Origin of the sequence: Profundibacterium mesophilum KAUST100406-0324, assembly GCF_009835145.1 — a bacterium.
GTDB lineage: Bacteria > Pseudomonadota > Alphaproteobacteria > Rhodobacterales > Rhodobacteraceae > Profundibacterium > Profundibacterium mesophilum.
In genome coordinates, this window is sequence record NZ_APKE01000001.1 from 1 (window position 1) to 114524 (window position 114524).

At 67.8% G+C, this 114524-nt stretch carries 97 protein-coding genes and 1 other RNA gene (1 of these 98 running past the window's edge); 38 read left to right on the forward strand and 60 right to left on the reverse strand.

The window, feature by feature from the left end:
* Positions 1-101 precede the first annotated feature (101 nt).
* From PMES_RS00005 to PMES_RS00015, 3 genes are all read right to left on the reverse strand, one after another.
* Entirely contained in the window at positions 102-1253 is a 1152-nt protein-coding gene (locus tag PMES_RS00005; RefSeq protein ID WP_159963479.1) for a carbohydrate ABC transporter permease, read from the reverse strand.
* A gap of 11 nt (positions 1254-1264) precedes the next feature.
* The gene (locus PMES_RS00010) at positions 1265-2245 is read right to left on the reverse strand and encodes a carbohydrate ABC transporter permease (RefSeq protein ID WP_159963480.1); all 981 of its coding nucleotides are present in this window, start codon (positions 2243-2245) and stop codon (positions 1265-1267) included.
* A 69-nt stretch (positions 2246-2314) separates the two neighbouring features.
* Positions 2315-3670, reverse strand: coding sequence for an ABC transporter substrate-binding protein (locus PMES_RS00015; RefSeq protein WP_159963481.1), 1356 nt, complete (start codon positions 3668-3670; stop codon positions 2315-2317).
* Positions 3671-3970: 300 nt separating this feature from the next.
* Between PMES_RS00015 and PMES_RS00020 the strand changes: the two genes are divergently transcribed.
* The 3 genes from PMES_RS00020 (at position 3971) to PMES_RS00030 (ending at position 7431) form a co-directional block, all read left to right on the forward strand.
* Positions 3971-5035, forward strand: coding sequence for a LacI family DNA-binding transcriptional regulator (locus tag PMES_RS00020; protein ID WP_159963482.1), 1065 nt, complete (start codon positions 3971-3973; stop codon positions 5033-5035).
* Positions 5036-5123: 88 nt separating this feature from the next.
* Entirely contained in the window at positions 5124-6449 is a 1326-nt protein-coding gene (locus PMES_RS00025; RefSeq protein WP_159963483.1) for a GH1 family beta-glucosidase, read from the forward strand.
* A 16-nt stretch (positions 6450-6465) separates the two neighbouring features.
* Positions 6466-7431: a glucokinase gene (locus PMES_RS00030; protein WP_159963484.1), complete on the forward strand. Its 966-nt coding sequence runs from the start codon at positions 6466-6468 to the stop codon at positions 7429-7431.
* Between the two features lie 135 nt (positions 7432-7566).
* Here PMES_RS00030 and gghA read toward each other — a convergent pair whose 3' ends face one another.
* From gghA to PMES_RS00090, 12 genes are all read right to left on the reverse strand, one after another.
* Entirely contained in the window at positions 7567-9936 is a 2370-nt protein-coding gene (gghA, locus tag PMES_RS00035) for a glucosylglycerol hydrolase (RefSeq protein WP_159963485.1), read from the reverse strand.
* Between the two features lie 32 nt (positions 9937-9968).
* Positions 9969-11600 (reverse strand): alpha-D-glucose phosphate-specific phosphoglucomutase, encoded by a 1632-nt coding sequence (locus PMES_RS00040; protein WP_159963486.1) that lies wholly within the window; start codon positions 11598-11600, stop codon positions 9969-9971.
* A gap of 8 nt (positions 11601-11608) precedes the next feature.
* A complete protein-coding gene (gene malQ, locus PMES_RS00045; protein WP_159963487.1) occupies positions 11609-13561 on the reverse strand; it encodes a 4-alpha-glucanotransferase in 1953 nt (650 codons plus the stop codon).
* Positions 13558-15651: a glycogen debranching protein GlgX gene (gene glgX, locus PMES_RS00050; RefSeq protein ID WP_159963488.1), complete on the reverse strand. Its 2094-nt coding sequence runs from the start codon at positions 15649-15651 to the stop codon at positions 13558-13560. The genes malQ and glgX overlap by 4 nt, the downstream gene beginning before the upstream one ends.
* Positions 15651-17081, reverse strand: coding sequence for a glycogen synthase GlgA (gene glgA, locus PMES_RS00055; protein WP_159963489.1), 1431 nt, complete (start codon positions 17079-17081; stop codon positions 15651-15653). The genes glgX and glgA overlap by 1 nt, the downstream gene beginning before the upstream one ends.
* A complete protein-coding gene (gene glgC, locus PMES_RS00060) occupies positions 17078-18343 on the reverse strand; it encodes a glucose-1-phosphate adenylyltransferase (protein ID WP_159963490.1) in 1266 nt (421 codons plus the stop codon). The genes glgA and glgC overlap by 4 nt, the downstream gene beginning before the upstream one ends.
* Before the next feature lie 62 nt (positions 18344-18405).
* Positions 18406-20580, reverse strand: a complete 2175-nt coding sequence (gene glgB, locus PMES_RS00065) for a 1,4-alpha-glucan branching protein GlgB (protein WP_236549645.1) — start codon at positions 20578-20580, stop codon at positions 18406-18408.
* A 49-nt stretch (positions 20581-20629) separates the two neighbouring features.
* On the reverse strand, positions 20630-23056 hold the full coding sequence (locus PMES_RS00070) for a glycogen/starch/alpha-glucan phosphorylase (RefSeq protein ID WP_159963492.1): 2427 nt from the start codon (positions 23054-23056) through the stop codon (positions 20630-20632).
* A 195-nt stretch (positions 23057-23251) separates the two neighbouring features.
* Positions 23252-23923 carry an alpha/beta hydrolase gene (locus PMES_RS00075; RefSeq protein WP_159963493.1) on the reverse strand — a complete coding sequence of 224 codons (672 nt, stop codon included), beginning with the start codon at positions 23921-23923 and terminating at the stop codon, positions 23252-23254.
* Complete coding sequence (locus tag PMES_RS00080) at positions 23920-24585, reverse strand: DNA-3-methyladenine glycosylase family protein (protein ID WP_159963494.1); 666 nt, start codon at positions 24583-24585, stop codon at positions 23920-23922. Before PMES_RS00080 ends, PMES_RS00075 begins: the two co-directional genes overlap by 4 nt.
* Positions 24582-25328, reverse strand: coding sequence for a cobalt-precorrin-6A reductase (locus PMES_RS00085; protein WP_159963495.1), 747 nt, complete (start codon positions 25326-25328; stop codon positions 24582-24584). Before PMES_RS00085 ends, PMES_RS00080 begins: the two co-directional genes overlap by 4 nt.
* Positions 25321-26376 carry a cobalt-precorrin-5B (C(1))-methyltransferase gene (locus PMES_RS00090; RefSeq protein ID WP_159963496.1) on the reverse strand — a complete coding sequence of 352 codons (1056 nt, stop codon included), beginning with the start codon at positions 26374-26376 and terminating at the stop codon, positions 25321-25323. Before PMES_RS00090 ends, PMES_RS00085 begins: the two co-directional genes overlap by 8 nt.
* Positions 26377-26540: 164 nt before the next feature.
* Between PMES_RS00090 and cobA the strand changes: the two genes are divergently transcribed.
* The 3 genes from cobA to PMES_RS00105 are packed head-to-tail and all read left to right on the forward strand — an operon-like array spanning position 26541 to position 29965.
* Entirely contained in the window at positions 26541-27401 is an 861-nt protein-coding gene (gene cobA / locus PMES_RS00095) for a uroporphyrinogen-III C-methyltransferase (RefSeq protein WP_159963497.1), read from the forward strand.
* Positions 27394-28698 carry a cobyrinic acid a,c-diamide synthase CobB gene (locus PMES_RS00100; RefSeq protein WP_236549637.1) on the forward strand — a complete coding sequence of 435 codons (1305 nt, stop codon included), beginning with the start codon at positions 27394-27396 and terminating at the stop codon, positions 28696-28698. Before cobA ends, PMES_RS00100 begins: the two co-directional genes overlap by 8 nt.
* Before the next feature lie 37 nt (positions 28699-28735).
* Positions 28736-29965, forward strand: a complete 1230-nt coding sequence (locus PMES_RS00105; RefSeq protein ID WP_159963498.1) for an MFS transporter — start codon at positions 28736-28738, stop codon at positions 29963-29965.
* Between the two features lie 20 nt (positions 29966-29985).
* Here the strand turns inward: PMES_RS00105 and PMES_RS00110 are convergent, their stop codons facing one another.
* Positions 29986-30753 carry a squalene/phytoene synthase family protein gene (locus PMES_RS00110; RefSeq protein WP_159963499.1) on the reverse strand — a complete coding sequence of 256 codons (768 nt, stop codon included), beginning with the start codon at positions 30751-30753 and terminating at the stop codon, positions 29986-29988.
* The gene (gene cimA, locus PMES_RS00115) at positions 30750-32369 is read right to left on the reverse strand and encodes a citramalate synthase (protein WP_438943217.1); all 1620 of its coding nucleotides are present in this window, start codon (positions 32367-32369) and stop codon (positions 30750-30752) included. Before cimA ends, PMES_RS00110 begins: the two co-directional genes overlap by 4 nt.
* A 338-nt stretch (positions 32370-32707) precedes the next feature.
* Here cimA and PMES_RS00120 point away from each other — a divergent pair, with 338 nt between their 5' ends.
* The gene (locus tag PMES_RS00120) at positions 32708-34033 is read left to right on the forward strand and encodes an acetamidase/formamidase family protein (RefSeq protein ID WP_159963500.1); all 1326 of its coding nucleotides are present in this window, start codon (positions 32708-32710) and stop codon (positions 34031-34033) included.
* 134 nt (positions 34034-34167) lie between these two features.
* Here the strand turns inward: PMES_RS00120 and cysS are convergent, their stop codons facing one another.
* The 5 genes from cysS to PMES_RS00145 form a co-directional block, all read right to left on the reverse strand.
* Positions 34168-35601 carry a cysteine--tRNA ligase gene (cysS, locus tag PMES_RS00125; protein ID WP_159963501.1) on the reverse strand — a complete coding sequence of 478 codons (1434 nt, stop codon included), beginning with the start codon at positions 35599-35601 and terminating at the stop codon, positions 34168-34170.
* A 152-nt stretch (positions 35602-35753) separates the two neighbouring features.
* Positions 35754-36410: an outer membrane protein gene (locus tag PMES_RS00130; protein ID WP_159963502.1), complete on the reverse strand. Its 657-nt coding sequence runs from the start codon at positions 36408-36410 to the stop codon at positions 35754-35756.
* Between the two features lie 533 nt (positions 36411-36943).
* Positions 36944-38755 carry an ABC-F family ATP-binding cassette domain-containing protein gene (locus tag PMES_RS00135; protein WP_159963503.1) on the reverse strand — a complete coding sequence of 604 codons (1812 nt, stop codon included), beginning with the start codon at positions 38753-38755 and terminating at the stop codon, positions 36944-36946.
* Positions 38756-38813: 58 nt separating this feature from the next.
* On the reverse strand, positions 38814-39152 hold the full coding sequence (locus PMES_RS00140) for a DUF1294 domain-containing protein (protein ID WP_236549638.1): 339 nt from the start codon (positions 39150-39152) through the stop codon (positions 38814-38816).
* 61 nt (positions 39153-39213) lie between these two features.
* Positions 39214-39960 (reverse strand): GNAT family N-acetyltransferase, encoded by a 747-nt coding sequence (locus tag PMES_RS00145; protein WP_159963504.1) that lies wholly within the window; start codon positions 39958-39960, stop codon positions 39214-39216.
* Between the two features lie 103 nt (positions 39961-40063).
* Here PMES_RS00145 and msrB point away from each other — a divergent pair, with 103 nt between their 5' ends.
* A complete protein-coding gene (msrB, locus tag PMES_RS00150; RefSeq protein ID WP_159963505.1) occupies positions 40064-40465 on the forward strand; it encodes a peptide-methionine (R)-S-oxide reductase MsrB in 402 nt (133 codons plus the stop codon).
* 9 nt (positions 40466-40474) lie between these two features.
* On the opposite strand, the gene PMES_RS00155 is transcribed toward msrB, so the two are convergent.
* Positions 40475-40921, reverse strand: coding sequence for an outer membrane protein assembly factor BamE (locus PMES_RS00155; protein WP_159963506.1), 447 nt, complete (start codon positions 40919-40921; stop codon positions 40475-40477).
* An 88-nt stretch (positions 40922-41009) separates the two neighbouring features.
* Here PMES_RS00155 and PMES_RS00160 point away from each other — a divergent pair, with 88 nt between their 5' ends.
* Entirely contained in the window at positions 41010-41561 is a 552-nt protein-coding gene (locus PMES_RS00160; protein ID WP_236549639.1) for a YceD family protein, read from the forward strand.
* Between the two features lie 48 nt (positions 41562-41609).
* Here PMES_RS00160 and PMES_RS00165 read toward each other — a convergent pair whose 3' ends face one another.
* Positions 41610-42620 (reverse strand): zinc ABC transporter substrate-binding protein, encoded by a 1011-nt coding sequence (locus PMES_RS00165; protein WP_159963508.1) that lies wholly within the window; start codon positions 42618-42620, stop codon positions 41610-41612.
* 65 nt (positions 42621-42685) lie between these two features.
* Between PMES_RS00165 and PMES_RS00170 the strand changes: the two genes are divergently transcribed.
* Genes PMES_RS00170 through PMES_RS00180 form a run of 3 tightly spaced genes read left to right on the forward strand, consistent with a single transcriptional unit; the run spans position 42686 to position 44825 of the window.
* Positions 42686-43198, forward strand: coding sequence for a transcriptional repressor (locus PMES_RS00170; RefSeq protein WP_159963509.1), 513 nt, complete (start codon positions 42686-42688; stop codon positions 43196-43198).
* Positions 43195-44028 (forward strand): metal ABC transporter ATP-binding protein, encoded by an 834-nt coding sequence (locus PMES_RS00175; protein ID WP_159963510.1) that lies wholly within the window; start codon positions 43195-43197, stop codon positions 44026-44028. The genes PMES_RS00170 and PMES_RS00175 overlap by 4 nt, the downstream gene beginning before the upstream one ends.
* Positions 44029-44036: 8 nt before the next feature.
* On the forward strand, positions 44037-44825 hold the full coding sequence (locus tag PMES_RS00180) for a metal ABC transporter permease (RefSeq protein ID WP_159963612.1): 789 nt from the start codon (positions 44037-44039) through the stop codon (positions 44823-44825).
* Here the strand turns inward: PMES_RS00180 and PMES_RS00185 are convergent.
* The 4 genes from PMES_RS00185 to PMES_RS00200 form a co-directional block, all read right to left on the reverse strand.
* A complete protein-coding gene (locus PMES_RS00185) occupies positions 44793-46892 on the reverse strand; it encodes an acetyl-CoA carboxylase biotin carboxylase subunit (RefSeq protein WP_159963511.1) in 2100 nt (699 codons plus the stop codon). The two genes, PMES_RS00180 and PMES_RS00185, sit on opposite strands and share 33 nt — an antisense overlap.
* 7 nt (positions 46893-46899) lie before the next feature.
* On the reverse strand, positions 46900-48504 hold the full coding sequence (locus PMES_RS00190; RefSeq protein WP_159963512.1) for a carboxyl transferase domain-containing protein: 1605 nt from the start codon (positions 48502-48504) through the stop codon (positions 46900-46902).
* Positions 48505-48568: 64 nt separating this feature from the next.
* Positions 48569-49732, reverse strand: coding sequence for an acyl-CoA dehydrogenase family protein (locus tag PMES_RS00195; RefSeq protein ID WP_159963513.1), 1164 nt, complete (start codon positions 49730-49732; stop codon positions 48569-48571).
* A 90-nt stretch (positions 49733-49822) separates the two neighbouring features.
* Positions 49823-50491: a DUF2270 domain-containing protein gene (locus PMES_RS00200; RefSeq protein WP_159963514.1), complete on the reverse strand. Its 669-nt coding sequence runs from the start codon at positions 50489-50491 to the stop codon at positions 49823-49825.
* A gap of 111 nt (positions 50492-50602) precedes the next feature.
* On the opposite strand from PMES_RS00200, the gene PMES_RS00205 reads away from it, so the two are divergent.
* Entirely contained in the window at positions 50603-51274 is a 672-nt protein-coding gene (locus PMES_RS00205; protein WP_159963515.1) for a DUF938 domain-containing protein, read from the forward strand.
* Between the two features lie 9 nt (positions 51275-51283).
* Here PMES_RS00205 and PMES_RS00210 read toward each other — a convergent pair whose 3' ends face one another.
* The 13 genes from PMES_RS00210 to PMES_RS00270 all read right to left on the reverse strand — a co-directional run bounded on the left by PMES_RS00210 (position 51284) and on the right by PMES_RS00270 (position 66925).
* A complete protein-coding gene (locus tag PMES_RS00210; RefSeq protein WP_159963516.1) occupies positions 51284-52000 on the reverse strand; it encodes an alanyl-tRNA editing protein in 717 nt (238 codons plus the stop codon).
* 1 nt (position 52001) lies between these two features.
* Positions 52002-54482, reverse strand: a complete 2481-nt coding sequence (locus PMES_RS00215) for a DUF3772 domain-containing protein (RefSeq protein ID WP_159963517.1) — start codon at positions 54480-54482, stop codon at positions 52002-52004.
* Positions 54483-54490: 8 nt separating this feature from the next.
* Positions 54491-55528: a cysteine synthase A gene (locus PMES_RS00220; protein WP_159963518.1), complete on the reverse strand. Its 1038-nt coding sequence runs from the start codon at positions 55526-55528 to the stop codon at positions 54491-54493.
* A 68-nt stretch (positions 55529-55596) separates the two neighbouring features.
* On the reverse strand, positions 55597-56721 hold the full coding sequence (locus tag PMES_RS00225; RefSeq protein ID WP_159963519.1) for an NUDIX domain-containing protein: 1125 nt from the start codon (positions 56719-56721) through the stop codon (positions 55597-55599).
* A gap of 28 nt (positions 56722-56749) precedes the next feature.
* The gene (locus PMES_RS00230; protein WP_159963520.1) at positions 56750-57193 is read right to left on the reverse strand and encodes a TrgA family protein; all 444 of its coding nucleotides are present in this window, start codon (positions 57191-57193) and stop codon (positions 56750-56752) included.
* Entirely contained in the window at positions 57193-58404 is a 1212-nt protein-coding gene (locus PMES_RS00235) for an SAM-dependent methyltransferase (RefSeq protein WP_159963521.1), read from the reverse strand. The genes PMES_RS00230 and PMES_RS00235 overlap by 1 nt, the downstream gene beginning before the upstream one ends.
* 86 nt (positions 58405-58490) lie before the next feature.
* A complete protein-coding gene (locus tag PMES_RS00240; protein ID WP_159963522.1) occupies positions 58491-59918 on the reverse strand; it encodes a cryptochrome/photolyase family protein in 1428 nt (475 codons plus the stop codon).
* A gap of 37 nt (positions 59919-59955) precedes the next feature.
* Positions 59956-61188 carry an aminotransferase class V-fold PLP-dependent enzyme gene (locus tag PMES_RS00245; protein WP_159963613.1) on the reverse strand — a complete coding sequence of 411 codons (1233 nt, stop codon included), beginning with the start codon at positions 61186-61188 and terminating at the stop codon, positions 59956-59958.
* Between the two features lie 115 nt (positions 61189-61303).
* Positions 61304-62953: a BCCT family transporter gene (locus PMES_RS00250; RefSeq protein ID WP_159963523.1), complete on the reverse strand. Its 1650-nt coding sequence runs from the start codon at positions 62951-62953 to the stop codon at positions 61304-61306.
* A 206-nt stretch (positions 62954-63159) separates the two neighbouring features.
* A complete protein-coding gene (acuI, locus tag PMES_RS00255) occupies positions 63160-64149 on the reverse strand; it encodes an acrylyl-CoA reductase (NADPH) (protein ID WP_159963524.1) in 990 nt (329 codons plus the stop codon).
* Positions 64150-64161: 12 nt separating this feature from the next.
* Positions 64162-65271 (reverse strand): dimethylsulfoniopropionate demethylase, encoded by a 1110-nt coding sequence (locus tag PMES_RS00260; RefSeq protein WP_159963525.1) that lies wholly within the window; start codon positions 65269-65271, stop codon positions 64162-64164.
* 157 nt (positions 65272-65428) lie between these two features.
* On the reverse strand, positions 65429-66139 hold the full coding sequence (locus tag PMES_RS00265; RefSeq protein ID WP_159963526.1) for a DUF1326 domain-containing protein: 711 nt from the start codon (positions 66137-66139) through the stop codon (positions 65429-65431).
* Between the two features lie 12 nt (positions 66140-66151).
* Positions 66152-66925, reverse strand: coding sequence for a DUF2182 domain-containing protein (locus PMES_RS00270; RefSeq protein WP_159963527.1), 774 nt, complete (start codon positions 66923-66925; stop codon positions 66152-66154).
* 272 nt (positions 66926-67197) lie between these two features.
* On the opposite strand from PMES_RS00270, the gene PMES_RS00275 reads away from it, so the two are divergent.
* From PMES_RS00275 to fumC, 4 genes are all read left to right on the forward strand, one after another.
* On the forward strand, positions 67198-68250 hold the full coding sequence (locus PMES_RS00275) for an extracellular solute-binding protein (protein WP_159963614.1): 1053 nt from the start codon (positions 67198-67200) through the stop codon (positions 68248-68250).
* Between the two features lie 58 nt (positions 68251-68308).
* Positions 68309-68656: a transfer-messenger RNA gene (gene ssrA, locus PMES_RS00280) on the forward strand.
* Between the two features lie 86 nt (positions 68657-68742).
* Entirely contained in the window at positions 68743-69219 is a 477-nt protein-coding gene (locus tag PMES_RS00285; protein ID WP_159963528.1) for an SspB family protein, read from the forward strand.
* 91 nt (positions 69220-69310) lie between these two features.
* A complete protein-coding gene (fumC, locus tag PMES_RS00290; protein ID WP_159963529.1) occupies positions 69311-70705 on the forward strand; it encodes a class II fumarate hydratase in 1395 nt (464 codons plus the stop codon).
* 102 nt (positions 70706-70807) lie between these two features.
* Here fumC and PMES_RS00295 read toward each other — a convergent pair whose 3' ends face one another.
* Positions 70808-71401, reverse strand: coding sequence for a VPLPA-CTERM sorting domain-containing protein (locus tag PMES_RS00295; protein WP_159963530.1), 594 nt, complete (start codon positions 71399-71401; stop codon positions 70808-70810).
* 252 nt (positions 71402-71653) lie between these two features.
* Here PMES_RS00295 and PMES_RS00300 point away from each other — a divergent pair, with 252 nt between their 5' ends.
* A complete protein-coding gene (locus PMES_RS00300; protein WP_159963531.1) occupies positions 71654-71839 on the forward strand; it encodes a DUF4169 family protein in 186 nt (61 codons plus the stop codon).
* On the forward strand, positions 71836-72072 hold the full coding sequence (locus PMES_RS00305; RefSeq protein ID WP_159963532.1) for a ribbon-helix-helix domain-containing protein: 237 nt from the start codon (positions 71836-71838) through the stop codon (positions 72070-72072). The genes PMES_RS00300 and PMES_RS00305 overlap by 4 nt, the downstream gene beginning before the upstream one ends.
* Before the next feature lie 103 nt (positions 72073-72175).
* Here the strand turns inward: PMES_RS00305 and PMES_RS00310 are convergent, their stop codons facing one another.
* Entirely contained in the window at positions 72176-72727 is a 552-nt protein-coding gene (locus PMES_RS00310) for a cytochrome P460 family protein (RefSeq protein ID WP_159963533.1), read from the reverse strand.
* Positions 72728-72914: 187 nt separating this feature from the next.
* Between PMES_RS00310 and PMES_RS00315 the strand changes: the two genes are divergently transcribed.
* The 3 genes from PMES_RS00315 to PMES_RS00325 all read left to right on the forward strand — a co-directional run bounded on the left by PMES_RS00315 (position 72915) and on the right by PMES_RS00325 (position 76412).
* A complete protein-coding gene (locus PMES_RS00315; RefSeq protein ID WP_159963534.1) occupies positions 72915-73265 on the forward strand; it encodes a hypothetical protein in 351 nt (116 codons plus the stop codon).
* A 112-nt stretch (positions 73266-73377) separates the two neighbouring features.
* Positions 73378-75423, forward strand: coding sequence for an ASKHA domain-containing protein (locus tag PMES_RS00320; RefSeq protein ID WP_159963535.1), 2046 nt, complete (start codon positions 73378-73380; stop codon positions 75421-75423).
* Positions 75424-75425: 2 nt separating this feature from the next.
* Entirely contained in the window at positions 75426-76412 is a 987-nt protein-coding gene (locus PMES_RS00325) for a GT-B fold glycosyltransferase domain-containing protein (RefSeq protein WP_159963536.1), read from the forward strand.
* 370 nt (positions 76413-76782) lie between these two features.
* Here PMES_RS00325 and PMES_RS00330 read toward each other — a convergent pair whose 3' ends face one another.
* A complete protein-coding gene (locus PMES_RS00330) occupies positions 76783-77520 on the reverse strand; it encodes an anti-sigma factor (protein WP_159963537.1) in 738 nt (245 codons plus the stop codon).
* Positions 77517-78059: a sigma-70 family RNA polymerase sigma factor gene (locus PMES_RS00335; RefSeq protein ID WP_159963538.1), complete on the reverse strand. Its 543-nt coding sequence runs from the start codon at positions 78057-78059 to the stop codon at positions 77517-77519. Before PMES_RS00335 ends, PMES_RS00330 begins: the two co-directional genes overlap by 4 nt.
* A gap of 163 nt (positions 78060-78222) precedes the next feature.
* On the opposite strand from PMES_RS00335, the gene cobS reads away from it, so the two are divergent.
* Positions 78223-79209, forward strand: a complete 987-nt coding sequence (cobS, locus tag PMES_RS00340) for a cobaltochelatase subunit CobS (protein WP_159963539.1) — start codon at positions 78223-78225, stop codon at positions 79207-79209.
* A gap of 138 nt (positions 79210-79347) precedes the next feature.
* Here cobS and PMES_RS00345 read toward each other — a convergent pair whose 3' ends face one another.
* On the reverse strand, positions 79348-80571 hold the full coding sequence (locus PMES_RS00345; RefSeq protein WP_159963540.1) for a hypothetical protein: 1224 nt from the start codon (positions 80569-80571) through the stop codon (positions 79348-79350).
* A gap of 196 nt (positions 80572-80767) precedes the next feature.
* Here PMES_RS00345 and cobT point away from each other — a divergent pair, with 196 nt between their 5' ends.
* The 3 genes from cobT (at position 80768) to PMES_RS00360 (ending at position 84910) form a co-directional block, all read left to right on the forward strand.
* The gene (gene cobT / locus PMES_RS00350; protein WP_159963541.1) at positions 80768-82663 is read left to right on the forward strand and encodes a cobaltochelatase subunit CobT; all 1896 of its coding nucleotides are present in this window, start codon (positions 80768-80770) and stop codon (positions 82661-82663) included.
* Between the two features lie 28 nt (positions 82664-82691).
* Complete coding sequence (locus PMES_RS00355; protein WP_159963542.1) at positions 82692-84503, forward strand: aminopeptidase P family protein; 1812 nt, start codon at positions 82692-82694, stop codon at positions 84501-84503.
* Between the two features lie 65 nt (positions 84504-84568).
* Positions 84569-84910: a DUF427 domain-containing protein gene (locus PMES_RS00360; protein ID WP_159963543.1), complete on the forward strand. Its 342-nt coding sequence runs from the start codon at positions 84569-84571 to the stop codon at positions 84908-84910.
* 18 nt (positions 84911-84928) lie between these two features.
* Here the strand turns inward: PMES_RS00360 and PMES_RS00365 are convergent, their stop codons facing one another.
* The gene (locus tag PMES_RS00365; RefSeq protein WP_159963615.1) at positions 84929-86596 is read right to left on the reverse strand and encodes a chloride channel protein; all 1668 of its coding nucleotides are present in this window, start codon (positions 86594-86596) and stop codon (positions 84929-84931) included.
* Between the two features lie 223 nt (positions 86597-86819).
* Positions 86820-87308, reverse strand: coding sequence for a tetratricopeptide repeat protein (locus PMES_RS00370; RefSeq protein WP_159963544.1), 489 nt, complete (start codon positions 87306-87308; stop codon positions 86820-86822).
* Here PMES_RS00370 and PMES_RS00375 point away from each other — a divergent pair.
* From PMES_RS00375 to selD, 6 genes are all read left to right on the forward strand, one after another.
* Positions 87288-88673, forward strand: a complete 1386-nt coding sequence (locus tag PMES_RS00375; protein ID WP_159963545.1) for a cytochrome-c peroxidase — start codon at positions 87288-87290, stop codon at positions 88671-88673. The genes PMES_RS00370 and PMES_RS00375 overlap by 21 nt on opposite strands.
* Before the next feature lie 98 nt (positions 88674-88771).
* Positions 88772-89428 carry an ABC transporter ATP-binding protein gene (locus PMES_RS00380; RefSeq protein ID WP_159963546.1) on the forward strand — a complete coding sequence of 219 codons (657 nt, stop codon included), beginning with the start codon at positions 88772-88774 and terminating at the stop codon, positions 89426-89428.
* Positions 89428-91848: an ABC transporter permease gene (locus PMES_RS00385; RefSeq protein WP_159963616.1), complete on the forward strand. Its 2421-nt coding sequence runs from the start codon at positions 89428-89430 to the stop codon at positions 91846-91848. Before PMES_RS00380 ends, PMES_RS00385 begins: the two co-directional genes overlap by 1 nt.
* The gene (locus PMES_RS00390) at positions 91838-92974 is read left to right on the forward strand and encodes a lipocalin-like domain-containing protein (RefSeq protein ID WP_159963547.1); all 1137 of its coding nucleotides are present in this window, start codon (positions 91838-91840) and stop codon (positions 92972-92974) included. Before PMES_RS00385 ends, PMES_RS00390 begins: the two co-directional genes overlap by 11 nt.
* Positions 92967-93527 (forward strand): PNPOx family protein, encoded by a 561-nt coding sequence (locus PMES_RS00395; protein WP_159963548.1) that lies wholly within the window; start codon positions 92967-92969, stop codon positions 93525-93527. Before PMES_RS00390 ends, PMES_RS00395 begins: the two co-directional genes overlap by 8 nt.
* An 84-nt stretch (positions 93528-93611) precedes the next feature.
* Positions 93612-95798 (forward strand): selenide, water dikinase SelD, encoded by a 2187-nt coding sequence (selD, locus tag PMES_RS00400; RefSeq protein WP_159963549.1) that lies wholly within the window; start codon positions 93612-93614, stop codon positions 95796-95798.
* A gap of 20 nt (positions 95799-95818) precedes the next feature.
* Here the strand turns inward: selD and mnmH are convergent, their stop codons facing one another.
* Positions 95819-96889, reverse strand: a complete 1071-nt coding sequence (mnmH, locus tag PMES_RS00405) for a tRNA 2-selenouridine(34) synthase MnmH (RefSeq protein WP_159963550.1) — start codon at positions 96887-96889, stop codon at positions 95819-95821.
* Between the two features lie 169 nt (positions 96890-97058).
* On the opposite strand from mnmH, the gene PMES_RS00410 reads away from it, so the two are divergent.
* A complete protein-coding gene (locus PMES_RS00410) occupies positions 97059-97853 on the forward strand; it encodes a lytic murein transglycosylase (protein ID WP_159963617.1) in 795 nt (264 codons plus the stop codon).
* A 42-nt stretch (positions 97854-97895) separates the two neighbouring features.
* Here the strand turns inward: PMES_RS00410 and PMES_RS00415 are convergent, their stop codons facing one another.
* Genes PMES_RS00415 through PMES_RS00430 form a run of 4 tightly spaced genes read right to left on the reverse strand, consistent with a single transcriptional unit; the run spans position 97896 to position 100629 of the window.
* Complete coding sequence (locus PMES_RS00415) at positions 97896-98903, reverse strand: diguanylate cyclase (RefSeq protein ID WP_159963551.1); 1008 nt, start codon at positions 98901-98903, stop codon at positions 97896-97898.
* Positions 98900-99502 carry a heme NO-binding domain-containing protein gene (locus PMES_RS00420; RefSeq protein ID WP_159963552.1) on the reverse strand — a complete coding sequence of 201 codons (603 nt, stop codon included), beginning with the start codon at positions 99500-99502 and terminating at the stop codon, positions 98900-98902. The genes PMES_RS00415 and PMES_RS00420 overlap by 4 nt, the downstream gene beginning before the upstream one ends.
* Before the next feature lie 57 nt (positions 99503-99559).
* Complete coding sequence (locus tag PMES_RS00425; protein ID WP_159963553.1) at positions 99560-100348, reverse strand: HAD family hydrolase; 789 nt, start codon at positions 100346-100348, stop codon at positions 99560-99562.
* A gap of 2 nt (positions 100349-100350) precedes the next feature.
* Complete coding sequence (locus tag PMES_RS00430; RefSeq protein ID WP_159963554.1) at positions 100351-100629, reverse strand: DUF3572 domain-containing protein; 279 nt, start codon at positions 100627-100629, stop codon at positions 100351-100353.
* Positions 100630-100722: 93 nt separating this feature from the next.
* On the opposite strand from PMES_RS00430, the gene PMES_RS00435 reads away from it, so the two are divergent.
* The 3 genes from PMES_RS00435 (at position 100723) to PMES_RS00445 (ending at position 103661) form a co-directional block, all read left to right on the forward strand.
* The gene (locus tag PMES_RS00435; RefSeq protein WP_159963555.1) at positions 100723-102198 is read left to right on the forward strand and encodes a diguanylate cyclase; all 1476 of its coding nucleotides are present in this window, start codon (positions 100723-100725) and stop codon (positions 102196-102198) included.
* A 284-nt stretch (positions 102199-102482) separates the two neighbouring features.
* Entirely contained in the window at positions 102483-102938 is a 456-nt protein-coding gene (locus PMES_RS00440; RefSeq protein ID WP_159963556.1) for a DUF983 domain-containing protein, read from the forward strand.
* Positions 102939-102965: 27 nt separating this feature from the next.
* Positions 102966-103661, forward strand: coding sequence for an NUDIX hydrolase (locus PMES_RS00445; RefSeq protein WP_159963557.1), 696 nt, complete (start codon positions 102966-102968; stop codon positions 103659-103661).
* Between the two features lie 92 nt (positions 103662-103753).
* Here PMES_RS00445 and PMES_RS00450 read toward each other — a convergent pair whose 3' ends face one another.
* The 3 genes from PMES_RS00450 to PMES_RS00460 form a co-directional block, all read right to left on the reverse strand.
* Entirely contained in the window at positions 103754-104320 is a 567-nt protein-coding gene (locus PMES_RS00450; protein WP_236549640.1) for a thioesterase family protein, read from the reverse strand.
* A 95-nt stretch (positions 104321-104415) separates the two neighbouring features.
* A complete protein-coding gene (locus PMES_RS00455; RefSeq protein WP_236549641.1) occupies positions 104416-104985 on the reverse strand; it encodes a lipocalin family protein in 570 nt (189 codons plus the stop codon).
* Between the two features lie 102 nt (positions 104986-105087).
* Complete coding sequence (locus PMES_RS00460; RefSeq protein WP_159963559.1) at positions 105088-106128, reverse strand: aldo/keto reductase; 1041 nt, start codon at positions 106126-106128, stop codon at positions 105088-105090.
* Positions 106129-106232: 104 nt separating this feature from the next.
* Here PMES_RS00460 and PMES_RS00465 point away from each other — a divergent pair, with 104 nt between their 5' ends.
* Both PMES_RS00465 and metG read left to right on the forward strand, forming a co-directional pair.
* Positions 106233-106871, forward strand: coding sequence for an ImuA family protein (locus PMES_RS00465; protein WP_236549642.1), 639 nt, complete (start codon positions 106233-106235; stop codon positions 106869-106871).
* Positions 106872-106967: 96 nt separating this feature from the next.
* Complete coding sequence (metG, locus tag PMES_RS00470) at positions 106968-108674, forward strand: methionine--tRNA ligase (RefSeq protein ID WP_159963560.1); 1707 nt, start codon at positions 106968-106970, stop codon at positions 108672-108674.
* A 127-nt stretch (positions 108675-108801) separates the two neighbouring features.
* Here the strand turns inward: metG and PMES_RS00475 are convergent, their stop codons facing one another.
* The 4 genes in view from PMES_RS00475 to aceE are tightly spaced (at most 27 nt apart) and all read right to left on the reverse strand, a layout consistent with a single transcriptional unit that may run on beyond the window.
* Complete coding sequence (locus PMES_RS00475; protein ID WP_159963561.1) at positions 108802-109266, reverse strand: hypothetical protein; 465 nt, start codon at positions 109264-109266, stop codon at positions 108802-108804.
* A gap of 27 nt (positions 109267-109293) precedes the next feature.
* Positions 109294-111051 (reverse strand): dihydrolipoyl dehydrogenase, encoded by a 1758-nt coding sequence (gene lpdA, locus PMES_RS00480; protein WP_159963562.1) that lies wholly within the window; start codon positions 111049-111051, stop codon positions 109294-109296.
* A gap of 13 nt (positions 111052-111064) precedes the next feature.
* The gene (locus PMES_RS00485; protein WP_159963563.1) at positions 111065-112417 is read right to left on the reverse strand and encodes a dihydrolipoyllysine-residue acetyltransferase; all 1353 of its coding nucleotides are present in this window, start codon (positions 112415-112417) and stop codon (positions 111065-111067) included.
* Between the two features lie 25 nt (positions 112418-112442).
* Positions 112443-114524 carry the 3' portion of a pyruvate dehydrogenase (acetyl-transferring), homodimeric type gene (gene aceE, locus PMES_RS00490; protein ID WP_159963564.1) on the reverse strand. 573 nt of this gene lie beyond the right edge of the window, so the window shows 2082 of its 2655 coding nt (coding positions 574-2655); its start codon lies beyond the right edge, outside the window; it ends in the stop codon at positions 112443-112445.

The following is a 114524-nucleotide window of genomic DNA, read 5'->3' on the forward strand; positions in this document are numbered from 1 at the left end:
AAACTCCTGCCCTAATCTCCGTCAGGTGCGAAATCTCAGGTCAGGTGAGAATTGGGAAGGTGCGGGCCAGGAAACGCTTACCATTCAGTGAAGCTCCGGGCTTATTTGACAGATCCGGCCAGAAGGCCACGGACCAGGAAACGTTGCATTGTGAAGAAGACCAGAAGCGGTACCGCGATCGACACGAAGGCCGCCGTCGCGAGGATGCCCCAGTCGCCGCCCCGGCTGCCCAGAAGATCGTCGGCGATCTTCACCGTCATGACCTTGCTGGCATCGTCCGAGGGCAGGAAGACCTTGGCCACAAGCAGGTCGTTCCAGGTCCACAGGAACTGGAAGATCGCGAATGCGGCGAGGGCTGGAAAGCTGAGCGGCAGGATGATCCGGGTGAAGAGCTGGAAATCCGTCGCCCCGTCGACCTTGGCGCTCTCGATGATGTCGCGCGGCAGACCGACCATGTAGTTGCGCAAGAGATAGACCGCGAGCGGAAGGCCGAAGCCGGTATGGGCCAGCCAGATCCCGAGGAAACTCTGTCCGATCCCGATCTTGTTGTGCAGGTTCAAGAGCGGCACGAGCGCAAGCTGCAGCGGCACCACGAGAAGCCCGACCACGGCGGCGATCAGAAGGCCCCGCCCCGGAAAGTCCATCCATGCCAGCGCATAGGCCGCGAAGGCCGCGATCAGGATCGGGATGACGGTCGCCGGGATGGTCACGATCAGCGTGTTCATGAACGCCTGATCCATGTTGTCGGCCGCCATCACGGAGCGGTAGTTGTCCAGGGTGAATTGCGGAGGCGTCTCGGCCTCGAAATAGATGCGCGGACCGCGCGAGCCGATCTCGTTGGGGCTGCTGTAGACATAGCTGCCGTCGGGCTCGACGAGGAGCGTCTCGCCATCGCCGAAATCGGCCGTCGTACCGGCGGCGAACTCGGCCGGCGCGTTGCCGCGGCTGCCAAAGGCGCTGATGCTGCTCTCGCCGGCGGCGAAGCTTTCAGCGACCTCTTCGGTGGCGAAGATGTTGCCCTCGATCACGTAGCCGTCCCCACGTTCCACCGGGTCGGCGTCGGCGCGGGTGCGGTAGGTCAGCTCGACCGAGAAGGGAGCCTGCCACCACCCCGTGGCCGAGATCTGGTCGCGGTCGCGAAAGGACGACACGAAAAGTCCCACCGTCGGGATCAGCCAGAGCAGCACCATCAGCAGGACGGAGATGTTCACCGCGATATTCAGGCTCGATTTGGAGCCGGCCATGTTGTCCATCTGATCTCTCCTCAGCGCATTTCGCGGCGGGCTTGCACGATGTTCCAGATCATCACTGGAAGCACCACGAGCATGATGACGAAGGCGACGGCGGTGGCCTGCCCGTCATCGCGGAACATGAATTTCATCATGTAGCTGGGCAGGATCTCGGTGTCGAAATTGCCCCCCGTCATCGTGTAGACGATGTCGAAGACCTTCAGCACGAGAATGGTAATCGTCGTCCAGACGACGACGATCGTTCCCATGATCTGCGGCACCTTGATCTTGAAGAAAAGCTGGAACGGGCTGGCCCCGTCGAGGATCGCGGCCTCGATCGTCTCTTCGGGAATGCCGCGCAGCGCGGCGGAGAGGATCACCATGGCAAAGCCGGTCTGCACCCAGATCAGGATTACCATGAGAAAGAAGTTGTTCCAGAACGGGATCTGCAACACATCCACCGCGCTGTCTGCACCAAGACCGTCCCGGATGGCATTGATCAGGCCAATGTCGCTGTCGAAGGCGTAGACGAATTTCCAGATCAGGGAGGCGCCCACGAAGCTGATCGCCATCGGCATGAAGATCAGCGACTTGGCGATGCTGCCCCAGCTGAGCTTGTCGGTCAGCTGCGCGGCCAGAAGCCCCAGGAAGGTCGAGGCGGCAGGCACGAAAAGCACCCAGAGCATGTTGTTGAAAAGCGCGGTGCGAAAGGACTCGCTCGCGAAGAGGGTGGCGTAGTTGCCCAGCCCGATGAACTCGTCGCCGGAGCGGTTGAACAGCGAGCGCCAGAAGGAGCCGACAACCGGATAGGCGAGATAGAGGCCGAGCGCGAAGATCGCGGGAAAGAGGAAAAGCCACGGACGGACCTGGTTGGCGCGGTTGATATTGCGACCCGCCTTCTCGCCCCTGGCTGGAAATATGACCCTGTCGAGGATCAGGTTCGAAAAATAGAAATAACCGATACATCCACCGACACCGATGATGATCGTCAAGATCCCCTGAAAAATCGGGCTCATACCGCGTCCCCCCAACGGCGATGTGGATGGTCCCGCGCCGGGTGGCGCGGGACCGCGTTCAGATCGTCATCAGCGGATCGCGTCCCACTTCGACTGGATCTCGCCCGCGACGGTGGCGGCATCGGAGCCGGTCGTGTAATCGACCATACCGGTCCAGAAGGCGCCGGCGCCGATCTCGCCCGGCATCAGGTCGGAGCCGTCGAAGCGGAAGGTCGTCGCGTTGAGCAGGATGTCGTTCATCTCGCGCGCCGTATCGCTCGAGAACACCTCGACATTGGCCTCCTTGAAGGGCGTCAGGAAGCCCGACTGCGCCATCCAGATCTCATGGGCGATCGGCGTCTTCAGGAACTCGATGAAGGCGTTGGTCACCTCGTCGTCGTTGGTCTTGGCGAAGAGCGTGCCGGCGCCGAGCACCGGCTTGCCCAGATCCTCGCCCTCATAGGCGGGGAAGTAGAAGAAGTCGGCATCCTCGCCAACCACCGTCCCCTCGGGGAAGAAGGTCGGGATGAAGCTGGCCTGCCGGTGCATGTAGCATTCCGGCGGGAAGCTGAAGAGCCCTGCCGGGCTGTCGCGGAAATCGGTGTTCGCAACGGCTTCGGCGCCGCCGTTCACGTAATCGCCGTTCCGCGCGAACCAGCCGAACTCCTCGATGGCCTTGACCACCTTGGGATCGTCGAAGGGCATCTCGTTGCTGACCCACTTGTCGTAATCCTCCGGAGTGGAGGTGCGCAGCATCAGGTCCTCGACCCAGTCGGTCGCCGGCCAGCCGGTCGCCGCCCCGGAGCCCAGACCGATGCACCAGGGCGTGCCGCCATCGGCCACGATCTGATCGGTGAGCGCCTTGAGATCCTCAAGCGACTCGGGAACCTCGTAGCCCGCTTCCTCGAAAGCTTCGGGAACATACCAGACCAGCGATTTTACGTCGATCTTGTAGAAGAACCCATAAAGGTCCTCGTTGCCGTCCTTGCCGGTGAAGGTACCAAGATCGACCCAGCTTTCGCCGGCGGCGTAGTTCTCGCGAACCCAGTCGGCGGTTCCATCGGCGAGCGGCACGAGAAAGCCGCGCCTGGCCATGTCGGCCGCGAGACCCGGCTGCGGGAAGACACCGATATCGGGCGAGGAGCCCGCTTCGGCGGAGATGACGAAGTCGTTCTCGAACCCGTCCGAGCCAGAATAGGTCGCATTGGCTCCGGTGGCCTCGTTGAAATAGGCGATGACCGTGTCGACAAGCGCCTTGTCGCTACCGGTCCAGGGGCCCTCGATCTTCAGCGAGGCACCCTGCAGGTCGTATTCCGAGGCGAACGTGTCGAGGCTGTCCCAGTTGAACGCCCCCTCGCCCGGCTTGAACGGGACATGGCTCTCGGCCGCGGCGATCGCGGTCGAGGCAAGCAAGGCGGCGGCACTGCCGGCCAAAAGGTATTTCATGGTCGTCCTCCCATAGTCATGTCATCGATCCGGCTGCCCGGACGCACGGTCCGAAGATCGGCTCGCTCGCGAGTCAAAGCGCTTTGAATCTGCCTGACCGTCTCCTACCATGATGATAGAGTCAATCCTGAGCAGAGCAAGGATCGCAATGACAATCGCGCATGACCCACCCGCCATTCGCACCGCGCGCAAGCCCCGGCCCGCGCGGCAACGTGACCGGTGCCTGCCGGGCGGCACGGGCGCGGACCGGCGGCGGCGAGCGGGTCCCGGCGCGGACCGTGTACAGGGGCTCGACGGCGGATGAACTTGCGGGAATTGTCGAAGCTCCTGGGCTTGTCGCAAACCACGGTCAGCCGGGCGCTGAACAACTATCCGGAGGTCAGCGAGGTCACGCGCAAGCGCGTCAAGGACGCCGCGCGCCGCCACGCCTATGCCCCCAACCGCTGGGCGAAGGGGCTTGCGACCGGCCGGCCCAATGCCATCGCCCATGTCGTCCCCGTCGATTCCACCCACGAGATGGTCAATCCCGTCTTCGCCGATTTCATCTCCGGCGCCATCGAGGTCTATACCAGCCATGGATACGAGATGATCCTGTCGCTGATACGCGCCGGGGACGGGCCACGAATCTATCGCGATCTGGCCGCGCGGCACAGCGTGGGCGGGCTCATCGTCCATGCACCGATGCGCGATGACACTCGGCTCGCCATGCTCGATGAGATCGGAACGCCCTATGTCGTGCATGGCCGCATTTCAGGGGCGCGACGGCCCTATAACTGGATCGACATGGACAACCGGCGCGCCTACCGGCGGGCGGCCGAGGAGCTGATCGGTCTGGGCCATGAGCGCATCGCGCTGATCAACGGGCGCGCCGGGATGGATTTCGCGGTTCGCCGTGAGGAAGGCATGCGCGAGGCGCTTGCCGCCGCCGGCCTTCCGGTCGATCGCGCCCTCATCGCGGGCGACGAGATGACCGAGCAGTTCGGCTACGAGGCCGCCATGCGGATGCTGGAGGCGCGCCGGCCCCCGACCGCCTTCATCATCTCCTCGCTCGTCAGCGCGATCGGGACCCGGCGTGCCTGCGAGGCGCTTGGGTTGAAGCCCGGCCGCGACATCTCGATCATCAGCCATGACGACGATCTGTCCTATTTCCGCCATGACGGGGCGCAGCCCTATTTCACATCCGTGCGCTCGCCGATTCGCGAGCATGGCACGCAAGCCGCCCTGATGCTGCTGCGCGCCATCGAGACACCGCAGGAGGCACCCTTGCAGACGTTGATCGAGGCGGAACTGATCCCGGGGCGTTCGACCGCCCCGCCGCCGAAATCCTCGCCCCCCGAACCCCCCGCCCCGAACCTCGCATCCTGAATCCAGCCGTTTTTTCCACTTTCGCGGTGCGCAAGCCCGATCCCCGGGCGGCACCGAAACGCCCCCATGACCGAAAGGACAATCCTCCATGCTGCCCAACCGCGACGCCTTTCCCGAAGGGTTCCTCTTCGGTGCTGCCACCTCCAGCTACCAGATCGAGGGCCACGCGATGGGCGGCGCCGGCGCGACCCATTGGGACAGTTTCGCCGCCACGCCGGGCAATGTCGCGGGCGCCGAGAACGGCGCGATCGCCTGCGATCACCTGCATCGCTGGCCGGAGGATCTGGACCTGCTGCGCGCCGCCAATCTCGATGTCTACCGCTTCTCGACGAGCTGGGCGCGGGTCTTGCCCGAAGGGCGCGGGGCGCCGAACCCCGAAGGCCTCGATTTCTATGACCGGCTCGTCGACGGCATGCTGGAGCGTGGGTTGAAGCCCGCGGCCACGCTCTACCATTGGGAATTGCCGCAACCCCTCGCCGATCTGGGAGGATGGGCCAATTGCGACATCGCGGGATGGTTCGCCGATTTCACCGAGACGATCATGTCACGGATCGGTGACAGGCTCTGGTCCGCCGCCCCGATCAACGAGCCCTTCTGCGTCGCCTGGATCAGCCACTTCCTCGGCCATCACGCACCGGGCCTGCGCGACATCCGCGCGACCGCCCGCGCGATGCACCATGTCCTGCTTGCGCATGGCCGCGCCATCGAGACGATGCGCGGCCTCGGGATGGGCAATCTCGGGGCGATCTGCAACTTCGAGCACGCCGCCCCCGCCGATGACAGCTCTGAGGCGGCCGCCGCGGCTCGGCTCTATGACGGCTATTACAACCGCTTCTACCTGTCGGGGATGTTCAAGGGCAGCTATCCGGAGGACGTGCTCGAGGGGCTCGAGCCGCATCTTCCCAAGGGCTGGCAGGACGATTTCGCCACCATCGGGCAGAAGGTCGACTGGCTCGGGCTGAACTACTATACCCGCAAGCTGATCGCGCCCGATGACGGCCCGTGGCCGCATCACCACGAGGTGCCCGGTCCATTGCCCAAGACGCAGGTCGATTGGGAGATATATCCAAGCGGGCTGCGCGGTTTTCTCGAACGGGTCGATCGCGACTACACCCACGGCCTGCCGCTCTATGTCACCGAGAACGGGATGGCCTGGAACGATACGAAGGATGCGGATGGCACCATCGAGGACAGCGCCCGCATCGACTTCCTCGCGCAGCACATGGAAGCGGTGCGGGAGGCGATCGCCGAAGGGGTCCCGGTCAAGGGCTACTTCATCTGGTCGCTGCTCGACAATTACGAATGGTCGCTCGGATACGCGCCCCGTTTCGGCCTCGTCCACGTCGATTTCGAGAGCTTGAACCGGTCCCCCAAAACGTCATATCACGCCATAGCCCGCGCCCTGGCGCGCTGATCAGTCAAGGGATCGAATGATGCAAGCCGAACGGCCCCTCACGCTCGTCGCGGATATTGGCGGAACCAACACACGTGTCGCCCTGGCACAGGGCGCGGCGGTCGATACCGGCACCATCGAGCGCTTTCGCAATGCCGATCATCGCGGGCTCGACGCGGTGCTGGGCGACTATCTCGCCCGGCGCCGCTCGCCGCCGCTCGCCGCCGCCTGCGCGGCGCTTGCCGGCCCGGTGCGTGACGGGCGCGGAACGCTGACCAATCTCGACTGGACGATCGACGAGAATACCCTCTCGCAGGCGACCGGCGCCTCGCGCGCCTCCCTCCTGAACGACCTGCAGGCGCAGGGGCATGCCCTGGGCCTTCTGGACGCGCAAAGCGTGCGGCAGGTGATCGCATCGCCCGAGGGAGCCGCGCAGGAGAGTACCCGGCTCGTCATCGGGATCGGCACCGGGTTCAACGCGGCCGTGGTTCACGAGATGGACGGGATGCGGATGGTCACCGCGTCGGAATCGGGCCATGTGACCCTCCCGGTGCGCGGCGATGACGACCTGCGGCTGTCGCGTTTCGTGGAGAAGGCCCATGGCTTTCCGGCGGTCGAGGATGTCCTTTCGGGGCGCGGCCTCGTGCATGTGCATGACTGGCTCTGCGCCGAGCGCGGGATCGACCGGCGCCGCAGCAGCGCCGAGATCATCGCCGATAGCGGCGAGGACGAGGTCGCGCGACAGGCGGTCGTGCAGTTCGTGCGCATCCTTGGCGGGGTCGCCGGGGATCTGTCGCTGATCCACCTGCCCTTCGGCGGCGTGAGCCTGGTGGGGGGAATGGCCCGCGCCATGCTGCCCTTCTTCGAGATGGCAGGCTTTACCGAGACCTTTCGTGCCAAGGGCCGGTTCTCGTCCTTCATGGAACAGTTCGGCGTGGACGTGATCGAGGATGATTACGCGGCTCTTGCCGGTTGTGCGGGCTACTGCGCGCAAAGGGACTGAGCCCCGGGGGCAAGAGCCGCCGCGCCTTCCCCTGGGCTCCGCCCGTGCCTGCTTCGCAGCAGCCGCCCCACGCCCGAGCGCGGCGCTCCCTTCTGCGGCTTGCCAGAAGGGAACAGCTGTGCCGCGGCCAAGCGTTCAGCCGCGCTCGAAGACGAGGCCCATGCTGTCGCGCAGGATGATCGGACCCGACAGATAGTCCGATCCGATCCCGGGAGTGCGCAGGGTGCAGGACCAGCCCGCTCCCTCGAGCCCCTCGATCGGCAGGCTCAACGGATCGAACTCGTCCGTCGCGCCACCCTCCATATGGGTGATGGCAAAGACTTCCTTGCCGCCCGGACCCTTGCGGTAGCCGGCGAAGACCGTGCGCCCGTCGACAGGTTGCAGGTAGTCGAAGTGATCGCGCGCGCCCAGGTTGCCGCGCAGCCAGGGGTTGGCCCGGCGGAAATTGCGCAAGGCCAGCATGTAACCCGTCTGCGCCGCGTCGAGGGTCGATACCGAGTTGGCGATGTTGCAGTAGTCGTGCATGTCGTCCATCCAGGCCCGCGCGATCACCTTCAGCGCCGCGACATCGAAGACGCCCGGCCCCGAGAGCGGCGGCTCGACACCGTTGAGAAGCCGCACGATATGGTCGAGATCGTAATCCGTCACCTCCACGAGGGCCGGCAGGAAGTCGAAGAACCGCGCCAGGTCCTCGCGCGTGGTGAAGCCAAGCGCCTTGAGGCGCCGGAAATTGGCCGGGACCGAGTAGCTGTATTCATCGACCTGCCACTTGAGGCTGATCGCCTCCTCGGCGACGACCTTGACGCCGTACTTGTCGTCCTGATTGCGGATGAAACCCCAATTGGCGCGCGCCGTAGCGTTGAGGAAGTCCATCGGGACACCGGGGAAGACGGCATAGGTCAGCATCGAGACGGCCGGGTTGTCATAGGCCTTCTCGAGAATGTCCATCTTGGTCTCGCCAAGGCGGGTGTTGATGTTCAGCTTCGGATTGACCTGCGTGCCCCGGCGCAGCGTATCGTGATTGGCCGTGCCCGAGATCCAGTTCGCTCCGACGCTCAGCATCTCCTTGATGCGCCACATCTTCGAAAGCCAGTAGCCGTAGATGAAGGGCGTGTTATGCGCGAAGGTCAGCGGCCCCCACTGGAACACGTCGGGATCGCCCTGCCCCTCGATCACCGCGCGGTAGGTCGAGCTGAGCTCCCAGTCCTCCTGCGGCCAGGGGCGGCCATCCTCGAAGACGAACCAGGGGCGGTAGGACGTGCCCGCCACCTCCTGCACCATGCCCGACATCGAGGCCAGGAACTCGTCGTCATGGCGCAGCTCCTGAGTGCTGTGGTCCCACCACTTAAAATCCTGCGCGCCGTCCACACGGACGCCATCGGCCCCGAAATTGACCTTGCGCCGCTGCATTTCCAGCAAGATCGCGCGCACGGCGGGGTTCTTGTAGTCGAGATTCTGGCCGTACATGTTCGGCCCGCCGAAAAAATGCGCGTTCAGCGCCCAGAGCCCCTGGTTGTCGGAATGACCGAAGACAACGTCGAGCACCAGCATCTTGGGCTTCGTCGGGAAGTTGTGCAGGACCGAGGCGAAATCCACGAGCTCGTCCGGCCGGCCCGATTCGAGCAGGACCGGGTTCACCGTGCCCATGCCCGAGATCACCACGTCATATCCCCAATTGGTGGTGTCCGGCCGCGTCAGGCTGACCGTGACCTCGCTCGCATCCCCGCCAAGCTCCTCCCAGAACCCCGTCCCGGTCTCGTAGACCGTCGTCGGCTCGACCGGCAGGAGCTGCACCGCGTCATAGCCCAGGTAGATCTCGTCGAGCGGATCGAGCGGCAGACCGGTCGCCACCCGCTCCGACAGGCGCTCGAACTGCCGCGTCAGGCTCGCGAGCGTTCCGCCGGCGGTGGCGGTGGGCACGTGAATCTGAAGGATGTTCGTGGGGGGGCCGAACTTGTGCGGTCCATCCTCGCGCCGGAGCCCCTCGAAATACGCGGTGTCGCCGCGCGCGGCGAACATCGCCTCGATATCGTAGAGCTCGGCCGGCGCGAAGGCGCCGAAGGGCAGCGACATCGCCAACGGGTCGAGAACCCGGTGCCATTCATCATGTGCATCGCGCCACACCAGCGCGTAGAAATCCCCCAAACGATCGCGCCGCCCCGCCCTCAGGCCGCTGACGGCAGCAAAGCAATGCGCTTCGTAGCGGGCCACCGGCAGGTAGATCCTCTCGAAACGCACCTCCTGGTGCGAGCGGATCAGATCGAGCGGCCCGTCGGGCGACATCACCTCGAGGAAGATGTCGCCGTCGGGGATCCGCTGCTCCAGAAGCTCCGGCGTCCAGAACCCGAACGTCGCGCCGTCGCCCTCGACCCGACCGCCGAGCATCGGGGCAATCGCCTGGTGAGCCTCGAAGGCGGTGGCGCTCTGGTTCAACAGGCGGTGGCATTCCTCGGCGAGGGCAGCGGCCGCCTCGGTGTTGGCGATGGCTCTTTCGGTCAGGGACATGGGCTTCCTTGGTGCTTGCGTCATGGTCCGGGTCAGGTGCGCACATCCGGCGCATCGCGTCCGGTGCTCTTGGCGATGCCGGCGATCTCGTCCGCTGCCGCGATGATCTGCGCAAGCGCCTCCTGCGGATCCTCGCCGAACCGTGCCGGATCCTCGGTGACATCTTCCAGATAGACCCGCAGCGTCGCGCCCACCGTTCCCGTTCCCGACAGCCGGTAGACGATCCTGCCGCCGCCCTCAAGCAGGACACGGATCCCCTGCGCCGCCGCATGGCTGCCATCGACCGGATCGTCGTAGGCGAACTCGTCGGCGGCCTCGATGACCCGCCCGGCGGCACGCTCCCCCGCAAGGGCGCCGAGACGCCCGCGCAGACGCTCCATCATCGCCTCCGCCTCGCCGGCATCGACGGCTTCGTAATCGTGGCGGGAATAGAAGTTGCGGCCGAACTCGGCCCAATGCGCCTCCAGCAGTTCCGCGACGGACATGCCGCGGCTCGCCAGGATGTTGAGCCACAGAAGAACCGCCCAGAGCCCGTCCTTTTCGCGCACGTGGTCGCTTCCGGTTCCCGCGCTTTCCTCGCCGCACAGGGTGATCCGTCCGGCATCGAGCAGGTTTCCGAAGAACTTCCACCCCGTGGGCGTCTCGTAGCAATCGAGCCCGCGGGCTTTGGCCACCCGGTCGAGGGCCCGGCTCGTGGGCATCGAGCGCGCCACGCCCTTAAGCCCCCCCGCGTAGCCCGGCGCCAGATGCGCGTTCGCGGCGAGGACGGCGAGACTGTCGGACGGAGTGACATAGACGTTCCGGCCGAGGATCATGTTGCGATCGCCGTCACCGTCGCTGGCCGCGGCGAAATCGGGCGCGCCGGCGGACATCATCAGGTCGACGAGCGGCTTGGCCCAGATCGGGTTAGGATCGGGATGGCCGCCGCCGAAATCGGGCAGTGGCACGGCGTTGATCACCGTTCCCTCCGGGGCCCCGAGGCGCCGCTCGAGCACCTCGGTCGCATAGGGTCCGGTGATCGCGTGCATCGCGTCGAAGCGCATCTCGAAGCCGCTCGAGAGGAGCGCGCGGATCGCGCCGAAATCGAACAGCGTCTCCATCAGATCGGCATAATCGGAAATCGGATCGACGATCTCCACCGCCATGTCGCCAAGCGTCACCGTGCCGAGCGAGGACAGGTCGATATCCTGCGTCTCGGCAATCTCGTAGCGTGCCATGCGCTTGGTCGCCTCGAAGATGCGGCCCGTGACCTCCTCGGGTGCGGGGCCCCCGTTGGCGGTGTTGTACTTGACGCCGAAATCCTCGTCGATGCCGCCGGGGTTGTGGCTGGCGGACATGATGATTCCGCCATCGGCGCCGCGAAGACGGATCAGGTGGGAGGCGGCGGGCGTGCTGAGCAGGGCGCCCTGCCCCACGATGACGCGCGCGGCGCCCGACGCGGCGGCCATGCGCAAGATCACCTGCGCGGCGCGGTCGTTGAAGTAACGGCCGTCACCGCCGAGCACGAGCGTCTTGCCCGTCACCCCGCCGATCCCCTCCCAGATGCTCTGGACGAAATTCTCGAGGTAGTGGGGCTCCATGAAGGTCCGCGTCTTCTTGCGCAGGCCGCTCGTGCCGGGCTTCTGTCCCTCGATCGGGGAGGTCTCGATTGTGAGTTTCCGCATGGTCTCTCCTATCTTCCGGCCTGCGCCATGATGCGCGCGGCCTGCAAGGTTCCCGACAGCCGGTCCAGCTCGTGCATCGACACGGGCAGGCGGCGGCGCCAGTTGGGATGATCGTAGACGGTGCCGGGAAGGTTGGGTTGCTCGTCCAGCCCGAGAATATCCTCGATCTGGATGGCGACAAGGGCGGCCGGGGTCGCGGCGAGGTAGGACAGGAGCGCCTCGTCGCCCTGCCCGCCCACGACCTGCTCGAGCGCCGCGACCTCGCGTTCGCGCTTGGCACGGGCCTGCGACAGCGCTTCGCCCTCTAGGGTGCCCAGACGTTCCCACCAGTCGAGATCGCGTCCCTTCCGCCAGCCCGCCCAGGTCGGCAGATCATGGGTCGAGAAGGAGGTCAGGCTTGCGCGATCGTAGTCCTCGGGCGCCTTGAAGCGCACCGCCTCGCCCCCGTAATGCTGCTCGAACATCGCGACGCGGCATCCCAGAAGGCCCGACGCGGCGAGATCGGCGCGCAGGCCATCGGGGACATTGCCCAGATCCTCGCCCACGATCACCGCGCCCGCGCGTGTGGCTTCGAGGCGCACGACGGCCAGAAGCGCCTCTCTTGGCATCTGCACATAGGCCCCCGGCACGCCGGGCGCATCGGGCACCCAGAACGCCCGCTCGAAGCCGAGGATGTGATCGATCCTGAGCAATCTGGCAAAGCGCAGCTGCGCCCTGAGGATCTGCGCAAGGGGCACGAAGCCGCGCTCGGCCAGGATATCCGGGCGCAGTGGAGCGAGATGCCACGCCTGCCCGGCCGGCGAGAAATCATCGGGCGGGGCGCCCAGCGACACGCCATGGGCATAGAGTTCGGGATCGGTCCAGGTATCGGCCCCGGCGGGATGGATGCCCACCGCGAGGTCGAGATAGAGACCGAGCGTCATCTCCCCGGCGGCCTGGCGCACTTCCAGGAGCTGCTCCTCGGCGCGCTGCTGCGCCCAGGCGTGGAACGCGACGCTTTCGGCATTCTCCTCGGCGAACCGCGCGCAGGCCGCGCTGGCAGGATCGCGGTAATCCTCCGGCCAGTCCGGCCAATAGGGTCCGAAGCGATCGGCGAGCGCCTGGTGAAGCGCGAAGCGCAGCAGGTCGCCATCGGGTGCTTGCGGGCCGGGTGAACCGGCGGCCGCGTGATCCGCGCGCAAGGCGGCGAGCCGCGCCGGCGCGGCGGCCGCGTAATCGATCAGCGCGCCATCGCGCAAGGTGTCGTCCGGCCCCTCGCCGCCGTCCGCGGCCCGGTCCCCCGCATCCGCACCCGCGGGCCGGTCCGTCTCGATATGGAGCACCGATAGCCGCCGCCGGCTCGATGGGGAATACGGGCTGAAGGCACCCGGATCGGCCGGGAAGCCCGCATGGATCGGGTTGACCCCGACGAATCCCGCCCCCGCGCGCGACAGGGCCCCGGCGGCCTGCGCAAGATCGCCATATGTGCCGATGGGGTGCCGGGCACCGCCGATCCCGTAGAGCGGCACCGTCACGCCCCAGCTTCGCGGCGCATCGGGGAGCCTGTCGGGCGCGGTGATGAGCCAGCAGGTCTCGCCATGCTGCTGCACCTTGTGGATCCCGAGCGGCAGGGCGGGCAAAGCGCCCCTGCCCTGCTGCGCGGCGTCCTCTCCGGCGCCGCCATGCGCGCCATCGGCCTCCTCGCGGATCAGCGTCCAGTCGGCATCGGGATCGAAGCCCGGCGGGGTGGCCACATGGCCGGGCGTGCAGATGTGCCATTGCGGCAAGCGCCGCCGCGCCGCGTCCGTTTCGATCCGATCGAGCAGCGCGGCCTCGGCGGCCTCGTCGCCCACCTCGTGGCCCATGCTCGCGAGAATGGCGCGTGCCGTTTGGGGGGAGGTGCGATGCGCCTCCCCCGTCACGTCGCCGTAGCTGGGAAGGATACCCAGGTACCGCGACAGCGCCTCCAGCGTCTCGCTCATGCCGATGGCATGAGCGCGAAGACGCAGACCGCCTCGCCTGGCATGTCGAAACGTGCCTTCGCCTCGTTCTCGGCCACGCCATCGGGGCGGCTCGTATCGATCTCCCAGATCCAGGCATGCCCCTCGGACGGCTCGGGCAGCGTGATCTCGAGAGGTCCGCCCGCGTTCAGGACCACGAAAATCGCCGTGTTCTCGGTCGCGTAATCGGGCGAGGTGGAGGCGGTGCGCAACTCGACCGCGAGGCAGCGCAGCTCCGGATCGTTCCAATGCTCATCACGCATCCGGCCGCCATCGGGCGCATGCCAGAATACATCCTCCATCCCGTCCTCGGCGCGCTCCTCGGCGTGCAGGAACAGCTTCTGGCGCAGGATCGGGTGGCTCTTGCGGAAGGCGATCATCCGGGTGACGAAGGCGAGGTAGTCGTCGTCCACGTCCTCCCAATGCAGCCAGCTGATCTCGCTGTCCTGGTTGTAGGCGTTGTTGTTGCCGTCCTGGCTGTTGCCGAACTCGTCCCCCGCGAGGATCATCGGCGTGCCCTGGCTCAGGAGCAGGGTCGCGATCATGTTGCGCTTTCGCTGGGCACGCGCGGCGTTGATCGCCTCATCGTCGGTCACGCCCTCGGCGCCCATGTTGTCCGAGTAGTTCTCGCCGTGGCCGTCCTTGCCGTCCTCGCCATTGGCCTCGTTGTGCCGCTCGTTGTAGCTGACGACATCGTGCAGGGTGAAGCCGTCATGGGCGGTCAGAAGGTTGACCGAGGAGGTCGCCGGGCGGCCCGAATGGTCGAACTGGATTGCCGAGCCGAGCAGGCGATCGGCAAGATCGGGCGCCTCGCCGGGATCGCGGCGCCAGAACCGGCGCACGGTGTCGCGATACTTGTCGTTCCACTCGAGGAAGGGCGGCGGGAAGCCACCCAGCTGGTAGCCGCCGGGCCCGATATCCCACGGCTCGGCAATCAGCTTGACGCGGGTCAGCACCGGATCCTGACGCAGCGCGTCGAAGAAGGCGGCGCCGCGATCGAAGCCGCCATCGCCGACCCGGCCCAGTGTCGAGCACAGATCGAAGCGGAAGCCGTCGACATGCATGACCTCGACCCAGTAGCGCAGGCTGTCCATGATCATCCGCAGGACCATCGGGTTGTCCACGTTGACCGTGTTGCCCGTGCCGGTATCGTTGATGTAGTAGCGCCGGTCGTCGGTCAGGCGATAGTAGCTTGCGTTGTCCAGCCCCTTGAAGGCCAGCGTGGGGCCCATCTCGTTGCCCTCGCAGGTGTGGTTGTAGACCACGTCCATGATGACCTCGATGCCGGCGCTGTGGAAACGCGCGACCATCTGCTGGAACTCGGCGATCTGCGCGCGGTGCAGGTAGCGCGGCTCGGGCGCGAAGAAGCCGAGCGTCTGGTAGCCCCAGTAATTCGTCAGGCCCTTCTCGGTCAGGAACCGGTCGTTGAGGAAGGCCTGCGCCGGCAGCAGCTCGATCGCGGTGATCCCGAGCTTGTTGAGATATTCGAGCATCGGGTCCGAGGCCATGCCGATGAAGGTGCCGGGCGCGTCGACATCGAGCCGCTTGGCGGTAAAGCCCTTCACATGGGCCTCGTAGATGATGCTCTCATGGATCGGCGTCGCCGGAGGGCTGTCATCGCCCCAGGAGAAGGCCGGGTCCTCGATCACGCAGCGCGGCATCACGGGGGCGCTGTCGCGCTCGTCGAAGCTCAGATCGGCATCCTCGTGGCCGACCGTGTAGCCCATCAGGCGGTCGTCCCATTCGGGATGCCCGGTCAGGCGCTTGGCATAGGGGTCGATCAGCAGCTTGTTGTGGTTGAACCGGTGCCCGTTCGCCGGATCGAAGGGGCCGTGGGCGCGCAGGCCGTATTGCTGGCCCGGGCGCAGGCCCGAGACATAGCCGTGCCAGACATCGCCGTCGCGCTCGGGAAGATCGATGCGCGCGGTCTCCTCCTTGCCGTCCTCGGAGAAAAGGCAGACCTGCATGCGGGTCGCGTTCTCGGAAAAGACCGCGAAATTGACCCCGTCGCCATCGAAGCTAGCCCCCAGCGGCGCGGCGCGGCCTGCGGTGATCGCATAGTTAGTCGTCATCAGGATTGTCCGATTTCTCGATAGAGCTCTGCATAAGCCTGGGCGGAGACGTTCCATCCCACCGGCTGTCGCATCGCATTGCGGATGATTTTGGACCAGGTCCGGTCGTCGCCGTAAAGCGCGACGAGATGCTCGAGCGCGCCGATCAGCGGATCCGTGGCGGCCGGCCAGAACTGGATGCCCGTCGCGGCCCCGGCGGCGAGGGCCGCGGGGCTGGCGTGAATGACCGTATCGGCAAGGCCGCCCGTCAGCGCCACGACGGGCACCGTTCCGTAGCGCAGGCCGTAAAGCTGCGTGAGGCCGCAGGGCTCGAACCGCGAGGGCACGAGGATCGCATCGGCGCCGGCCATCATCCGGTGCGACAATGCCTCGTCGTAACCGATGACGACCCCGACACCGTCATGCGCGCGGGCCGCTTCGCGCCAGCGCTCCTCCAGGTCGGCATTGCCGCTGCCCAGAAGCGCCAGCTGGCCGCCGAGCTCCACGAAACGCGGCAGCGCCTCGAGCAGCAGGTCCAGTCCCTTCTGCTCGGTCAGGCGCGACACGACGATGGCGAGCGGGCCGCTCCCTTCGGCAAGACCGAATTCCTCGAGCAAGGCGCGTTTGGCCCGCGACTTGCCGCGTCCTGAGCGGAAGCGCGCGATATGCGGATCATGCGCGGGATCCCACGCCTCGGTGTCGATCCCGTTCAGGATGCCGCACAGATCGGCGCGGCGGGCGCGTATCACCCCGTCCAGCCCCATCCCGAATTCCGGCGTCATCAGCTCGCGCGCGTAGTTCGGACTGACGGTGGTGAGCCGGTCGGCATGGACCAGACCCGCCTTCAGCGCGGAGACATGGCCCCAGAACTCGTAGCCGTCGGAATTGAAATCATCGCGCGGCAGTCCGAGTGCCTCGATGCGCTCCTGCGGTGCGAGGCCATGGAACGCCATGTTGTGGATGGTCATGACGCTGCCCGCCGGCCGTCCGCCCTCCATGCGCTGCATGAAGAGCGGCGCGAACCCGGCCTGCCAGTCATGGCAATGCAACACGTCAGGATGCCAGCCGTCGACACCCATGCGCCCGATCCGTGCCGCCACCAGCGAGAGCGCGGCGAAACGTTCGGGGTTGTCCGGCCAGTCCCGCCCGTCGGGCCCGAGATACGGCGAGCCGTCCCGATCGAAGAGATGCGGCGCATCCAGCACCAGAAGATCGAGCCCCGCGCGCCGGGCGGCCAGAACGCGCCCCGTGCCACCCGCGAGATCATCCTCGCGCATGACCTCGCGGACGCCTTCAAGCCCCGTGAGCACCGCCGGATAGCCCGGCAGCAGCACCTTCATCTCGACCCCCTGGGGCGCGAGGGCAGCCGGAAGCGCACCCACGACATCTCCGAGCCCGCCGGTCTTGATCAGCGGCGCACATTCGGACGCGACCGATAGGACCCGGCTCATAGCGAGGCTGCCCTCCGGTCGAGCATCGGCTGCGTGATCAGCGTCACGCCGCCCTCGCTGACGCGGAACCAGCGGCGATCCTCGTCGGGATCCTCGCCCACCACGAGCCCTTCGGGGATCTCCACCCCGCGGTCGATCACCACCCGGCGGAGCTGCGCCTTCCGGCCGATCCGGGCATAGGGAAGGACGACGGCATGCTGCAGGCTGGCATAGGAATTCGTGTGCACCTGGGTGAAGAGGAGCGATTCACGGATTTCCGTGCCGGACACGATGCAGCCGCCCGCCACCAGCGAAGAGAGCGCCTGGCCGCGCCTGTCCGCCTCGTCATGGATAAACTTCGCCGGCGGCACGCTTTCGGAATAGGTCCAGATCGGCCAGTCGGTATCCCACAGATCGAGATCGGGCGTGAAGTTCGTCAGGTCGATATTGGCCTTCCAGTAGGCGTCGATCGTACCCACATCGCGCCAGTAGGCCGGCGCATCGGGCGCATGGCGCACACAGCTGTCGGTGAAGCGGTGTGCGACCGCCTTCCCGTTCGCAACGATGTCGGGGATGATGTCGCCGCCGAAATCATGCTTGCTGTTCTCGTCCTCCGCATCGGCGATCAACCGGGCGCGCAGATCGCTCCACCGGAACACGTAGATGCCCATGGAGGCGAGGGTGACATTCGGATCGTCGGGGGTGCCGGGCGGATCGGCGGGCTTTTCCAGGAAGGAGGTGATGCGATCATCGGCGTCGATCGCCATCACGCCGAAGGCCGACGCCTCCTCGCGCGGCACCGTCAGGCAGCCGATGGTGACATCCGCCCCGCTGTTCTCGTGCTGCTCGAGCATCAGCTCGTAATCCATCTTGTAGATGTGATCGCCCGCCAGGATCAGGACGTATTCAACGTCGTAGCTGTCGATGATGTCGATATTCTGCGTCACGGCATCTGCGGTTCCCAGATACCACCTGTTCTCCGCCACGCGCTGCGAGGCGGGCAGGATATCGAGATACTCGTTGCGTTCCGCGCGGAAGAAATTCCAGCCGCGCTGGCAATGGCGGATCAGCGAATGCGCCTTGTATTGCGTGGCGATCGCCATCTTCCTGATGCCGGAATTAAGCGCGTTCGACAGGGCGAAATCCACGATCCGCGTCTTGCCTCCGAAAAAGACCGCCGGTTTGGCGCGTGTATCGGTCAGCTCCTTCAGACGGCTCCCGCGTCCCCCCGCCAGAACGAAGGCCATGGTGCGGCTCGACAGGCGCGCATTCGGCTTCGACATTACATCTACTCCCCCAAAAACGGCCGGCCCCGCCGCCGAAACACGGCGAGGATCACGGCCAATTAACTACTAACGAAGATAACGCTGGACAGCGGCGGAAGCACAACCTGCGCCGAGTGGGGCTGTCCGTGATATGCCGGGCCATCGGCGGTAATGGCGCCCATGTTTCCGCGATTGCCGCCACCATAACGTGCCGCGTCGCTGTTGATCGCCTCGCGCCACTCGCCGGCACGCGGGAGCCCGATCCTGTAGGCTGTCCGCTCGACGGGCGTGAAATTGCACAGCACCACCGCCTCGGGATCGGCGGGACCACCCCGCCGCACCCAGGACAGGACCGAGTTCTCGGCGTCGCCGCCGTCGATCCACTCGAAGCCCTCGGCCTCGCAGTCGCGATAATGCAATGCCGCCGTTCCGCGGTAGAGCGTGTTGAGATCGCGGACGAAATGCTGAATGCCGGCGTGGCGCGGATCATCGAGGAGGCGCCAGTCGAGCTGCGCGTTGTGGTTCCACTCCTCGGGCTGGGCGAACTCCTGGCCCATGAAGAGGAGCTTCTTGCCGGGATGTCCGAACATGAAACCGTAATAGGCGCGCAGATTGGCGAATTTCTCTTCGGCGCTGCCCGGCATCCGCTCGAGCATCGACCCCTTGCCATGCACGACCTCGTCATGGCTGATCGGCAGGATGAAATTCTCGGTGAACGCGTAATGCAGCCCGAAGGTCATCTGGTTGTGGTGATGCTTGCGGTGGATCGGATCCTTGCTCATGTAGCTGAGCGTGTCGTTCATCCAGCCCATGTTCCACTTGTAGCCGAAGCCGAGCCCGCCGTCGCTGACAGGGCGCGACACGCCCGGATAGCTCGTCGATTCCTCGGCGACGGTCATGATGCCGGGCTGCGCGCCATAGGCGATGGTGTTCGCCTTGCGCATCATCTCGATCGCCTCGTAATTCTCGCGCCCGCCATCCTTGTTGGGAACCCATTCGCCTTCCTTGCGCGAATAGTCGCGATAGAGCATCGAGGCGACCGCATCCACGCGCAGCCCGTCCACATGATACTCCTCGAGCCAGTAGAGCGCATTGGAGACGAGGAAATTCTGCACTTCCGTCCGGCCATAATTGTAGATCAGGGTGTTCCAGTCCTGATGGAAACCCTCGCGCGGATCGGCATGTTCATAAAGATGCGTCCCGTCGAATGTCGCAAGACCGTGCGGATCGGAGGGGAAATGGCCCGGCACCCAGTCCAGCAGGACCCCGAGCCCCTTCAGATGCGCCGCCTCCACGAGATCGCGAAACTCGTGCGGCGGGCCGAACCGGACCGTCGGCGCGAAGAGCCCGACCGGCTGATACCCCCATGAGCCATCGAAGGGATATTCGCTGATCGGCATGAGCTCGATATGCGTGAAACCCATCTCGGCCACGTAATCGACGAGCTCGACCGCAGCCTCGCGGTAGCTCAGGGGCCGGTTGCCCTCATCGACCTTGCGCCGCCAGCTGCCCAGATGCACCTCGTAGATCGAGATCGGCGCGGTGCGCATGTTGCGCTGCTCCCGGTCGGACAACCACCGGTCGTCCTTCCAGCCGTAGCCGCGAATGTCGCGCACCACGCTGGCATTCTGCGGGGCGTGCTGGCTGCCGAAGCCGACCGGATCGGCCTTGAGCGGCTGCAACCGGCCATCGGCGCCCACGATCTCGTATTTGTAGACCTCGCCCTCGCCGATGCCGGGAACGAAGATCTCCCACACGCCGCTGGCCCCGCGCCGGCGCATCATGTGCCGGCGGCCATCCCACAGGTTGAACCTGCCAACGACGGAGACGCGCCGCGCATTGGGCGCCCAGACGGCGAAATGCGTTCCCTCGATGCCCTCATGGGCCAGAACGTGGGCGCCGAGCACTTGCCAGATACGCTGATGCGTGCCCTCGCCGAGCAGATACTCGTCCATCTCGCCGATCAGCTTGCCGAAGCGGTAGGGATCCTCGATCTCCCATGTCTCGCCATCGGCGCCTTCTCCGGCCAGCCGGTAGGCACCGCGCCGGGGCACCGGACCGCTGAATACCCCCAGCCCTTCGCCGGCACGCGCAAGCGCATGGCGCTCCCCGTCCATCACGGCCCACATCCTGGTGGCACCGGGATCGAAGGCGGTCACGATGACCGCATCCCCGCGATCATGCTGCCCCAAGACGGAGAACGGGTCTGTATGCACACCATCATGCAGCGCACGGGCCTCATCGCGGGGAATCATGCCCTTGTCGTCGGCGTTGCTTGTCTGTGTGCTCATAGTCCAACCGGTTCTAGTTCTGCCTGTGCGATACCAAGCCTTCATCACGCCCATCGGTTCCAGCATCCGCAAGCAACCCCTGCGCATTCCAGATCTGGGACATGTAGCTCCTGATCGTCCGGTCCGAGGAGAACCATCCCGAACGCGCCGTGTTCAGGATCGCCATCCGCATCCATGCGGTCCGGTCGCGATAGGCGACATCGACCTCGCGCTGGGCACGCCAGTAGTCGGTGAAATCGGAGGAGACGAGGAAGTAGTCCGCTTGCGACAGGTTTGACACGATCGCGTCGAACCGGCCCCGCTCGCCCGGCGAAAAGGCGCCGTCACGGATGGCGTCGAGCGCCCGTGCAAGGCGCGGATCGGCCTCGATCGCGCGCGCGGCATGGCCGTCGATCGCGCGCCTCGCCATGACCTCGTCAGCATCCATGCCGAAGAGAAAGAAGTTCTCGGCCCCGACAAGCTCGCGAATCTCGACATTGGCTCCGTCGAGTGTCCCGATCGTCAGCGCCCCGTTCAACGCGAATTTCATGTTGCCCGTGCCGGACGCTTCCTTGCCGGCGGTCGAGATCTGCTCGCTGAGATCGGAGGCCGGGATCAGGCGCTCGGCAAGGCTGACATTGTAGTTCGCGGGATAATCGATCTTGAGGAATTTCGAGGTGACGGGATCGGAGTTGATCACCTGCGCGACCGAATTGATCAGGTGGATGATCTCCTTGGCAAAGACATAGCCCGGCGCCGCCTTGCCGCCGAAGATCTTCACCCTCGGGGTCCAGTCCCCGTTCGGATTGTCGCCGATCTCCTGCCACAGGGCGATCGCCTCCAGGATGTTGAGGTGCTGGCGCTTGTATTCGTGGATCCGCTTGATCTGCACATCGAACATCGCTTCGGGATCGACGCTCACGCCCCGCTCGGCGCGCAGGTAACTGGCAAGCTCCTCCTTGTTGGCACGCTTGGCGGCGGCATAATCCTCGCGGAAGCCGGCATCCTCGGCGAGCGGCTCGATCTCGTGCAGCCGCTCCAGATCGTCCACCCACTCCTCACCGATCGCATCCGTCAGAAGCCCCGAGAGGCGCGGATTGGCCGACAGCACCCAGCGCCGCGGCGTTACCCCATTCGTCTGGTTGAGGATGCGTTCGGGATGCAGGCGGTGCAGCTCGGAAAAGACCGTCCGCTTCATCAGCTCGGTATGCAGTGCCGAGACCCCGTTGACCTTGTGCGCCATGCAGAAGGCCAGCTCGCCCATCTTCACCTCGCCATTCTCGCGCATCGTGATGCCGCGATCGGGATGAGCGGCGGCATGGGCGGCATCGATCCGCTCGATGAGGCTGAGATGACGCGGCAGCAGGCTGCCCATGAGCCCCTCGCTCCAGCGCTCCAGCGCTTCGGGGAGCAGCGTGTGGTTGGTATAGCTGAGGCATCCGCGCGCGGTGACGATCGCCTCGTCGAGCGGCATGCCATGCACGTCATGCAGCAGGCGCACCAGCTCGGGGCCGGCGATCGCGGGGTGGGTGTCGTTGAGCTGGATCGCGACCTTCCGCGGCAGCTGCCGCAAATCGTCATGCTCGCTGAGGAAGCGGCGCAGGATGTCGTTCAGGCTGGCTGCGGTGAAGAAATATTCCTGCTTGAGACGCAGGCGCTTGCCCTCTTCGGTCGTGTCGTCGGGATAGAGGACGCGGCTGATCGTGCGCGCCAGGGCCTCGGGCTCGGCGGCGCCGTAGTAATCGCCACGATTGAAGCGGTCGAGATCGAAGAAGGTCGTGGGCTTGGCCGACCACAGGCGCAGCGTGTTCGCCCAGCGCCCCTTCCAGCCGATCACCGGCGTGTCATAGGCCTCGGCGACGACCGACTCGGCCGGGGTCCATTCGGTCCGCCCCGCATTGCTGGCGACCCGGCCGCCGAAACCGATCTCGAATGCGGCGCCGGGGCGCTCGAATTCCCAGGCATGCGGCTGACGCAGCCAGTCCTCGGGCGATTCGACCTGCCGGCCATCGACGAAGCTCTGACGGAAGAGGCCATGCTCGTAGCGGATACCGTAGCCGTAGGCCGGACAGCCGACCGTCGCGAGCGATTCGAGAAAGCAGGCCGCAAGCCGGCCAAGGCCGCCATTGCCCAGCGCCGCGTCCGGCTCGTCGCTCAGGACGGTGTCGAGATCGAGCCCGAGGCTCGACATCGCGGCGGAGGCACTCTCCATCAGGCCCAGATTGACCACCGCATCCTCGAGCAGGCGACCGATCAGGAATTCCATCGACAAATAGTAGACCCGTTTGCCCTTCGCCGCCTCGGCGGCCTGGGTGGAGGCGAACCACGGATCGACGATCCGGTCACGGATCGCGTAGCTCAGCGCGATGCGCCAATCGGTGACGCTCGCGCGGTCCGGATCGGTTCCGAGGGCGTATTTCAAGTGAGCGAGGATCGCCTCACGCAGTTCGGTGGTGGTCATCTCTCACCTTTCTATATGTCTGCGGCGCGGCGGCCGTTCTGGGTCGAACCGAAACGCCTGTCCCTGGTGGGCGCTGCGACGCGGGCGGGCGCGGCGATATCGACCTTGGCGCCATCGATAGCGGTAACAGCCCATGCTAGGAAGCGCCAATGAGGGCTTGCGCGTCCCGGTATGGGCCGCGCAAGCCCTGCGCGGTCAGGTTCCCTCGACGCCCAGGCGCTCGCGCGCGAAGGCCAGAGCGAGGCTCAGCCCGTCGGGAGCAATCCCGTGCGCGGTGCCCTTCATGACATGCGCGAAGACATCGATGCCCGCGTCCTGGAGCGCCTGCGCCGCTTCCGGCATCGAGGCCGGCGGCACGACATCATCCTGATCGCCATGCAGCAGCAGCACGGGCGGCCGGGCGGTGATCTCGTCCTGCAACGTCTCGGCGCGCAGCAGACGGCCGGAGAAGCCGATGATCCCGGCAAACTCCGCGTCGCGGCGCAGGCCCACATGCAGCGCCATCATCGTGCCTTGGGAGAAACCGAGAACGATCATCCGCTCCGCCGCGATGCCCTCCTCCTCGAGGACGCGGTCGAGATAGGCATCGAGATCGGCGATCGCGGAGCTCATGCCCTTCTCCGCCTCAGCCGGGTCGGAGCCGTCGATCCAGGGGATCGGAAACCACTGGTATCCGGCGGGGTTGACCGCGCAGCGTTCCGGCGCGTCCGGCGCGACGAAGAGCGTGTCGGGCAGATGTTCCCCGAGCGGATCGGCAAGACCGATCAGGTCAGCCGCATCGGCGCCGTAGCCGTGGAGGAATACCATGATGGAGGTTGCGCTGCCGGATTTCGCGGCACGCCGCCGGCTTTCGAGTATGCGGGTCATGCGGTTCCTTCTCGTCCCTTGACCTCCCGGTAGTAGGCCCAAAGCGCCCGTGCCGCAACGCCCCGCCAAGGCCGCCACGGCTCGGCCAGCCGGCGCAGCGCGCCCTCGCTCGGGCGCGCGTCGAGGCCGAGCATCACCCGCGCGGCCTCCTGGAGCGCAAGGTCGCCGGCCGGGAACGCATCGGCACGGCCCAGGGCGAAGAGCGCGTAGATCTCGGCCGTCCAGCGCCCGATCCCGGGTATCGCCACAAGCGCGTCGATCACCTCTTGCGTGGGGGCCGTGCGCAGGGCGCCGTAATCGAGATCGGCCGCGGCCAGCGCCCTGAGATAGCGCGCCTTGGGCCGGCTGAGGCCGCAGGCCCGCAACGCCTCGTCGCTTGCCGCGAGGACGGCATGCGGCGCATCGAAACCCGCCGCGCGCACCCGCCCGCCGATCGCCGCCGCCGCCGCGACCGAGACCTGCTGCCCGATGATCGCATCGCTCAACGCCTCATACCCGTCGACGCGCCGGCGCAGGGGCCAGTCTCCCGTCGCCTCGTAGACCTTCGCAAAGCGCGGCTCCGCTTCGATCAGGGCCCGCGTCCCCTCCGCGATGCAATCCGCGCCGGTGATGACCCGTTCGTCGTGGGCAGGGGCGGCCTCGTTCGGACCTGGCTTGCTCATTGCGCGATCTCCTCGCTCCATGTCAGCGCGTCCTGCGCCGTTTCGACCAATGCGCCCGCATGGCGCGGCGGACGGGCGATCATGGCGATGCGGATGCCGAGCTGCCGCGCGGCATCGAGCTTGGAGCGGCTGGCATCGCCCCCGGCATTGCGCATCACCAGCCAGTCGATTGCAAGCTCCTCGAAGAGCGCGACCTCCTGGGCAATGCTGAAAGGTGGCCGGCCCACGACGAAGCGCCCCCCTTCGAAGGGGAACGGTGTCCGCGGCGCCTCGATCTGGCGGCAGAAGAGCGTCCTGCCGCGCATCCCTGCAAAAGCATGCAGGGTCTTGCGCCCGGTGGCCAGGAAGACCCGTGCGCCGGGGGCGACAAGCGCTGCGACATCCTCCTCATGCGCGACATCGTGCCAAAGATCCCCCGGCAGCCTCTGCCATGGCGGGCGCAACACGCGCAGATAGGGAAGGCCCATCTCGGCGCAGACCGCGAAGCTGCGCGGTCCCATACGCGCGGCGTGGGGATGGGTCGCGTCGATCACGGCGCCGATCCGTTCGGATGCGAGGAAGTCGGCAAAGCCGTGCGCGCTTCCAAAGCCGCCGATCCGAAGGGGCAGGCCCAGATCCGCCGGCGCGCGGGTATCGCCGGCGAGCGAGGCGATGGCGCTGCGTCCCCGGCGGGCAAGCGCCTGCCCGATCACACGCGCCTCCGTGCTGCCGGCCAGAAGCAGAAGGCGCCGCGGCTCAGGCACGGGCGACGATCCGCCCCTCGCGGTCGCAAGCGACGATGTCCACCGCGATGCCGCTGCCCTCAAAAAGGCAGCCGGCGGCGCGCAAGGCGTCCCGTGCCACCGCCTGCGCAAGGGAGGGTCCGGCGATCCCATGCGCCTCGAGCACGGTGCGCGCCCCGGCGACCTGCGGCATCCCGCATGACGCGGCAAGACGCTCGAAATCAACCTGGCTGCGCGAGGAATGCAGATCGCGCGCGCCCTGTCCCAGCTTGGCAAGCTTCGCAAGGCCGCCGGCGATGGTGACGCGCGGAACCGGGTGGCGCAGGAGATACTTGCTCATGCCGCCCGCGAAATCCCCCATGTCGATCATCGCGTGATCGGGCAGCGCGTAGAGCGCCTGCACCGCGCGCTCACTCTGAGCGCCGGTCGCACCGGCGACATGCGGCAGCTTCGCGGCACGCGCCACGTCGATTCCCCGGTGGATGGAGGCGATCCAGGCGGCGCAGGAGAAGGGCCGCACGATCCCGGTGGTGCCGAGGATCGACAGCCCGCCGACGATGCCGAGGCGCGGGTTCCAGGTCCGGGCGGCGATCTCCGCCCCGCCGGGCACAGAGATCTCGACCCTGACATCGGGGGCGTGCCCGGTCTCGGCGGCGATCGCGTCGATCTCGGCGCACATCATCCGGCGCGGCACCGGGTTGATCGCGGGCTCGCCCGGCGCGATCGGCAGGCCCGGCATCGTTACCGTGCCCACCCCCTCTCCGGCCGCGAAAACGACGCCCCCCGCCGAGGCGCTCACCCGCACCAGGACAAGCGCGCCATGGGTCACGTCGGGATCATCGCCCGCATCCTTGATCACCCCGGCCTGCGCCCATCCCGCGCCGCGCGCCGACTGCGCGATCTCGAAGACCGGACGCTCGCCGCGTGGCAGGACGATCTCGACCCGCGCGAGCCGCCGCTCTTCCCACAGATCGTGCAACGCCGCGCGCAGCGCCGCCGTGGCGCAGGCGCCGGTGGTCCAGCCCCGGCGCAGCGCGGTGCCGGGCGTCCTTGTGGAATGGGTGCTCATGGCCAAGACTATAGGCGTCGGCGCGGGCGGGGCCAATGGGCGCCGCGCCGACCGCTCCCCCGCCGTCCTCCCGGAAGTTCCCACCCAAGTCGCCTGTCGCAAACAGCGCGCCGCAGGCCGCGTCGGGGCTTGGCCGTGCCGCGCATTGCGGCCATAACCACCCCATGCGCGACTCGTCCCCCCTCCCCCCGATGAGCACCGGAGACTGGCCGGTCATGAAACCCGGCTGGGTCTGGCTCTGCGGTGCGGGTCCGGGCGATCCGGGACTGCTGACGCTGCATGCACTCAACGCCCTGCGCCAGGCGGACAAGGTAATCTACGACGCCCTCGTCGATCCCTCGATCCTGGCATGGGCCCCGCAAGCCGAGCATGTCTATGCGGGCAAGCGCGGCGGCAAGCCCTCGGCGCTGCAGCGCGACATCTCGCTCCAGCTCGTCGAGATGGCCCGCGCAGGGTACCGGGTCCTGCGGCTCAAGGGCGGCGATCCGTTCGTCTTCGGCCGCGGCGGCGAAGAGGCGCAGACCCTCGTGCAGCACGGTATCCCGATCCGCATCGTGCCTGGCATCTCGGCGGGGATCGGCGGGCTGGCCTATGCCGGCATTCCGGTCACGCATCGCGACGTGAACCAGTCGGTGACCTTCGTGACCGGCCATGACCAGTCCGGCCAGACACCGGGCACCCTTGACTGGCAGGCGATCTCGCGCGGCAGCCAGGTCATCGTGATCTACATGGGCATGAAACATATCCGCCAGATCGCGCAGGCGCTCATCGCCGCCGGGCGCGCGCCCGACGAGCCTGTCAGCGTCGTGACTTCGGCGACCACGCCCGATCAATCCGTGCTCGAGACGAGCCTTGCTGCCTGCGAGGATGACATCACCGCCGCCGGGCTGGAGCCGCCGGCGATCATCTGTGTCGGGCGCTCGGTCCTGATGCGCCAGGTTCTCGACTGGCAGGCGATGGCGCAAGGGGCCGCGCCCCGCGATCTCGACCCGCTCGGCCGCGGGCGCCCGGCCGAGAGTGCCTGACATCCAGGATCGAAGGTCGGGCGGCGGCGGGGTGATCATCGCCGCGCCTGCCTCGGGGGCAGGCAAGACCACCCTCACGCTCGGCCTGCTGCGGGCGCTGCGCAATCGCGGCATTGCGGTGAGGGGCGCGAAATCGGGACCGGACTATATCGACCCGCGCTTCCACGCGGCCGCCAGCGGCGCGGCCTGCGTCAACCTGGACGCCTTCGCCATGCCCCCGAACCGTATCATCGCGCGGGCCTCGGGACCGGGTCTCCTGCTGATCGAGGGGGCGATGGGCCTCTTCGACGGGGCGCCGCCGGACGGACGCGGCGCGGCGGCGGATCTCGCGCGTATCCTTGCCCTCCCCGTCATCCTCGTCGTTGATGCCGCGCGCATGGCGCAGTCGGTCCTGCCGCTCGTCGAAGGTTTCGCGCGGCATGATCCCTCGGTTCGGATCGCGGGAATAATCCTCAATCGCTGCGGCTCCGAGCGTCATGCCGGGATGCTGACCCGCGCGCTGGCGCCTGCCGGCATCCCGGTACTCGGCGCGCTGCTGCGACAGGAGAGCATCGCGCATCCCTCGCGCCACCTGGGGCTCGTTCAGGCAGAGGAGCGCGCCGATCTCGATCTCTATCTCGAGGATGCCGCCAGACATGCGCAGGCGGCCATCGACCTCGACGCGCTATGCGCTATCGCCGCCCCCCTGCCGCCCTGCCCGAACCCGGCAGCGCCCTCCCCGCCCCCCGCGCAGCGCATCGCCGTGGCCCAGGACCGGGCCTTCGCCTTCCACTACCCGCATCTGCTCGGCGACTGGCACCGCGCCGGTGCGCAGGTCATGCCCTTCTCACCCCTGGCCGACGAGGCGCCAGACCGCGACGCCGATCTCGTCTATCTTCCCGGCGGTTATCCCGAGCTGCATGCCGGCAGGCTCGCCGCCGCGCAGCGGTTCCTTGGCGGATTGCGCATGGCCGCCGAACGCGCGGCGATCTTCGGGGAATGCGGCGGCTACATGGTCCTGGGCCACGGCCTGATCGATGCGGACGGCGTGAGGCACGAGATGGCGGGCCTTCTGGATCTGGAAACCAGCTTCGCCCGGAGGCGCCTGCATCTGGGCTACAGGCTGCTCGAAACGGCGCGGGGTCCCTTCGCGGGACGCTGGGCCGGACATGAGTTCCACTACGCGACCACGCTGCGCGCCGAGGGGACGCCGCTCTTCGAGGCACGGGACGCCGCCGGCGATCCGCTCGCCCCGATGGGCCTGTCGCGCGGCATGGTGCAGGGAAGCTTCGCCCATCTCATCGACCGGCGCGAATGACCTTCCGTCGCGGCCGGCCGCGCGCTAGGCAGGAGCCATGAGCCTGACGCACGCACCGATCGCCCGCGACGGCGGCACCGAACGCCGCAACGTGGCCCTGCTGGTCTGCGCGCAGGCATTCCTGGGCGCGCAGATGCCCATGCTCTTCATCGTCGGCGGGCTCGCGGGCGGCTCGCTGGCCAGCAGCGCCTGCTTCGCGACGATGCCGATCTCGCTGATCGTGCTGGGATCGATGCTGACGGCGCAGCCGCTGTCGGCGCTGATGCAGCGATCGGGCCGGCGGATCGGCTTTCTCGCCGGGGCGCTCGGGGGGAGCCTTGGCGCCGCGATCTCGGCCGCGGGCCTCGCCACCGGGAGCTTCGCGCTCTTCCTGGCAGGCGCGCTGCTCACCGGTATCTACATGTCCGCGCAGGGCTTCTTTCGATTCGCGGCCGCCGATACCGCCTCCGAGGCATTCAGGCCAAAGGCAATCTCCTACGTGATGGCCGGCGGCCTCGTCTCGGCGATCCTCGGGCCCGCGCTCGTCAAGCTGACCGCCGATGCGCTCCCGGTGCCCTTCCTGGCGACCTACCTCGCGGTGATCGCGATCAACGCGCTGGGGGCGGTGCTTTTCGTGTTCCTGCGCATACCGCCCCCGCCGCCCCCCGGCATCGGCACCGCACGCGGGCGCGGCCATGGCGCGCTCTTGCGCGATCCGCGCATCGCCGTCGCCATCATCTGCGCGATGGTGAGCTACGCGCTGATGAACCTCGTGATGACCTCGACGCCGCTTGCCGTGGTCGGGGTCGGCTATGACGCGTCCCATGCCGCCGATATCGTCAGCGGGCACGTCCTCGCGATGTTCGCGCCGTCCTTCTTTACCGGCCACCTGATCGCCCGGTTCGGCGCGCGGCGGATCGTGGCCCTCGGACTGGCGATCCTCGCCGGGGCGGGGGGTGTCGCCCTTGCGGGGATCGAGCTGGGACATTTCTTCGTCGCGCTGATCCTGCTTGGGGTGGGCTGGAATTTCGGCTTCATCGGCGCGACCGCGATGCTCACCGCCGCCCATGAGCCGCAGGAGCGCGGCCGGGTGCAGGGTCTCAACGACATGATCGTCTTCGGCTGCGTCACACTCGCCTCGCTCGCCTCGGGCGGGTTGCTGAACTGTTCGGGCGGCGCGCCCGATCAGGGCTGGACGGCCGTGAACCTCGCCATGATACCGTTCCTCGGGCTTGCCGCGCTCGCTCTCGTCTGGCTTGGAAAGCTCGACAGGCGCGCCGTCGCCTGACGTCACGCCCTACGCGCTCGCTACCAGCGGCCGGCCACCGCCTTGACGAGCAAGGAGCCGCGCCGGCGGAACTCGGCGAGGCCGAGTCGTCCTTCGATGGCGGCATCGGGATCGCGAACCGCCTGATCCAGCAGCACCGGCGCGGTCCAGAACGCCCGCAACACACCGGTCGCCGGTCCGAACCGGATGCGGCGCGCAGCTTCGAGATCGGACAGCGCCCCTTGCGCAAGCTCGACGATGGCATCCCGCGGATCGGGGCCGAGCGGCTGCACGCCTTGCGCGGCAAGCGGCGCGAGCGCACAGAGGAAGCGGGCCGCGGCGCCCGCGCTGGCCGCGCCCCGAAGATCTTCGGGACGCGCGTCCCCCGAGCCCAGCCCCGCCCCGGCAACGACCGCAAGCGTGCCCGCCGTCGCCTCCAGATAGGCGCGCAGGTCAGGCAGCCCGGCAAAAGGCTGGGGCATGATATCCCGCTCGCGCGCGTCGATGACCGGCAGGAGGTCGCGCGCGTCGAGACCGTGGGCGCGCAACTCGGCGGCCAGGGGCGCGACGGTCTCGTGCTGGCGCACGATGTCGCCTTCCGCGATCTCGCCCAGCGCGTCGCGCCACCATTGCAGGCGCATCTGCGCAATCATCGGCTCGCGTGCCGCGATTGGCGCGCGCGAGACCTCCAGGTTGAAGGCGTAGAGCGTGAAGAGCAGTGGACGCGCGGCCGCCGGCATCGTCATCGTCGACAAGAAGCGGTCCTCGTCTGCCCTGCGCACCGCCTCGGCACAGGATTGAACGCTCATACCGGCACCGCCTCATCGCGGATCAGCTTCCAGTTGATCGCATCGAGCAGCGCCTCGAAACTGGCATCGACGATATTGGCCGACACCCCGACCGTGGACCAGCGTCGGCCAGCGCCATCCTCGCTGTCAATGACGACCCGCGTGACCGCCTCGGTGCCGCCCTGCGTGATCCTCACCTTGAAATCCACGAGCCGCAGATCGTCGATATGCTTCTGATAGGGGCCGAGATCCTTGGCCAGCGCCTTGGCAAGCGCGTTGACGGGCCCGCGATCCGACCCCGAGGCGTCGAGGCTTTCGCTGACCGACAGGACCTTCTGCGCGCCGATCTTCACCACGACGACGGCCTCCGACAGGCTGACCATCCGGTCATACTTGTTCTTGCGACGCTCGATGCTCACCCTGTAACGCTTGATGTCGAAGAATCGTGGAAGCATCCCGAGATGCGCGCGCGCGACCAGCTCGAAACTCGCCTGCGCCGTGTCATAGGAATATCCCCGCTCCTCGCGGGCTTTGACATCCTCGAGAATGCTCTCGAGCGCCGGGTCTCCCTTATGCGCCTGCAGCCCCATCTCGCCCAGACGGCGCAGCAGGTTCGACTGTCCCGCCTGGTTCGACATCGGGATGATCCGTGCATTGCCCACGTCCTCCGGCGTGACATGCTCGTAGGTCGAGGGATCCTTCAGGATCGCGCTGGCATGCAGGCCCGCCTTGTGGGCAAAGGCCGATGCGCCGACATAGGGCGCACTGCGCCGGGGCACCCGGTTGAGGATGTCATCAAGGCTCCGGCTCATCCGCGTGATCTGCGTGAGCGCCTGCGCCCCCACGCCGATCTCGTAGCGGCTGCGATAGGGCTCCTTGAGCAATAGCGTCGGGATCAGCGTCGTCAGGTTGGCATTCCCGCAGCGCTCGCCGAGACCGTTCAGCGTCCCCTGGATCTGCCGCACGCCCGCATCGATCGCCGCCAGGCTGCAGGCGGCGGCGTTTCCGGTATCGTCATGGGCATGGATGCCGAGATGATCGCCGGGAATGCCCCGCGCGATCACCTCGGCGCAGATCGCACCGATCCGCGCCGGCAGGACACCCCCGTTCGTATCGCACAGCACGATCCAACGGGCGCCCGCGTCCAGCGCCGCGCGCAGGCAGTCGAACGCGTAATCGGCATCCGCCTCCCAGCCATCGAAGAAATGCTCCGCGTCGAAGAGTGCCTCGCGCCCCTGCGCCACGACATGGGCGATCGAGCGGGAGATGTTGTCGAGATTTTCCTCGAGCGTGATCCCGAGAGCCGTGCGTACGTGAAAGACATGGGCCTTGCCAACGAGACAGACCGCCGGCGTGCGCGCGTTCAGCACCGCGCCCAGAACCTCGTCGTTTTCCGCCGAGCGGCCCGACCGTTTCGTCATCCCGAACGCGGTCATCACCGCCCGCATCGCGGACGCCGTCTCGAAGAACGCGCTATCCGTGGGATTGGCCCCCGGCCAGCCGCCCTCGACGTAATCCACCCCCAGCTCATCGAGCATACCGGCAATGCGGCCCTTCTCGGCGGTGGAGAACTGGACCCCCTGCGTCTGCTGCCCGTCGCGCAGCGTGGTGTCGTATAGGTAGAGACGCTCCACGATCAGCTATCCTTCATCTTCGTCCCAAATACCTCGGGGGAGCCGTATCCGCAGGATGCGGGCGGGGGCGGAGCCCCCCTTCCGGAATGCCGCGCGCGCCGCGGCCGAACGTCGACCGCCCCCCGGGCCGCGACCCTGTGTCCACGATGACGGCGCCCCGACGCGGCCGGGCGAGCTTGCGCCCGCTTTCTGCTCGCCTTGCAGGGAGCCCGTCAACCGATTCGCGCGCCATGTTGCCCGCACGCTGCCAATGCGCGATGCCGGGGCGCCCATCATTTCCATTTACCTTTCGCCACGAGCGTCTAGCCTCGTCGCAGTCAACCCTGAGGAGGTATCACACCATGCCCGACGGAAACGCTCCCGCCACGACCAGCCCCCGGCGCAGCATCGTGGTGCAGGAATTCACCAACAGCGTCCTCGATCCGAACCAGCCGATGCTCGGCCCGGTGCAGGATGGCGGCACGATCATCGCCAATACCGCGCCCGGCTGCTGGGGACCGATGATCACCCCCCGCCTGCGCGGCGGGCACGAGGTGACCCGGCCCGTCTTCGTCGAGGGCGCGGAGATCGGCGACGGGGTCGCCATCCGCATCCGCGACATCACCGTGACATCCTCGGCCACCGCGTCGGGCCATGACAGCTCGCCCGAGGGTTTCTGCCTCGGCGATCCCTATGTCGCCGCGCGCTGCCCCGAATGCGACACCGTCTGGCCCGAGACCCATATCGAAGGCAGCGGCGGGAAATCGGTGCGCTGCGATGCCTGCGGCAATCCCGTCACCCCCTTCGAGATCGTCCACGGCTATACCGTGGCCTTCGATGACACCCGCAATGTCGGCCTGACCCTGCCGCGCAAGGCCGCCGATGCCATTGCCGAGCGGGCCGAGCATTACGCCGCCCTGCCCGACGGAAGCCGGCAGCATTCGATCCTGCATTACGCCCCGTCGGACATGCCCGGCACGCTCGTCAGGATGCGCCCCTTCATGGGACAGCTCGGCAGCTGCCCCTCGATGCCCATGCCAGACAGCCATAACGCCGGAGATTTCGGCGCTTTCCTGGTCGGGGCGCCGCATGATTACGCCATCACGCCCGAAGAGCTCGCCGAGCACAAGACCGACGGACACATGGACATCGATGCCGTGCGTGCCGGCGCTATCCTGATCGCCCCGGTCAAGGTGCGCGGCGCCGGCATCTATATGGGTGACATGCATGCCGCCCAGGGCGACGGCGAGATCGCCGGGCACACGATGGACGTTTCGGGAAGCGTCACGCTGCAGGTCGAGGTCGTGAAGGACTATCCGCTCGATGGTCCGGTCCTGTTTCCCCTTGAAGAGGACCTGCCACCGCTCGCCCGCCCCTTCAGCGCGGCCGAGCTTGCAAAGGGGCAGCGCCTCGCTGAACGCTGGTCCACCGGCAAGATCGCGCCCCTCGCGCCGATCTCGGTCATCGGAACGGCCGCCAACCTGAACGACGCGATCGAGAACGGCCTCGCGCGGGCCGCACGGCTGCTCGACATGACCGTGGCCGAGGTGCGCAACCGCGCGACGGTCAACGGGGCCATCGAGATCGGCCGGGCCCCCGGCGTCATCCAGGTAACCTTCCTGGTCCCGCTGGACCGGCTCGACGCGGTCAAGCTGGGCGATTACGCGCGGGAGCAATACGGGCTCTGAGCGCCCGCGGGGGAGTCCTTCCTGCCGGTGGCCGGGTGATGCCCCCCGCGCCCGCCGTCAACGTGCAGTGCACTGCGCCGTCGACCATCTGCCCGCCTGCAGGCCCCAAGGGGCACGCGGGCGGGCACGAGGGCTCAGCGATGGGGTGCGAGCTTTTCGGGATCGAAATCCGGCCCGGCGCTCCAACCCGATTCGGCACCGATATCCGTGACCCGGACATCCGCCGCCGACAGGATATCGCGCACCGCATCGGCCTCGGCGAAATCCTTGCGGGCCCGCGCGTCCCGGCGCCGCGCAAGAAGCGCCTCGACCGTCTGCGCGATCCACGGCTCGAGCGCGGCATCGCCGCCGGCATCGTCCTGTGCGAGCGTTTCCCAGTCCGGCGCGAGACCCAGCAGCTCGAGCCCATGCGCGAAGGGGGCCAGCGCCTCGGCCGTGCGTCCCTTCGACAGGACATGAAGCCTTGCGAGCGCGCCGGGCGTGTTGATGTCGTTGGCCAGGACCCCGAGGAACTCGGCATCGGGGCGCCAGGCCCCGGCCCGCGCGAGCGCCGCGTTCAGTTCGGGACCGAAACCGTGACGCCGCAGCAGATCGTGCCAGCGGCGCAGCGTCTCCTGCGCCTCGCCGCGCTTCTCCTCGGTCCAGTCCATCGGCTTGCGGTAATGGGTCGAGAGCATGACCAGCCGGATCACCTGACCGGGTATGCCCCGCTCCAGGAGCGCGCGCGCCGTGAAGAAATTGCCAAGGGACTTGGACATCTTGCGCCCTTCCACCTGCAACATCTCGTTATGCAGCCAGACACGCGCGAATTCGCCATCCGGATGAGCGCAGCGGGATTGGGCGATCTCGTTCTCGTGGTGGGGAAATTGCAGATCGTTCCCGCCCGCATGAATGTCGAAGCTTTCCCCGAGCAGCTCGTAGCTCATCGCCGAGCATTCGATATGCCAACCCGGCCGCCCCCGGCCCCAGGGGCTCTCCCAACCCGGAACATCCCCCACCGAAGGCTTCCACAGCACGAAATCCATGGGATTGCGCTTGTAAGGCGCGATCTCGACACGGGCACCCGCGATCATGTCGTCAAGGCTGCGCCCCGACAACGCGCCATATTCCTCGAAGCTCTCGACCGCGAAGAGGACATGACCCTCCGCCTCATAGGCATGGCCGCCTGCAATCAGCGTCCCGATCATCTCGACCATCTGCGCGATATAGGCGGTCGCGCGGGGCGCGTGGTCGGGCGGCAGGTTTCCCAGCGCTGCCATGTCCTCGGCATACCACGCGCAGGTCTCGTCCGCGATCTGCGCGATGTCGCGTCCGGTCTGGGAGGCACGGGCGTTAATCTTGTCGTCGACATCGGTGATGTTGCGCACGTAGGTGACGTGATCGGCCCCGTAAACATGTCGCAGGAGGCGCACCAGGACGTCGATTACGATGGCCGGCCGTGCGTTGCCGAGATGCGCGCGGTCATAAACGGTCGGCCCGCACAGGTAGATCCCGACATTGCCCGGATCGATCGGCTCGAAGCTTACCTTCCGGCGGGTGCGCGTGTTGTGCAGCTTGATCTCGGTCATGCCCTGTCCTTCCTGTTCGCCCCGGCCTTAGCAAGTTCCGGCGGGCGGGGAAACGGCCCAAAGCCGCGCCGGCGCCCGTCACCCGGCAACGAGAAGGGGGCACGCCATCGGCGCACCCCCTCCAGGTCAAGCAAGATCGCGGGTTGTGCGGATCAGAACTTGTAGGCGACTTTCGCCTGAACGGTCGTCACGTCGGCATCGATGCCGGTGTCGTCGAAATCGTCGAAGCCGTTGTAGTTGACTTCGCCGCCGACGATCACGTTGTCGGTGATGGCATAATCAACGCCCACGCCGACGACGTAGCCGGTGTCCTCATAGGAGATGTCGTTGAAATCGGCTTCGGCATAGGCGACGCCGGCAACGCCGTAGACCAGGGTGCGGCCGGCATCATAGCCGAACTTCGCCTTCAGCTGGTGCAGGCTGTCAACTTCGGCATTGGTGATGCTGCCGTCGTTGTTGTCCTGGTCGAAGTCGAGGTTGCCGGCGTTCAGGGCCAGCTCGGCGCCGGCGACGAAGGAACCGAAATCGTAGAGGTAGGCAGCGTTGACGCCACCGATCGCACCATTCGCATCCGTGTCGTCGAAGAAGTTGAACTCTTCGTTCGCTTCATCTTCGATGCCGTCGAAATCGAGGTTCAGCGCGCCGTAGCCAACCTGCGCACCGGCATAGGCGCCGGTCCAGTTGAAGCCGGCAGCCATCGGGGCGGCGGGCGTGAAGACCGGGGCTTCGACCGGGGCGGGGCTGACATTGCCGGCGAAAGCGGGGGCGGCAGCGACGGCAGCGACGGCTGCAAGAGCAATATATTTCATGGAGGTCTCTCCTAGTTACTGTATCGCCCGGCGCGGTTGCGGTGCGGGCTCGACCCCCTTTACGCGCAAAAGCGCCGGTTGTTCCAACCCCGACTGCGCATATCAGCTATGATCCGCTGGCATGCCGGCGGAAAAATGCCGCCATGCGGCATGTTGGACGATCACGTCTTCTGGAGGCGCGGCACCGAGGCCACAGGATCGATCCGATAATGACGCCAAAGCGAAATTTGATCCGCAAATTGGAACTTTTTTTTCGCACCGGCACAAGGGGCAATGATACCGGCCTCGGCGAATAACGACCAAGGGCAGTGCAGCGCGGGAAGATTCTCGAAGAGCAAGGCGGATGTGGGTGAGCGGCGTAGGGCGGAACCGGCACCCCGCAACACGCGGGTTTCGCGAAGGGGTCATGCACCGGGCAAGGCAGCCGCCGTCCATCCCGCATAAGGGGCGCACAGCCTCCATAAAGCGCGTGCCGATGCCGGAGCGGGCGGCGAAGGGCCGGCATGATCCTGCCTGCGCCGCGAGGCGGCGGATCAGCCCTCGGCCCGCTCCTCGAGTGCAAGCCATTCCTCCTCGGCGGCCGAAAGGGCCGCCTGCCTTTCGGCCAGCGCCTCGGTGGCCTTGCGGAACTTCATCGGCGCCGCGTCGAAAAGTGCCGGATCGGCCAGGAGTTCGGTCAATTTCGCGATTTCCGCCTCGAGACGCGCGATCTCGTCGGGCAGCGCCTTGAGCCTGTGGCTTTCGGTGAAGCTGAGCTTCGGCGTGGTTTTCTGGGCCGGGGGCGCATCCTTGCGGGGAGCCGCAGGCTTGCCGCTTGCCGCCGGTGCCGTCTCCTCCTTCGGCCTCTGGTTCTGGTAATCCGACCAGCCGCCCGGATAGATCATCGCCCGCCCGTCGCCTTCCATGGCCACGGTCATCGTCGCCGTCCGGTCGAGAAAATCGCGATCGTGGCTGACCAGAAGGACGGTGCCGTCATATTCGCCCAGCAGGTCCTGCAAAAGGTCGAGCGTCTCGATATCGAGATCGTTGGTCGGCTCGTCGAGCACGAGAAGGTTCGATTGCCGCGCCATGATCCGTGCAAGCAGGAGCCGCGCCTTCTCGCCCCCCGACAGCGCCCTGACCGGCGCGCGCGCCTGTGCCTCGCTGAAGAGGAAATCCTTGAGGTAGCCGACGACATGGCGGGGCGTGCCGCGCACCATCACTTGGTCGGCATTGCCCGAGACGCGCATCTCGGGCGTACCGGTCAGGCTTTCCCAAAGCGTCATGTCGGGGTCGAGCTGCGCACGGGCCTGGTCGAAGACCGCGATCTCGAGATTGGTGCCGAGCTGGATCGTGCCGTCATCTGGCGCGATTTCGCCAGTCAGCATCTTGAGCAAGGTCGTCTTGCCTGCGCCGTTCGGCCCGACGAAGGCCACGCGGTCGCCGCGCTGGATGCGGATGGAAAACGGATCGAGGATGGTGCGATCGCCGAATGACTTGGAGATCTCCTTGGCCTCGATCACCCTCTTGCCGCTCGTGCTTCCCGCCTCAAGTGCCATCTCGGCCGTACCCTGGCGCCGGATCATGGAGGCGCGATCCTCGCGCAGCGCGGCGAGCGCACGCACCCGGCCCTGGTTGCGCTTGCGCCGCGCGCTGATCCCCTCGACCGCCCAGCGGGCCTCGGCCTTGATCTTGCGATCGAGCTTGTGCCGGGCGATGTCCTCCTCCTCCCAGATCTTGTCACGCCATTCCTCGAAACCGTCGAAGCCGGTCTCCTGGCGGCGCACCCCGCCACGGTCGATCCACAAGGTGGCCCGTGTGAGGTTCCTGAGGAAAGCCCTGTCATGGCTGATGATGACATAGGCGGTGCGGGTGGACTTGAGCTGTTGCTCGAGCCAGTGGATCGCATGGATGTCGAGATGGTTCGTCGGCTCGTCGAGAAGCATCAGCTCGGGCGCCTCGGCAAGAAGCTTGGCCAGGGCCGCGCGCCGCCGCTCGCCGCCCGACGCGGTCGCGACGGGTCGATCGGGATCGAACTTGAGCCCCTCGGCCGCCATCTCGACCTTGTAGCTCTCGGCCGGATCGAGTCCGCTCGCGGCGAACTCGCCCAGCGTCTCGAAGCCCGCCATTTCCGGCTCCTGCTCCATGTAGCCGACCGCGACGCCCGGCGGGATCGCGCGCTCGCCGCGATCGGGCAGGACCAGGCCGGCCATCACCTTCATCAAGGTGGACTTGCCGGAGCCGTTGCGGCCTACCAGGGCCACCCGGTCGCTGGGCTGGACGACCAGGTCGAGGCCACTGAATACGGGATCGCCGCCGAATGTCAGGGCGATGTCGGAAAGCTGGAGGAGGGGTGCGCGTGCCATGAGCGCCAGCTAGGGGGCGCGGGGCGCGAGGTCAACTGCGCTTTTGCCGCGCGGCGCGTCAGGCTTGCGGCGCGGCGGCCAAGACGATGGTGGCCCCGATGATGACCGCACAGAGCGCAAGACCGAGCAGGGTGCACCCGACCAACCTGCGCCCGAAGGGTTGTTTGCGGGTCTTATGACGCGCGAGATGCCCGGCAAGAAGCGCGCCGGCGCCCCCGCCCAGCGCCGCGAGACGCAGCAGGCGTGCCTCCGGGATCCGCCGCCGCCCGCGCCGGGCCGCGCGCTTGTCGATCACCATCATCAGTCCCGCCCAGAGGTTTAGCGCGGCAATCGCGGCGATCGCGGCTCCCGAGAAGGCCATCACGCCGCCCTGCCCCATGGACGCGAGGCGGGCCACGGTGCCGGCATCGGGGGCGCTCCGGCCCTGATCGAGGGGGCGCGGCGCCGGCGCAGGGCGATCAACTCGCCGAAGCGCGCAGAAGCCGCATCCGCCCCTCGGGGATCGCGGCCACCTCGAGTGCGGTGAAGACATGCACGGTATCGAGCGACCGGTCGATGACGGCGTGATCGCCCACCCATCCGCCCATCGCCAGATAGGCGCGCAGGAGCGCCGGGGTGGCACGCGCCGCGCGCTTGAGATCCGGGCGTTCGGGCGCGATGCTCGTGAAAGGGACGACTTCCCGCGCCTTCGGCTCCGGCCGCCAGGATGCAGGGCCGAGGTGCCGCGCCAGCAGAAGGCCGAACGCATCGGCGTAGAGCGTCGGATCGGCGCCCCTGAAGGAGGTGCAGCCAAAAAGCATTCCCGCCCCGCGCGTCTCGATGAGCCTGGTCAGCGCGCCCCAGGCCAGGCGCACGATGTCCGGATCGCCCCGCCCCGGCGCCGCGCAGAAGCGCCCGAGCTCCGCCATCGGCCCGCCATAGGCGGCAAGGCCCGACAGGTCGTAGAATTGCGCCGAGTAGCTCCCGCCGATCTCGGCCCCGCGGGTCAGGAAGAGCAAGCGGAAACATCCCACCAGGGTGCCGCTTTCCCGCTCCTCGATCAGCACATGGGTGCAGCGCGCGTCGAACGCATCCGCATCGCACCGATCGGCATCGCCCCGCTCCGCGAGAAAGGCCTGCCCGCGCAGCCTTTGCGCCGCGGCGACATCGCCGGCGTCCTGCGCCAGGCGCGCCCGCAGGGCGCCTTTTTCCAGTATGATCTGCACTGCCGCGGTCCCGCATCTTGGTTCACATGCCTGAAAACTTACATGGCACGAGGACGGTTTCGTTTCGCAGACCCTTACCGACAAGCCCAGGAGGAGACAACGCGTGCAAGAGTTCACGAGAACCGACGAGGAATGGCGCGCCGCGCTCGATCCACTTGCCTACAGGGTCCTGCGCCGTGGCGGCACCGAGCGCGCGCACAGCCATCCTGGCTTTCCCGGCGGACGGGGGCATTTTGCCTGCACGGGATGCGGGGCACCGCTTTTCGACGGTTCCCGCAAGTTCGACAGCCGCACCGGCTGGCCCTCCTTCTGGCAGTCGATCGAGGATGCCGTCGCCGAGCGCGCCGAGCGCAAGTGGCTGCTGAGCCGAACCGAGGTGAGCTGTGCCTCCTGCGGCTCGCATCTGGGCCATGTCTTCGAGGACGGCCCCGCGCCCACGGGCCTGCGCTACTGCATCAACGGCGTGGCGCTTGCCTTCGTTCCGGCGGCCGGGCGCGCGGGCTAGCACGCGGCCTCAGTCGACGAAATTACCGGCCTCGAAATTGCCGATATTGCCGAAGAGCTGACTGAGGAAGCCGACGCCCTTCACGTTGGCTTCCGTCACCCGCCGCGACAGCGCGACGACGCGCCCCTCGCGCAGGCCGAAGCGTTCGATGTTCTCAACCGTGCCCGCCGGCGTGAAGCTGATCGCCACCACCTCGCGATCGATTTCCTCCGGGGCGCGATAGGCGAACTGGCGAAAGCGGCTCTGCACGTAGTACCAGCCGCCATCGCCGAGAAGTCCGGCCGAGGTCGGCGTGCCGATCGCCTGGGCGACCGTGTCGCGCGTGTCGACGCCAACCTGCAGGGTCGCGAGATCCTCGTCGACCGGCACATAGCCGTGGTTGCGGTAGACCGAGGAGCATCCCGCCACGAGCAGCAACAGTCCGGCGGCAACGGCGCCCTTCGTCCAACGTGCCATCAGTGGATATTCCTCTCGCCTTGACCTTCGGGCCTCAGGGTCCGATTACAGAAGGAACTCCCCCTGAGCAAGAATGGATGCCTTTCGAATGGATGAGCGTGATCGAACCGGGCGTATCGTGCAACTGGGCGACGGTGCGCCGCGCCGCGAGCAGGATTTCGAAATCGTCCCAAACGCGCAGGATCGCGCGGCCCTCGCCGAGGCGCTCGGCATCCTCGCGGTCCGCAAATTGCGCTTCACCGGACGGCTCGTGCCCATTTCCCGGCGGGACTGGACACTCGAGGCCAAGCTGGGCGCGAGCGTGGTGCAGGAATGCGGCGTGACCTTGGCCCCGGTCACGAGCCGGATCGAGGAAACCGTGCGCCGCCGGTTCCTCACCGAGATGCCCCAGGTCGAGGCGGGCGGCGAGGTCGAGATGCCCGAGGACGAAACCATCGAACCCCTGCCGCAATCGGTCGACCTGACTGCGGTCCTGCACGAGGCGCTGGCCCTTGCCCTGCCCCCTTTCCCGCGCGCCGAGGGCGCCGATCTGGGAGAGGCGGTCTTCACTGAACCGGGCAAGGCGCCGATGCGTGACGAGGACGCGCGCCCCTTTGCCGACCTCGCCGCGCTGCGCGACAAGCTCGCCGGCAAGGACTGAAGGCGCCGCCGCCCTCCGGAACGCGGCCGAATCGGGGCGACGGGGGCCTCAGCCGGGGGCCAGGCAATCGGCGAGTTTGACGCTCAACTCGCGCAGCAGATCGGCGTAAAGCGCCGGGCCCGGCTCCCGCCCGGCACCCGCGGGATCGATTGTCACCTCGCGCACCTCCCGCCGGTCTAGGATCACCTCCCAGCTCGCGCGCGTCCGGCCCGGCTCATCGAGGACACAGACCGGCGCGCGTTGCTGCGCCATGTCGCGCAGGGCCGCCAGCCGCGCGGGGCCCGGATCGCGCGCATCGCTCAGCGTCACGGCACCCACGACATCGAGCGCGTAGCGCCGTTCGACATATTGCCAGGCATCATGCCCCACGAGAAGCGGTCGCGCGGCGAGGGGCGCGAGCCGGGCGGCGATCTCGTCGTCGAGCGCGGTCAGCGTGCCGGCGAGGCGCTCGGCATTGGCCGCGTAGCGCTCTGCATTCTCAGGATCGATCCGCGAGAGCGCGCCGGCAAGGGCCCTCCCCCAGATCACCGCGTTGCGCGGATCGAGCCAGGCATGCGGATCGATCCCGAGACCGTTCTCGTCGGAATGCCCATGGTCATGTCCATGCCCATCGTCGCTTCCATGCCCGTCCTCGTCCTCCTGCGACGAAGGCAGGCTCTCCTCGCGCGCCGCGAGAAGATGGGTGCCCGGCACATCGAGCAGCGACATCACCTCCGCGCCGGCGGCGAGCGAGACGATCGGGCCCTCCAGCGCGGGGTTGAGCGCGGGGCCGGCCCACACCACGAGATCGGCCTCCTGGAGCGCCGCCGCCTGCGAGGGACGCAGCGCGAAGGAATGCGCGCTCGCGTCGTCGCCGACCAGGAGCGAAGGATCGCTCACCCCTTCGGCAACCGCCGCGGCGATCGAATGAAGCGGCGCGATATCGGCCACGATGCGCGGCGCGGCGAATACCGCCGTCGGAATGGATGCCGCCAGCAATGGCAGCAGGATCGCGCGAAGGGGCCGCTTCAGGGCGGCGGCGGCGCGGTGCGGGGCAGCGAGGCTTGCATGATCTGTCATGGCGCGGTTGCTAGAAGATACGTTATAATATATCAACCGGTTTTCTGACCAGACAGGAGCACGCAATGCCGCCGACCGTCTTCCAGACGCATGACCATGCCGCCTGCATTACCGGCGCGCTGCATGCCGCGCAGCGCATCTGCGAGGATGGCGGGGTCCGCCTGACCCCGGTGCGCCGGCGTGTGCTCGAATTGCTGCTGTGCGACCACAAGGCCATGGGAGCCTACGAGATCCTCGCACGATTGCGCGATGAAGGGCTCGGCTCGCAGCCGCCGGCGGTCTACCGCGCGCTCGATTTCCTCGGGCGCCACGGCCTCGTGCACAAGGTCGAGAAGATCAACGCCTTCGTCGCCTGCATCCGGCCCGGGGTGCGCCATGCCCCGGCATTCCTGATCTGCCGTGGCTGCGACGCGGTCAGCGAGGAGGTCGCGGCACGTGGCGCCGGCGCGCCGCTCTCGCCCGCCGCCGCCGCCTCCGGCTTCGAGGTCGAAACACTCGTGGTCGAGGCGATCGGCCTCTGCCCGGCCTGCCGGATGCCGGATTCCGATGGCGTGCCCGCCGGGCAAGCCGACACATGAGCGCCCTCGTCGCGATCGAGGGGCTGCGCGTCCGGCACGGTGCGCAGACGGTTCTCGACGATGTCGATCTTCGCATCGCCAAGGGAGAGATCGTCACGGTGCTCGGACCGAACGGCTCCGGCAAGACGACCCTGATGCGCGCGATCCTCGGCGCGGTTCCGCTCGCCGGCGGACGGATCACGCACGCGCCGCGCCTGCGCATCGGCTACGTCCCGCAAAAGCTCGCCCTGAGCCCCAGCCTGCCGCTCAGCGTGTCCCGCTTCCTGTCCCTGCCCACCCGCAGGAGCGTCCGCGCGTGCCGTGCGGCCCTTGCCGAGGCGGATGTGGCGGGGCTCGAGACGCGGGAAATCGCATCCCTCTCCGGCGGACAGCTGCAGCGTGTCCTGCTGGCCCGCGCCCTCCTGGGCGATCCGCAGCTCCTGATCCTCGACGAGCCGACCACCGGGCTCGATCAGCCCGGCGCGGCAGAGTTCTACCGCCGGATCGAGACGCTGCGCGCGGCGCGGGGCTGCGCGGTGCTGATGGTCAGCCATGATCTGCATGTCGTGATGAGCGCATCCGACAGGGTGATCTGCCTGAACGGGCATATCTGCTGCAGCGGCAGTCCGCAGGCCGTCGCCTCCGCGCCGGAATATCGCGCGCTGTTCGGCACCGGGACGGGCGGGGCGCTGGCGCTCTATCGCCATTCACATGATCACAGCCACGATCACGGATGCGACCACGACCACGGACACTCCGACGGCGCCGATCCCGGCGGCGGCGCGGGCCATGCCCATGGCGCCCCGGCGCGCCCATCCGCGCAAGAGACGCGGCGCGGGGTGGTCCGATGATCGCCGGCCTGCTCGACGATTTCATGATCCGGGCCACGCTCGCGGGGCTCGGCGTGGCGTTCGCGGCCGCGCCGCTCGGCTGCTTCGTCGTGTGGCGCCGAATGGCCTATTTCGGTGACGCGACGGCCCATGCCGCCTTGCTGGGCGTGGCCCTGTCGCTTGCCTTGTCACTCCCGGTCCTGGCCGGCGTTCTCGCGGTCGCGCTGGGCATGGCCCTGACAGTCAGCCTGCTCTCGGGCCAACACCAGGGCACCGACAGCCTGCTTGGCGTCCTGTCGCATGGCGCGCTGGCCATCGGCCTCGTCGCGGTCAGCTTCGTAAGCGGTGTGAGGGTCGATCTGTCGGCCTATCTCTTCGGCGACATCCTGTCGGTCCGGCCGGCGGACATCGCCGTGATCTGGGGCGGCGCGATCCTCGTGGCGGGACTCATCGCCTGGCGCTGGTCGGTGTTGCTGCTCGCGACGCTGGGCGAGGACCTGGCGCGGGCCGGCGGGGTCGATCCGCGGCGCGAGCAGCTTGTCCTCACGCTCACGCTCGCCATCACCGTGGCGGTGGCGATCAAGGTCGTGGGGGCCCTTCTGATCGGCGCGATGCTGATCATTCCGGCGGCCGCCGCCCGCTTCCTGGCCCGCAGCCCCGAGGCCATGGCCGTCATCGCCGCGCTGATGGCGGCGGTCTCCGTTCTGGCCGGGCTCCGGGGCGCGATGCTCTTCGACACGCCCGCCGGGCCGAGCATCGTCACGGCCGCGACGCTTCTCTTTGCCCTAGCCGGTCTCGCCGGGCGGCTGCGCGGCTGATCCCGCCGCGCCCGGTGCCAAGGGTGCAGGATCGGCCGGCGCAAGCGCCAGCAGGATGTCGCCATCGCTGACCTGCGCGCCCTCGGGAACCATGATCCGCTCGACGGTTCCGGCGCGCGGTGCCGTCAGCGCATGCTCCATCTTCATCGCCTCGAGTACGACAAGCACATCCCCCTCGGCAACCTGTGCGCCCTCCTCGGTACGCAGCAGCTTCACCGTTCCGGGCATGGGCGCCGCGATATGATCGCCCCCGGGTCCGGCGCCATCCACCACGGCAAGCGGATCGCGCCGGGTGAAGCGGTGCGCCCGGCCTTCGGCAAAGACGGTGATCTCGTCGCCCGCCCGGTCGATCACGACCTCGCTCATGTGATCGTCCAGGATGACGCGCCATGCGCCCCCGCCCTCCGGCCCCGGCGCGAGGCTGAGCGCGAGAGTATCGGCCCCTTCCGCGCCCCGGGGCGTCACCTCGTAGCGGTCCGGGCCTGGCAGGGCGATCAGCAGATCGAGCGCCTCTCCCTCTGCGATCAGGGACACCGGCTGACATCCCATCCCCCACAGCCGCCAGCCGCGCAGCGCCTGCCACGGCGATCCTCGCCCGGCGCCAGAGGGGCCCGGCTCGCCCGGCAGGGCGCCCAGCGCCGCGATCCCGGCCAGCGCCACGATCAGCGGCGTCGGCGCCGGTTCGTGCGAAAGCGCCGCGAGGTCGCGCGCGATCAATCCGGTATCGACTTCGCCCGCCGCGAATCCCTCATGCGCCGCAAGCGCCCGCAGGAACGCGGCGTTGGTGACGGTCCCCGCGATGCGCAGCTCACCAAGCGCGCGGCCCAGCGCCGCCAGCGCGGTGTCCCGGTCGGCGCCGTGCACGATGAGCTTGGCGATCATCGGATCGTACCAGGGGCTGATCTCGTCGCCGGCGCGCACGCCCGCATCGACGCGCACCGGGCCGCGCTCGAAAAGGGCCGCTCCCGGCGGCAGGTCCAGACGCCGCAGCCGGCCCGTGGCCGGAAGGAAGCCGCGCGGCACGTCCTCGGCATAGAGCCGCGCCTCGAAAGCGTGACCATTGATGCGAAGATCGTCCTGCTCGAAGGGCAGCGGGGCGCCGGCCGCAATCCGCAACTGCAATTCCACGAGGTCGAGACCGGTGATCGCCTCGGTGACCGGATGCTCGACCTGCAACCGCGTGTTCATTTCCATGAACCAGAAGCGGTCCTCGGCAAGCCCGGCTGAGCCGTCGGCGATGAACTCGACGGTGCCTGCCCCGACATAGCCGATCGCCCGCGCCGCCTCGACCGCGGCGCGGCCCATCGCGTTGCGCACCCCTTCGGTCATGCCGGGCGCCGGGGCCTCCTCGATCACCTTCTGATGGCGCCGCTGCAGCGAGCAGTCCCGCTCGAAGAGGTGAGTGACATTGCCATGCCCGTCGGCGAAGACCTGGATCTCGACATGGCGCGGGCTGGTCACGTATTTCTCCACGAGGACCGCGGGGTCGCCGAAGGCCGCCTGCCCTTCGCGCTGTGCCGATGCGAGGGCCTCGGCGAAATCGCCGGCCTTCTCGACAAGGCGCATCCCCTTGCCGCCGCCGCCCGCACGCGCCTTGATCAGGACCGGGTAGCCGATCCCGTCGGCGGCATCCGCCAGAACTTGCGGCGACTGGTCCGCGCCATGATAGCCGGGCACCACGGGCACGCCGGCGCGCTCCATGAGCGCCTTCGCCGCATCCTTGAGCCCCATGGCGCGGATCGCCGAGGCCGGCGGGCCGACGAAAACGAGACCGGCGGCCTCGACCGCTTCGACGAACTCGGGATTCTCGGACAGGAAACCGTAACCGGGATGGATCGCCTGCGCGCCGCTGCGCCGCGCGGCCGCGATGATCGCCTCGCCATCGAGATAGCTCTGCGCGGACGGCGCCGGGCCGATCCGCACCGCCTCATGCGCCATCTCGACATGGAGATCGTGCGCATTCGCGTCCGAGTGGACGGCCACGGTCCGCAAGCCCATGCGCCGCGCGGTCGCGATGATCCGGCAGGCGATCTCGCCGCGGTTGGCAATCAGGATCTTGGTGAACATGGCGATCTCACATCCGGAAGACCCCGAACCGCGTCGGCGCGATCGGAGCGTTGAGGGTGGCGGCGAGGCTGAGCCCGAGAACATCGCGGCTGCTGCGCGGATCGATGATCCCGTCATCCCAGAGCCTGGCGCTGGCATAGAGCGGATGCGACTGCTCGGCGAACTGGTCGATCACGGGCTGCTTGAATGCCGCCTCCTCCTGCGCGCTCCAACTCTCGCCCCGCCGCTCGATCGCGTCGCGCCTGACGGTGGCCAGCACCCCGGCGGCCTGTGGGCCGCCCATGACGCAGACCGCCGAATTGGGCCAGGCCCACAGGAAACGGGGCGAATAGGCGCGCCCGCACATGCCGTAATTTCCCGCGCCATAGCTCCCGCCCACCATCATGGTGATCTTCGGCACGGAGGTCGTGGCCACCGCGGTGACGAGCTTCGCGCCATCCTTGGCGATACCGCCCGCCTCGTATTTGCGCCCGACCATGAAGCCCGTGATGTTCTGCAGGAAGACGAGGGGGATGTTGCGCTGGCTGCAAAGCTCGACGAAATGGGCCCCCTTCAGGGAGCTGTCCGAGAAGAGCACGCCGTTATTGGCCACGATGCCGCAGGGCATGCCCCAGACATGCGCGAAGCCGCAGACGAGCGTGGAGCCGTAGCGCGACTTGAACTCGTCGAAGCGCGAGCCGTCCACCATCCGGGCGATCACCTCGCGGATGTCGTATGGGGTGCGCAGGTCCGCCGGCACCACCCCGGTGATCTCGGCAGGATCGTAGGCGGGCGGCTCGGCAGGTTGCAGGCCCGCCATGGCGGTGGCCGCCGGCCCGAGGTTTTCGACCGCGCGCCGCGCAATGGCGAGCGCATGGGCGTCGTCCTCGGCCAGGTAGTCGGCCACGCCCGACAGGCGCGTATGCACATCCCCCCCGCCGAGATCCTCGGCCGTCACGATCTCTCCGGTCGCGGCCTGCACCAAGGGCGGGCCGGCGAGGAAGATCGTGCCCTGCTCCTTCACGATGATCGTCACGTCGGACATGGCCGGCATATAGGCCCCGCCCGCCGTGCAGCTTCCCATGACGACGGCGATCTGCGCGATGCCCTTGGCGCTCATCTGCGCCTGGTTGTAGAAGATCCGCCCGAAATGCTCACGGTCGGGAAAGACCTCGTCCTGGTTGGGCAGGTTGGCCCCGCCGCTGTCGACGAGGTAGATGCAGGGCAGATGGTTGGCCTCGGCAATCTCCTGGGCGCGCAGGTGCTTCTTCACGGTCATCGGGAAGTAGGTGCCGCCCTTCACGGTCGCGTCGTTGCACACGATCATCACCTCCCGTCCCGCGACCCGGCCGATGCCGGCAATCAGCCCCGCCGAGGGACAGGCGCCCCCGTAGAGCCCGTGCGCGGCAAAGCGGCCGATCTCGAGGAAGGGCGCCCCGGGATCGAGGAGCCGCGCCATCCGCTCGCGCGGCAGCAGCTTGCCGCGGCTCTCGTGACGGGCGCGCGAGGAGGCGCCGCCGCCCAGTGCCGCGGTCTCGGCCGCCTCGGCGATCCCGGCGATCAGCGCGTCATGCGCCGCCGCGTTGGTGCGGAAGTCATCCGAGCTTGCCGCGATCTTCGAGCCGAGTTTCATGCCTGCGCTCCCATGGTGCGGTGCCGCGGGGCCGGGTTGCCGGCAGGTGGCGTCGCGCATGCTCTCATGTCATCGCCGCCATCAGCTCGCGGCCGATCAGCATGCGCCTGATCTCGGACGTGCCCGCCCCGATCTCCATCAGCTTGGCATCGCGGAACATCCGGCTGACGGCGCTGTCGTTCATGAAGCCAGCGCCGCCCATCGCCTGAACCGCCTGGTGGGCCACGGTCATCGCCTCCTCGCTGGCATAGAGCACGCAGGCGGCTGCGTCCTGCCGCGTGACCGCGCCCCGGTCGCAAGCGCGCGCCACCTCGTAGACATAGGCCCGCGCCGAGTTCATCTTGGTATACATGTCGGCAATCTTCCCCTGCATGAGCTGGAAGTTTCCGATTGGCTGGCCGAACTGCCGGCGCTGCGCGAGATAAGGCATGATCTCGTCCATGCACCCGGCCATGATCCCCAGCCCGATCCCCGAAAGCACCACCCGCTCGAAATCGAGCCCGCTCATCAGGACGCGCGCCCCGCCGCCCTCCTCGCCGAGAATGGCATCATAGGGCACTTCGGTCCCCTCGAAGACCAGCTCCACGGTGTTCGAGCCGCGCATGCCGAGCTTGTCGAAATGCTCTGACTGGCTGAAGCCCGGCATGTCCTTTTCGATCAGGAAGGCGGTGATCCCGCGGCTGCCGGCATCGGGGTCGGTCTTGGCATAGACCACGAGCGTTCCGGCCTCCCCGCCATTCGTGATCCAGTATTTCGTGCCGTCGAGGGTGAAGCCGTCATTGCGCTTGCGGGCCTTGAGCTGCATCGAGACGACATCGGAGCCGGCCCCCGCCTCCGACATCGCCAGCGCGCCGACACGGCTTCCGTCGATCAGGCCGGGAAGGTGGCGCGCCTTCTGCGCGGGCGTGCCGTTCAGCGCGATCTGGTTGACGCACAGGTTGGAATGCGCGCCGTAGCTCAGCGCGACGCTGGCGCTGGCGCGCGCGATCTCCTCGACCGCGACAACATGCGCGAGATAGCCCATGCCGGCGCCGCCATCCTCCTGCGGCACGGTGATCCCCAGGAGACCGAGCGCGCCCATTTCCGTCCAGAGCGTCTCGGGAAACCGGTTCGTCTCGTCGATGCGCGCGGCCATCGGCCTGATCCGTTCCTGCGCGAAGCGGTGGACCATGTCGCGCAGCGCGCCGATCTCCTCGCCCAGATCGAACGTCATCGAGGCAGTGAACATGCCCGTCTCCTCCCTGTCTCCCACGCCCGTTGACCGGGTTCTCGCCCCATTAGCCCCCGACGGGCCGCATCTGGCAAGTGTTTGCGAACGCTAACCCATCGAGCTGCCACGCGCGCGGGCACGGCGCATGTCCGAGCGGTAGCTCATCAGGGCGGCGACGCAGAAGACCACGCAGTAAAGTGCCCCCAGGCCAAGCACGACGATCCCGGGCACCGGTCCCACCTCGGCGCGCGAGATGAATTGCGACAGGCTCTCGACCGGCTTTGGGTGGACCAGGAGCTTGCCGACATAGGCCGCCGCCTGGATCAGCAGGATCCACAGGTAGTTGCGCCTGATCCGGCGACCCAGCGCCGTGCGCATCGAGACATGGTAATGGGGGGTCCAGTAATCCTCGGCGAGGATCTTCTGCCAGCCCTCCTCCATGTGCAGATCCCCGTCATGGAGCATGGGGGCGAAGAAATGCGTCTCGAGCCAGCGGCAGCGCGCGCGCCAGACGTTGAAGAACCTGTAGCGGCGCGCCTCGAGCATGAGGAAGAAGACAATCAGCACGCCCACCAGCACCAGTGGCAGCGGCGAGGCCTCCGGCGCGGCAAAGGAGATCGTCAGCGCGATCCCGAGGGTGACGACGGCCCAGTTCGTGCTCGTGTCGAGACGCGTGCGCCAGATCGTCGAGCGGTAGACCTCGCCCCGGTAGAGATGCGACAGCGCGCCGATCTCGGCCGCCGACAGCTCCTTGCGCTCCTTGCCGGCACCGTCCATGCATCCCCCCGCGCACCTGCCACGCGGCGAGTATGGCACAGCCGCGTCCGGTTCCGAAAGACATGGCCGCAGCGCTGGACAGCGGGCATGAGGGCCGGCCATGATGGCCCGATGAGTGATGCTCCGAGCAGTGCGCATGTGGTGCGCTACACCGAGGCGGACGCGGCCGGGCGGCTGCATTCCGAGATCTGCCTGCGCAACGGACCGCCGCTGATCGCGGCGCTGGCACCCTGGCTCTCGGGGGCGTCCGGCGCGGCGCTCGAGATCGGCTCCGGCACGGGGCAGCATGCCGCCGCGCTCTCGCTCGCCTTCCCGGCGCTCGCGCTCCATGCCTCCGATCCCGATGAGACGCATCGCCGCTCGGCCGGCGCCTGGGCGCAGACCCTGCGCGTGCCGCCCCGCCCGGTCTTCGAGCTCGACGCGGCGCGGACTTGGTCCGACCGGCCCGACATCTCCGCGCTGGGCCCGCTGGCCGCGATCCTCGCGATCAATGTCATCCATATCGCGCCCGCCGCCGTGCTCGCAGGCATCGTGCGGGGCGCCGCCGCGCGCCTTGGGCCTTCCGGGCTGTTGATCTTCTATGGCCCGTTCCGGCAGGAAGGCATTCCGCTCGGCCCCGGCAACGCCGCCTTCGATGCCCGCCTGCGCGAAAGCGATCCCGCCTGGGGCCTGCGTGCGGTCGGCGAGATCGACGCCTTGGCGGCGGAGGGGCGGCTTGCGCGCGGCGCCCTCATCGAGATGCCGGCGCAGAACCACCTGCTGATCTACAGGAAGGCCCGCTGAGCCGGACGGTCAGGCGAAATGGACCGAGACGCGGCGGTTGCGCGCGCCCTTCTTCTCGATCTTGCCCAGACGGAGGGACCCGATCTCGGCGGTGCTGGCGACATGCGTTCCGCCGCAAGGCTGAAGATCGACTTGCGCCTCCTGCGATCCGATGCGGACCAGCCTGACGGTGCCGCTGCCGCGCGGCGGACTGACGGACATGGTCTTGACCAGCTCGGGCCTGGCATCCAGCTCGTTTTCAGTGATCTCCGTGTAACCGACCGGCAGATCGCGCGCGACGAGCGCGTTCAACGCCGCCTCGATCGCGCCGCGATCCTGCGGCGCCTCCGGCATGTCGAAATCGAGCCGGCCCTTCTCGGCCGAGATGGCGCCGCCGCTGACCGGCAGGGGGATCACCACCGACAGCAAATGAAGCGCCGTATGCATGCGCATATGCGCATGGCGGCGCTCCCAGTCGAGAGCCTGCACGATCTCGTCGCCCGGTTGCGGAAGCGCCGCCCCCGGAGCCGGCCTGAGGATCACCGCCCCTGCCTCGCCCTTCACGGTATCGACGATCTCGCAGCTGTTCCCCCGCCATTCGAGGCGGCCGGTATCGCCGGGCTGTCCGCCGCCCGCCGCATAGAAGACGGTGGCATCGGGGATGATGCCGCCATCCTCGGTGATACGCTGCACAAGGCCCGAACAGGCGCGCATGTGGCTGACCTTCAAGAAGAGTGGTTCGGTCATTTCACCGGCCCTCCATGCCGTCCGGTATCGCGCCCTGCCCGCCATCGCCGTCATTGTCACGCACCGGGGCGGCGGGAGCACGGGCCGGCGCGGCCGGCTCGCCATTCGCAGGTCCCGCGCCGCGCGGGGCGAGGACTTCGGGATTGCGCAGCCACAGATCGCGCTGGGCGAAGGGTATCTCGATCCCCGCGGCGGCGAAGCGGCGGACGATCTCGTGGTTCATGTCGGAGGCGACCGACATCACGAAATTGACGTCGCGCAGGATTGCCCGGATCTCGAAATTCAGGCTGTCGGCGCCGAAGCCCAGAAGCAGGACCGCCGGCGGCGGGTTCAGGACCACCATCGGATGGTCCTTCGCGATCTCGAGCAGGATCTGCTCGACCTGACGGGTGTCGGACCCGTAGGCGACCCCGACGGGCACGAGACAGCGCCCCACGAGGTTGCCGCGCGTCCAGTTGGTGACGGTGCCGGAGACGAAATCGGCGTTCGGGACGATGACGTCGGTCCGGTCGAAGGTCTCGATCCGGGTCGAGCGCACGGAGATGTCGCGCACGTAGCCCATCTGTCCGCCGACCTCGATCCAGTCGCCCTCGGAGATCGGCCGCTCGATCAGCAGGATGATGCCGGAGACGAAGTTCGACACGATGTTCTGCAGGCCGAAGCCGATCCCGACCGACAGGGCACCGGCGACGATCGCGAGCGAGCTGAGATCGATGCCGGCGGTGGTGATTGCGGCGATCGAGGCGGCGAAGATGCCGATATAGCCCACCCCGGCGGTGATCGCGTTGCGCCCGCCCGTATCCATCCGCGTCTTGGGCAGGATGTTGACCTTGAGCGTGCTCTGCAGCAGCCGCGTGACGATGTAGCCGATCGCGAAGACGATGACGAAGGTGAGGAAATCGGAGGGCGATATGCGCGTCTCGCCAACCGCGAACCCTTCCTGGAACCGCGTCCAGACCTCCCAAAGATCGGTGACCCGCGCGCCCCAGATCAGAGCGAAGAGCGGGAGGGAAAGAAGCACCAGGACGAAGCTGACGAGGATCGGGGTAAGCGCCTCGGCGGCGTCCTCGGGCGAACGTCCACGCAGCAGCGCGTAGATGTCGCGCACCAGGATGTTCAGCAGGGCCAGCGTGCCCAGCAGGGCCAGCGTGAGCACGGTGGGAAAGATCAGCGCCACGCCGGCATTGAGATAGCCCGCCGCCGCCAGGACCGGACCGGCGATACCGCTCAGGATCGTGAGCTTGCCCACAAGGCCGAAGGCGCGTTGCAGGTAGCCGCGATCGGCGGGGGCGGGATCGCTGTCGTCATGGGTATAGACGACGGCTGCCGAGATCAGCATTCCCACGCGGGCCACGATCAACCCCGTCGCCACGATCAGCGGGAACAGCAGAACGGCCGTGACGCCATCGCTGTAACTGTCGAACTCGGCGAGCCGTCCGACCAGCAGGAGCAGCGACAGCAACAGGCCCAGCAGGCTAAGATACCAGCGGCCCTCGATGCGCTGCTCGTGGCGGAGCGCGAGTGGCGTCGGCTCGTTCTCGCTGCGGGGAAAAAGCCGTCCGCCGAGCCAGAGGCCCGAAAAGAGGATGACGCCCACAGCGGGGAGCGCCTCGGCGAGAATCTGGCCGCGCAGGCCCAGCAATCCCGATGCCAGAAAGGCCTGCCGCAAGGCGATCATTCCCAGAACCGGCACGATGACCTGGAAGAGCGAGGCGAGGAAGGCCGCGACGCCCGTGCCCTGGAACCGCCGCCCCGAATAGATCGCGAGCGTGAGCTGCTCCATCCAGACGCGGCCGCGCAGAACGAGGGCGGCCGCGATCACCAGGTAGAACAGGATCTGCGGCAGATGCTGCTTGAGCTGCTCGCGCTGCTCGCCGGTGCTCGTGGAGACGACGATTTCGTCCTTGAGATCGAGGAGGCTCTTGGTGAAAACGCTCCAGGCCTCCGGCCACAGGGCGGGGTTCAGAGGCGATGGCCCCTGCTTGCGAAGCGCCGATGCCTGCCGCTCGCGCAGCGTGATGTCGATCTCGGCGACCAGCCCGTTGGCGCGGTTATAGGCCTCCTCGGCACGCAGGCCGGGCGCCTGGAGGCGGGCCATCTGCGCCTCGAGCTCGCTGCGACGCGCGGCGATCTCCTCGGGTTCGGCCGGATCGCCCTCGGCGGGCTCCGGCCCGAGCGCGGCGATCTGGTTGCCGAGCGTGGCGATGCGGGAGGCGTTGGCGTCCTGTGCCTCGAGGAACTGCTGCCGGAAGACGACGAGCTCCTCGCGAAGCCGTGTCAGGGCTTCCTCGGAACTGTCTCCACTTTCGATAATTCCCTCGGCCCGGTCGGCGAGGATGGCCCATGCGGCGCTGTCCGCCGTCGGAGCCTGCGACGATTGCGCAGGTTCGCTCTGTGCGAGGATGACGGCCGGATACAGGGCGGCTATCGCCAGCACGCATGCGACGAGTACGGCACGAAGCCGCGAGAACTGAATTGTCATGGATGCCCTCAGGTATCGACGAAGACGCTTGGAAGAATGCGGCCCGCGCCCTTTTCCAGCCATGCCGGGACCGGAAGCCCCTTCTCATGCAGGAATTCGGGGTTGAACAGCTTTGTCTGGTAGCGATTCCCGTAATCGCACAGGATCGTCACGATCCGCGATCCCGGGCCAAGCTCGCGCGCGAGGCGCATCGCGCCCGCCACGTTGATCCCCGACGAGCCGCCAAGGCACAGCCCTTCATCCGCAAGCAGGTCGAAGACGACCGGAAGCGCCTCGGCATCGGGAATCCGGTAGCTGTAATCCGGCGTGAACCCCTCGAGGTTGGCGGTGATCCTTCCCTGGCCGATACCTTCGGTGATCGACGAGCCGGGCGAGGCGAATTCCCCCGTGGTGTAGAAGGAATGCAGCGCCGCGCCTTCGGGATCGGCAAGACCGATGCGCACGCCGCGCGGTTGCAGCACCTCCGCGACGCCGGCGAGCGTGCCGCCCGAGCCGACCGCGCAGATGAAGCCGTCGATCCTGCCATCCGTCTGTTCCCAGATCTCGGGCGCCGTGGTCTCGACATGGGCCTGCCGGTTGGCGGTGTTGTCGAACTGGTTCGCCCAGATGGCGCCGTTCTGCTCGGTCTTGTCGAGCTGCTCGGCGAGACGGCCGGAATACCGCACGTAGTTGTTGGGATTCTTGTAAGGAACGGCGGGCACCTCGACGAGTTCGGCCCCCGCAAGGCGCAGCATGTCCTTCTTTTCCTGGCTCTGGGTCTCGGGGATGACGATGACCGTCTTGAAACCCATCGACGCGCCGACAAGGCTCAGGCCAATGCCGGTATTGCCGGCCGTGCCCTCGACGATCGTGCCGCCCGGACGCAGCGCGCCGCGGCGCACCGCATCCTCGATGATGAAGAGCGCGGCACGGTCCTTGACCGATTGACCGGGATTGAGGAACTCGGCCTTGCCGAGGATCTCGCAGCCCGTCGCCTCCGACGGTCCCTTGAGACGGATCAACGGCGTATTTCCAACGGCCGATGCAAGGTCGCTATGGGTGGTCATGCCTCGTATCCTTTCGCTCGGTTCAAGTCGGCGCGCGGCCTTGTGCATAGGCCCGCCCGAGGCGGGACTCAACCAACATCGCGCAGGCTCCCACGTTCCCTCGCAAGCCACAAAGCGCTTATCAGCAAGGGCCCGTTGTTCAAAGCGCCCGAAGACAGAAGCTCCATCAGACGCGCAAACGTGATGACATGGCTGCGGATATCCTCGTTCTCGACATCCGCGCCCCCGGTCCACCCCCCCTCGCGCGGCAAGGCGCAAAGGCCGACATAGCTGATGGTATGTTCGCTCAGCGCGCCGGGGCTGGGGTAATACGCCCCGATTTCGATCAGCCGCCCGATCGACAGCCCCGCCTCCTCGCGCGCCTCGCGGCGCGCCGTATCCTGCGGATCCTCGCCCGGGTCGATCCGGCCGGCGATCGGCTCGAGGATCCAGGGGTGGAGGTCACCGCGCGCATAGGGGCCGAAGCGGAACTGCTCGACGAGATGGACCCTGTCGCTGCGCGGGTCATAGGGCAGCACCGTGACCGCGTCCCCGCCCAGCCAGGCCGCGCGGGTCATCGCCGGGCTGGTGCCCCCTCCGAAGAGGGGATGACGGATCTCGCTCTCGTCGACGGCGAAGTAGTTGGCATAGGGCTGGCGCGCGGCAAGCAGGTCGACATCGTCGCGGCTCCAGGGCGCGCTCGTTCCCTCGGGGCGGGCCGATCGAGCGGCGCGGGTGAAGGCGTCCGCCCGCGTGCGGATGGTCGGCATCCTCGCGCGCAGGGCGGCGCCGTCGATCCGGCCATGCAGCGCCATCGCCTCGCGGGCCGCGCGCCGGGTCATGGCGCCCCAGCCTTCCTGCCACGCGGCGAGCGACCACGCCTCCCGTCCCACCTCCTGCCTGACAGCGGGCCGGTAGAGGGTGACGCGCAAGGGGCCTTCGCCCTGCACATCAACAATGGCCTCCACCGGTTTGTAATCAAATCCCTCTTCGTAGAAGTGAAGCCGTGCCAACTCGTCCGCGCCAAGCCGACGCAAGAGAAATCCCTCGGCCTGCTCGCCGGCCCTGTCGACGAGCACCGGCCAATCCCCATCGGCGGCACGGAAGATGGCGGCATCGCGCAAAAGAGCACGCTCCGGCGTGATAACGCGCCCCAGCACAATGGCGCGCAGGGCCTCGTCGCACAGGGTTCCGAAGATGAATAGATCGCCCATCGACGCCTCTCTCCAATGCGTATCCGCCTCAGCGGGCATGCCGCGCCGTCCATTCGGTCGCAAGCCCCGCCGCGATTCCGCCGAGGGCAAGCGTTCCGATCGCGGGGCCCGGCGCAAGATACCCGGCATATTCGACACCGAGGCCGATCCCCGCCTCGATCGCATCCATGGGACCGCGATAGTAAAGATCGATTGAACGCTGCAGCATCTCCAATCCCGCCCAGAACGCGAGCGCGGCACATGTGCTCAGCCCCGATGCCGTGAGCCCGAGCGCGGCCGCCGTGCCGTAGCCCTGCCCGCGCCGCGGCCCCAGGAAACGCCAACCCACGAAAGCGGCGATGAGGGCGTTGAGCGGCGCGAGAAGGCCCGCCGGCGTGCCCCTCGGCAGATTGCCGATGACGGCGCCCGATACGTTCCACGCAATGGCGGCAAGGCAGGCCGCGGCCACGAGCTTGGCGGCGGTCGGATACATCAGGCCGGCCGGCTCACGGTGATCTGCGTCACGTCGCAATTGCCGCTGCGGAAACTCGCCGCGCAGGAGGTCAGGTAGAAGTTCCACATGCGCCGGAACCGCTCATCGAAGCCCAGATGCGAGACCTCCTCCCAACGCGCGTTGAACGTCTCGTGCCAGCGGCGCAGCGTATCGGAATAGCTTTGCCCGAACTCGACGGAGCGTGCCACCGTCAGCCCGGCGCGTTCGATCTCGTGACGCAGCGCCTTCGGTGAGGGCAACATGCCGCCGGGGAAGATATATTTCTGGATGAAATCGACGCCCCGCCGATACACGTCCCAGCGGCGATCCTCCACGGTGATGATCTGAAGCGTTGCATGCGCACCGGGCTTCAACCTGTTGCGAAGGGACTGGAAATAGACGGGCCAGTATTTCTGTCCCACGGCCTCGAACATCTCGATCGAGGCGACGCCGTCATAACTTCCGGTCTCGTCACGATAGTCCTGCAGCTTGATCTCCACCCGGTCCGACAGGCCGGCCTTGGCGATGCGCGCCGTGGCGTAGTCGTATTGCGCCTCGCTGATCGTCAGGGCCGTGACACGCAACCCGCGCTGCGCGGCCGCGTATTCGGCAAAGCCGCCCCAGCCGCACCCGATCTCGAGCACGTGATCGCCCGGACGGCTGCCCATCTGGTCGATCATGCTCTTATACTTGAGGTGTTGCGCCGCCTCGAGGCTTTCCTGCCCCGTCTCGAACCGTGCCGAGGAATAGGTCATCGTGTCATCGAGCCAAAGCTCGTAGAAGTCGTTGCCCAGATCGTAATGGCGCTTGATGTTGCGGCGGGCCTGACGGCGGGAATTGGATTGCAGCCAGAAGCGCAGTTTCTCGTAGCCGCGCAGCAACCCGCGTCCGGGAAAGCCGTCGTAGATCTCCTCGTTGTCCATGTGGACGAGATCCATGAATGCCTGCAGGTCCGGTGTCGACCACGCGCCGTCGAGATAGGCGTCGCAGAAGCCAAGATCGCCCTCACGGATCAGCCGTGCGAAGAGATCGGGATCGTGGATGTCGATCTGTGCGACCGGCCCGGGATTGCGCCCCTCGGCGCGGAACCGCCGCCCGTCGGGCAAAACGAAATCGACACGCCCGTTCCGCATGTTGCAGGCCATGTCGAACAGCTGGCCGAAGTAACGCGGCAGGCCGCTCTGGCCGGCCGTGGTGGTCAAGGGTGTCATGCCATCTCCTCGGGCTTCACGAGAGGCTATGCCGCGCCGTTGCGGGCCGCAAGCCATTGTGAAGTCGCATGATGTTGGTTTCTGGATCAGTCGGCCCGCTTGCGGCCGCGATATGCCTCGAGCGCGCGGTCGCGGCCCTCGGCGAGGGAGATTACGGGATCGGGATAGGGCGCGGCGGGATCCATGCCCCATGCGCGCGGGATGGCATCGAAATAGGCAAGCGCGTCGCGGCCGGGCGCGGCGCTGGTCTCGGCGATCCAGCGCGCCGTGTATGCGCCCTGCGGGTCGAAGCGCTTGAGCTGCGTCTGCGGGTTGAAGATGCGGAAGAAGGGCGAGGCATCGGGACCCGATCCGGCGACCCATTGCCAGCCCAGCGCGTTGTTTGCCGGATCCCAGTCGACAAGGCAATCGGCGAACCAGCGCTCGCCCAGCCGCCAGTCGGTCATCAGGTGCTTGGTCAGGTAGCTCGCCGTGATCATCCGCGCCCGGTTGTGCATCCGCCCCGTGACATACAGCTCACGCATCGCGGCATCGACGAAGGGCACCCCGGTGCGGCCGCGGCACCATGCGGTGAACGCCTCGGACCGTGCATCGCGCGACCAGGGGAATGCATCCCATTCCCCGCGCCAGTTCTCATCACGCAACGCCGGGAAGTGATGCAGGATATGATAGGAGAACTCGCGCCATGCCAGCTCCTTGAGAAAGGTCGCGGCACCCGAACGGCCCTCGTCGAGGGCGCGTTGCCCGGCCATCCAGCAGCTCCGGATCGAGATCTCGCCATAGGTGAGGTTCTCGGAGAGGCCGGACGTGCCATCCACCGCCGGCCAGTCGCGCGCCGTCTCGTAGCGGTCCATGCGATTCTCGACGAAATCGTGCAACCTGTCCGCGGCGGCCTCGGCACCGACCGTCAGCCAGGGCGCCACCACGTCCCTGCCGCGCCGCATGCCCGCGCCCAGCCGCGCGACATCCACCTCCCCCGTTTCGGGCCAGGCTTGCGGAGCCTTCAGCTGGCCCGGCGCGCCGACGGGCATGCCCGGATCGCGCTCCTGCACCTTCTTCCAGTAAGGGGTGAAGACCTTGTAGGAGCCGCCCTGCCCGGTGCGCACGCTGCCGGGCTCGAAAAGCAGATGCCCCTCGAAGCCGCGCAACGCGCAGCCCTCCGCCGCGAGCGCTTCGCCGACCTCGCGGTCGCGGTCCCGCGCCGCCCGCTCGTAGGCACGGCTGTGATGAACCGTGTCGGCGCCGCATTCGCGCACCAGGTCGCGAAGGACATCGCGTGCCCGTCCCCGGCGAACCACCAGCTTGCTGCCGATGCCCTCCAGCGTCCGTGCGAAGCATTGCGCGGCAAGGGCAAGGCGCCATCGCGGCGCGGCGCCGAGCGTCTCGACGACCTCGTCCTCGATGAAGACCGGGATCACGGGCCGGCCATCTTGCGCGGCGGCGGCAAGGGCGGGGTTGTCATGCAGCCGGAAGTCTCGGCGCAGCCACAAGATGACGGGTGCGGTGCTACTCATCGGACCTCCGCTCGCAGGACGCGCGGCGGATGCCGCTTCACACGACGCGATCTAGCGCGCTGAGCAGCCGGTCAAGATCGGCCTTGCGGGTATAGTGAACGAAGCTCAGTCTCAGGACGCCGTGATCGGGATCGACACCGAGCCCCTCGAGGGTGCGCTGCGCGTAGAAGCTGCCCCCGGCGGCCATGATACCGTGGGGGGCAAGCTGACGCGCGACCTCCGCCGCGGGGCGTCCGAGCGCGAGGCTGACGGTGGGCGCGCGCCGCGCGGCATCTCGCGGCCCCAGGAGGCGCAGTCCGGGACGCGCCGTCACGTGATCGAGCAGCGGCCCGAGAAGCGCCGTTTCGTGCGCCCGGATCAGGTCGTGGACCTGCGCGGCACGGCGGGCGGCATTCTCGGCCCCGCCGGGGAAGTGCTTGTGATAAAGCAGATCGACATAATCGGCGAGCCCCGCGCAGGCCGCCACCTGCGCATGATCCGGTCCGGCGGGCACGAAACGCTTCCATTGGGGCGCGGCGTTGAAGTGATGCGCCTGGTTGGGCAGCACCTCGGCGAGCGCCTCGCGCACCACCATGATCCCCTGGTGGGGCCCGAATGTCTTGTAGGCCGAGAAAAGATAGATGTCCGCACCCAGCGCCCCGATATCGGGCAGCCCGTGCGGCGCATAGCTCACCCCGTCCACGCAGCTTGCCGCCCCCGCGGCCCGCGCCATCGCGGTGATCCGGGGCACGTCGTTGATCTCACCCACGATGTTCGAGCAATGCGGGAAGCACAAAAGGCGCACCCGGCCATCGGCGAGCAGCGCCTCGAGGTCGGCGGGATCGAGATGCCCGGTATCGGGATCCATGCGCCATTCGCGGATCTCGATCCCACTGGCGGCAAGGCGGCGCCACGGGCCGCTATTGGCCTCGTGATCCTGGTTGGTGACGATCACCGCGTCACCCGGGCGCAGCATCTGCGCGAAGGCGTTGGCGAGGACGTAGATGTTCTGCGAGGTCGAGGGACCGATGCTCAGGCTGCCTTGCGGAACGTTCAGCATTCCGGCGAGGCGGCGTCGCGCCTCGTCCATCTGCTCACCCCCGAGCTTCGAGGCGGCATAGGCGCCGTGGGGCTGCACCTTGCGCTCGACGTAAAAGGCGGTGAGCCGGTCGATCACCTGCGCGCAGGCGAAGGAGCCGCCGGCATTCTCGAAGAAGGATTGCTCCGCCAGGGAGGGGTCCGCGAAGGCGGGAAACTGCGATCTGACGAAATCTGTATCGAGCGGTGTCATGTCCGGGACGGTCGCGGGGATCGCCGCGAAGGTCAAGGGCCCGGCGCGGCCCATGGCGGGCTTGCGCCGGGCGGGACCGGGCCGGTGCACGCTGGCATCCGGCCCGGCCGCTTGTTCATCGCGCCTTGCGCTCGCTCGACAGGCCCTTGACGATGGCCCAGCACATCAGAAGCAGGACGACCGTGAAGGGAAGACCGGTAGAGATCACCATGGCCTGCAGCGCGCCGAGACCGCCGCCGATCAGCAGGACGATCGCCACCGCGCCCTCGAAGATGCACCAGAAGACGCGCTGGGTCGCGGGCGCGTCGATCTTGCCGCCGGCGGTGATCGTGTCGATCACCAGGCTGCCGCTATCCGAGGAGGTCACGAAGAAGACGATGACCAGGATGATCGCCACCAGCGAGGTGAGCCAGCCGAGCGGCAGGTCCGCGAGCATGCCGAAGAGGCTGAGCTCGGGGGAGTAGCTGTCGATCACGTTCGCCTTCACGAGGCTGTTCTCGGGATTGGCGAAGACCTGCTCGATCGCGGTGCCGCCGAACACGGCCATCCACAGCACGCAGACGATGCTGGGCACCAGCAGGACGCTGATGATGAACTCGCGCACCGTGCGGCCGCGCGAGACGCGCGCGATGAACATGCCGACGAAGGGCGACCAGGAGATCCACCACGCCCAGTAGAAGGCCGACCAGCCCTGCCGGTAGCCGTCATCGCTGCGCCCGAACGGGTTCGAGAGCGGCACGACCTCGCGGACATAGGCCCACATCCCTTGGGCGAAACCGGTCAGGATCGCCATGGTCGGCCCGACGACGAGCACGAAGAGAAGCAGGAGCGTCGCGAGCCCCATATTCACCTCGGAGAGCACCTTGACGCCGCCCTCGAGCCCGCGCAGCACCGAGACGAGCGCCACGGCGGTGATCAGCGAGATCAGGATGACCTGCGTGGTGACACCGTTCGGGATGAAGTCGAACATGAAGGACAGGCCGGCATTGGCCTGCTGCGCGCCGAAGCCCAGCGAGGTCGCGAGACCGAAGAGCGTGGCAAAGACGGCGAGGATGTCGATCACGTGACCGGTCCAGCCCCAGATGCGCTCGCCGAAGATCGGGTAGAACGCGGAGCGGATGGTGAGCGGCAGACCCTTGTTGTAGGAGAAGAGTGCGAGCGCGAGCGCCACGATCGCGTAGATCGCCCAAGGGTGCAGACCCCAGTGATAGATGGTCGCGGCAAGGCCCATCTCGCTTGCACGCGCGACGTTTTCGGCGATGACGCTGCCATCCTCGGCGAAGGGCGAGGGCGTGCCCAGCGGCTCGGAAATGGCCATGTGGTAGACCGGCTCGAGCACGCCGAAGAACATCAGGCCGATGCCCATGCCGGCAGCGAAGAGCATCGCGAACCAGCCCAGATAGGTGTAGTCGGGGGTCGCATCGGCGCCGCCGAGCCTGACCTTGCCCCAGGGGGTGAAGATCAGCACGAGGCAGAACAGCACGAAGATGTTCGCCGCGCCCATGAAGAACCAGTCGAAGGTCGAGGTGAGCCAGGGCCGCATGGCCCCGAACATCGCCGAAGCCTGCTCCTGGAACACGAGGGCATAGAAGACGAAAAGGACGATACTGACCCCGGAGATCAGGAAGACGGGGTTATGGATATCGAGCCCGAACGGTCCGATCTGCGTCTCGATATTGTCCTGGCCGACCTCGTAATCCGTATCGATCAAGCTCACCCGGCCCTCGGGCTCGGGTATTCCGGGTGGTGATGTCTGGTCTGTCATGCGCCAACTCCTTTTGTATCTTCTCGTTCTTGTTGCGCGTTGCGCGGCTGGCCCGCCACGGAAAGGATCCGTGGCGCGTCCCGGTCAACACGTCATGCAGAGGGCGCTAGCTAACAGGTATGGGCGTCGTAGTGCAAACCGCTTGGCGCCCCGCGATGTCCCGAAGGTGGGACGGCCGCGGGGCGCCAGGGATCGGCGGGCCGGGCTCAGGCGTTCACGTCGACGAGGACGCGCCCCTTCACCTTGCCCGCGAGGATGTCGGCGCCGAGACGCGGCAGATCGTCCAGCGTCGCCGGCTGCACCATCTCCTCGAGCCGCTCCATCGGCAGGTCCGTGGTGATCCGCTTCCAGGCCCGCAGGCGGTTGTCATAGGGCTGCATGACGCTGTCGATCCCCAGAAGGTTCACCCCCCGGAGCAGGAACGGCACGACGCTCGCCGGCAGCCCGGCGCCGCCCGCGAGGCCGACGGCCGCAACGGAGGCGCCGTATTTCATCTGTCCCAGCACGCGTGCGAGCATCGCACCGCCGACGGCATCGACGCATCCCGCCCAATTCTCCGATTCCAGCGGACGCTTGACCGTCTCGGCAAGATCGTCGCGCGGCACGATCTGGCTCGCGCCGAGCGCGGTGAGATAGTCCGCGTTGTCCGGCCGGCCGGTCACCGCCGCGACCTCGTGGCCGCATTTGGCCAGGATCGCCGTGGCCACCGAACCGACCCCGCCCGAGGCGCCCGTCACGAGGACCGGCCCCTGTCCCGGCTTCAGGCCGTGATCCTCGAGCGCCATCACGGCCAGCATCGCGGTGAAGCCCGCGGTGCCCACCGCCATCGCCTGGCGCGTGCTCAGCCCATCGGGCAGCGGCACCAGCCAGTCGGCCTTGACGCGCGCCTTCTGCGCATAGCCGCCCCAATGCGCCTCGCCCACGCGCCAGCCGGTCAGCACGACCTTGTCGCCCGGTGCGTAGCGGTCATCGGAGCTTTCTTCGACCGTTCCGGCGAAATCGATGCCCGGCACATGCGGGTAGTTGCGCACGAGGCCGCCGCCGGGGCCGATGGTCAGGCCGTCCTTGTAGTTCACGGTCGAGTAGTCGACCGCGACCGTGACCTCGCCTTCGGGCAAGCGGCTTTCGTCGATCTCCTGCACGCTTGCGGAGGTCTTGCCGTCCTCGCCCTTCTCGACCAGTAGCGCCTTAAACATACTCTCTCTCCCTCAGTTCCAGAACTTGCCGCGCACCATGGCGTCGCGGGGTCCCTCGGATGTCTCGACCCTGAGCTGCGTGCCGGGATCCCAATGCGTCATGCGCACCATGCCGATCGCGACATTGGTGCCGTGGTCGGGAGACCAGATGGCCGAGCTGACCCGTCCGACGCGTGTCTCCCCGGCCATCAGGGGCCAGAGCCGGTCGCAACCGGGCACCCGATCCCCCGCGATCTCTATGGGCCGGATCTGACGGATCGGCCCCTCGATGGCAACCCTGAGCAGCGCATCGCGCCCGATGCAACCGATGGCGCTATGGGTGTCGCAAAAACGGCCAAGCCCGCATTCATGCGGGGTGTTCTCGCGCGTCATGTCGTTGCCATAGCTCAGAAGACCCCCCTCGATCCGCTCGATCAGGTTGGGGCAGCCGGCGCGAATGTCGAACTCCGCCCCCGCCTCCAGAAGCGCGTTCCACAGCGGCATGGCGACGTCCCGATCGCCCGCCTCGACATAGATCTCGAAGCCGCCCTGCTTGGAATAGCCCGAGCGCGCGATCAGAAGATCATGCCCCATGAAGGGAAACCTGGCGAAGCGGAAAAAGCGCAGCGCGGCCGCCTCCGTACCGAAGACCTTCTCGATGAGCGCGTCGGACCGGGGGCCCTGAACCGCCAGCGGCGAGACATCGGGCTCGTCGACGAGCACGTCGAGCCTGAGCCCGTAGACCACGCCCTTCACCCAGAGCAGCAGGTCGCTGTCGGCGATCGAAATCCACCAGCGATCCTCGCCGAGCTTGAGGGCGACCGGATCGTTCAACATGCCGCCCGTCTCGTCCACGATCGGCACGTAGAAGCAGCGCCCGGCCTCCATGCCGGACAGGTTGCGCGGGGTCAGCATCTGCATCAGGCGCGAGGCGTCCGGCCCGCGGATCTCGACCTGCCGCTCGCAGGCCACGTCCCAGAGCTGCACCGCGCTCTTGAGGTGGTGGTAGTCCTCCTCGACCGACGCGAAGACTGTCGGCAGGAGCATGTGGTTGTAGACGGTATATCCCTTGACCCCGGCCGCCTCGACCCCTTCCGAAAAGGGTGTGCGGCGGATCCGGCGGGAGGGCGCGATCAAAGCCATGCGAGACCCCTTCCTCGAAGCGCCGGGCGTCTCGCCCGAACGCGTGTTTCTCGGCAAGCATCCATGCTCGGCATATTCGCGGGGCGCGCGGCGGCGACGTTCGAGGCGCCAGCCGCGACATCCCGCATGCCCGGCACCCCGGGGACGGGGCGGCCGCCTACTTGCCCGGTCCCGACCAGTCGATCGGGCAGAGCTCGGCCGATTTGCCGCCGAAATCCCACACCCGGCCGTAATCGCGCACCCGGCTCTTGAGCCCGCGCGCCGCGATGATGTCGGGGCCCATCCAGTATTTCGAGTTCGAGACCATCACGGGATGTTCCGGGGATGCGCCGGCGAGCATCTCGATCTCGCCCTGGATCTTGCGGCCGATGGTGATCGCACGGCGGTTGCCCTCGCGCCGGATCTCGACCGTCTCGCGCTCGGCGCCGATGATCTCGGAGACGAGCAAGGTGAAGAGGCCGGTCGTGCCCCCGGCCGCGCCGCTGAGGATCTTCAGCAGCCCGTTATAGGCTTTCTGGCTGGCGCGCTCGTCGATATAGGCCGCCACCTTCCAGTTGCCTTCCGCCATGCGGCCGGGAATATCGACCAGCAGGCCGATATTGATCCCGTCAAGCGGCTCGCCCTCGAAATGCCCCTTGTCGACGGCGATGGCCATCCAGGCATGGCAATGGCCCTCGGTCGGCGGATGCTGCCCCAGCGACACGACACAGGGACAGAAAACATCGCACGAGCAGTTCAGGAACAGCTCTCCCTGCATCCGCCATTCCGTCGGCTGGCTCTTGCGCCGCAGCGGATTCGCCATCTGCTGCACGATACGGTCGCGCACGCGCAGCCGGTCCGACGGCGCCTTGTCTTGTGTCCTGGCCATTCTCGTCCTCCCTCAAGATAGCAGACCCGTCGCGAGCACCATCGATGTCATCCCCCCCGCCAGCAATGCCGAGCCGATGGGACGCATCAGGTAGTGACCGACCTGCGGCAGTTTCTCGAGCACCATGAAGAAAGTGGCAAGTCCCATCCAGAGCAGATTCATCACCCCGCCGGTAAATCCGAGCACCATGTAGCCCCAGCAGCACCCGCAGCAGTAGAGCCCGAGAGTGCCGCCCATGCGGATGCCGCCCCAAATGCCGGGGCGCCAGTGGCCCAGGAAATGGGTCATCGGTGCATGGCACACGCCATGGCAGATCGCCTTGGTCCGGCTGAACTGGAAGAGGCCGACCAGCGACAAGAGCGCCCCCGTCACCCAAAGCGACGTGGCCCGGCCCATCCCGTCGATCAGGCCCGCGCCGAGCAGGGCGAACTGCCCTCCGGTGATCAGGACGGCGAAACCGATCCAGGCGAGCATGTAACCCGCGAGAACCCCAATCCAGCCGCCCCAGGTCGCGTTCATCGCGTAGATGAGATCCTCGTAGGCCCTGAGCGTCGGCACCATGGTCGGCAGCATCATCGCCGCCATCATCACCGCCCACATGCCGAGCAGGACATCGAAGGGCGCCGGGCCCATCATCGCGCCCATTCCCTCGGCCGGGCGCCCGAGCAGATCGACACCGGCCTGCCGGCTCATCGCGTACATGACGGCCCATGCGGCGAGGATCGCAGCGAAAAAGCCGATCCAAAGGACATTGCGAAGCGTGTGGCGGGGGGCGAAATAACTCATGGTCGAGGTCCTCAAGGTCGGCGCTCAGTGAACCCAAGGGGCCGGCGCCTGTCAAACACCATGCCTCGCGGAACGCGCCTTGGGCCAGGGAATGCGCGCCAAGGCAACAGGCGCCGCGGCGGAAGGCAGCGGCCTCGGTGTCACCGCCGCCCCCGGAGCCACCCCCACAAGTCCGCGTCCGGCGCGTCCGGCGCGCCGCGCGAAACGCCTTGTCTGCGCGCAAGCGGGGTCCTAGCGTTTCGCGCAACGCATTCATGAGGGAGTTCGACATGATGACACGCCTGCCCCGCTTCGCCGCCGGCGCGCTTGCCGGCCTGATCGCCGTTCCGGCAACCGCCCAGGATGACGGATTGCTGGTTTTCGACTACTCGGGCTTCGAGGCGCCGGCCTTCCACGAGGCCTACACCGACACGCATGGCGGCAGTCCGGACTTCGCCTTCTTCGGTGACGAGGAGGAAGCCTTCCAGAAGATCCGTTCGGGCTTTCGCGTCGATGTCAGCCATGTCTGTGCGGGCTCGGTCAGCAAGTGGGTGGCCTCGGGCATTCTGGAGCCATGGGACACGAGCCGGATCCCGGCCTTCCCCGATCTCGACGCGAACTTGACGGGACGCGACGTGGGCGGCGCGGCCAATGCGCAGGAGGTTTATTTCCTGCCCACCGATTTCGGCTCGACCGCGATCGCCTATGACAGCGCGCAAGTCCCGGCAGAGGACGTGGCCAGCCTCGATGTGTTCCTCGATCCCGCCTATGCCGGCCGGGTGACATTGCCCGACAACGTCGATGACGCCTATGCGCTCGCCTACCTCGCGACCGGCACGACCGACTGGACGGGCGCGAGCGACGCGCAGTTCGAGGCGGCCTCGCAATGGTTGCGCGACGTGCATCCGAACCTGCGCACCTACTGGACCGATCCCGCCGAACTGGCGCAGCTTCTCGCCTCAGGCGAAGTCCTGGTCGCCTGGGCCTGGAACGAGACCCTGCCCACGATGACCGACGAGGGATTCACCATCGGCTTCGAGAGAATGCCCCGGGAGGGCTCCTCGCTGTGGCTGTGCGGCTACGTGAACCTCAAGGATGGCGAGGGATCCGAGGACAAGGCCTACGACTTCGTCAACGCCATGCTCGATCCCTCCTCCACGCAGTCGTTGCTCGATGCCGGCTACGGGCACGCCAACGCCGCCGCGATGAGCGAGATCGAAGCCGCCCGGCTCGATGCGGTGGGTCTCGGCCCGATCGAGGGCCCCGTTCTTGCGCAGCTGCCGATGGACAGCGCGCTGCGCCAGAAGCAAAGCGAGATCTTCGAGAAGATCAAGGCCGGCTTCTGAAGACGGACGAAGAGAGCGCAAGGGGGCGGAGCGGGCAATTCGTCCTGCCCGCCCCTGCATGCTTGAAATCCCGGCCCGGGCGGTCTAAATTCACCCTGTCCTTCGGGACTATGGTGATAAACGCGCAGATAATAAGCGGATCGGACCCGGGGGCGGTACCCGGCGGCTCCACCAAAAGCCCTTGTTGGGGGATAATGGGGCCGAAATAGGATCGACGGACGTCTAAAACTGTAGCTTTTACTCGGTGAGGTACCACCGTTATCGGTCCGTAAAGCATAGTTGCCAACAACAATCATGCTCCGGTCGCCGTTGCTGCGTAAGCAGTCACGGTAACCGATTTCTTAAGTCCTTGCCCCTAGCAGGGTAAGGCGGGGTTCGCAGGCACCTGGCAACAGAAGCCTGCACTTTCCCCGGCTTCCCCTTTTCGCCCGGCCCACCCTTTTCATTGGTGGTGAATCGCTTATGCTTTTGCGCAGAGGACGAGGGATAACGATGGCCAAAACGATCGATTATGGTAATTTGATGCATCGCGCCATGTGCGGGATGATCCAGAAGGTTCTCGACGATGTCGCGGCCAACGGGCTGCCGGGCGAGCATCACTTCTTCATCACCTTCGATACGATGCATCCCGATGTCGAAATCGCCGACTGGCTGTCGGACCGGTATCCCGGTGACATGACCGTCGTCGTGCAGCATTGGTATGACGGCCTCGAAGTCACGGATGAGGGGTTCTCGATCACCCTCAATTTCGGCGAATCCCCCGAGCCGCTCTATATTCCTTACGACGCGATCCGCACCTTCGTGGACCCGTCGGTGGAGTTCGGCCTGCGGTTCGAGAGCCAGCACGACACGGGCGGGGAGGATGCCGACGACGAGGAGACCCCCACCGGCAAGGAGCCCGCGGCGCCGGATGGACCGCCCGCCAAGGGCGACGCGGACGTGGTGAGCCTCGACAGCTTCCGCAAGTAGCGCGCCGCGGCGGCATTGCGAAGCCCGCGGCCGGGCTGTATCTGCTCTGCCGAGCCGTCCGAGGATGGGCGGACCAGCCCAAGGAGCCGCAATGACCCAGACCCGCACCGAGACAGACAGCTTCGGCCCGCTCGACGTTCCCGCCGACAAGTATTGGGGCGCGCAGACGCAGCGCTCGATCCAGAACTTTCCCATCGGCTGGGAGCGCCAGCCCGTGGCGATCGTGCGCGCGCTGGGGGTCATCAAGCAGGCCTGCGCCGAGGCGAACAAGGCCAATGGCAAGCTTGACGCGAAACTGGCGGACGCGGTGATCGAGGCCGCCTCCGAAGTCGTCGCCGGCAAGCTCGACGACAACTTCCCCCTCGTCGTATGGCAGACGGGCTCGGGCACGCAGTCGAACATGAACGCCAACGAGGTCATCGCGAACCGCGCGATAGAGATTCTCGGCGGCACCATCGGTTCCAAGGACCCGGTGCATCCGAACGATCACTGCAACATGGGCCAGAGCTCGAACGACACCTTCCCCACGGCCATGCATATCGCCGCCGCGACGACCGCGCGCGACGTGCTGCTGCCCGGCCTTCGGACGCTGCATGCCGCGCTCGAGGAGAAGGTCGAGGCCTTCGCGGAGATCATCAAGATCGGCCGCACCCATACGATGGACGCGACGCCGCTGACGCTGGGGCAGGAATTCTCGGGCTATGCCCATCAGGTCGCGATGGGCATCAAGCGGATCGAGGCCGCCCTGCCCCGGATCCACGAGCTGGCGCAGGGCGGCACGGCCGTCGGAACCGGCCTCAACACCGCGCCGGACTGGGCGGAAACGGTCGCGGCCAACATGGCCCGCATCACCGGCATCGAGTTCGTCACTGCGCCCAACAAGTTCGAGGCGCTCGCCGCCCATGACGCCGTGGCCGAGATGTCGGGCGCCTGCCGCGTCGTGGCCTCCAGCCTCTACAAGATCGCCTCCGACATCAGGCTCCTGGGTTCGGGTCCGCGCTGCGGCCTGGGAGAGCTGATGCTGCCCGAGAACGAGCCGGGCTCGTCGATCATGCCCGGAAAGGTCAACCCGACGCAGGTCGAGGCGATGACACAGGTCTGCGCCCATGTCATGGGCAACGATGCCGCCGTGGGCTTCGCCGCGAGCCAGGGCCATTTCGAGCTCAACGTGATGAAGCCGATGATGGCCTATAACCTGCTGCAGTCGATGCAGCTTCTCGGCGATGCCTGCGTGGCCTTCACCGACAATTGCGTGGCCGGCATCCGGGCCGACGAGACGCGGATCGAGAAGCTGATGCGCGAATCGCTCATGCTCGTCACCGCGCTCGCCCCCACGATCGGCTACGACAATGCGACCACCGTGGCCAAGACGGCGCACAAGAACGGCACGACGCTCAAGCAGGAGGCAATCGCCCTCGGCTTCGTCGACGAGCAGACGTTCGACGCGGTCGTTCGCCCCGAGAAGATGATCGGCCCGAAAAGCTGAAACGACACCGGGCGCGGCACCATTCAAGGATGCCGCGCCCGCGATCACGAGGGCCGGACCGCTCGCCGCGCCCGAAAGCGCGACGAAGCGGGTCGCCTGGGCCTATGAGCGAACGGTCTTGCGCAGCCGGAGGGCGCCCAACCCGCCGAGTCCCGCCAGCAGCATGAAGCCCGCCGCCGGCAGCGGCACGGGGGCCGGCGCCTCGATCGAGGCCACGATCTCGCCGTTGTTGTCCTCGAAATTGGAATCCCACATGAAGAGCCGAAGCTCGCCCGCCCTGTCGGCGAAGCTGGAGAAGGCACTGCCGATCTCGAAGACGGGACCGTCGCCGATCATCCCGACCAGCGATCCGAAGGAGGCTGTCAGGCCGTCATCGGTGTAGCTTCCGTAATTGTGGAACGCGCCATCGGCATTCGTCCTGAAGCTCGGGCGGTGGTTGGGATTGCCCAGAAACCAGTCATCGGAGGGATCGGCATCGACGCTGAACGCATCGCCGAAGGACAGCATGATCCCCGTCGCAAGGCCGGGGCCATGACCGGCGCGGCTATTGCGCCCGTTATAGGAATGCGCCTGTGCCTCGACGGTGAACACGTTGACGGTGCTTGGCGCCGCCGTGATCGCGGATGCGGCACTTGCCGAAAGAAGCATGCCGGTGGCAAGACCGGCGATCGAAAGGGGAGCTTTTGAAATCTTCATGATCTTTGAATGCCTCTGTTGATCCACGTCAAATCTCGCTCGTGAGGCCGATCGAAAGCGAGCGTTAATCTTGACCCGGCCGCAGATATTACGTTTATCTCTGCTATATCAGGGGGTTTTGGTGCAGGGCTCAGGTGCCGCATTATTTCCCGTTGGGCATTAATGGAATGCAACGCTCAAGATTATCGAAATTCGTGCAACATCGGACAATTCGTGCGGGCCGGACCGTGCCCCACAATGCGGAGACAGGCGATGACTGGCGATTCGAAGATTACGTCCCTCACCCGGGTCCGCAAGGCCCGGCAGCGCGAGGATGCCCGGCGCCAGGCCGATGCCAACAGCGTGAAATTCGGCCGGACCAAGGCCGAGCGCCGCGCCGATGCCGCCGTGCGCGACAAGGCGGAGAAGCGGCTCGACGATCATGGAAAGGAGCCGTGAGCACAGCTCCCCTCAAGCGCTCCTTGACGCTGCGCGGGCATCGCACCAGCGTCTCGCTCGAGGAGCCCTTCTGGCGCGCGTTCAAGGAGATCGCCCAAGAGCGCGGCGAGCCCGTCAACGCTCTTGCCGCACGGATCGATGCCGAGCGCGCCGAGGGCACGGGGCTCGCTTCGGCGATCCGGCTCCATGTGCTTGCGCATTACGTCACCCGGGCCGAGGCGCAGACGCCCTAGGAAGCCCCGGCCCCCTGCGGACCATCGCCATGCAAGGCCCCGCGCCGCCGGCCCGGCCTTGCCCCCGTCGAGGGGCCGCCCGGGCGATGCGGCGCGGACGCGCTCAGTTCGCGGCGCTGGCAGGAAGCGCGTTCGTGGTAAAGAGATAATCATCCCCCTCGGCACCCGAGTGGCAGGCGATGCAGCCCTGATCGGCGCCCTTGGCGACCCGTCCTGCCAGCTGCATTCCCTTGGGATTCTTGTCGAGCGTGCCGTCGGGGAGATACTTGGCCCAGAACCAGTTCTGCGTATCCGGATCGTACCCTTCCTCGCGGCGGAACATCACGGTGATCGCGCCCAGATGCTTGTCGGGATCGGCAAGGATCTCGTCCGCGCTGACGCCTTCGGGGCCATAGTTGCGCTTGACGACGAGCGCACCCTCATGGCCGTCCACCGTGGCATCGACGTAGAAGGTCTCGAGCATCATGCCATGGGGCGCCAAGCCCTCGTAGGGAAAGGCCCGAAGCATGTCCTCGCCGGCCATTCCATCCTCGACCATGACGTCCCAGAGCTTCGCCGCGTAATCGGTGTCCTCGGGGTTGCCGAACGGCGCATCCTGCGCCTGCAGGCCGCCCGCGGTCAATGCGATCGCCGTAGCCGTCAAAAGCGTTTTCATCGTTATTCCTCCCTCATTGGTTGGGTCCACTATGCCCCGGCAGCGGGCGGAGCGGTTTCACCATCATGTCACATGACATCACGAAACCGTCACCGCGATGGACGCAGCGTGGCTCATTCGGCAGGCTGCATGCAATGCTGCATACTGCCGGCCCCCGAAGCGAGGTGCTGCCCGAATGGCCGATCACATGACCCGACTGGCACTGCTGACCGGTCTCTTCGCATTGACCGCGCATATCGCTCCCGGCTCCGCCGAGGCCGCACCGGAAAGCGCGACCCCGCAGCTTTGCGTCACCAACGAGAGCGACGAGACCCTCAATTTCACGGTCGAGACACGGGACGGCGTCCGGCGGGGCATGCGCCTCGATCCCGCGGCCTATCTGTGTGCGCCGGGCCCCGCGCCGGATGGCGGGGTGGTGAGCGTCTTCGTCGATGAAAGCCACCTCGAGGGCTGCTCGCGCCTCGTTCCGGGCGGCGCGTCGGAGGCGCTGCGCCGTTTCGCCAGCTTCGATCGCTGCCGCTGGGCCTCTCACGACTGAGCGGCGGCACGGGCGCTTTGGCCCGGCCATGCCGCCACCGCTGGCTTTCGGCTTTCGCCGCGCCCCCGCTTCGCTATGGTCGCGCCGTAACCGTGCCCGAAGGACAGCGCTCATGAGCCAGGATCCCCTTGTCATCTTCACCCCCTCCGGCAAACGCGGGCGGGTCCCGCGCGGCACCCGCGTGCTCGACGCGGCTCGGCGGCTTGGGGTCGATCTCGATTCTGTCTGCGGCGGGCGGGGCATCTGTTCGAAATGCCAGGTCACGCCCGGCAGCGGCCAGTTTCTCAAGCATGGCCTGCACGTCGCGCAGGATGCCCTGTCGCCGTGGAACGCGGTGGAGGCACGCTACGACGAGCTGCGCGGCCTTGCGCCCGGACGCAGGCTGGGATGCCAGGCCGTCATCGAGAGCGATGTGGTCATCGACGTACCGCCCGAAAGCCAGGTGCACAGGCAGGTCGTGCGCAAGGAGGCCGCGCAACGCGACATCCGCATGGACCCGGCGACAAGGCTCCATTTCGTCGAGGTGCCCGAGCCGGACATGCACGAGCCCTCGGGCGATCTCGAACGGCTCGCCGCCGCGCTCGCCGCGCAATGGCAGATCGGCCCCCTCGATGTGCCACTGCCGGTCCTGGCGCGGATACAGCCTGCGCTGCGGGCCGGGAAATGGCGCGTGACCGTCGCCGTTCACCGCGATCACGGCGAGGGGCCCGCGCGGCTCGTGGATATCTGGCCGGGGCTGCACGAGGATGGCATCTACGGGCTCGCCGTCGATCTGGGCTCGACCACCATCGCCGCGCATCTGTGCGACCTCGACGACGGCCGGGTCCTCGCCTCGGCCGGCATCATGAACCCGCAGATAAGGTTCGGCGAGGACCTGATGAGCCGGGTGAGCTACGCCATGATGAACCCGGACGGCGATGCGGAGATGACCCAGGCCGTGCGCCGCGCCATCGACACGCTCGCGGCGCAGATCGCGGTCGATGCCGAAGTCGATCCCCGCGCCATCGTCGAGACGGTCTTCGTCTGCAATCCGGTGATGCATCACCTGCTTCTCGGGATCGACCCCGTCGAGCTGGGACAGGCGCCCTTCGCGCTGGCCACGTCCGGCGCCCTCTCCCTCGCCGCCTCCGAGCTCGACCTCTCGGCGATCAATCCCGCGGCGCGCAGCTATATCCTGCCCTGCATCGCGGGCCATGTCGGCGCCGATGCGGCCGCCGTCGCGCTCAGCGAGGATCCCTTTGCGCAGGAGGCCCTGTCGCTGATCGTCGATGTGGGCACGAATGCCGAGATCCTCCTTGGCGACCGGAACGGGGTCCTCGCCTGCTCCTCGCCCACCGGGCCGGCCTTCGAGGGCGCGCAGATCAGCTCGGGCCAGCGCGCCGCCGCCGGCGCGATCGAGGCGCTGCGCATCGACCGCGAGACCGGCATGCCGCGCTTCAGGGTGATCGGCTGCCCGCTTTGGTCCGACGAGGCAGGCTTCGAGGAGGCCGTGGGCGCGGGCGGGATCACGGGGATCTGCGGCTCCGGCATCATCGAGGCCGTGGCGGAGATGCGCATGGGCGGTCTTCTCGATGCGTCCGGCCTGATCGGCTCGGCGGCGCAGACGGGCTGCGACCGCCTCGTGCCCGACGGGCGCACGCATTCCTATGTCGTGCATGACGGGCGCCCCGATGGCGGCCCGCTCATCACCGTCACCCAGGGCGATATCCGCGCGATCCAGCTTGCCAAGTCCGCGCTCTATGCGGGCGCGCGCCTGCTGATGGACGAGCGCGGCGTCGACCGCGTCGACCGCGTCGTGCTCGCCGGCGCCTTCGGGGCCCATATCTCGCCGCTGCACGCGATGGTGCTGGGGATGATCCCCGACGTGCCCCTCGACAAGGTCACCAGTGCCGGCAACGCGGCGGGAACCGGCGCGCGCATCGCGCTTCTGGACCGCGAGGCACGCGGCAGGATCGAAAGGGACGTGCGCCGGATTCACAAGGTCGAGACCGCGATCGAGCCGCGCTTCCAGGAGCACTTCATCGCCGCGAACGCCATCCCCCACGCAACGGCGCAATTTCCGGAATTGTCGCGCGAAGTGACCCTGCCCCAGGTCAATTTCAACGCGGGAGGCGGCGATGGCGGCGGCGGCGGACGCAGGCGTCGCCGACGCGGCTGAGCATGGACGAGATCTTCGATGTTCTGGTGGTCGGGCAGGAGGGCCGGATCGGCTATGAAGCGGCCGTCTTCGCCGCCTCGCTGCGCCGGTCCGACCCCGACTTCGCCGGCCGCCTGATCGTCGCCGAGCCGCAGCCGGGGCCGCTCTGGCACTCGGACCCGCGCATCGCCGACCCGGCCCTGCGCGCCCTGCTGGGCGATCTGGGCGCGCAGATCGTGCCCTTCGCCTCGCGCCATTTCGGCAGCGAATATCCCTATGGCAACAAGATCGAGGCGCTGAGGGTCATGGATCCCGGGCGTCCCTTCGTCTTCTTCGACAGTGACACGCTGATCACCGCACCCCTCGGCGCGGTCCCATTCGATTTCGACCGGCCCTCCGCCTCGCTCCGGCGTGAGAATACCTGGCCCCGGATCGAGCTTTACGGCCCCAGCCTCGCGGATATCTGGGGGGCGCTCTACCGGCAATTCGATCTCGACTTCGCAGCCTCGCTCGATCCGGGCCATCCGGAGCATTTCTGGAAACGCTATTCCTATTTCAACGCGGGCTTCTACTATCACCGCTCGGCGCCGCGCTTCGGGGCGCTCTTCGAGCGATATGCCAGGACGATCCGCGATGCACCGCCGCCGGAGCTCGTCTTGCAGGAGCTCGATCCCTGGCTCGACCAGATCGCCCTGCCCCTCGTGATCCATGCCCTGGGCGGGGGCCTCGATGCCTTGCCACCTGGCCATCTCGACGGCGCGGCGAGCTGCCATTACCGCAGCTTTCCGCTGCTTTATGCCAGGGAGAGCGATGCCACCGTCGAGCTTCTGGAGACCGTCCTCGCGCCCAATCCGATCAAGAAGGTCCTCAAGGCATACGAGCCGCTGCGCAAGATTGTCTACCAAGGCAAGGGCCGCATCCTGCGCGACCTTTTCGACAGGGACGCCCTGCCCCGGCGCGAGGCGGCGATCCGCAACCGGATCAAGCGCGAGAAGCTCTGGCTGCGATAGGCCCGCGCCAGAACCGCCCGGATCACAATGAGCAATCCGAGCGGCAGCACTGACAAAGGGAGAAATCGTTAAGCCTTGGCACGGCAGGGACCGGTCATGCCGATGTGCCGCATCCATGGAGGATCAGCGCGCGAACTGTCCAAAAGTTTCCCTCGCGGGCGATGTTTTCGAACCGTTCCGCCGCAAACCCGCAGGATAATTGATAAATGAGTTGCTCATGCGAGAAGCCGTTGCCCCTCCCGCCGGGCGCTTTCGAGGGTGCCCTGCGTCGCGGCCCTGGGCATTGGCCCCCGTGTCGGGAGCACCGGATGAACCCTGCTTCGGGCGCGCCGGGCCGAAGCCTGTGCGCCTCTCGGAACCGGCGGCACGATCAGAGCGGGGTGATCGGACCGGCGGCCAGAACGGCCCCTGTCGGCGCCCCTGTCGGCGAGCCCCCTTCGGGCTCGTCGCTGATCGCAAGCACGGCGGTGCCGAGCATGGCCGCAAGCGCAGGCGGAAGGCCGAGCCGCGCGGTCCGCGCATCCGGGAGCACGCCGAGCGAAATCGGCGCCTCCTCGGTCTCGGCGATCAGCCACAGCTCGAGCGCCCGGCCCGGCGCCGGCGCGCCGCTGGCCCGCGTCACGGTCAGGGCCTCGCCATCGGCCGCAAGCCGCACCGCGACGCGCAGCGCCCCGTCCTCCGAGGCCAGATCGGCGCCGAGCCCGGCTGCCTCCCGCACGGTCCCGCCCGATCGTTCGGGTACTCCCGGCTCCGGCATGCCGAGGCGGCTTTGCGGCAGCACGAGCACCGCCACGACGAGCACCGCGCCTGCCACGAGGCCGCCCCCGAGCGTTCCTCCGACAAGCCCCGGCAGCGACCAGCGCCGCCGTTCCTTGCCGAATATCCGCCCCTCTATTGCCGGGCGCAGGGCGGCGGGCGGCGCCACCGGCACGATATCGGCGGCAAGCGCGACGAAGGCCTCCTGCCAGCGGGCGAGCTCGGCACGCAATGCCCCGCTCACGGCCAGTCGCGCCTCGAACTCGGCACGCTCGCCCGGCCCCATGAGGTGCAGCGCGTATTCCGCCGCCTCGGTGGAGGCATCATCGCCGGGAAAGGGAAGCTGCGTCATCTGGACAGACACTCTCTCAGTTTCTGCAGGCTGCGGCGCAGCCAGGTTCGCATCGTGTTCAAAGGCACATCGTGACGGTGTGCCAGCTCGGCATAGGACATCCCGTCGAGATAGGCGCCGCGCACCGCGCCCGCCCGGGCGGCTTCGAGCTCCGCAAGGCAGGCGCCGATCCGTGCCGCCTCGGAGGCCGCGATGGCCGCCATTTCCGGGCCGGGCGCCCCGTCCGCGAGGCCGGAAACCGTATCGATGTCGTATGCAGGCGCCTTTCTGGCGCGCTTGCGGTCGATGGCACTGTTGCGCGCCACGGTGATCAGCCAGGTCATCGGGCTGAGCCCGTTGGCCGTGTAGTGGCCGGCATTGCGCCAGACCTTAACAAAGACCTCCTGCAACACATCCTCCGCATCGGCCCTGTCGTCCAAGACACGCAGGCAGACGCCGAAGAGTTTCGCGCTGGTCGCGTCATAGAGCGACAGGAAGGCCTGGCGGTCGCCGGTCGCGATCCGCCCGATCATGAATTCGATATCCGTGGTGGTGGTCACTTCCCGCTCCCCGCTGCGCGCGGATGGACTAGACCAAAGTTGCCGCCGCCTGACCAGTGCCGGAGGGCGGTCGCCGCCCCTTTCCCTTGCGGCCCGTCATGATATGTTGCACCACGCGCGCAACGCGGCGAGCGCGGCGCAAGTTGTTGGAAGGGGACATCACATGGCCGATGGCACGAACGACATCCACTCAAGGCCCACCGAGGAGATCTCGGTCCGGGAGGTGTTCGGCATCGACAGCGACATGGCGGTCAAGGGGTTCGCCGAGCGGACCGAGCGCGTCCCCGAGACCGACAGCACCTACAAGTTCGACCCCGACACCACGCTCGCGATCCTCGCGGGCTTCCAGCACAATCGCCGGGTGATGGTGCAGGGCTATCACGGCACCGGCAAGTCGACCCATATCGAACAGGTGGCAAGCCGCCTCAACTGGCCTTGCGTGCGGGTCAATCTCGACAGCCATATCAGCCGGATCGACCTCATCGGCAAGGACGCGATCAAGCTCAAGGGCGGAATGCAGGTCACCGAGTTCCAGGAAGGCATCCTGCCTTGGGCGCTGCGCAACCCGACCGCGATCGTCTTCGACGAATACGATGCGGGCCGCGCCGACGTGATGTTCGTGATCCAGCGGGTGCTCGAGGTGGACGGCAAGCTCACGCTGCTCGACCAGAACGAGGTCATCACCCCGCATCCCAGCTTCCGTCTCTTTGCCACCGCCAACACCGTGGGTCTCGGCGACACGACGGGCCTTTATCACGGCACGCAGCAGATCAACCAGGGCCAGATGGACCGTTGGAGCCTCGTCGCCACGCTGAACTATCTCAGCCATGATGCCGAGGCCGCGATCGTCCTGAGCAAGGTTCCGAGCTACAACACCGAGAAGGGCCGCCAGACGATCAACCGCATGGTCACCGTCGCGGACCTGACCCGAACGGCCTTCATGAACGGTGATCTGTCCACGGTGATGTCACCGCGCACGGTCATCGCCTGGGCGCAGAATGCCAGCATCTTTCGTGATGTGGGCTACGCCTTCCGGCTGACCTTCCTCAACAAATGCGACGAACTCGAGCGCGAGACGGTCGCCGAGTTCTACCAGCGCTGCTTCGACGAGGAGCTGCCGGAGAGCGCCGCGAGCCTGAGCCTCGGCTGACCTGCCCCCCGGGGCATCGCACGCACCACCCTCTTGAACCAAGAAAAGGGCGGCACCGCCAAGCGGGCCGCCCTTCGTTTTGCGCGAGGAACCGGTCGAGGCCTCTCCGGCGGAGAGACCCCCGCCGGAGAGGCGTCTTCAGTTCCCCATCATGCGGTTGATGAAGACTTGCGGATCGACCCCCTCGGGCAGGACAATGATCGTGCCGCCCGGACGAGCGATAACCTGACCATCCACCGATCCGATCGAGCGCGATTCACCCTCTGAGCCGTTATTCGCGCCGCCATTTGCGCCCCGCTCCTGCATGCGGCGCATCTGCTGCGCACGATCCTCGCCATCGCTGCCCGGCGCGGTGAAGGTCTGGCCGCCGAGCCGATCGCGCATGCCCATGCCCTGGGCGCGGCGCGCATTCTCCATGCGTTGCTGCTGATCGTCCTGCGAGCGGTCGATCATCGAGCGCATCATGCTGCGCCGTGCGTCGCGCATACCGCGCATGTAGCCCTGACGATAGGCACGCTCGTAGATATCCTCGGCCATGCGCTCGACATCGAAGCCGTCATCGCCGCGGTTGCCGCCATTGGACATGTGCCCGCCCATCATCTCGCGGTGCATGCGCTCCATGCGGTCCGAGCCGTAGCCCTTGCCATCCATGTGGCCCATGTAGCCCTCGCCCTTGCCTTCGTGACGCATCCGGTCCATCGCGCCCTCGGCCTGCTCGGCACGGTTCTCGCGGACCTGCTCCGAGCTTGCCGGACGATCGGCGTTGCGGCGCAGCTCCGCGTCCGAATCGAGGGTGCTGAGCCCTTCGCGCTCGGTCGGATCGTCCTGCGGGCCCATGCCGGTCGCGCCGGCTGCGCCAGAGCTCATGTCGGAGGTCGTATTCATTCCCGTACCGGCGCCGGAGCCGGTGCCCGTCGCGGTGCTTGTCGCCGAGTTGCTGCCCGCCGCAGTGCCCGTCGTGGAGCTGGACGTGCCGCCGGTTCCGGTGGTCATGTCAGTGCCGGTCGAGCCGGATTCGGTCGCGTCGCCCGATTGCGTGCCGGGAGCGCCGGGCAGCGTGTCCGAGCCTGCCCCGTCCATGTTGGAGTCGGTGTCAGCGCTGCTGTCGCTCTCGGATGCACTGCCCGTGGTTGTCGACGTGCCAGTGTCCGTCGACGTGTCCGTGTCGGTCGACGTGTCCGTGTCGGTCGACGTGCCCGTCGAGCCGTCAGTGGCGGTGTCGGAACTGGTCGTTCCGGTCGCGGACGCGCCGCCGGTCGCGCGGTCATCGGTGCTGGTCTGTGCGGCAAGCGGCGCCGCGGCCATCAGGGCAACGGCGGAAACCATCGCCGGCAGGGTCAGGGTAAACTTGGTCCGGGTCATACTACACCTCCTCGTTCGTTACATGCGCCTTCTGCGCTCTGCCGATACAACGGCGAAAGGCGCACAAGGTTTCGCAGATTGCGACGGCGCGCATCCCGTCATGGCCGGCCAAGGCCCCATGACGGGAGCGGCAGCGGCGCGCGCATGCGCGGATTTTGCCTTGTCAAACCGGGATGGATGCCCAATTACCAAGGTCATGGCATCCAGTTCCGACAATCCCGCCGACCCGTTCAAGAAGGCCCTTTCGGAGGCTACGAAAGTCCTCGCCGACGATCCCGAACTCGGCGTGACCTTCTCGGTCGATCCGCCCGGCATGACCAACGATTCGGTCAGGCTGCCGCATGTCAGCCGGCGCCTCACCCGCGAGGAGGTCCTCCTGGCGCGCGGCACCGCCGACAGCTTCGCGTTGCGCCGCCGCCACCACGACGCCGCTGTCTTCAACCGCTACGCGCCGCAGGGCGAGATGGCGCGCGATCTCTATGAAGCGATGGAAATGGCCCGCTGCGAGGCGGTGGGTGCGCGCGACATGCCCGGCACCTCCGGCAACATCGACGCCAAGATCGGGGCCGACGCGGCGCGGCGCGGCTACGGCGATGCCGCCGAGCGCACCGACATCCCCCTCTCGGTCGCGGCGGGCTACATGATCCGCCACCTGGCCACTGGCCGGACGCTGCCGGCCGGGGCCGGGCACGCGATGGAGCTTTGGCGCGATTTCATCGAGAGCCAGGCCGGCGACACACTGGCAGGGCTCGAGGGCAACCTCGCCGATCAATCGGCCTTCGCCCGCATGGCGCGGCGGATGATCGAGGACCTGGGCTATGGCGATCAGCTCGGCGACGATCCGGACGCCGAGGACCCCGACCAGCAGGACGAGGCCAGCTCCGACGAGGAGGACGAGCAGTCCCAGCAGGATCAGGATGGCGAGGACGACGGCGAAGGCGAAAGCGAAGCCAGCCCCGAACAGAGCCAGGAGCAGACCCAGGACGACGCACAGGCGCAGGTCGGCATGGACGATATGGCCGAGAACGAAAGCGGCGAGGAAGTGGAAATGCCGGAGGGCGAGGCCCCTCTCGAGCCGCCCGCCCCCGCGCCGATGAGCGACGCCGATCCGCATTACGCCGCCTACAGCACCCAGAACGACGAGGAGGTGCGCGCCGACGAGCTGGCCGAGCCCGCCGAGCTCGAACGCCTGCGCGCCCATCTCGACCAGCAGCTCGATTCGCTCAAGGGCGCCGTGGGACGGCTTGCCAACAAGCTTCAACGGCGCCTGCAGGCGCAGCAGAGCCGAAGCTGGGAGTTCGACCTCGAGGAGGGCACGCTCGATGCGGGCCGCCTTGCGCGCGTCGTGGCCAACCCGACGACGCCCCTCAGCTTCAAGGTCGAGAAGGATACCGAGTTCCGCGACACGGTCGTCACGCTCCTGCTCGACAATTCGGGCTCGATGCGCGGCAGGCCGATCTCCATTGCCGCGATCTGCGCGGATGTTCTCGCGCGCACTCTCGAGCGTTGCCATGTGAAGGTCGAGATCCTCGGCTTCACGACCCGCGGCTGGAAAGGCGGCCTTGCCCGCGAGGACTGGCTTGCCGCGGGCCGGCCGCAGCAGCCCGGCAGGCTTAACGACCTGCGCCACATCATCTACAAGAGCGCCGACGCGCCTTGGCGGCGGGCGCGCCCCAATCTCGGCCTGATGATGAAGGAAGGGCTGCTGAAGGAGAATATCGACGGTGAGGCACTCGAATGGGCGCATCGCCGGATGACGGGGCGGCCGGAGGCGCGCAAGATCCTGATGGTGATCTCGGACGGCGCGCCGGTCGATGACAGCACCCTGTCGGTCAATCCGGCCAATTACCTCGAAAAGCACCTGCGGGACGTGATCGCGATGGTCGAGCGGCGGCGCGCGGTCGAACTGATCGCGATCGGCATCGGCCATGACGTGACCCGCTACTACGACCGCGCCGTGACGATCACCGATGTCGAGCAGCTTGCGGGAGCGATGACCGAACAGCTCGCGTCGCTGTTCGACACCGAGCCGCGCGGCCGGACCAGGGGCCCCTCGCGCAAGGCGCGCGGCCGCGCGCGGCGCGGCGCCTGACCGTTTCGACAGTAACCGGAGAGACGCGATGTTCCAGAGCTTCGATGCCGCCACGACACCCGATCAGGGCCCGCCGCGTCTGACCCTGCTGCGCGAGCAGATGGCGCGCGAAGGTCTCGACGCCTATCTCGTTCCGCGCAGCGACGCCCACCAGGGCGAATATGTTGCCCCGCATGACGAACGGCTCGCCTGGCTGACCGGATTCACCGGCTCGGCCGGTTTTTGCATCGTGCTCGCCGGCGAGGCCGGCCTCTTCGTCGACGGGCGCTACACCGTCCAGGCGCGCGCGCAGGTCGCCGCCGAGATTACCCCCGTGCCCTGGCCCGCGACACGTCCGGGCGCCTGGCTTGCCGAGCGCCTCGGCGAGGGCGCGCGCGTCGGCTTCGATCCGTGGCTGCACAGCGTGCGGGAGATCGGGACGCTGCGGGCCGCGCTGGCGGATGGCGGGATCGGGGTGATCGCCGCGGCGGGGCTCGTCGACCGCATCTGGGAGGATCAGCCGGAACCGCCCCGCGGCAAGGCGCATTCCTATCCTGACGCGCTCGCGGGCCGAAGCGCGGGCGAAAAGCGCGCGATGATCGCCGGGCGGCTGGCGGATGTCGGGGCGGCGGCGCTGCTCATCACGTTGCCGGACAACATCGCCTGGCTGCTCAATATCCGGGGAAGCGACATTCCCCGCACCCCCGTCGCGCATGGCTTCGCGATGCTGCGGGCGAGCGGCCCGCTCGAGCTTTTCATGGATGGCGCGAAACTCGAGGGCCTCGGGGATCATCTGGGCGATCAGACGGCGATCATGCCGCCGGACGGCCTTGTCGCCGCACTCTCGACAGTGGAGGGACCGGTCTGGATCGACCCCGCCTCGGCACCCTATGCGACCCGCGCCGCGCTCGAGGAGGCCGGCACGCAGGTCCACGAGGCGCCCGATCCGGTCCTGCTGGCCAAGGCGGCGAAGACCCCGGCGGAGATCTCTGCCACGCGCGAGGCGCATCTGCGCGACGGGGCGGCCATGTGCCGCTTCCTGCGCTGGCTGGACGAGACGGCCGAACGGGTGGTGGCGGGCGCGCGCGTGACCGAGATCGACGTGGTGCGGGCGCTCGAGGGGTTCCGCGAGGAGACCGGCGCGCTGCGCGACATCAGCTTCGAGACCATCGCGGGTTCGGGGCCCAACGGGGCGATCGTGCATTACCGCGTCAGCCATGACAGCGACCGTGCCCTCGCGGCGGGCGAGCTGCTGCTGGTCGACAGCGGCGGCCAATACGAGGACGGCACGACGGACATAACCCGGACCGTCCCGATCGGCACGCCGGGGGCCGAGGAGGTCGAATGCGCCACCCTCGTGCTTCGCGGGATGATCGCGTTGAGCACGGCGCGCTGGCCGCGCGGGCTCGCGGGCCGCGATCTCGACGCACTCGCGCGCGCCCCCCTGTGGCGCAGCGGGCGGGACTACGATCACGGGACCGGTCATGGCGTCGGCGTCTTCCTGGGGGTCCATGAGGGTCCGCAGCGGATCAGCAAACTTGGCGAGGTCCCCCTCGAGCCGGGGATGATCCTGTCCAACGAGCCCGGATACTACCGCGAGGGGGCGTTCGGCATCCGCATCGAGAACCTGATCGCCGTCGAGGAGGCGCAGCGGCCCGATGGCGGCGATGCGCGCGACATGCTGTGCTTCTTCACCCTGACGCTTGCCCCGATCGACACCCGCCTCGTCGATGCGCAGGCCTTGAGCCGCGAGGAACGCGACTGGCTCAACGGCTACCACGCGTCCCTTCCCCGGCTTCTGGGCGACCGGCTCGATCCGGAGACGCGGCGCTGGCTGGAGGAGAAGGTGCGGCCAATCTGACAATTGCACAGCCCTTGCAGACTGCTAGTGTCGCCCTGAATGAAGCCTAGGAAGGGATGAGTGTCATGAGTGATCATATCGTGATCGAAGAGGCTGGTGGAACCTGGGTCGTGCGCGCCGGCGGCGCCGTCATCGGCGAGAGCAGCAACGCGCTGGTCCTGCGCGAGGGCGATCTGTCGGATGTGATCTATTTTCCGAAGGACGACATCGCGACCGCCTTTCTCGATCCGACCGATCATGAGAGCCATTGCCCGCACAAGGGCGACGCGAGCTATTACGACATCCAGACCAAGAGCGTCTCGCTGAAGAATGCCGCCTGGAGCTACGAGAGCCCCTCGCAGGACGTCGCGCGGATTGCCGGGCATATCGCCTTCTACCCCGACAAGGCGACCGTCGAGCAGGTCTGAGCGCATGTTCATGGCGGCTCAGGAATGCTCCTCGGCCGCCGTGGCCGCAAGGGCGCGGTTATAGGCGCGCAGCGCGTCGACATGGAAGAGAGCGCCGAGGATCTCGGGCGCCTCGCCCTTCTCCCCCATCCGCACCACCGGCAGGAACGAACGGTTCACCCGTTCGAATATCGGCATCGCGACATCGAGTGTGGCGTTGCCATCCACATAGACACCCGCCTCGATCGCCTCCCAGATCTCGTCCTCGCTCGCGGCGCGCTCGCTGCCGGGCTTGCGCATCACGTTCGACACCCTGAACATGCCCAGCAGATAGGCCTGCGGCCCCGCGGCGACATGGATGGTGCGCCGTTCGAGCTGGCTGAGGAAGAACGAGCGGTGCACCATCTTCGAGGCGAGCGCCGTCGACATCGACACGGCGACCATCACCGCGAGTCCCGTCTGCCAGTCGCCCGTCAGTTCGAAGACGATGAGCGTCGTCGAGATCGGCGCGCCGAGCACCGCGGCCGCGACCGCCCCCATCCCGGCCAGGGCATAGAGCGTCTCCGAGCCCGAGACATCGGGGAAGAGGCCGGTCGCGATCAGACCGAAAGCAAGGCCGGTGAGCGCCCCCAGCATCAGCGAGGGCGAGAAGGCCCCGCCCCCCATGCGCCCGCCCATCGTGACCGCGACGGCCGCCACCTTGACCACCGCATAGAGCACGGCGAGATGGAGCGGCAGCGCACCTGTCAGCGCCAGGGACGTCGTCTCGTAGCCGACACCGATGATATGGGGAAACCACAGCGCCAGCAGGCCGAGGATCAGCCCCGCGAGCGCCGGACGCAGGTAGCGCGGCAGCGACAGGCGCGCGGTGACGTGGCTGCCGATATCGTCCGCCCAGAAGATCGAGCGCATCAGCACCACCGCCACGATCCCGCAGACGAGGCCGAGCAGAAGGAAGGCGGGCAGCTCCACGTAGAAGGCCAGCACTCCCTCCTGCGCCAGGGTGAACTCGGTCACGTCCCCGAACTCGATCCGGTTGATCACCGTGCCGGCGGCCGAGGCGATGACGATCGGCGCGAATGCATGGACGGCGAAATGCCGCAAGACCACCTCGAGCGCGAAGAGCGCCCCGGCAATGGGCGCGTTGAACGAGGCGGAAACGGCCGCGGCGACGGCGCAGCCCAGAAGGTCGCGCCCGGTGATCCCGTTGGCGCGGATCAGGTTCGACACCCAGGCCGAGATCACCGCGGCGAGATGGACGACCGGCCCCTCGCGCCCCGTCGAGCCGCCCGTCGCGAGGGTGATCAGCGAGGCGAGCGCCGATGCGAGACCCGCGCGCTTCTCCACCCGCCCCTCGTGCAGCGCCGCGCCCTCGATCACGTCGGCGACCGAGCGCACGCGCCCGTCCGGCGTGAAGCGGTCAAGCAGCAGCCCGACGGCCAGCCCCCCGCAGACCGGGGCCGCGACGATCACGTACCACGGCAGCGTCAGCGCGAAGCTATGCAGGTGCAGGATGTCCTCGGTGCCGTAGACGAGGCGCTGCAACGCATCGATGGCCAGCCGGAAGAAGAGCGCCGCGAAGCCGGCGGCGATGCCGATCACGAGGGCGATGAACCAGAACTGCAGCCGGCTCGGCCCGCGCGATTTCAGCACGCGCCATCCGTGACCCGCCCACCCGTGCAAGGCCGGCCCGGCGGCGCGGATCATCCCGCCGATGCTGCTCTCGCGCGGTGTGCCGGACATGGCGCTCCCCGGATCAAGGGTGGCGGCCGCAACACGCGGTGAAAGGTGTCAGCCGCCGCTGTTCACCCTTCTACGCCGTGGACATGCCCGCTCCAAGTTGCAAACGCAAACGAGGTGCCGCCCTGCGCCCCGAAGGACACGGCAAGACGGGGCCCGACGGGGCCGGACGGGGCGCGCCGCATCCCCCTCAGCGGAACGGATAGAGCCAGGGCCGATAATCCTCGACCAGCCGCATCGCCTGTTCGATCGTGCCGGGCGGCATTCGCCGGGTGATCTCCTCGAGGCTGATCGCGGCGTCGGGGTCGCCGCCGATCGCGCTCAGCGTGTACCACGCATAGGCCCGCACCATGTCGGGCGCCGGAAGCCCGCGGCCGACCTCGTAATACCAGCCGACACCCGATTGCGCGCCGGCATGCCCCTTGAGCGCAGCGCGCATGTACCAGTCGAAGGCGCGGATATCGTCGCGCGGCATTCCAAGGCCCATCGCATGCATGACGCCGATGAGTTCCTCGGCATCGGCATTGCCCGAGCGCGCCGCGACCTGGAACCCCGCATGGGCCTCGGCGAAACGTCCCGCCTCCATCGCCTGGCGCGCCGCTTCCAGATCGGCGGCCGCGGGGCTTGCGAGCGCGGCCAGAATGACAAAGATGGTGGGATGACCGGCAAGTTTGCCCATATCGCGCTCCTCGTGTTTCTCGCAGCGTCCCCGGCCGCAGCGGGCGGCCTGCCCGAGCCGCTCGGCCCGGAGGATTTCGAGCCGGTGGACCCGGCGATGGCCAGGATCGGACAGCTGCTGTTCTATGACAAGATCCTGAGTGGCAATCGCAACATCTCCTGCGGCACCTGTCACCATCACGACCTCGGCAGCGCGGATGCGCTCTCGCTGGGGATCGGCGAGGGCGGATCGGGGATCGGGCATGCGCGCCTGGCGGCCACCGTTCCGGAAGCGCCGGCGATCGGGACCGCGAGCAGGGCCGCAACCGAGGTCACGGCCGACATGCCCGGCGCGATCCGCAAGCGGGTGCCGCGCAACGCGCCGGGTCTTTGGAACCTCGGCGCGCGGCAGGTCAGGGTCATGTTCCACGACGGCAGGCTGTCGCGCTCGCAGATCTACGGCAATGGTTTCGACAGCCCGGCCGAGGAATGGCTTCCGTCCGGGCTGGACACGCTTCTGGCCGCGCAGGCGCTGTTTCCCCTCATCGCGCAATTCGAGATGGCGGGAAACCTTGCCGAGAACGAGATCACCGGGGCGGTTCACGACCGCCCGGACGCCGCATGGCCGCTTCTGGCCGAGCGCGTCGCCTCGATACCCGAATACAGAACGCTCTTCGCCGCCGCGCGGCCCGAGACGGCGCGCCTCGGCGGACTGGGCATCGTCGATATCGCGCAGGCTCTCGCCGCCTTCATCGACAGCGAATGGCGCAGCTTCGACAGCCCGTTCGACGCGTTTCTCGCCGGCGATTGCGCGGCGCTCGGCCCGCTCGAGATGCGCGGCCTTGGCATCTTCTACGGACGCGGCGGCTGCGACAGCTGCCATTCGGGCCCGCTTTTCAGCGATCAGGAGTTTCACGCCCTCGGCCTGCCGCAATTCGGTCCCGGCCGGACGCGGCGCTTCGATCCGATGCCGCGCGATACCGGGCGGATGGCCGAGACCGACCGGCTCGAGGATGCCTACAGGTTCCGCACCCCGATGCTGCGCAATGTCGCGCTCACCGCGCCCTACGGGCATAACGGCGCCTATCCCACGCTGCGCGGCATCCTGCGCCACCACGCCGATCCCCGGGGCGCGCGGGAACGCTGGACGCAGGCGCTTGCACGGCTTCCGCACGCGCCATGGCTCGCGGCGGGCGATTTCGCGATCATGGATGACGCGCGCGAACGGCAGCGCCATGGCATGGCGCTCGACATCGCCCCGGTGCAGCTCAGCGCATCCGAGATCGACGCGCTCGAGGCCTTCCTGGGAAGCCTGACCGAAAAGGACGCCGCGACGCGCCCCATCGGCCGGCCGGCTTCCGTGCCGAGCGGCCTGTCCGTCGACTGAACGGGCCTGCCCCGCGGCGCGTTCGCTGCGTCATTGGGTAGCATGCCTGTTCAAACCGCACCCTGCCGCTAGATGAGGGTCAAAGGGTGGCCCGATCGATGCTCGATGTTCGCGACTTGCGCAAATTCTATCCCGGCGAGGCCGGCCCGGTGCCCGTTCTGCGCGGCATCGACCTGTCGCTCGGGCCCGGCGAGACCCTCGCCCTGACCGGTGAGAGCGGTTCGGGCAAATCGACCCTGCTGCATCTGATCGGCGGTCTCGATCACCCCGATGGCGGCAGCATCGAGCTCGACGGCATCGACGTGACCGCGCTCGACGATGCCGGCCGGGCCGCCCTGCGGCGCCGCACGGTCGGTGTCATCTTCCAGCAGTTCAACCTCATCCCGTCGCTCGACGTGGCGCGCAACATCGCCTTCCAGGCGAAGCTGGCCGGACAGCACGACGCCGACTGGACCACCGAGCTTGCCGCGCGGCTGGGCCTGTCGGACCACTTGCACAAATACCCCGAACAGCTCTCGGGCGGCCAGCAGCAGCGCGTCGCGATCGGGCGCACCCTCGCCGCGCGGCCCCGTCTGGTCCTCGCCGACGAGCCGACCGGCAATCTCGACGAGGAAACGGGCGCGGCGGTGCTCGGCCTGATGCTGCGCCTTGTCGAGGAGACCGGCGCCGCGCTTCTGACCGTCACCCATTCCGACCGTCTCGCCGCGCGGATGGGGCGCCGGCTGCACCTGCGCCATGGACGGATCGCCCGGTGATCGGCGCCGCGCTCGGAGCCCTGCTGTCGCATTGGACGCGCCGCCCGTTTCAGCTTCTGACCCTCGTGATCGGGCTTGCGACCGCGACGGCGCTCTGGTCGGGGGTGCAGGCGATCAACGCGCAGGCGCGCCAGAGTTACGCGGATGCCGCAAACCGCCTCGGCGAGGCCGATCTGCCGGTGATCGAGGCTCGGGGAGGCGGCGATCTCGCGCAGGCCCGCTTCATCGCGCTGCGCCGCGCCGGCTGGCAGGTCGCGCCGATCATCGAGGGGCAGCTTGCCTCCGGCGACACGGCCATCCTGCTGATCGGCATCGACCCGCTCTCGATGCCGCCGGGCCGGCTTCCGGGCGGCGCGGGCTTCGGCGCGGAGCCGGGCGCCGGTCTCGACGCGGATTTCCTCGCGCCTCCGGGGGTACTGCTGACCGGACCCGAGACCGCCAGCCAATTGGAGGGCGCCCTGCCCGTTCCGGTGCGCGCCGCCGAGGGAATGGCCGAAGGGCGCGCCTATGCCGATATCGGCATCGCCCAGCGCCTCCTGAACCGGCCCGGCCGGATCGACAGGATGCTCGTCACGGGGCCCGGATCCCTCGGCGCGCCATCGCTCGAGCGGATCGCCCCCGATCTCGCTCAGCGTCGCCCCTCCGGCGAGGATGATGCGCTCGGCCGCCTGACCGACAGCTTCCATCTGAACCTGACCGCCTTCGGCCTGCTGGCCTTCGCGGTCGGTCTCTTCATCGTGCGCGGCGCGATCGGCCTAGCCTTCGAGCAGCGCCGCCCGGTCTTTCGCACGCTTCGAGCCCTTGGGGTGAGCCGGAACGCCCTGCTGGGGCTTCTGGCCGCGGAGCTCGCGGCCCTGGCGCTCGTTTCGGGCGCGGCGGGAATGGGTTTGGGATATCTACTGGCGGGGCTGCTTCTGCCCGATGTCGCCGCGACGCTGCGCGGGCTCTACGGCGCACAGGTCGAGGGGGCCCTGTCGATCAGGCCCGCCTGGTGGCTGGCCGGTTTGGCGATCGCGCTGGCGGGAACGGCGCTGGCGGCGGCGGGCTCCTTCTGGCAGGTCGCGCGCCTGCCCCTGCTCGCGCCCGCGCAGCCGCGCGCCTGGGCCCTCGCCTCGCGCAAGCTGCTGCGCGGGCAGCAGCTTGCGGCGCTGGCGCTGGCGGCGGCCGCGATCGCGCTGGCGCTCTGGGGGAGCGGCCTGATCGCCGGTTTCGCCCTGCTCGGGGCAGCGCTCCTGGCCGCCGCCCTGCTGTTGCCGAGCATCTTGCAAGGCGCGCTGGCGCTCGGGGCACGAACCGCGCGCGGCGTGGTGCAGGACTGGTTCTGGGCCGATACGCGGCAGCAGGTGCCGGGGCTCAGCCTGGCGCTGATGGCGCTCCTGCTCGCCCTGTCGGCCAATATCGGCGTGGGAACGATGGTGTCGAGCTTCCGCCTCACCTTCACCGGGTGGCTCGACCAGAGGCTCGCCGCCGAACTTTACGTCACCGCTCCCGATGCCGAAACCGCCGCGCGAATGCGTGAATATCTCGCGCCGAGGACCGGGGCGATCCTGCCGATCGTCCAGGCGGAGGCGCGCATCGACGGGCAGCCCGGCGCCATCTACGGCGTCGCCGACCATGCCACCTACCGGCGCAACTGGCCGCTGCTGGGCAGCGTGCCCGGCGTGTGGGACAGGATCGCGGCGGGCGGCAGCGTCCTTATCAACGAGCAGTTGTCGCGCCGTGCCGGGCTTGTGCCCGGGGACAAGATCGACCTGCCCGGCGGACGGTTCAACATCGCCGGTATCTACAGCGATTACGGAAACCCCGCCCCTCAGGTGATGATGGGGCTCACCCGGTTCGAGAGCGAGTTCCCGGAGGTGCCGCAGCTGCGTTTCGCATTGCGCGTCCCGCCCGAGGCGGCCGCCGATCTGGCGCGCGCGCTGCGTGCGCAATTCGGCCTCGGGGATGACGCGGTCGTGGACCAGGCGGCGGTCAAGGCGCTGTCGCTGGCGATCTTCGAGCGCACGTTCACCGTGACGGCGGCGCTGAACGTGCTGACCCTGTCGGTCGCGGGGCTCGCGATCCTCACCAGCCTGCTGACCCTTGGCACGATGCGACTGCCACAGCTCGCGCCAGTCTGGTCGCTTGGCCTGACGCGGGCGCGCCTGGCCCGGCTGGAGCTGACGCGCGCGATTCTGCTGGCCGCGATCACCTTCCTCGCGGCGGTTCCCACGGGGCTTCTGCTGGCCTGGGTGCTCTTGTCGATCATCAATGTCGAGGCTTTCGGCTGGCGCCTGCCGATGCATGTCTTTCCGGGCGACTGGCTGCGGCTCGGCGTCCTGTCGTTGCTCGCGGCCGCGCTCGCCAGCCTATGGCCCTCGATCAGGATCGCCCGCACGCCCCCATCCGACCTGCTGAAGGTGTTTGCCAATGAACGCTGATCTCGCCCCGCCCTCCGCCTCGCGCCGGCTCTGCGCGCTCTGCGCGGTATCGCTCCTGCTTGCGGCGGGCCCTGCCGGGGCGCAGGGCTTCGCAGGCCTTGGCCAGGCGGCCGAGGGCTTCGAGCCGGTGCGCCCCGGCCCCTTTGCCTTTCCCCGGGACCACGGGGCGCATCCCGGCTTCCGCATCGAATGGTGGTATGTCACGGCCAATCTCAAGGATGCCGAGGGCACCGATTACGGCATCCAGTGGACGTTGTTCCGCTCGGCGCTGAGCCCCGGCGGCACCCATCCCGATGGCGGCTGGGCGACGCCGCAGGCATATCTCGGGCATGCCGCCCTCACGACGCGAGAGGCCCATTACACCGCCGAGCGCCTCGCGCGGGGCGGCATCGGACAGGCCGGCGTGACCGCCATGCCCTTCGAGGCCCATATCGACGATTGGCGCCTTGCCGGCCCGAGCCTGCGCGATGTCACGCTCACGGCGCGCGGCGAGCGGTTCGGCTACGAGCTGGAGATGACGGCGGGCGGCCCGTTCGTGGCGCAGGGCGACGAGGGTTACTCGGTCAAGGCCGCCGACGGCATGGCGTCGCGCTATTACTCGCAGCCCTTCTACGAGGTGCATGGTACGCTCATGCTGCCCGCCGGCACGCAAACGCGGGGCAACGGGAACGGGAACGCCCCCCCCGCCGCCATCCGCGAGGTGGCCGTCACCGGGCAGGCCTGGCTCGACCGCGAATGGTCCTCGCAGCCCCTTTCGCCGGGACAGAGCGGATGGGACTGGTTCTCCCTCCATTTCGACGATGGCACCCGGCTGATGACCTTCCGCCTGCGCGACGAGACGCAAGACGATTTCGCCTCGGCCACCTGGATCGCCGCCGACGGGACCCCCACACCCTACCGGGGTGATGCGATCAGTCTCACCCCGCTCGCCGCCAGCACGGTCGCGGGGCGCGAGGTGCCGACGCAATGGCGGCTCACCCTTCCCGAGCGCGGTGTCGATATCGAGGTGGCGGCGCTCAATCCGCAATCGTGGATGGATCTCGGCTTCTCCTACTGGGAGGGGCCGGTGACGGCGACCGGCTCGCATGCTGGCATGGGCTATCTGGAGATGACCGGCTATGAGTGAGGTCTACGAAACGCTCCGATCGCTGCATGACGCGGCCTGGGACATGATCGCGGAGGGCGCCCGAAGCCGGACGGCGCCCGCGCATCTCGTCGGGCTCGCGACGACCGGCACCGATGGCACGCCGCAACTGCGCAACCTGTTGCTGCGCGGCGCGGCACCGGGACCGGGAGAGGTCGAGATGCTGACCGATCTGGCCTCGGGCAAGATCGCGGAGCTTGCCGCCGACCCCCATGCAGCCCTCCTGGCCTGGGACGCGGAGCGGGCCCTGCAGCTGCGCCTGTCGCTCGTCGTCGGCATCGAGAGCGGAAAGGCGCTGGACGCTGCCTGGGACGCGGTCCCGCAAAGGGCGCGCGAGAATTACGGGGGCACCCCGCATCCCGGCACCCCGCTCGCCGCACCCGGTGACTACCTCCCCGGCACAGATCGAGGCCGGTTCGCGCGGCTTCGCGGCCGCGTCATGCGGATGGACGTGCTGCATCTCGGGGAGGCGCGCCATGTCAGGGCGACATTCTCGCGGCTGGACGATTTCGCGGGCGCCTGGTGCGCGCCCTGAGCGGATCTCTGGCCCTTGGCCGCGCGGCAGGCTAAGCGGGGACGGCCCGCGTCTCGTTCGTTCGCGCCAAGGAGAGTAGCCGCCATGCGTTCCGCCCCCCTGCCCCTGACCCGTGACCTGGTCCTCGTCGGCGGGGGTCATGCCCATGCCCTCGTGCTGCGCGCCTGGGGCATGGACCCTCTGCCCGGCGCAAGGTTGACGATCATCAATCCCGAGCCGGCGGCGCCCTATACCGGGATGCTTCCGGGGCATGTGGCGGGCCATTACGCGCGCGACATGCTCGATATCGACCTTGTCAAGCTGGCGCGTTTCGCCGGGGCCCGGTTGATCCTCGGCAAGGTCGACCGGATCGACCGCGCGGCGCGGGAGATCGGCATCGGGGGGCGCGTGATCGGCTATGACGTGGCCAGTCTCGATATCGGCATTCATTCCCGGATGCCCGACATGCCGGGATTCTCCGAACATGCCGTCGCGGCAAAGCCTCTCGATCGCTACGCCGATCGCTGGGAGGCTCATCTTCGCGCGCTCGGCCGCGGCACCGCGCCGGACGGCATCGCGGTCATCGGGGGCGGCGTCGGCGGGGTCGAGCTTGCCATGGCCATGGCCCATGGCGCACGGAGGGCGTCGGGCCGGCCCGCCGAAGTCACGGTGATCGATGCGGGTGATGCGCTGAGCGCGATCGGCCGCGGCGCGCGCGCGGCTCTGCACGGCGCGATGACGCGGCTCGGGGTCAGGCTCATCGAGGGGGCCGGGATCACGCGGATCGAGGAGAGATCGGTGCTTCTCGACGACGGGCGCCGCATCAAGGCCGGCTTCGTCGTCGGCGCCGCCGGCGCGCGGCCCCATGACTGGCTCTGCGGCACCGGGCTGGCGCTCGAGCGCGGCTTCGTCCGCGTCGGCCCCACCCTGCAAAGCAGCGATCCGTCGATCTTCGCGGCCGGTGACTGCGCGCATCTCGATCACGCTCCGCGACCCAAGGCCGGCGTTTTCGCGGTGCGGCAGGCCCCGATTCTGCATCGCAACCTCAAGATCGCCCTTGGCGGCTCGGGTCGTCTGCGACGTTACAGGCCGCAAAGGGATTACCTCAAGCTGATCTCGCAAGGAAGCCGAAGCGCGGTCGCCGACAAATGGGGCATGCGTCTGGAGGGCTGGATGCTCTGGCGCTGGAAGGATCGCATCGACAGGCGGTTCATGGAACGGTTGAGCGATCTGCCCCTGATGCCGCCGCCGCGGCCGCCGCGTGATGCCGCCGATGGCCTCGTCGAACTCCTTGGCGACGGGCAGATGCCATGCGGCGGTTGCGGCGCCAAGGTGGGCATGAGCGGTCTCACGGCCGCGCTGGGCGCACTGCCCGTGCCAATGCGGCCCGATGTCGAAAAGGGAGCGGGCGACGATGCGGCGGTTCTCGATCTGGGCGGAATGCGCCAGGTGATCACCACCGATCAGCTGCGGCCCTTCACCGAGGATCCCTGGCTGATGGCGCGGATCACCACCTTGCATGCGCTGGGCGATATCTGGGCCATGGGGGCGGCGCCGCAGGCCGCGCTGCTCACCCTGACCCTGCCAAGGCTCGGCAGGCGGCTCGAGGCGCGGATGCTCGCGGAGATCATGGATGCCGCGGGCTCCACCCTGTCGCAGGCGGGTGCGGAAATCGTCGGCGGACACACCGCGACGGGGCCGGAGCTGTCGATCGGGCTGACACTGACCGGGCTTGCCGGCCAGGCGCCGATACGGATCGGCGGCGCAGAGCCCGGCGATGCGCTGATCCTGACCCGGCCGATCGGCTCGGGCGTGATCCTCGCCGCCGAGATGGCGGGCTCCGCTCCGGGCCGGGCGGTCGCCGCCGCGCTCTGCGAGATGGCACGCACGCAAGGACCGGCCGCACGGATCCTGCGCGGGGCCCACGCGATGACGGACGTGACGGGCTTCGGCCTTGCCGGGCATCTTCTGGCAATGATGGAGGCTTCAGCGACCGCCGCGCGGCTCAACCTTTCGGCCGTGCCCCTGATGGAGGGCGCGCGCGCGCTCGCACAGACTGGCACCGCCTCGACCCTGGCGCCCGAGAACCTGTCGCATTACGCCGGGCGGGTCAGCGCGGATGAACGGATCGAGGCCGCTCTCCTCTTTGATCCGCAGACCGCCGGGGGGCTTCTGGCCGCGGTTCCCCGCGCGCAGGCGGACGCCTTGCTCGCCGAGCTCGCGCAGGCTGGCTTCCGGGCGGCGGTGATCGGGGAGGTGACGCGCGGCGCTCCCTTCGTCGAACTGATCTGAGAGGCGGATCGCGCCTCGCGCTAGGGTGCGCCGTCCGCTTCGATGCTCCGCATACGCGCGGCGATGTGCCCCGCGATCCGCTCGAGCGCCGCACGGTCCAGGGCATCGGTTTCGATACGGTCGAGGAAAAGCTCGGCGTCGCGTCCGCGCTGGCGGGCATAACGCGGATCGTAATGGCGCTCCATCAGCTCGCCGGCGAGGCGTTCGAACTGCCCGGCCCGCGCAAGGGCGCGCCAGGCCGCCACCTGCTCATGCCCCTGCAGGCGCACCAGGTTGCTCAGCGTCTCGTCGAGCCTGCCGCCGTCATGAACGATATCGGTATAGGCCTCGACGAGGTAACGGGCCCGGGCCGCGGGGCTCGCGACCACTTCGATCCGCGGCGCGGCCCGCATGGCCGCCCAGAGCTGCGGCGGCAGGTTGCAGGCCCCGACGCGGCTCGATTCGGCTTCCACGAGAACGGGGCGGCTCGCGTCGAGCGCGATGATCCGCGCCGCGAGCGCGCTCTCGAAGCCCTTCTGTTCCGGCTGCCCTCCCTCCCGCGCGCCGAAGACGGAGCCGCGATGGTTCGCAAGACCCTCCAGGTCGAGAACCTGCGCACCTTGCTCCGCCGCGCGGTGCAGGATCTCCGTCTTGGCCGTCCCGGTATAGCCGTCGAGCAGGATCACCCTCGAGGCCATTGGGGTGTCGTAAAGGACCGACTTCACCGCATGCCTGTAGCTGCGATACCCGCCTTCGATCACCTCGGCGCGCCAGCCGACCTGGGTCAGGATCGAGGCGAACGAATTGGAACGCTGCCCGCCGCGCCAGCAATAGACCAGCGGCCGCCAGGCCCCGTCGAGATCGGCCAGCGGACCCTCGATATGCGCCGCGGCGTTGCGGGCCACGAGCGCGGCGCCGACCTTGCGCGCGAGGAACGGGCTCTGCTGGACATAGATGGTGCCCACGCGCGCGCGCTCCTCGTCCGACAGGACCGGAAGATTGATCGCCCCGGGCAGGTGATCCTCGGCGAATTCGGCGGGCGCGCGCACGTCGATGACCTGGTCGAAATCGTGACCGGCAAGCGCCGCGAGGGTGGTGATGCGATGAGCCATTGCCGCGCGACATAGCCCGGGCGGGACGCGGGGGGAAGCGCCCTGGCGCGATTTCGCCCCGGGGCGGCACCGCTCCGGGTGGCACCGCGCGGGGAACCAAGCCGGACCGGGCGCGGTTCCCACGCCAAGCATCATGCAACGGACAAGGAGACCGCGCGTGCCAAAAAAGATGATCGTCCTTCTCAAGGCAGGCGCCTTCCTCGCCTTCGGAAGCAGCGCCGCGCTCGCCGCGAGCTGCGGGAATACCGGATCGGGCTTCGCCGCATGGAAGCAGGAATTCGCACGCGAGGCCGCCGCGGCCGGCGTGGGTGATCGCGGTCTTCAGGCGCTTTCCTCGGCGCAATATGCCGACCGGACGATCGCGGCCGACCGCAACCAGAAGAGCTTCAACTATTCACTCGAGAAGTTCATGCAGGTGCGCGGCGCCGATACGATCGTCGCGCAGGGCCGCAAGAGGCTGGCCCGCGATCCCGACTTCTATCGTTCGCTCGAGGCGGCCTACGGCGTTCCCGCCGGTGTCCTCATCGCCATTCATGGCATGGAAACGGCCTTCGGCAGCTTCATGGGCGACAGCAACGTCGTCTCCGCGATCACAACCCTGGCCTATGACTGCCGGCGTTCCGACTTCTTCACCCCGCATGCGCTCGCGGCGCTGATGATGGTGGATCGCGGGAGCATGGCCGCGGGCGCGATCGGCGCGCGCCACGGCGAGCTTGGCCACACGCAGTTCCTGCCGGGCAACGCACTGCGCTACGGCGTGGACGGCGACGGCAACGGCGTCGTCGACCTGACGCGCGAGGCCGATGCGCTGGCCTCGACCGCCAATTACCTTCGTGCGAAGGGATGGCAGCCCGGGCGCGGCTACCAGAAGGGCGAGCCGAATTACAGCGCGATCCAGGAATGGAACGCGGCCGGGGTCTATCAGCAGGCCATCGCGATCATGGCCCAGCGCATCGACGGCTGATCGGACCCGTCCCCGGCGCCGCTCCATGTGGCGTCGGTAGGGTCAACTGGCATGGCGCGTCGGAAGCGACGCGTTGCCCCCTGCGCCGTGAAAGACCTGCTGCGCCCGGCCGAGGCGCTTGGCCACGTAGAGCGCGCGGTCCGCATCCTCGAGCATCTGCCCGGGATTCGGCCGGGCGTAGAGATCGCTGGTCGTCGTGCCGAGGCTCGCCGAGATCCGGCAGACCGTTCCCGCATAATCAATCGGCGCTTCGAGACGCTCGATGATCCGTGCGCCGCTGGAGCGCAGGGCGGCGTGATCGACCAACCCGTCAAGCAGGATGGTGAACTCGTCGCCGCCCACGCGGGCTACCAGATCGGTGTTGCGCGTCGAATTGAGAAGGATGCAGGCGACCTTCCTGAGGACATGATCGCCGGCCGCGTGGCCCAGCGTGTCGTTGACCTGCTTGAACAGGTCGAGATCGAGATGCGTGATCGCGAAAGGCCGCTTCTGTTCGATCATCCTGTGCAGGACCTGATCGAGGGCGCGGCGGTTGCGTAGCCCGGTGAGGGTATCGGTGAAAGCCTGCGCCTCGGCGGTGAGGCGCGCGCCTTCGAGACGCTGGATGAGCTGGCGCGATTCGGCCATTGCCGCCGATTTGGCCTCGACCAGGTAGAGCATGTCGATCGTCATGTCCGTCGGCGCGAAATCCGTGCAGGTCAACCTGTAGCGTGACAGATCCGACAATTCCGACAGGGCCAGCGAGAGGTTCAGGATCGCGCCCGACCCGAGCCTGACCAGTTGCCCGCGCATCCGCGTGCCATGCCCGGCGCGCAGCGTGACATGGAGCGTGCGTCCCTCGGCGCGCATGATGGCGGCATCGCTGGACAAGCCCGCCGGGCGCCGGATCGCGAGCAGCTCGCTGACACCGCGCCCGACCAGGCGCGCCTGCGGGGCGAGCTTGGCAAGGCTTGGCCCGACATGCGTGACCCTGCCTTGCGCATCGAGGCGCAGATGCATGGGGATCAGCTGATCGAAGGGATCGACTGCGGGCTTTGGCGGGACGCTCATGACTGCAACGCCGACAGATCAAAGCTGCGGCCCGCTGTAAACTGAGCCGAGAGAAGCCGGATGGTAATCGCGCAATCGTTCGAACGCGCGACCCCGGGCGCGGGCGCCGAGCATTCCAGGTAAACGAGCGCGCCGTAATCGTCCGCCATCGCGCGCAGCATCCCCAGCGCCACGTGGTACAGCCTGTAGGGCAGCTGCTCGCAGCACAGCGCGTAATGTCCGTCACCGTCCTGCGTCAGGCACAGGACGGGGAACTCCAGCTCCGGCATCGCCAGCAGCACCCGGTCGCGCAGATCATCGAGCGAATGCAGGAAATCGACATAGCTGTCGCCACCGAAACGCAAGAGCCGGCGCACGCGTCCCATCGTGGGATGGGAGACGAGATAGGTTCCCAGATCCTCGAGCAGTATCTCCTGCGGCTTGTCGAGAAGGCGTGACGCCGATGCGAGCACGCGCCAGGTCAGAACGTCGTCATAGACGAGCATCGGCTCGAATTCTTCGATCTTCAGCGCCGAAAGCTTCCTGACAGACTGCCAGACGCGGTCCCCGTAAGTATCGCGCAGAAAACACTGCAAAGCGCGGTTGAACAAGCCGTGCATACCGTTCCATCCCTCTGCCCCGGGATCGAGCATAGAACCCGCCGCTTAACGAAATGCTTAACCGCTGCCGGTCCCGCGCGCCCCGGTAGCTTGCCCAGGCTCCGGAACCGCCCCGCCATCGAGCCAGGCCGGCAATGCCCCGATATCGGGCAGGATCACGTCGGCGGCGGCTGCAAGCTCGTCGCGGCGCGCAGGGCCGCTCAGCACACCGACCGCGATCATGCCCGCCACTCGGGCCGCCTTCAGATCGTGCAGGCTGTCGCCGATCATCGCGACCGATCCGGGATCGAGCGCCATGGCCGAGGCAAAGGCGAGGAGCTGTCCCGGCTCGGGCTTGCCGCCATGGCCGCTGTCGTAGCCGGCGACGAAATCGAGGAGTCCGAGCGCACCGGCGCGCTCGAGCTGCGCGCGCGCGGCGGCCTCGGCATCATTCGTCGCGACCCCGAGGGCCAGCCCGCGGGCCGCCAAGGCCTGCAGGAGTGGCACGAGCGGGACGGCCTCGGCCTGCGGTGCCGCGCGGGCGGCCTCGTCCATGCGCCGCTCGAGCGAGGCGCGATCCCATTCGGGCAGGTAAGGCAGCATCCTGGCCGCGATCTGCGCGCCGGTCTCCGCGATGATCGGGCTGCCCGGCAGGAACCTCCCGCTCGCCAGCTCGAAGCCCAGCGCGGCTGCGATGGCCTCCGCGCGGCCCGCGTCTTTCGCGGAAAGCTCGACGATCATCTCGCGCGACCACGCCGACCAGGTGGCATGGAAGTCGAAGAGCGTGCCGTCCTTGTCGAAAAGGATGCCGGCGATGTTCCGGCCGGTCGCGGGCCGCCGGGGCGCGTCTTTCGGTTGCCGCTCCATGATCAGGTCCAATGCACCTGCGCCCCGCCGGGCAAGGCCTGCCGCGCGCGCATGGGCATCTCCGGCGGCAGGGCCGCGTCGTTGCAGAACCGCGTCACCCAAGCATCGTCCATCATCACGAAATCGAGCACCGCGCCAAGGAAATGCGGATCGGCCGCGGCGCTGCGCAGACTGTCGATATCGGCACCGCTCGCCCCGAGGAACGTCATCAGCAATTCCTCGTCCGCCGCAAGCCATCCGAGCGCCTTGATCGCGATGCGTTCAGCGTAGTCCTGGTCCATTTGTCGGAAACCTTCGTAAAAATGAAAGGGTTTGTTAATTCTTCGGATACCATTGTGTAGAGCATCGATCGACCTGTGTTTGAAGGAACAGCCATGGGGCGCCGCATCCTCATTATCCAGACGGAGGCGACTGATCGCATCGCGCTCAAGGCGATGCTCGGAGTTGCGCGTTACGACGTGATCCAGGCGGCTGGTGGAGCCGAGGCGATGGCCCTGCTGCGCGAGGGACCGGCCGCGCTCATCATCTGCGACATGGACATGCCCGACATGGATGCGAAAGCCTTCTGTGCGCGGCTCTCCGCACTTGGCCACGATGCGCCCGCGGTGCTGGTCCTGGCGCGCGGGAACGATGCGCATCGCCGGCTCGATGTGCTCCGCGCGGGCGCTGGCGCCGTCCTTGCCCGACCCTGCGCCAAGAGCTGGCTGCTGGCGCATATCCGAAGTCTTCTGCGAGCCCGTGACGCAGGGATCGAGCTGCGCCGGCGCGAGACGACCGCATCGCGGTTCGGCTTTGCCGAGGCCGCGCCGGGATTCGCGCCCTCGCCGCGCTGCGTCCTGATCGAGGACGCGCCGCAGACGGGTGCCCCCGGGACGGGGCCGGCGGCCGATTGTGCCGGCTTCGCAAGCGGCGTGCAGCGCCGGCTTTTCCGCCGCATGAGCCCGGAGGAGGCGCTCGGACAGGCCGAGGGTGCGGGGCTTCCCGATGTCTACCTGCTGCAGATAGACGGCGATGATCCGGAGGCTGGGCTGGCCTTGCTGGCCGAATTGCGCAGCCATCCCGCGACGCGCCACGCGGCGATTCTCGTCCTGCACGGCCCTGAAGCGCGCGAGGCGGCCGGCCGGGCGCTCGATCTCGGGGCGAACGATCTTTTCGATATCGGCTGGGGCGTCGAGGAGCTGCAACTGCGTATCCGTGCCCAGGCCGGGCGCAAGCGCGAGGCCGACCGGCTGCGCGACGTTTTCGAGGAGGGGCTTCGCCTGGCCGCGCGGGATGCGCTTACGGGGCTTTTCAACAGGCGCTACGCCATGCCCCATCTCGAGCAGATGCTCCTGTCGGCGCGCCGTGAGAAACGGCACCTTGCGGTGATGATGATCGATGTCGACCATTTCAAGAAGGTCAACGACGATCACGGGCACCAGGCCGGGGATCTCGCCCTTGCCGGCCTCGCCGCGCGGCTGCGCGAGAATCTCAGGGCGGCGGACCTGACGGCACGGATCGGGGGCGAGGAGTTTCTCGTGGCCCTTCCCGACACGACTTGCAAGGAGGCGCACGCCACCGCCGAACGCCTGCGCCTGACGATCGGCGCCACGCCCATTCCCCTGCCGGGGGGCGCGGCGCTGTGCCTGAGTGTCAGCATCGGCGTCGCCCTGTCGAACGCGATCACCGGGCCCGCGGCGGCGCTCGTCGATCTCGCGGACCAGGCGCTCTACCGGGCCAAGAGCGGCGGGCGCGACAGGGTGACGATGGCCCCTGCCCTGCCACCTCCGGTGCAGGACGCCGCGATGCGTCCCGCGCCCGCCGCGCCCCCGCCCGCCGCCAATCGCAGCGGCATGACCGGCAAGCCCTGAGCGCGGACACGCCACCCCCGGACCCGCGCCCCTGCCGGGTGAACGCGCCTCGTCGCGTCACCCGGCGGCGGGAAAGGAGGTGCATGCGGTACCGGCGCCCGCGTTCAAGAGCCCGCGGGAGGGGCGCGGCGAAATGCCGGCGCGGCCGGGCCCCACGTGGCGGAGCGCCGCGCATGGCCGGCGCGCTCTTGCGACATCCCGCCGCAAGGACAATTCGTACCCTGTCGGTGCGCCTCTCGATGCGTATTCTGCCGGCTCAGTCCCAGCGAAAGCCTCAGCGCGCGATGTATGACAGCAGTGATCCCTCAGAGCCCGAGATCGACGACGTGGAGGCGCGCCTTGCCCGCGGCGACGCGCAGGACCAGCCGGCGGCGCCATCCGAGACGAGCGAGCGTCCCTTGCGTCCCGCGCTCCTGCGCGGCTGGCGGCGCAAATGCCCCAATTGCGGCGCCGGCCCCTTGCTGAAAGCCTATCTCAAGGTGCGCGACAGTTGCCCGGTCTGCGATCAGCCGCTTCACCACCAGCGCGCCGATGACGGACCCGCCTACCTGACCATCCTGATCGTCGGACATGTCATGGCGCCGGCGATGCTCTGGGCCTTCGAGACCTTCCGGCCCGAACCCCTGGTCCTCGCGACGATTTTTTCGGTGGGATGCATTGCCCTGTCGCTCTATCTTCTGCCAAGGCTGAAAGGGGCAATCGTCGCGTTCCAGTGGGCGCGCCGCATGCACGGCTTCTGAGCCGGACAGCAAGGGCGAGGACGAGCAATGGACAGCGCGACGATCCGGGATGCGGCGACCATCATCCTGGTGCGCGACGCGGCACATGCGCCGCGGGTGCTCATGGGGCAGCGCGGCACGCGGGCGGCCTTCATGCCGAACAAGGTGGTGTTTCCCGGCGGCGCCGTCGACGCTGCCGACCGGCGCGTTCCGATGGCCCGCCCCATCCACGGCCTCTGTGCCCGGCGCCTGACCGAATCCTCGGGGCGCACGGAGCCCTCGGCGCTGCTGGCCGCGGCGATCCGGGAACTTTTCGAGGAAACGGGGCTGATCCTCGGCCATCGGCGCATCTGGCCCGGAACGCCGCCGGAGGGATGGGAGGAGTTCGCGCGGACCGGCCATATTCCCTCGCCCGCGGGAATGCGCTTCGTCTTTCGCGCGATCACGCCGCCGGGGCGGCCGAGACGCTTCGATGCGCGGTTCTTCCTCGTCGACGCGGCCCGCCTCGCCTGCGACCCGGACGACTTCTCGCGCGCCTCCGACGAGTTGAGCCATCTGCAATGGATCCCCGTGGACCGGGTGCGCGACTTCGATCTGCCCTTCATCACGAAGGTCGTGCTGAGCGAGGTGATGGCCCGATTGCCGGAACTCGACGCGCCGGCCAGCGTGCCCTTCTTTCGCAACGACGACGAAGATGCCCTGATCTGGCGCCTGGGCGAGGCGCGCGGACCCCGTCCCGTCTGACCGCGCGGGCGGCGGCGCGTGTCTTTCGCCCGGCGCCTCCAACCGCCCGTGCCGGCATTTCGCGGCATGGAGCCTTCCGGCTGCGACAGGGGTTATTCGCGCTGCGGCTTCTGCCCGACATGGCGGCCGGCGCCGCGCGGGCGCGGCAGCCCCTCATGCGCGCGGGCCAGCATCGTCAACCGCTCGGATACCGGGGGCGGCGGCACGGCGGGACGCCGCGTGGCGAGGCTGACATGCAAAAGGAACTGCTCACCCGTTGCGAGCACCCGCTCCTGCTCGAACATGGTATGGAAGAGATGCAGCTTGGGTCCCGTGGCGGCGAGGATCTGCGTCTCGACGCTTATGCGTCCACCGGCCATCGCCTCTCCAAGATGGACGATATGGGTCTCGGCGGTGAAGAAGCTGTTGCCGGCGGCGATGTATCCGGCATCGCATCCGACGATCTCCTGCACCCTGTCGGTCGCCTCGCCGAAAGCCTGGAGATAGCGCGCCTCGTTCATGTGGCCGTTATAGTCGGTCCAAGCGTCCGGGATATCGCGCTCGAGCGTCCGCAGCAGGGCATCGATCGGTCCGCGCCCGTCGGGCGCCTCGTCGAAATAGGGCTGCGGCGGTGATGCGGGGCCGGCGCCTTGCATCCGGGCTTCGTCGTCCTCGTTCATGGGGAGCTCCCTTCGGGGTCTCGCGAAGACGGCGGTGCAGGCTGCCCGCCGCACGTCTTGCCGGCGCCGCCATGGGGGCGGCATTCCCGCGGGGCTCAGGGCGGTCCGAGCGGGGCGGCGCGGTAGCCGTTGAAGAGCAGAACCTCCCGCGCCGCGGCCTGCCGGTCCGCCGAGGATCCCGGCTCGCGGTCGATGATCCACCCCGCCTCCCCGCCCGGCATTCCGATGACCGCCGTCCGGTAACCCTCATCCGCCCACAGGACCCACAGGTCCGATGGCATGCCGGTGCCCGCCCCGAAGTCCGCCTGGTATCGTCCGAGTCCCTGATAGGCGAGCGGCGCCGAGATCGTGTCTCCGGCGCCCTGCCCCGTGCACCGCAACGAGAGCCGCCCCGGAGCGAAGGTGAAGCGCTCCGGCACGCAAGCCCCGGCCGGTGCGGGAAAGCGGCCCGTGACATGCCATGGCCCATCCATCCGGCTGGGCGCGAGCATGGCCTTCGAGCTGATCATCGCGGTGACATCGCGATGACCGGGCGTCGGGACCACTTCCGCGAGCCTGTCGGGCGCGGCGCAGGCGGCCAGAAAGCCCAGCGCCGCAATGGCCAGCGCCGCCGCGCCGCGCCGTTTCCCGGAGCGCCCGGCAGCATGGTAGACTGTCTTTTTCATCGGTGCGGCCTCCCCACCATCGAGGGAATGCGATTTGCCCGGAATGCGCAAGGGACCGCGCGCGGCTGGAAGGCCGCGCCGGCCCCGCGCGCGGAACCACGCTCAGTAAGGCATGGGATGGGCCTTGTGGGCGGTCTCGATCTCCTCGATCACCTCGCCGGACAGCGTGATGGATGCCGCGCCGAGCGCGGTCTCGAGCTGGTCCATGCCGGTGGCCCCCAGGATGGGCACCGTGTGGAACGGCCGCGTCACCGTCCAGGCGAGCGCCATCTGCACCGGATCGAGCCCGTGGCGCCGCGCGATGTCGAGATAGGCCTCGATGGCCGGAAAGACGCGATCGGTCTTGCGGCCGCCCAGATCGCCGTTGAGCGACATCCGGCTGCCATCGGGGCAGGCGCCGCCCTGATATTTCCCGCTCAGAAGCCCGGCCGCGAGCGGGGAATAGGCCAGCAGCGTGACGCCCTCGTTCACGGCCGTCTCCGCCATGTCCGAATCATAAAGCCGGCACAGCAGGGAGTATTCGTTCTGCACCGTTTCGACGCGGGGTCCGTCCTTGGCCTCTGCCACGCCGTTCCATTGCACCGTGCCCCACGCGGTTTCGTTCGACAGGCCAAAGGCCCTGATCTTCCCCTCCCGGCGGAAGTCGCAAAGCGCGTCCATGACCTCGGCCATGTTGTCCAGCGTCTCGGCCCGGTCCTGTCCGGACGGATCATAGCCCCAGATCTGGCGGAAGTGATAGGAGCCGCGATTGGGCCAGTGCAGCTGGTAGAGGTCGATGCAGTCGGCCTTCAACCGCTTCAGGGAAGCCTCGAGGGCCTCGCGGATGCTGCGCCCGTTGATCCCCTCCCCGTCCCTGACGAACCCGCCATTCTTGCCCGAAACCTTGGAGGCGATGACGAGATCGCCCCGGCCCCGCTCGGCGATATAATTGCCGACGATTTCCTCGGTGCGCCCGACCGTCTCCGCCGAGACCGGGTTGACGGGATACATCTCTGCCGTGTCGAGGAAATCGATCCCGGCCTCGCGGGCACGGTCGATCTGCTCATGTCCCTCGGCCTGGGTGTTCTGGGTGCCCCAGGTCATGGTTCCGAGGCAGTATTGCGACACCTCGATACCGCTTCGTCCCAATTGCGTTCTCTTCATTGCACGGCCTTCTTTCATTCGGTGAGGCCAGAAGGGGTAGCCGGCAGGAGCGCGATGACAAGGTTTAACTTGAGAACATAAAGAGAACATGCAACACTCGCCGCATGAACATGCACCTTTCCAAGGGACTATATGCCAAGGCGTCATCCATCGACGGCGCCCCGTCGCTGCGTTTCGCAGGATCGCTGGGATTGCGCGCGGGACGGCTGCACGAGCTTTGCGGCAGGGCCAGGCGCACCCTTGCGCTGGCGGTGGCGGCACGGCAGCACGGACCGGTCTTCTGGATCGCGCCAAGCTGGCTGCGCGGCGGGCTCAATCCCGAAGGGATGCAGGCCTTGATCGATCCGGGGCGTCTGACCTTCCTCGCGCCCGGCCGGGCCGAGGATCTGCTCTGGTGTCTCGAGGAGATCCTGCGCAGCGGGGCGGTGCCGATGGCGGTGGCCGATCTGCCCGCACCCCCTGGCCTGACAGCGGTGCGCCGGCTTCACCTCGCGGCCGAGGCGGGCGCGGCGGCGGGGCGCGGACCTGCGCCGATCGGGCTGATCCTGACGCCAGAACGGGGGGGCGCGCCCGGTGTCGAGAGCCGCTGGGCGCTGGAGCCGCGCCATCACGGACCCTCCGGCAAGGCCTGGTCGCTCGAGCGTCTGCGCGCCCGCGACGCGCCGCCCGGCAGCTGGACGCTGGTCCATGGCCGGGGCGGCCTCGATGTCGCGCCCCCCGGCAGCGGCGCGCCCCCCTCCTGAGGCAGGGGCGCGCGGCGCATCGCGTCTCCGCGCCGCTTCTGGCCAGCGCGCCGGCCATCGGGTAAGGAGGCGCGAACCTTGGACAAGGCAAGACCCATGGCACGCATTCTCATCACCTCCGCAATTCCCTACATCAACGGCATCAAGCATCTGGGCAACCTCGTGGGGAGCCAGCTTCCCGCCGACCTGCACGCGCGCTACATGCGCGCCCGCGGCCACGAGGTCCTGTTCCTGTGCGCGACCGACGAGCATGGCACCCCGGCAGAGCTTGCCGCCAAGAAGGCCGGCAAGCCCGTGGCCGAATACTGCGCCGAGATGTGGGCCGTGCAAAAGGAGCTCTCCGACGGCTTCCGCCTGAGCTTCGACAAGTTCGGCCGCTCCTCCAGCCCGCAGAACCACAGGCTGACGCAGCATTTCGCGGGGCGGCTCGAGGCGGCCGGACTGATCGAGGAGATCTCCGAGCGGCAGGTCTATTCGAAGGCCGATAACCGCTTCCTGCCCGACCGCTACATCGAGGGCACCTGCCCCAATTGCGGATATGACAGGGCGCGCGGCGACCAGTGCGAGAACTGCACCAAGCAGCTCGATCCCACCGATCTCATCGAGCCGCGCAGCGCGATCTCGGGCTCCACCGACCTGGAAGTGCGCGAAACCAAGCATCTCTACCTGCGCCAGAGCCAGATGCGCGACGAGCTGCGCGCGTGGATCGACAGCAAGACCGACTGGCCGGTGCTGACCACCTCCATCGCGCGCAAATGGCTCGACGATGGCGACGGGCTGCGCGACAGGGGCATCACCCGCGATCTTGACTGGGGCATCCCGGTCAGGAAAGGCGAGGCCGACTGGCCCGGCATGGAAGGCAAGGTCTTCTATGTCTGGTTCGACGCGCCGATCGAATACATCGCCTGCGCCCGCGAATGGGCCGATGAGACCGGCCAGGACTGGGAGCGGTGGTGGCGCACCGACAAGGGCGCCGACGACGTGCGCTACGTGCAGTTCATGGGCAAGGACAACGTGCCCTTCCACACGCTTTCCTTCCCGGCCACGATCATGGGCTCGGGCGAGCCGTGGAAGCTCGTCGATTACATCAAGTCGTTCAACTACCTCAACTACGATGGCGGCCAGTTCTCGACCAGCCAGGGGCGCGGCGTCTTCATGGACCAGGCGCTCTCGATCCTGCCGGCCGATTACTGGCGCTGGTGGCTGCTGAGCCACGCGCCCGAAAACTCCGACAGCGAGTTCACATGGGAGAATTTCCAGGCCTCGGTGAACAAGGATCTCGCCGACGTTCTCGGCAATCTCGTCAGCCGCGTGACCAAGTTCTGCCGCTCGAAATTCGGCGAGACGGTGCCGCCGGAGGGAAGCTACGGTCCCGCCGAGGAGGAACTCATCGCCGAGCTCGATCGCCGACTGCGCGCCTATGAGGGGTATATGGACGCGCTCGAGCTGCGCAAGGCCTCGGCGGAGCTGCGGGCCCTGTGGGTCGCGGGGAACGAGTATCTGCAATCCACGGCGCCTTGGGCCGCCTTCAAGGAGGATCCGCAGCGCGCCGCCGCGATCATCCGCCTGTCGCTGAACCTGATCGCCTTCTACGGCGCGATCAGCGCGCCCTTCATCCCCGATGCCGCCGCCGCGATGAGCCGGGCGATGGGCGCGGATGGCGCCTGGCCGCGCGATGCCCGCACGGCCCTTGGCATGCTGGAGCCGGGCGCGGCCTTCGAGGTTCCCGAAAACCTCTTTCGCAAGATCACCGACGAAGAGCGCGACACCTGGCAGGAGACGTTTTCGGGCCGCCGCGACTGATCGCGGCGGCCCGGGCGCCGCAGGTCCCGCTCAGGGCCGGCGGCACCCGGGCCGAAGCCCCTCCGCAGGGGGGCGGACGCGGCGCGGGCGGCGGGCAACCGCCCGGGATGCCGCCCGCGCCTGATCCTCAGCTTTTCTTCTTGATGTCGTCAACGACGCCGTCGACCTGGCTCTTGACCTGGGCATAAGCCTGCTCGTTGGCCTCGCGCGTGGCCTCGGCGAGCTTCTTCATCAGGGCCAGCGCCTCCTCGACCGCCTCGTTCATGGCGGCGGTCTTGGCCTTCATCGTGCTCGACCCTGCCGTGTCCTCGGCCCATTCATACTGCTGACGCGCCGCGAGGGTCATCTTGCCGAAGATTTCCATCTGCTTGTCGAGCATGTCCTTGTAGGCTTCGGCGGCCGCCTTGTTGGCGTCGGCCATGGCCTCGAAGTTGCGCTGGTTGGCCTGGATGACCTGCTCCATGTCGAACATGGCCGGAGGCTGCTTGGGCTGGAACATCGCCATCATCGCCTGCGGGTTGAACATCCGGGTCATCTGTTCCGGGTCGAATGCCTTGAACATCTCGGTCATGTCGAACGGATTCTTGGTCATCGTCTCTCTCCCTGTTTGAACAAAGTCTCAACGTTTCTTGGGCGGCATCAGATCCGTGATCGTGCCCTCGAACATCTCGGCGGCGAAGTTCACCGTCTCGCTGAGCGTGGGATGGGGGTGGATCGTATGGCCCAGATCGACCGCGTCGGCGCCCATCTCGATGGCGAGCGCCACCTCGGCGATGAGATCCCCGGCATTGGTTCCGACGATCGCCGCGCCGATCACGCGGTCATCCTCGGGATCGAAGAGCAGCTTGGTGATGCCTTCGCTGCGTCCGTTCGAGAGCGACCGGCCGGAGGCCGCCCAGGGGAAAACACCCTTGGCGTATTTCGTGCCGTCCTTCTTGGCCTGCGTCTCGGTGACGCCGACCCAGGCGACCTCGGGATCGGTATAGGCGACCGAGGGGATCACCATCGCGTCGAAGGCCCGCTTGTGACCGGCGGCGACTTCGGCCGCGACCTTGCCCTCGTGCACGGCCTTGTGCGCCAGCATCGGCTGGCCCACCACATCGCCGATGGCGAAGATATGCGAGGCGCCGGTGCGCTGCTGGTTGTCGACCTCGATGAAGCCGCGATCGGTCACGGCAACGCCGGCCGCCCCGGCATCGATCTTGCCACCATTGGGAACGCGCCCGACGGAGACGAGGATCTTGTCGAAACTGTCGGTACTCTGCTCGCCCTTCTCGTCCTCGAAGGTGACCTTCAGGCCGTCCTCGCGCGCCTCGACATTCGTGACCTTGGTCTTGAGCAGGATCTTCTCGTAGCGCGCGGCGATGCGCTTGTGCAGCGGCTTGACGATGTCCTTGTCGGCACCGGGAATGATCTGGTCCATCAGCTCGACAACCGTCACCTTAGAGCCCAGCGCATCATAGACCGTCGCCATCTCCAGGCCGATGATCCCGCCGCCAAGAACGAGCATCCGCTCGGGGATCTCCGTGAGCTCGAGCGCCCCGGTGCTGTCGACCACGCGCGGATCGTCATGCGGGATGAACGGCAGCTTCACCGGCTCCGAGCCGGCGGCGATGATGCACTGATCGAAGCTGACGGTGCGCGTGCCCTCGTCGCCCTCGACCTCGATCATGTTGGGTCCGGTGAAACGGCCATAGCCCTGGACGGTCTGCACCTTGCGGGCCTTGGCCAGTCCCTTGAGGCCGCCGGTCAGCTGGCCGACCACCCCGTCCTTCCAGTCGCGCAGCTCGTCGATATCGATCTGCGGCTTGCCGAAGCTGATGCCGTTCTCGCCCATCTCCTCGGCCTCGGAAATGACCTTTGCCGCGTGCAGCAGCGCCTTGGACGGAATGCAGCCCACGTTGAGGCAAACGCCGCCGAGCGAGGGGTATTTCTCGATCAGAACGACCGATTTGCCCAGATCGGCCGCCCGGAAGGCGGCGGTGTAGCCGCCGGGACCCGAGCCCAGCACGACGACCTCGGCATGGATGTCGCCCTTGCCCGACGCGCTGCCGGTGGGCCTGGAGGCCTGCGGCTTGCGCTGCACATCGGCATCGGGCTTGACCGCGCCGCCCTCGGGGGCGCCGTCCGCGGGGGTATCGGCGTCCTCGGCCACGTCGAAGACCATGATGACGGAGCCTTCCGAAACCTTGTCGCCCTCCTTGACGCGGATTTCCTTGACGGTGCCGTCATTGGGGGACGGCACCTCCATGGTGGCCTTGTCGGATTCGAGCTCGATCAGCGGGTCTTCCTTCGAGACGGTGTCGCCGACCGAGACGAGGACGCTGACCACCGGAACGTCGGTGAAATCACCGATATCGGGAACCTTGATTTCCATCTGGCAGGCCCCCTTACAGCATCAGCCGCCGGGCATCGCCCAGCAGGTATTTCAGATGCGCGGCGAAGCGCGCGGCGAGCGCGCCGTCGATCGCCCGGTGATCGTAGCTGAGCGACATGGGCAGCATGTTGCGCGGCTCGAACTCGCTGCCGTTCCAGACCGGCTTCATCGCCGAGCGGGTCAGCCCGAGGATCGCCACCTCGGGCGCGTTGACGATCGGGGTGAAGGAGGTGCCGCCGATCCCGCCCAGCGACGAGATGGTGAAGGTCGCGCCCTTCATGTCGTCACCCTTGAGCTTGCCGTCGCGGGCCGCGGCGCTCAGGTTCATCAGGTCATGCGAGATCTCGGTGATGCCCTTGCGGTCGGCATCCTTGATCACCGGCACCATCAGCCCGTTCGGCGTGTCGGCGGCGAAGCCGATATTGTAATAGTGCTTGCGGATCAGCTTGTCGCCATCGGGGTGGATGGAGCTGTTGAACTCCCAATGTTTCTTGAGCGCGTTGACGCTGGCCTTGACCAGGAACGACAGGAGCGTCACCCGGTAGCCATCCGCCTTCGCCTGCGTGTCGAGCTCCTTGCGATAGGCGTCGAGCTCGGTGATGTCGGCCTCCTCGTTGTGGGTGACATGCGGAATGTTGAGCCAGGAGCGGTGCAGCGCGGGGCCGGACAGTTTCTTGATCCGCGACATCTCGACATCCTCGACGGAGCCGAACTTGGAGAAGTCCACCGCCGGGATCGGCGGAATGCCCATCCCGCCCTGCGCCGTGCCGGAGGCCGCGGCGGCCGGGGCCGAGGATTTGAGCGCCTTCATCACGTCCTCGCGCAGGATGCGGCCCTTGCGGCCCGATCCGTTGACCTGCGCCAGATCGACATCGACGGTGCGCGCGAAGGCCCTGACCGAAGGGGATGCGTGGACCTTGCCATGCCCACGATCCATAACCGCGCCATCGGATCTCTGCGCGTCCTGCGAGGCGGCGTAGGGCTGCGGCGCGGCGGGTTGTCCGCTCCCGCCCTTGCCCGCGTCGGATTTGCCCGTATCGGACTTTCCGGTATCGGCCTTGGCGGAGGTTTCCTCCTTGTCCTTGTTCGGCGCCTTCTTGTCGTCCTCGTCCACGTCCGAGCCGCCCGATCCGCTCTCCTCGATCGTCAGGATCACCGCGCCTTCGGAGACCTTGTCGCCCTCCTTCACGCGGATCTCCTTGACCGTCCCGGAGGCCGAGGACGGCACTTCCATCGTGGCCTTGTCGGATTCCAGCTCGATCAGCGGATCTTCCTTCTCGATGCTGTCACCCACGCTCACGAGCACGGTGATCACCGGAACATCGTCGAAATCGCCGATATCGGGAACTTTGACTTCGGTTGCCATATGTCTTGTCTCCTCTCGTCCGCGCTCAGACCAGCCGCGGGTTCGGCTTCTCGCCGTCGATGTCGTATTTCTTGAGTGCCTTCTCCAGATCACCCTTGCCGATCGCCCCCTGCTTGTAGAGGTCGACCATCGCCGCGGCGGCGATGTGGTTGGCATCCACCTCGAAGAAGCGGCGCAGGTTCACCCGGCTGTCGGACCGGCCGTAGCCGTCCGTGCCCAGAACGGTGAAGGGCTGCTCCACGAAACCGCGGATCTGCTCGGCATAGTTCTTCATGTAGTCGGTCGCGCAGATGATCGGGCCCTTCGCGCCCGAAAGCGTCTGCGTGACATAGGGCACCTTCGGCTCGGAAAACGGGTTGAGCCTGTTCCAGCGGGCGCAATCCTGCCCGTCGCGGGCCAGCTCGTTGAAGGAGGTGGCCGACCAGATATCCGCGCTGACGCCGAAATCCTCCTCGAGCATCCGCGCCGCGCGGATCGCCTGCATCAGGATCGTCCCCGAGCCCATCAGGTTGACGTGCTTCTTGCCGGGCTTGGAGGTCTTGCGCAGCCTGTAGAGCCCCTTGATGATCCCCTCCTCGGCGCCCATCGGCATATCGGGATGGGCGTAGTTCTCGTTCATCAGCGTGAGGTAGAAATAGACGTCTTCCTGGTCGACGAACATCCGCTGGAGCCCGTGCTGCACGATCACCGCGACCTCGTAGCTGAAGGTGGGATCATAGCTGATGCAGTTGGGGATGGTGCCGGCGAGGATGTGGCTGTGCCCGTCCTCGTGCTGCAGGCCTTCGCCGTTGAGCGTGGTGCGCCCCGCGGTGCCGCCCAGCATGAAGCCACGCGCCCGGCTGTCGCCCGCCGCCCATGCCAGATCGCCGATCCGCTGGAAGCCGAACATCGAGTAGTAGATGTAGAACGGGATCATCGGCACGCCGTGGTTCGAATAGGACGTGGCGGCCGCGATCCAGTCGGACATGGCGCCGGCCTCGTTGATGCCCTCCTGGAGCACCTGCCCGTCGGCGCTTTCCTTGTAGAACATCATCTGGTCGGCATCCTGGGGCGTGTAGTTCTGCCCCAGCGGGTTGTAGATGCCCACCGAGCGGAACAGTCCCTCCATGCCGAACGTGCGCGATTCGTCGGGCACGATGGGCACCACGCGCTTGCCGATCTTCTTGTCGCGCAGCAGCGTCGTGAGGATCCGCACGAAGGCCATGGTGGTCGAGATTTCGCGATCTCCGGTGCCCTTGAGCTGACCCTCGAAGGCATCGAGCGCCGGGATCTCGAGCTTCTCGCTGTCGGAGTGCCGCGCCGGGAACGCGCCGCCCAGTTCCTTGCGCCGGTCTGCGAGATAGGCCTTCTGCGCGTTGTTGAGCGTCACGAAGGGCGCCTTGGGCAGATCCTCGTCAGAGACCGGGATCTGGAAGCGGTCACGCATCGCGCGAAGCTGATCCTCGTCCATCTTCTTTTGCTGGTGGGTGGTGTTCTGGCCCTCGCCGGCCTTGCCCATCCCGTAGCCCTTGACCGTCTTGACCAGCAGGCAGACGGGCGCGCCCTTCACCTCGGTCGCGCGCTTGAACGTGGTATAGACCTTGCGCACGTCATGCCCGCCGCGCCGCAGGTTCCAGATCTGCTCGTCGCTCCAATCCTCGACCAGCGCGGCCGTTTCGGGATACTTGCCGAAGAAATGCTCGCGGATATAGGCGCCGTCCTTCGATTTGAAGGTCTGGTAGTCGCCGTCGACGGTCTCTTCCATGAGCTGGCGCAGGCGGCCGGAGGTGTCGTTCTCCAGAAGCTCGTCCCAGCCGCGGCCCCAGAGAAGCTTGTAAACCTCCCAGCCGGCACCGCGGAAGTGACCCTCGAGCTCCTGCACGATCTTGGAGTTGCCGCGCACCGGCCCGTCGAGCCGCTGCAGGTTGCAGTTCACCACGAAGATGAGGTTGTCGAGACCCTCGCGGGCGGCAAGGGCGATGGCGCCGAGGCTCTCGGGCTCGTCCATCTCGCCGTCGCCAAGAAAGCACCAGACCTTGCGGTCGGCCATGTCGATCAGACCGCGGTTGTGCATGTATTTCATGAACCGCGCCTGGTAGATCGCCATCAGCGGGCCAAGACCCATCGA

Coding starts and splice junctions, on each gene's coding strand:
- glgX (WP_159963488.1), bottom strand. CDS start 15,651: ATGACGACTAACTATGCGATCACCGCAGGCCGCGCCGCGCCGCTGGGG.
- fumC (WP_159963529.1), top strand. CDS start 69,311: ATGACCCAGACCCGCACCGAGACAGACAGCTTCGGCCCGCTCGACGTT.
- PMES_RS00260 (WP_159963525.1), bottom strand. CDS start 65,271: ATGGCTTTGATCGCGCCCTCCCGCCGGATCCGCCGCACACCCTTTTCG.
- PMES_RS00200 (WP_159963514.1), bottom strand. CDS start 50,491: ATGGACGGTGCCGGCAAGGAGCGCAAGGAGCTGTCGGCGGCCGAGATC.
- PMES_RS00005 (WP_159963479.1), bottom strand. CDS start 1,253: ATGGACAACATGGCCGGCTCCAAATCGAGCCTGAATATCGCGGTGAAC.
- PMES_RS00325 (WP_159963536.1), top strand. CDS start 75,426: ATGGACGAGATCTTCGATGTTCTGGTGGTCGGGCAGGAGGGCCGGATC.
- PMES_RS00485 (WP_159963563.1), bottom strand. CDS start 112,417: ATGGCAACCGAAGTCAAAGTTCCCGATATCGGCGATTTCGACGATGTT.
- PMES_RS00475 (WP_159963561.1), bottom strand. CDS start 109,266: ATGACCAAGAATCCGTTCGACATGACCGAGATGTTCAAGGCATTCGAC.
- PMES_RS00375 (WP_159963545.1), top strand. CDS start 87,288: ATGACCGGCAAGTTTGCCCATATCGCGCTCCTCGTGTTTCTCGCAGCG.
- glgB (WP_236549645.1), bottom strand. CDS start 20,580: ATGATTCCCCGCGATGAGGCCCGTGCGCTGCATGATGGTGTGCATACA.
- gghA (WP_159963485.1), bottom strand. CDS start 9,936: ATGTCCCTGACCGAAAGAGCCATCGCCAACACCGAGGCGGCCGCTGCC.
- PMES_RS00075 (WP_159963493.1), bottom strand. CDS start 23,923: ATGACCCGCATACTCGAAAGCCGGCGGCGTGCCGCGAAATCCGGCAGC.
- PMES_RS00245 (WP_159963613.1), bottom strand. CDS start 61,188: ATGACACCGCTCGATACAGATTTCGTCAGATCGCAGTTTCCCGCCTTC.
- PMES_RS00250 (WP_159963523.1), bottom strand. CDS start 62,953: ATGACAGACCAGACATCACCACCCGGAATACCCGAGCCCGAGGGCCGG.
- PMES_RS00435 (WP_159963555.1), top strand. CDS start 100,723: ATGGGGCGCCGCATCCTCATTATCCAGACGGAGGCGACTGATCGCATC.
- PMES_RS00310 (WP_159963533.1), bottom strand. CDS start 72,727: ATGAAAACGCTTTTGACGGCTACGGCGATCGCATTGACCGCGGGCGGC.
- cobS (WP_159963539.1), top strand. CDS start 78,223: ATGGCCGATGGCACGAACGACATCCACTCAAGGCCCACCGAGGAGATC.
- PMES_RS00410 (WP_159963617.1), top strand. CDS start 97,059: ATGATCGTCCTTCTCAAGGCAGGCGCCTTCCTCGCCTTCGGAAGCAGC.
- PMES_RS00345 (WP_159963540.1), bottom strand. CDS start 80,571: ATGACCCGGACCAAGTTTACCCTGACCCTGCCGGCGATGGTTTCCGCC.
- lpdA (WP_159963562.1), bottom strand. CDS start 111,051: ATGGAAATCAAGGTTCCCGATATCGGTGATTTCACCGACGTTCCGGTG.
- cysS (WP_159963501.1), bottom strand. CDS start 35,601: ATGACCGAGATCAAGCTGCACAACACGCGCACCCGCCGGAAGGTAAGC.
- PMES_RS00450 (WP_236549640.1), bottom strand. CDS start 104,320: ATGAACGAGGACGACGAAGCCCGGATGCAAGGCGCCGGCCCCGCATCA.
- PMES_RS00170 (WP_159963509.1), top strand. CDS start 42,686: ATGCCGCCGACCGTCTTCCAGACGCATGACCATGCCGCCTGCATTACC.
- PMES_RS00120 (WP_159963500.1), top strand. CDS start 32,708: ATGCCCGACGGAAACGCTCCCGCCACGACCAGCCCCCGGCGCAGCATC.
- PMES_RS00365 (WP_159963615.1), bottom strand. CDS start 86,596: ATGATCCGCGCCGCCGGGCCGGCCTTGCACGGGTGGGCGGGTCACGGA.
- PMES_RS00275 (WP_159963614.1), top strand. CDS start 67,198: ATGACACGCCTGCCCCGCTTCGCCGCCGGCGCGCTTGCCGGCCTGATC.
- PMES_RS00265 (WP_159963526.1), bottom strand. CDS start 66,139: ATGGCCAGGACACAAGACAAGGCGCCGTCGGACCGGCTGCGCGTGCGC.
- PMES_RS00190 (WP_159963512.1), bottom strand. CDS start 48,504: ATGAAACTCGGCTCGAAGATCGCGGCAAGCTCGGATGACTTCCGCACC.
- PMES_RS00010 (WP_159963480.1), bottom strand. CDS start 2,245: ATGAGCCCGATTTTTCAGGGGATCTTGACGATCATCATCGGTGTCGGT.
- PMES_RS00390 (WP_159963547.1), top strand. CDS start 91,838: ATGAACGCTGATCTCGCCCCGCCCTCCGCCTCGCGCCGGCTCTGCGCG.
- PMES_RS00070 (WP_159963492.1), bottom strand. CDS start 23,056: ATGACCACCACCGAACTGCGTGAGGCGATCCTCGCTCACTTGAAATAC.
- PMES_RS00135 (WP_159963503.1), bottom strand. CDS start 38,755: ATGGCACGCGCACCCCTCCTCCAGCTTTCCGACATCGCCCTGACATTC.
- metG (WP_159963560.1), top strand. CDS start 106,968: ATGGCACGCATTCTCATCACCTCCGCAATTCCCTACATCAACGGCATC.
- PMES_RS00215 (WP_159963517.1), bottom strand. CDS start 54,482: ATGACAATTCAGTTCTCGCGGCTTCGTGCCGTACTCGTCGCATGCGTG.
- malQ (WP_159963487.1), bottom strand. CDS start 13,561: ATGAGCGAGACGCTGGAGGCGCTGTCGCGGTACCTGGGTATCCTTCCC.
- PMES_RS00015 (WP_159963481.1), bottom strand. CDS start 3,670: ATGAAATACCTTTTGGCCGGCAGTGCCGCCGCCTTGCTTGCCTCGACC.
- acuI (WP_159963524.1), bottom strand. CDS start 64,149: ATGTTTAAGGCGCTACTGGTCGAGAAGGGCGAGGACGGCAAGACCTCC.
- PMES_RS00090 (WP_159963496.1), bottom strand. CDS start 26,376: ATGAGCACCCATTCCACAAGGACGCCCGGCACCGCGCTGCGCCGGGGC.
- PMES_RS00080 (WP_159963494.1), bottom strand. CDS start 24,585: ATGAGCAAGCCAGGTCCGAACGAGGCCGCCCCTGCCCACGACGAACGG.
- PMES_RS00460 (WP_159963559.1), bottom strand. CDS start 106,128: ATGAAGAGAACGCAATTGGGACGAAGCGGTATCGAGGTGTCGCAATAC.
- PMES_RS00210 (WP_159963516.1), bottom strand. CDS start 52,000: ATGACCGAACCACTCTTCTTGAAGGTCAGCCACATGCGCGCCTGTTCG.
- PMES_RS00300 (WP_159963531.1), top strand. CDS start 71,654: ATGACTGGCGATTCGAAGATTACGTCCCTCACCCGGGTCCGCAAGGCC.
- PMES_RS00105 (WP_159963498.1), top strand. CDS start 28,736: ATGAGCCTGACGCACGCACCGATCGCCCGCGACGGCGGCACCGAACGC.
- PMES_RS00440 (WP_159963556.1), top strand. CDS start 102,483: ATGTATGACAGCAGTGATCCCTCAGAGCCCGAGATCGACGACGTGGAG.
- selD (WP_159963549.1), top strand. CDS start 93,612: ATGCGTTCCGCCCCCCTGCCCCTGACCCGTGACCTGGTCCTCGTCGGC.
- PMES_RS00425 (WP_159963553.1), bottom strand. CDS start 100,348: ATGGAGCGGCAACCGAAAGACGCGCCCCGGCGGCCCGCGACCGGCCGG.
- PMES_RS00240 (WP_159963522.1), bottom strand. CDS start 59,918: ATGAGTAGCACCGCACCCGTCATCTTGTGGCTGCGCCGAGACTTCCGG.
- PMES_RS00355 (WP_159963542.1), top strand. CDS start 82,692: ATGTTCCAGAGCTTCGATGCCGCCACGACACCCGATCAGGGCCCGCCG.
- PMES_RS00165 (WP_159963508.1), bottom strand. CDS start 42,620: ATGACAGATCATGCAAGCCTCGCTGCCCCGCACCGCGCCGCCGCCGCC.
- PMES_RS00040 (WP_159963486.1), bottom strand. CDS start 11,600: ATGCGGAAACTCACAATCGAGACCTCCCCGATCGAGGGACAGAAGCCC.
- PMES_RS00420 (WP_159963552.1), bottom strand. CDS start 99,502: ATGCACGGCTTGTTCAACCGCGCTTTGCAGTGTTTTCTGCGCGATACT.
- PMES_RS00025 (WP_159963483.1), top strand. CDS start 5,124: ATGCTGCCCAACCGCGACGCCTTTCCCGAAGGGTTCCTCTTCGGTGCT.
- glgA (WP_159963489.1), bottom strand. CDS start 17,081: ATGAGCCGGGTCCTATCGGTCGCGTCCGAATGTGCGCCGCTGATCAAG.
- PMES_RS00155 (WP_159963506.1), bottom strand. CDS start 40,921: ATGGCACGTTGGACGAAGGGCGCCGTTGCCGCCGGACTGTTGCTGCTC.
- mnmH (WP_159963550.1), bottom strand. CDS start 96,889: ATGGCTCATCGCATCACCACCCTCGCGGCGCTTGCCGGTCACGATTTC.
- PMES_RS00330 (WP_159963537.1), bottom strand. CDS start 77,520: ATGACGCAGCTTCCCTTTCCCGGCGATGATGCCTCCACCGAGGCGGCG.
- PMES_RS00235 (WP_159963521.1), bottom strand. CDS start 58,404: ATGACACCCTTGACCACCACGGCCGGCCAGAGCGGCCTGCCGCGTTAC.
- PMES_RS00110 (WP_159963499.1), bottom strand. CDS start 30,753: ATGAGCGTTCAATCCTGTGCCGAGGCGGTGCGCAGGGCAGACGAGGAC.
- PMES_RS00285 (WP_159963528.1), top strand. CDS start 68,743: ATGGCCAAAACGATCGATTATGGTAATTTGATGCATCGCGCCATGTGC.
- glgC (WP_159963490.1), bottom strand. CDS start 18,343: ATGTCGAAGCCGAATGCGCGCCTGTCGAGCCGCACCATGGCCTTCGTT.
- PMES_RS00380 (WP_159963546.1), top strand. CDS start 88,772: ATGCTCGATGTTCGCGACTTGCGCAAATTCTATCCCGGCGAGGCCGGC.
- PMES_RS00395 (WP_159963548.1), top strand. CDS start 92,967: ATGAGTGAGGTCTACGAAACGCTCCGATCGCTGCATGACGCGGCCTGG.
- PMES_RS00465 (WP_236549642.1), top strand. CDS start 106,233: ATGAACATGCACCTTTCCAAGGGACTATATGCCAAGGCGTCATCCATC.
- PMES_RS00455 (WP_236549641.1), bottom strand. CDS start 104,985: ATGAAAAAGACAGTCTACCATGCTGCCGGGCGCTCCGGGAAACGGCGC.
- PMES_RS00320 (WP_159963535.1), top strand. CDS start 73,378: ATGAGCCAGGATCCCCTTGTCATCTTCACCCCCTCCGGCAAACGCGGG.
- PMES_RS00030 (WP_159963484.1), top strand. CDS start 6,466: ATGATGCAAGCCGAACGGCCCCTCACGCTCGTCGCGGATATTGGCGGA.
- PMES_RS00430 (WP_159963554.1), bottom strand. CDS start 100,629: ATGGACCAGGACTACGCTGAACGCATCGCGATCAAGGCGCTCGGATGG.
- PMES_RS00270 (WP_159963527.1), bottom strand. CDS start 66,925: ATGAGTTATTTCGCCCCCCGCCACACGCTTCGCAATGTCCTTTGGATC.
- PMES_RS00315 (WP_159963534.1), top strand. CDS start 72,915: ATGACCCGACTGGCACTGCTGACCGGTCTCTTCGCATTGACCGCGCAT.
- PMES_RS00220 (WP_159963518.1), bottom strand. CDS start 55,528: ATGACCACCCATAGCGACCTTGCATCGGCCGTTGGAAATACGCCGTTG.
- PMES_RS00370 (WP_159963544.1), bottom strand. CDS start 87,308: ATGGGCAAACTTGCCGGTCATCCCACCATCTTTGTCATTCTGGCCGCG.
- PMES_RS00205 (WP_159963515.1), top strand. CDS start 50,603: ATGAGTGATGCTCCGAGCAGTGCGCATGTGGTGCGCTACACCGAGGCG.
- PMES_RS00020 (WP_159963482.1), top strand. CDS start 3,971: ATGAACTTGCGGGAATTGTCGAAGCTCCTGGGCTTGTCGCAAACCACG.
- PMES_RS00225 (WP_159963519.1), bottom strand. CDS start 56,721: ATGGGCGATCTATTCATCTTCGGAACCCTGTGCGACGAGGCCCTGCGC.
- PMES_RS00230 (WP_159963520.1), bottom strand. CDS start 57,193: ATGTATCCGACCGCCGCCAAGCTCGTGGCCGCGGCCTGCCTTGCCGCC.
- PMES_RS00160 (WP_236549639.1), top strand. CDS start 41,010: ATGGATGAGCGTGATCGAACCGGGCGTATCGTGCAACTGGGCGACGGT.
- PMES_RS00445 (WP_159963557.1), top strand. CDS start 102,966: ATGGACAGCGCGACGATCCGGGATGCGGCGACCATCATCCTGGTGCGC.
- cobT (WP_159963541.1), top strand. CDS start 80,768: ATGGCATCCAGTTCCGACAATCCCGCCGACCCGTTCAAGAAGGCCCTT.
- PMES_RS00295 (WP_159963530.1), bottom strand. CDS start 71,401: ATGAAGATTTCAAAAGCTCCCCTTTCGATCGCCGGTCTTGCCACCGGC.
- PMES_RS00195 (WP_159963513.1), bottom strand. CDS start 49,732: ATGTTCACTGCCTCGATGACGTTCGATCTGGGCGAGGAGATCGGCGCG.
- PMES_RS00360 (WP_159963543.1), top strand. CDS start 84,569: ATGAGTGATCATATCGTGATCGAAGAGGCTGGTGGAACCTGGGTCGTG.
- PMES_RS00185 (WP_159963511.1), bottom strand. CDS start 46,892: ATGTTCACCAAGATCCTGATTGCCAACCGCGGCGAGATCGCCTGCCGG.
- cobA (WP_159963497.1), top strand. CDS start 26,541: ATGCGCGACTCGTCCCCCCTCCCCCCGATGAGCACCGGAGACTGGCCG.
- PMES_RS00415 (WP_159963551.1), bottom strand. CDS start 98,903: ATGAGCGTCCCGCCAAAGCCCGCAGTCGATCCCTTCGATCAGCTGATC.
- PMES_RS00130 (WP_159963502.1), bottom strand. CDS start 36,410: ATGAAATATATTGCTCTTGCAGCCGTCGCTGCCGTCGCTGCCGCCCCC.
- PMES_RS00175 (WP_159963510.1), top strand. CDS start 43,195: ATGAGCGCCCTCGTCGCGATCGAGGGGCTGCGCGTCCGGCACGGTGCG.